General features: G+C 66.3%; 110 protein-coding genes and 5 pseudogenes (1 of these 115 cut by a window edge). 43 read left to right on the forward strand and 72 right to left on the reverse strand.

The features are described from left to right. Positions 1-225: 225 nt before the first annotated feature. Positions 226-942 (reverse strand): hypothetical protein, encoded by a 717-nt coding sequence (locus A7X97_RS07010; RefSeq protein WP_088497461.1) that lies wholly within the window; start codon positions 940-942, stop codon positions 226-228. 167 nt (positions 943-1,109) lie between these two features. Here A7X97_RS07010 and A7X97_RS07015 point away from each other — a divergent pair, with 167 nt between their 5' ends. Continuing rightward, positions 1,110-1,865, forward strand: coding sequence for a tetratricopeptide repeat protein (locus tag A7X97_RS07015; protein WP_088497460.1), 756 nt, complete (start codon positions 1,110-1,112; stop codon positions 1,863-1,865). Positions 1,866-1,926: 61 nt separating this feature from the next. Here the strand turns inward: A7X97_RS07015 and A7X97_RS07020 are convergent, their stop codons facing one another. Further along, a complete protein-coding gene (locus tag A7X97_RS07020) occupies positions 1,927-2,451 on the reverse strand; it encodes a transporter (protein WP_111007724.1) in 525 nt (174 codons plus the stop codon). Positions 2,452-3,036: 585 nt separating this feature from the next. Here A7X97_RS07020 and A7X97_RS07025 point away from each other — a divergent pair. Then, positions 3,037-3,393, forward strand: coding sequence for a hypothetical protein (locus A7X97_RS07025; protein ID WP_088497458.1), 357 nt, complete (start codon positions 3,037-3,039; stop codon positions 3,391-3,393). Beyond that, on the forward strand, positions 3,394-3,864 hold the full coding sequence (locus A7X97_RS07030) for a hypothetical protein (protein WP_088497457.1): 471 nt from the start codon (positions 3,394-3,396) through the stop codon (positions 3,862-3,864). A 61-nt stretch (positions 3,865-3,925) separates the two neighbouring features. Here the strand turns inward: A7X97_RS07030 and A7X97_RS07035 are convergent, their stop codons facing one another. From A7X97_RS07035 to A7X97_RS07070, 8 genes are all read right to left on the reverse strand, one after another. Then, the gene (locus A7X97_RS07035) at positions 3,926-4,594 is read right to left on the reverse strand and encodes a nucleotidyltransferase family protein (RefSeq protein WP_088497456.1); all 669 of its coding nucleotides are present in this window, start codon (positions 4,592-4,594) and stop codon (positions 3,926-3,928) included. Beyond that, positions 4,570-5,631 (reverse strand): XdhC family protein, encoded by a 1,062-nt coding sequence (locus A7X97_RS07040; RefSeq protein ID WP_088497455.1) that lies wholly within the window; start codon positions 5,629-5,631, stop codon positions 4,570-4,572. The genes A7X97_RS07035 and A7X97_RS07040 overlap by 25 nt, the downstream gene beginning before the upstream one ends. An 8-nt stretch (positions 5,632-5,639) precedes the next feature. Beyond that, a complete protein-coding gene (gene paoC, locus A7X97_RS07045; protein ID WP_111007725.1) occupies positions 5,640-7,844 on the reverse strand; it encodes an aldehyde oxidoreductase molybdenum-binding subunit PaoC in 2,205 nt (734 codons plus the stop codon). After that, a complete protein-coding gene (locus A7X97_RS07050; protein WP_111007726.1) occupies positions 7,844-8,794 on the reverse strand; it encodes an FAD binding domain-containing protein in 951 nt (316 codons plus the stop codon). Before A7X97_RS07050 ends, paoC begins: the two co-directional genes overlap by 1 nt. Further along, the gene (gene paoA, locus A7X97_RS07055) at positions 8,791-9,438 is read right to left on the reverse strand and encodes an aldehyde dehydrogenase iron-sulfur subunit PaoA (protein WP_005416549.1); all 648 of its coding nucleotides are present in this window, start codon (positions 9,436-9,438) and stop codon (positions 8,791-8,793) included. Before paoA ends, A7X97_RS07050 begins: the two co-directional genes overlap by 4 nt. 253 nt (positions 9,439-9,691) lie before the next feature. Continuing rightward, positions 9,692-10,276 (reverse strand): SEL1-like repeat protein, encoded by a 585-nt coding sequence (locus A7X97_RS07060; protein ID WP_088497452.1) that lies wholly within the window; start codon positions 10,274-10,276, stop codon positions 9,692-9,694. A 79-nt stretch (positions 10,277-10,355) separates the two neighbouring features. Further along, complete coding sequence (locus A7X97_RS07065) at positions 10,356-10,832, reverse strand: nuclear transport factor 2 family protein (RefSeq protein ID WP_021202431.1); 477 nt, start codon at positions 10,830-10,832, stop codon at positions 10,356-10,358. Positions 10,833-10,894: 62 nt separating this feature from the next. Beyond that, on the reverse strand, positions 10,895-11,464 hold the full coding sequence (locus tag A7X97_RS07070) for a TetR/AcrR family transcriptional regulator (protein WP_072167042.1): 570 nt from the start codon (positions 11,462-11,464) through the stop codon (positions 10,895-10,897). A gap of 168 nt (positions 11,465-11,632) precedes the next feature. Here A7X97_RS07070 and A7X97_RS07075 point away from each other — a divergent pair, with 168 nt between their 5' ends. After that, complete coding sequence (locus tag A7X97_RS07075; protein ID WP_111007727.1) at positions 11,633-12,586, forward strand: alpha/beta fold hydrolase; 954 nt, start codon at positions 11,633-11,635, stop codon at positions 12,584-12,586. Positions 12,587-12,823: 237 nt separating this feature from the next. Then, positions 12,824-13,135, forward strand: a complete 312-nt coding sequence (locus A7X97_RS07080; protein WP_026346984.1) for a hypothetical protein — start codon at positions 12,824-12,826, stop codon at positions 13,133-13,135. Positions 13,136-13,178: 43 nt separating this feature from the next. On the opposite strand, the gene A7X97_RS07085 is transcribed toward A7X97_RS07080, so the two are convergent. From A7X97_RS07085 to A7X97_RS07100, 3 genes are all read right to left on the reverse strand, one after another. After that, the gene (locus A7X97_RS07085) at positions 13,179-13,478 is read right to left on the reverse strand and encodes a hypothetical protein (protein ID WP_061478250.1); all 300 of its coding nucleotides are present in this window, start codon (positions 13,476-13,478) and stop codon (positions 13,179-13,181) included. A 263-nt stretch (positions 13,479-13,741) separates the two neighbouring features. Then, positions 13,742-14,011 carry a hypothetical protein gene (locus A7X97_RS07095; protein WP_088497450.1) on the reverse strand — a complete coding sequence of 90 codons (270 nt, stop codon included), beginning with the start codon at positions 14,009-14,011 and terminating at the stop codon, positions 13,742-13,744. A gap of 58 nt (positions 14,012-14,069) precedes the next feature. After that, entirely contained in the window at positions 14,070-14,285 is a 216-nt protein-coding gene (locus tag A7X97_RS07100; RefSeq protein ID WP_088497449.1) for a hypothetical protein, read from the reverse strand. 154 nt (positions 14,286-14,439) lie between these two features. On the opposite strand from A7X97_RS07100, the gene A7X97_RS07105 reads away from it, so the two are divergent. Beyond that, positions 14,440-14,721, forward strand: coding sequence for a hypothetical protein (locus tag A7X97_RS07105; protein WP_072167046.1), 282 nt, complete (start codon positions 14,440-14,442; stop codon positions 14,719-14,721). Here A7X97_RS07105 and A7X97_RS07110 read toward each other — a convergent pair. Further along, the gene (locus A7X97_RS07110; protein ID WP_088497511.1) at positions 14,718-17,399 is read right to left on the reverse strand and encodes an excinuclease ABC subunit UvrA; all 2,682 of its coding nucleotides are present in this window, start codon (positions 17,397-17,399) and stop codon (positions 14,718-14,720) included. The genes A7X97_RS07105 and A7X97_RS07110 overlap by 4 nt on opposite strands. Positions 17,400-17,576: 177 nt before the next feature. Here A7X97_RS07110 and A7X97_RS07115 point away from each other — a divergent pair, with 177 nt between their 5' ends. From A7X97_RS07115 to A7X97_RS07125, 3 genes are all read left to right on the forward strand, one after another. Further along, complete coding sequence (locus A7X97_RS07115; protein WP_072167048.1) at positions 17,577-17,855, forward strand: hypothetical protein; 279 nt, start codon at positions 17,577-17,579, stop codon at positions 17,853-17,855. A gap of 123 nt (positions 17,856-17,978) precedes the next feature. Further along, on the forward strand, positions 17,979-18,233 hold the full coding sequence (locus A7X97_RS07120) for a hypothetical protein (RefSeq protein ID WP_069138523.1): 255 nt from the start codon (positions 17,979-17,981) through the stop codon (positions 18,231-18,233). After that, the gene (locus tag A7X97_RS07125; protein ID WP_072167049.1) at positions 18,230-18,652 is read left to right on the forward strand and encodes a low affinity iron permease family protein; all 423 of its coding nucleotides are present in this window, start codon (positions 18,230-18,232) and stop codon (positions 18,650-18,652) included. Before A7X97_RS07120 ends, A7X97_RS07125 begins: the two co-directional genes overlap by 4 nt. Positions 18,653-18,682: 30 nt before the next feature. Here A7X97_RS07125 and A7X97_RS07130 read toward each other — a convergent pair whose 3' ends face one another. After that, a complete protein-coding gene (locus tag A7X97_RS07130) occupies positions 18,683-20,173 on the reverse strand; it encodes an FAD-dependent oxidoreductase (protein ID WP_088497448.1) in 1,491 nt (496 codons plus the stop codon). 222 nt (positions 20,174-20,395) lie between these two features. On the opposite strand from A7X97_RS07130, the gene A7X97_RS07135 reads away from it, so the two are divergent. Beyond that, a complete protein-coding gene (locus tag A7X97_RS07135; protein ID WP_072167051.1) occupies positions 20,396-20,626 on the forward strand; it encodes a hypothetical protein in 231 nt (76 codons plus the stop codon). Between the two features lie 9 nt (positions 20,627-20,635). Here A7X97_RS07135 and A7X97_RS07140 read toward each other — a convergent pair whose 3' ends face one another. The 3 genes from A7X97_RS07140 to A7X97_RS07150 form a co-directional block, all read right to left on the reverse strand. Next, a complete protein-coding gene (locus A7X97_RS07140; RefSeq protein ID WP_088497447.1) occupies positions 20,636-21,085 on the reverse strand; it encodes a BLUF domain-containing protein in 450 nt (149 codons plus the stop codon). Between the two features lie 140 nt (positions 21,086-21,225). After that, positions 21,226-23,775: a DNA ligase D gene (ligD, locus tag A7X97_RS07145; protein ID WP_088497446.1), complete on the reverse strand. Its 2,550-nt coding sequence runs from the start codon at positions 23,773-23,775 to the stop codon at positions 21,226-21,228. A 13-nt stretch (positions 23,776-23,788) separates the two neighbouring features. After that, positions 23,789-23,965 (reverse strand): DUF3606 domain-containing protein, encoded by a 177-nt coding sequence (locus A7X97_RS07150; RefSeq protein WP_065426543.1) that lies wholly within the window; start codon positions 23,963-23,965, stop codon positions 23,789-23,791. A 249-nt stretch (positions 23,966-24,214) separates the two neighbouring features. On the opposite strand from A7X97_RS07150, the gene A7X97_RS07155 reads away from it, so the two are divergent. Continuing rightward, positions 24,215-24,712, forward strand: coding sequence for a YciE/YciF ferroxidase family protein (locus A7X97_RS07155; RefSeq protein WP_005416567.1), 498 nt, complete (start codon positions 24,215-24,217; stop codon positions 24,710-24,712). Positions 24,713-24,751: 39 nt separating this feature from the next. On the opposite strand, the gene A7X97_RS07160 is transcribed toward A7X97_RS07155, so the two are convergent. From A7X97_RS07160 to A7X97_RS07170, 3 genes are read right to left on the reverse strand one after another with little or no spacing between them, the layout of a single operon-like run. After that, positions 24,752-25,486, reverse strand: coding sequence for a DNA-formamidopyrimidine glycosylase family protein (locus A7X97_RS07160; protein ID WP_088497445.1), 735 nt, complete (start codon positions 25,484-25,486; stop codon positions 24,752-24,754). Beyond that, complete coding sequence (locus tag A7X97_RS07165; RefSeq protein WP_088497444.1) at positions 25,479-26,246, reverse strand: DUF72 domain-containing protein; 768 nt, start codon at positions 26,244-26,246, stop codon at positions 25,479-25,481. The genes A7X97_RS07160 and A7X97_RS07165 overlap by 8 nt, the downstream gene beginning before the upstream one ends. Beyond that, positions 26,243-26,710 (reverse strand): BLUF domain-containing protein, encoded by a 468-nt coding sequence (locus A7X97_RS07170; protein WP_088497443.1) that lies wholly within the window; start codon positions 26,708-26,710, stop codon positions 26,243-26,245. The genes A7X97_RS07165 and A7X97_RS07170 overlap by 4 nt, the downstream gene beginning before the upstream one ends. A 303-nt stretch (positions 26,711-27,013) precedes the next feature. Between A7X97_RS07170 and A7X97_RS07175 the strand changes: the two genes are divergently transcribed. Continuing rightward, positions 27,014-27,343 (forward strand): KGG domain-containing protein, encoded by a 330-nt coding sequence (locus A7X97_RS07175; protein ID WP_111007728.1) that lies wholly within the window; start codon positions 27,014-27,016, stop codon positions 27,341-27,343. A 121-nt stretch (positions 27,344-27,464) separates the two neighbouring features. On the opposite strand, the gene A7X97_RS07180 is transcribed toward A7X97_RS07175, so the two are convergent. From A7X97_RS07180 to A7X97_RS07190, 3 genes are all read right to left on the reverse strand, one after another. Further along, positions 27,465-28,373, reverse strand: a complete 909-nt coding sequence (locus A7X97_RS07180; RefSeq protein WP_088497174.1) for a manganese catalase family protein — start codon at positions 28,371-28,373, stop codon at positions 27,465-27,467. Positions 28,374-28,412: 39 nt separating this feature from the next. Beyond that, entirely contained in the window at positions 28,413-28,934 is a 522-nt protein-coding gene (locus A7X97_RS07185) for a ferritin-like domain-containing protein (protein WP_069138513.1), read from the reverse strand. A 158-nt stretch (positions 28,935-29,092) separates the two neighbouring features. Then, on the reverse strand, positions 29,093-29,434 hold the full coding sequence (locus tag A7X97_RS07190) for a hypothetical protein (RefSeq protein WP_080376901.1): 342 nt from the start codon (positions 29,432-29,434) through the stop codon (positions 29,093-29,095). Between the two features lie 205 nt (positions 29,435-29,639). Between A7X97_RS07190 and A7X97_RS07195 the strand changes: the two genes are divergently transcribed. After that, positions 29,640-30,032, forward strand: coding sequence for a response regulator (locus A7X97_RS07195; protein ID WP_072167057.1), 393 nt, complete (start codon positions 29,640-29,642; stop codon positions 30,030-30,032). A 15-nt stretch (positions 30,033-30,047) separates the two neighbouring features. Here the strand turns inward: A7X97_RS07195 and A7X97_RS07200 are convergent, their stop codons facing one another. From A7X97_RS07200 to A7X97_RS07235, 8 genes are all read right to left on the reverse strand, one after another. Beyond that, on the reverse strand, positions 30,048-30,446 hold the full coding sequence (locus A7X97_RS07200) for a BLUF domain-containing protein (protein WP_088497173.1): 399 nt from the start codon (positions 30,444-30,446) through the stop codon (positions 30,048-30,050). 138 nt (positions 30,447-30,584) lie between these two features. After that, entirely contained in the window at positions 30,585-31,013 is a 429-nt protein-coding gene (locus A7X97_RS07205) for a BLUF domain-containing protein (protein WP_088497172.1), read from the reverse strand. Between the two features lie 177 nt (positions 31,014-31,190). Next, on the reverse strand, positions 31,191-31,880 hold the full coding sequence (locus A7X97_RS07210) for a glycosyltransferase family 2 protein (protein WP_088497171.1): 690 nt from the start codon (positions 31,878-31,880) through the stop codon (positions 31,191-31,193). Then, positions 31,877-32,464: a class I SAM-dependent DNA methyltransferase gene (locus A7X97_RS07215; protein ID WP_065196295.1), complete on the reverse strand. Its 588-nt coding sequence runs from the start codon at positions 32,462-32,464 to the stop codon at positions 31,877-31,879. The genes A7X97_RS07210 and A7X97_RS07215 overlap by 4 nt, the downstream gene beginning before the upstream one ends. After that, entirely contained in the window at positions 32,461-33,219 is a 759-nt protein-coding gene (locus A7X97_RS07220) for a PIG-L deacetylase family protein (protein WP_088497170.1), read from the reverse strand. Before A7X97_RS07220 ends, A7X97_RS07215 begins: the two co-directional genes overlap by 4 nt. Then, positions 33,207-34,148, reverse strand: coding sequence for an acyl-CoA dehydrogenase (locus A7X97_RS07225; protein WP_072167063.1), 942 nt, complete (start codon positions 34,146-34,148; stop codon positions 33,207-33,209). The genes A7X97_RS07220 and A7X97_RS07225 overlap by 13 nt, the downstream gene beginning before the upstream one ends. 109 nt (positions 34,149-34,257) lie before the next feature. Continuing rightward, a complete protein-coding gene (locus A7X97_RS07230) occupies positions 34,258-34,755 on the reverse strand; it encodes a hypothetical protein (RefSeq protein WP_072167064.1) in 498 nt (165 codons plus the stop codon). Between the two features lie 10 nt (positions 34,756-34,765). Further along, positions 34,766-35,929: a zinc-dependent alcohol dehydrogenase gene (locus tag A7X97_RS07235; protein WP_088497169.1), complete on the reverse strand. Its 1,164-nt coding sequence runs from the start codon at positions 35,927-35,929 to the stop codon at positions 34,766-34,768. A 148-nt stretch (positions 35,930-36,077) separates the two neighbouring features. Here A7X97_RS07235 and A7X97_RS07240 point away from each other — a divergent pair, with 148 nt between their 5' ends. From A7X97_RS07240 to A7X97_RS07250, 3 genes are all read left to right on the forward strand, one after another. Then, a complete protein-coding gene (locus A7X97_RS07240) occupies positions 36,078-36,266 on the forward strand; it encodes a hypothetical protein (RefSeq protein WP_088497168.1) in 189 nt (62 codons plus the stop codon). A 99-nt stretch (positions 36,267-36,365) separates the two neighbouring features. Beyond that, positions 36,366-37,004, forward strand: coding sequence for a DUF6766 family protein (locus tag A7X97_RS07245; protein ID WP_111007729.1), 639 nt, complete (start codon positions 36,366-36,368; stop codon positions 37,002-37,004). 3 nt (positions 37,005-37,007) lie between these two features. Then, positions 37,008-37,559 carry a cysteine hydrolase family protein gene (locus A7X97_RS07250; protein WP_111007730.1) on the forward strand — a complete coding sequence of 184 codons (552 nt, stop codon included), beginning with the start codon at positions 37,008-37,010 and terminating at the stop codon, positions 37,557-37,559. A 15-nt stretch (positions 37,560-37,574) separates the two neighbouring features. Here A7X97_RS07250 and A7X97_RS07255 read toward each other — a convergent pair whose 3' ends face one another. The 4 genes from A7X97_RS07255 to A7X97_RS07270 all read right to left on the reverse strand — a co-directional run bounded on the left by A7X97_RS07255 (position 37,575) and on the right by A7X97_RS07270 (position 40,172). Continuing rightward, positions 37,575-37,808 (reverse strand): hypothetical protein, encoded by a 234-nt coding sequence (locus tag A7X97_RS07255; RefSeq protein ID WP_111007731.1) that lies wholly within the window; start codon positions 37,806-37,808, stop codon positions 37,575-37,577. A gap of 147 nt (positions 37,809-37,955) precedes the next feature. Further along, entirely contained in the window at positions 37,956-38,402 is a 447-nt protein-coding gene (locus A7X97_RS07260; protein ID WP_242015815.1) for a Rap1a/Tai family immunity protein, read from the reverse strand. A gap of 45 nt (positions 38,403-38,447) precedes the next feature. After that, a complete protein-coding gene (locus tag A7X97_RS07265) occupies positions 38,448-39,134 on the reverse strand; it encodes a hypothetical protein (RefSeq protein WP_088497166.1) in 687 nt (228 codons plus the stop codon). 54 nt (positions 39,135-39,188) lie between these two features. Continuing rightward, on the reverse strand, positions 39,189-40,172 hold the full coding sequence (locus A7X97_RS07270; RefSeq protein ID WP_088497165.1) for a LacI family DNA-binding transcriptional regulator: 984 nt from the start codon (positions 40,170-40,172) through the stop codon (positions 39,189-39,191). A 157-nt stretch (positions 40,173-40,329) separates the two neighbouring features. On the opposite strand from A7X97_RS07270, the gene ptsP reads away from it, so the two are divergent. From ptsP to A7X97_RS07290, 4 genes are all read left to right on the forward strand, one after another. Beyond that, complete coding sequence (gene ptsP, locus A7X97_RS07275; protein WP_111007732.1) at positions 40,330-42,843, forward strand: phosphoenolpyruvate--protein phosphotransferase; 2,514 nt, start codon at positions 40,330-40,332, stop codon at positions 42,841-42,843. Further along, positions 42,840-43,796 carry a 1-phosphofructokinase family hexose kinase gene (locus tag A7X97_RS07280; RefSeq protein WP_088497163.1) on the forward strand — a complete coding sequence of 319 codons (957 nt, stop codon included), beginning with the start codon at positions 42,840-42,842 and terminating at the stop codon, positions 43,794-43,796. Before ptsP ends, A7X97_RS07280 begins: the two co-directional genes overlap by 4 nt. A gap of 86 nt (positions 43,797-43,882) precedes the next feature. Next, a complete protein-coding gene (locus A7X97_RS07285) occupies positions 43,883-45,589 on the forward strand; it encodes a PTS fructose transporter subunit IIC (protein WP_111007733.1) in 1,707 nt (568 codons plus the stop codon). Between the two features lie 14 nt (positions 45,590-45,603). After that, entirely contained in the window at positions 45,604-46,857 is a 1,254-nt protein-coding gene (locus tag A7X97_RS07290; protein ID WP_072167072.1) for a carbohydrate porin, read from the forward strand. Positions 46,858-46,970: 113 nt separating this feature from the next. On the opposite strand, the gene A7X97_RS07295 is transcribed toward A7X97_RS07290, so the two are convergent. Genes A7X97_RS07295 through A7X97_RS07325 form a run of 7 tightly spaced genes read right to left on the reverse strand, consistent with a single transcriptional unit; the run spans position 46,971 to position 59,007 of the window. Then, the gene (locus tag A7X97_RS07295; protein ID WP_088497160.1) at positions 46,971-47,816 is read right to left on the reverse strand and encodes an aldose epimerase family protein; all 846 of its coding nucleotides are present in this window, start codon (positions 47,814-47,816) and stop codon (positions 46,971-46,973) included. Then, entirely contained in the window at positions 47,806-48,843 is a 1,038-nt protein-coding gene (locus A7X97_RS07300; RefSeq protein ID WP_181503426.1) for a glycoside hydrolase family 43 protein, read from the reverse strand. Before A7X97_RS07300 ends, A7X97_RS07295 begins: the two co-directional genes overlap by 11 nt. Positions 48,844-48,859: 16 nt before the next feature. Beyond that, positions 48,860-50,344, reverse strand: a complete 1,485-nt coding sequence (locus A7X97_RS07305) for an MFS transporter (RefSeq protein WP_072167075.1) — start codon at positions 50,342-50,344, stop codon at positions 48,860-48,862. A 59-nt stretch (positions 50,345-50,403) separates the two neighbouring features. After that, positions 50,404-53,103: a glycoside hydrolase family 3 protein gene (locus tag A7X97_RS07310; protein WP_111007734.1), complete on the reverse strand. Its 2,700-nt coding sequence runs from the start codon at positions 53,101-53,103 to the stop codon at positions 50,404-50,406. Further along, a complete protein-coding gene (locus tag A7X97_RS07315; RefSeq protein WP_111007735.1) occupies positions 53,100-54,794 on the reverse strand; it encodes a glycoside hydrolase family 43 protein in 1,695 nt (564 codons plus the stop codon). Before A7X97_RS07315 ends, A7X97_RS07310 begins: the two co-directional genes overlap by 4 nt. 53 nt (positions 54,795-54,847) lie before the next feature. Beyond that, positions 54,848-56,836 (reverse strand): sialate O-acetylesterase, encoded by a 1,989-nt coding sequence (locus A7X97_RS07320; protein ID WP_181503427.1) that lies wholly within the window; start codon positions 56,834-56,836, stop codon positions 54,848-54,850. Then, positions 56,833-59,007 carry an alpha-glucuronidase family glycosyl hydrolase gene (locus tag A7X97_RS07325; protein WP_181503428.1) on the reverse strand — a complete coding sequence of 725 codons (2,175 nt, stop codon included), beginning with the start codon at positions 59,005-59,007 and terminating at the stop codon, positions 56,833-56,835. The genes A7X97_RS07320 and A7X97_RS07325 overlap by 4 nt, the downstream gene beginning before the upstream one ends. 92 nt (positions 59,008-59,099) lie before the next feature. Here A7X97_RS07325 and A7X97_RS07330 point away from each other — a divergent pair, with 92 nt between their 5' ends. Then, entirely contained in the window at positions 59,100-60,158 is a 1,059-nt protein-coding gene (locus A7X97_RS07330; protein ID WP_181503429.1) for a LacI family DNA-binding transcriptional regulator, read from the forward strand. Positions 60,159-60,166: 8 nt separating this feature from the next. Here the strand turns inward: A7X97_RS07330 and A7X97_RS07335 are convergent, their stop codons facing one another. The 8 genes from A7X97_RS07335 to A7X97_RS07370 all read right to left on the reverse strand — a co-directional run bounded on the left by A7X97_RS07335 (position 60,167) and on the right by A7X97_RS07370 (position 73,781). Then, positions 60,167-62,725 carry a glycoside hydrolase family 3 protein gene (locus A7X97_RS07335; RefSeq protein ID WP_111007736.1) on the reverse strand — a complete coding sequence of 853 codons (2,559 nt, stop codon included), beginning with the start codon at positions 62,723-62,725 and terminating at the stop codon, positions 60,167-60,169. Then, positions 62,722-64,131 carry a sugar porter family MFS transporter gene (locus A7X97_RS07340; RefSeq protein ID WP_111007737.1) on the reverse strand — a complete coding sequence of 470 codons (1,410 nt, stop codon included), beginning with the start codon at positions 64,129-64,131 and terminating at the stop codon, positions 62,722-62,724. The genes A7X97_RS07335 and A7X97_RS07340 overlap by 4 nt, the downstream gene beginning before the upstream one ends. A gap of 31 nt (positions 64,132-64,162) precedes the next feature. Continuing rightward, positions 64,163-65,497, reverse strand: a complete 1,335-nt coding sequence (gene xylA, locus A7X97_RS07345) for a xylose isomerase (RefSeq protein ID WP_111007738.1) — start codon at positions 65,495-65,497, stop codon at positions 64,163-64,165. Between the two features lie 43 nt (positions 65,498-65,540). Then, entirely contained in the window at positions 65,541-67,034 is a 1,494-nt protein-coding gene (gene xylB / locus A7X97_RS07350) for a xylulokinase (protein ID WP_111007739.1), read from the reverse strand. 164 nt (positions 67,035-67,198) lie between these two features. Then, the gene (locus tag A7X97_RS07355; RefSeq protein WP_111007740.1) at positions 67,199-68,731 is read right to left on the reverse strand and encodes a tryptophan halogenase family protein; all 1,533 of its coding nucleotides are present in this window, start codon (positions 68,729-68,731) and stop codon (positions 67,199-67,201) included. An 11-nt stretch (positions 68,732-68,742) separates the two neighbouring features. Next, positions 68,743-69,765, reverse strand: a complete 1,023-nt coding sequence (locus A7X97_RS07360; RefSeq protein ID WP_111007741.1) for a cupin-like domain-containing protein — start codon at positions 69,763-69,765, stop codon at positions 68,743-68,745. Between the two features lie 3 nt (positions 69,766-69,768). Further along, the gene (locus A7X97_RS07365; RefSeq protein WP_111007742.1) at positions 69,769-70,527 is read right to left on the reverse strand and encodes a SapC family protein; all 759 of its coding nucleotides are present in this window, start codon (positions 70,525-70,527) and stop codon (positions 69,769-69,771) included. A gap of 125 nt (positions 70,528-70,652) precedes the next feature. Next, entirely contained in the window at positions 70,653-73,781 is a 3,129-nt protein-coding gene (locus tag A7X97_RS07370) for a TonB-dependent receptor (RefSeq protein WP_111007743.1), read from the reverse strand. A 415-nt stretch (positions 73,782-74,196) separates the two neighbouring features. On the opposite strand from A7X97_RS07370, the gene A7X97_RS07375 reads away from it, so the two are divergent. Next, positions 74,197-74,757 carry a fasciclin domain-containing protein gene (locus tag A7X97_RS07375; protein ID WP_072167086.1) on the forward strand — a complete coding sequence of 187 codons (561 nt, stop codon included), beginning with the start codon at positions 74,197-74,199 and terminating at the stop codon, positions 74,755-74,757. Between the two features lie 97 nt (positions 74,758-74,854). Here the strand turns inward: A7X97_RS07375 and A7X97_RS07380 are convergent, their stop codons facing one another. The 3 genes and pseudogenes from A7X97_RS07380 to A7X97_RS07390 all read right to left on the reverse strand — a co-directional run bounded on the left by A7X97_RS07380 (position 74,855) and on the right by A7X97_RS07390 (position 75,571). Next, the gene (locus A7X97_RS07380; RefSeq protein ID WP_049411161.1) at positions 74,855-75,067 is read right to left on the reverse strand and encodes a hypothetical protein; all 213 of its coding nucleotides are present in this window, start codon (positions 75,065-75,067) and stop codon (positions 74,855-74,857) included. A gap of 106 nt (positions 75,068-75,173) precedes the next feature. Then, positions 75,174-75,413, reverse strand: a pseudogene (locus tag A7X97_RS22295) (penicillin-binding protein); the annotation flags it as partial. After that, entirely contained in the window at positions 75,380-75,571 is a 192-nt protein-coding gene (locus A7X97_RS07390; protein ID WP_072167087.1) for a hypothetical protein, read from the reverse strand. The gene A7X97_RS07390 and the pseudogene A7X97_RS22295, both read right to left, overlap by 34 nt. 294 nt (positions 75,572-75,865) lie before the next feature. Between A7X97_RS07390 and A7X97_RS07395 the strand changes: the two genes are divergently transcribed. Beyond that, positions 75,866-77,113, forward strand: coding sequence for an arsenic transporter (locus tag A7X97_RS07395; RefSeq protein ID WP_072167088.1), 1,248 nt, complete (start codon positions 75,866-75,868; stop codon positions 77,111-77,113). Between the two features lie 24 nt (positions 77,114-77,137). Here the strand turns inward: A7X97_RS07395 and A7X97_RS07400 are convergent, their stop codons facing one another. The 5 genes from A7X97_RS07400 to A7X97_RS07420 form a co-directional block, all read right to left on the reverse strand. Beyond that, the gene (locus A7X97_RS07400; protein ID WP_111007744.1) at positions 77,138-78,571 is read right to left on the reverse strand and encodes an OprO/OprP family phosphate-selective porin; all 1,434 of its coding nucleotides are present in this window, start codon (positions 78,569-78,571) and stop codon (positions 77,138-77,140) included. Between the two features lie 134 nt (positions 78,572-78,705). Then, a complete protein-coding gene (locus tag A7X97_RS07405) occupies positions 78,706-79,482 on the reverse strand; it encodes an ABC transporter permease (protein ID WP_005409726.1) in 777 nt (258 codons plus the stop codon). Further along, a complete protein-coding gene (locus A7X97_RS07410) occupies positions 79,466-80,299 on the reverse strand; it encodes an ABC transporter ATP-binding protein (protein WP_049467258.1) in 834 nt (277 codons plus the stop codon). Before A7X97_RS07410 ends, A7X97_RS07405 begins: the two co-directional genes overlap by 17 nt. Positions 80,300-80,313: 14 nt before the next feature. Further along, positions 80,314-81,372: an ABC transporter substrate-binding protein gene (locus A7X97_RS07415; RefSeq protein ID WP_111007745.1), complete on the reverse strand. Its 1,059-nt coding sequence runs from the start codon at positions 81,370-81,372 to the stop codon at positions 80,314-80,316. A 75-nt stretch (positions 81,373-81,447) separates the two neighbouring features. Then, a complete protein-coding gene (locus A7X97_RS07420) occupies positions 81,448-82,569 on the reverse strand; it encodes a 4-oxalomesaconate tautomerase (RefSeq protein WP_088497594.1) in 1,122 nt (373 codons plus the stop codon). A 109-nt stretch (positions 82,570-82,678) separates the two neighbouring features. On the opposite strand from A7X97_RS07420, the gene A7X97_RS07425 reads away from it, so the two are divergent. Continuing rightward, positions 82,679-83,581 carry a LysR family transcriptional regulator gene (locus tag A7X97_RS07425; protein WP_010485668.1) on the forward strand — a complete coding sequence of 301 codons (903 nt, stop codon included), beginning with the start codon at positions 82,679-82,681 and terminating at the stop codon, positions 83,579-83,581. A 61-nt stretch (positions 83,582-83,642) separates the two neighbouring features. On the opposite strand, the gene A7X97_RS07430 is transcribed toward A7X97_RS07425, so the two are convergent. The 4 genes from A7X97_RS07430 to A7X97_RS07445 form a co-directional block, all read right to left on the reverse strand. Continuing rightward, positions 83,643-84,023: a hypothetical protein gene (locus tag A7X97_RS07430; RefSeq protein WP_111007746.1), complete on the reverse strand. Its 381-nt coding sequence runs from the start codon at positions 84,021-84,023 to the stop codon at positions 83,643-83,645. Between the two features lie 108 nt (positions 84,024-84,131). Further along, positions 84,132-84,659: a DUF6622 family protein gene (locus A7X97_RS07435; RefSeq protein ID WP_111007747.1), complete on the reverse strand. Its 528-nt coding sequence runs from the start codon at positions 84,657-84,659 to the stop codon at positions 84,132-84,134. 88 nt (positions 84,660-84,747) lie between these two features. Beyond that, positions 84,748-85,632, reverse strand: coding sequence for a methylenetetrahydrofolate reductase (locus tag A7X97_RS07440; protein WP_111007748.1), 885 nt, complete (start codon positions 85,630-85,632; stop codon positions 84,748-84,750). Further along, positions 85,632-86,546: a LysR family transcriptional regulator gene (locus tag A7X97_RS07445; protein WP_072167094.1), complete on the reverse strand. Its 915-nt coding sequence runs from the start codon at positions 86,544-86,546 to the stop codon at positions 85,632-85,634. The genes A7X97_RS07440 and A7X97_RS07445 overlap by 1 nt, the downstream gene beginning before the upstream one ends. A gap of 75 nt (positions 86,547-86,621) precedes the next feature. On the opposite strand from A7X97_RS07445, the gene msuE reads away from it, so the two are divergent. Genes msuE through A7X97_RS07460 form a run of 3 tightly spaced genes read left to right on the forward strand, consistent with a single transcriptional unit; the run spans position 86,622 to position 89,323 of the window. Beyond that, positions 86,622-87,215 carry an FMN reductase gene (msuE, locus tag A7X97_RS07450; protein ID WP_072167095.1) on the forward strand — a complete coding sequence of 198 codons (594 nt, stop codon included), beginning with the start codon at positions 86,622-86,624 and terminating at the stop codon, positions 87,213-87,215. Positions 87,216-87,271: 56 nt separating this feature from the next. Continuing rightward, entirely contained in the window at positions 87,272-88,249 is a 978-nt protein-coding gene (locus A7X97_RS07455) for a DUF1852 domain-containing protein (RefSeq protein WP_111007749.1), read from the forward strand. 39 nt (positions 88,250-88,288) lie between these two features. Then, positions 88,289-89,323 carry a methionine synthase gene (locus tag A7X97_RS07460; RefSeq protein ID WP_111007750.1) on the forward strand — a complete coding sequence of 345 codons (1,035 nt, stop codon included), beginning with the start codon at positions 88,289-88,291 and terminating at the stop codon, positions 89,321-89,323. On the opposite strand, the gene A7X97_RS22055 is transcribed toward A7X97_RS07460, so the two are convergent. Continuing rightward, complete coding sequence (locus A7X97_RS22055; RefSeq protein ID WP_227836732.1) at positions 89,280-89,837, reverse strand: hypothetical protein; 558 nt, start codon at positions 89,835-89,837, stop codon at positions 89,280-89,282. The genes A7X97_RS07460 and A7X97_RS22055 overlap by 44 nt on opposite strands. A gap of 106 nt (positions 89,838-89,943) precedes the next feature. Further along, complete coding sequence (locus A7X97_RS07470; RefSeq protein WP_111007751.1) at positions 89,944-90,156, reverse strand: hypothetical protein; 213 nt, start codon at positions 90,154-90,156, stop codon at positions 89,944-89,946. A 66-nt stretch (positions 90,157-90,222) separates the two neighbouring features. On the opposite strand from A7X97_RS07470, the pseudogene A7X97_RS22300 reads away from it, so the two are divergent. After that, a pseudogene (locus A7X97_RS22300) lies at positions 90,223-90,549 on the forward strand (arsenic transporter); the annotation flags it as partial. Then, positions 90,488-90,822 (forward strand): annotated as a pseudogene (locus A7X97_RS22305) (LysR substrate-binding domain-containing protein); the annotation flags it as partial. The pseudogenes A7X97_RS22300 and A7X97_RS22305, both read left to right, overlap by 62 nt. A gap of 65 nt (positions 90,823-90,887) precedes the next feature. Here the strand turns inward: A7X97_RS22305 and A7X97_RS07485 are convergent. After that, positions 90,888-92,102, reverse strand: a complete 1,215-nt coding sequence (locus tag A7X97_RS07485) for a chymotrypsin family serine protease (protein WP_070489134.1) — start codon at positions 92,100-92,102, stop codon at positions 90,888-90,890. Between the two features lie 185 nt (positions 92,103-92,287). On the opposite strand from A7X97_RS07485, the pseudogene A7X97_RS07490 reads away from it, so the two are divergent. Together A7X97_RS07490 and A7X97_RS07495 are read left to right on the forward strand one after the other, a co-directional pair. After that, positions 92,288-92,584, forward strand: a pseudogene (locus tag A7X97_RS07490) (PfkB family carbohydrate kinase); the annotation flags it as partial. Between the two features lie 60 nt (positions 92,585-92,644). Next, on the forward strand, positions 92,645-93,574 hold the full coding sequence (locus tag A7X97_RS07495; protein ID WP_070489131.1) for a DUF6708 domain-containing protein: 930 nt from the start codon (positions 92,645-92,647) through the stop codon (positions 93,572-93,574). A gap of 4 nt (positions 93,575-93,578) precedes the next feature. On the opposite strand, the pseudogene A7X97_RS07500 reads toward A7X97_RS07495, so the two are convergent. Further along, a pseudogene (locus A7X97_RS07500) lies at positions 93,579-95,152 on the reverse strand (S15 peptidase family protein). 159 nt (positions 95,153-95,311) lie between these two features. On the opposite strand from A7X97_RS07500, the gene A7X97_RS07505 reads away from it, so the two are divergent. From A7X97_RS07505 to A7X97_RS07520, 3 genes are all read left to right on the forward strand, one after another. Next, positions 95,312-96,325, forward strand: coding sequence for a DUF4034 domain-containing protein (locus tag A7X97_RS07505; RefSeq protein ID WP_111007752.1), 1,014 nt, complete (start codon positions 95,312-95,314; stop codon positions 96,323-96,325). Between the two features lie 311 nt (positions 96,326-96,636). Beyond that, on the forward strand, positions 96,637-97,377 hold the full coding sequence (locus tag A7X97_RS07510) for a DNA/RNA non-specific endonuclease (protein WP_072167103.1): 741 nt from the start codon (positions 96,637-96,639) through the stop codon (positions 97,375-97,377). A gap of 336 nt (positions 97,378-97,713) precedes the next feature. After that, positions 97,714-98,409, forward strand: a complete 696-nt coding sequence (locus A7X97_RS07520; protein WP_072167105.1) for an HAD family hydrolase — start codon at positions 97,714-97,716, stop codon at positions 98,407-98,409. A 7-nt stretch (positions 98,410-98,416) separates the two neighbouring features. Here the strand turns inward: A7X97_RS07520 and A7X97_RS07525 are convergent, their stop codons facing one another. From A7X97_RS07525 to A7X97_RS07540, 4 genes are read right to left on the reverse strand one after another with little or no spacing between them, the layout of a single operon-like run. Then, on the reverse strand, positions 98,417-98,647 hold the full coding sequence (locus tag A7X97_RS07525; RefSeq protein WP_061478310.1) for a hypothetical protein: 231 nt from the start codon (positions 98,645-98,647) through the stop codon (positions 98,417-98,419). Further along, positions 98,644-99,069 carry a VOC family protein gene (locus tag A7X97_RS07530; protein WP_005416636.1) on the reverse strand — a complete coding sequence of 142 codons (426 nt, stop codon included), beginning with the start codon at positions 99,067-99,069 and terminating at the stop codon, positions 98,644-98,646. Before A7X97_RS07530 ends, A7X97_RS07525 begins: the two co-directional genes overlap by 4 nt. A 10-nt stretch (positions 99,070-99,079) precedes the next feature. Then, entirely contained in the window at positions 99,080-99,541 is a 462-nt protein-coding gene (locus tag A7X97_RS07535) for a helix-turn-helix domain-containing protein (protein ID WP_065177773.1), read from the reverse strand. Then, positions 99,538-100,464, reverse strand: a complete 927-nt coding sequence (locus A7X97_RS07540; protein ID WP_088497581.1) for a LysR substrate-binding domain-containing protein — start codon at positions 100,462-100,464, stop codon at positions 99,538-99,540. The genes A7X97_RS07535 and A7X97_RS07540 overlap by 4 nt, the downstream gene beginning before the upstream one ends. 91 nt (positions 100,465-100,555) lie before the next feature. On the opposite strand from A7X97_RS07540, the gene A7X97_RS07545 reads away from it, so the two are divergent. Further along, the gene (locus A7X97_RS07545) at positions 100,556-101,596 is read left to right on the forward strand and encodes a hypothetical protein (protein ID WP_111007754.1); all 1,041 of its coding nucleotides are present in this window, start codon (positions 100,556-100,558) and stop codon (positions 101,594-101,596) included. Then, positions 101,593-102,474: a TolB family protein gene (locus A7X97_RS07550; RefSeq protein WP_111007755.1), complete on the forward strand. Its 882-nt coding sequence runs from the start codon at positions 101,593-101,595 to the stop codon at positions 102,472-102,474. The genes A7X97_RS07545 and A7X97_RS07550 overlap by 4 nt, the downstream gene beginning before the upstream one ends. A gap of 7 nt (positions 102,475-102,481) precedes the next feature. Here the strand turns inward: A7X97_RS07550 and A7X97_RS07555 are convergent, their stop codons facing one another. After that, the gene (locus A7X97_RS07555; RefSeq protein ID WP_111007756.1) at positions 102,482-103,837 is read right to left on the reverse strand and encodes a sigma-54 interaction domain-containing protein; all 1,356 of its coding nucleotides are present in this window, start codon (positions 103,835-103,837) and stop codon (positions 102,482-102,484) included. A gap of 397 nt (positions 103,838-104,234) precedes the next feature. Here A7X97_RS07555 and A7X97_RS07560 point away from each other — a divergent pair, with 397 nt between their 5' ends. The 7 genes from A7X97_RS07560 to A7X97_RS07590 all read left to right on the forward strand — a co-directional run. Beyond that, the gene (locus tag A7X97_RS07560) at positions 104,235-104,765 is read left to right on the forward strand and encodes a hypothetical protein (RefSeq protein WP_061478317.1); all 531 of its coding nucleotides are present in this window, start codon (positions 104,235-104,237) and stop codon (positions 104,763-104,765) included. Then, complete coding sequence (locus tag A7X97_RS07565; RefSeq protein ID WP_088497576.1) at positions 104,762-105,379, forward strand: hypothetical protein; 618 nt, start codon at positions 104,762-104,764, stop codon at positions 105,377-105,379. Before A7X97_RS07560 ends, A7X97_RS07565 begins: the two co-directional genes overlap by 4 nt. Positions 105,380-105,424: 45 nt before the next feature. Further along, on the forward strand, positions 105,425-106,741 hold the full coding sequence (locus tag A7X97_RS07570) for an adhesin (RefSeq protein WP_111007757.1): 1,317 nt from the start codon (positions 105,425-105,427) through the stop codon (positions 106,739-106,741). A 99-nt stretch (positions 106,742-106,840) separates the two neighbouring features. Further along, entirely contained in the window at positions 106,841-107,545 is a 705-nt protein-coding gene (locus A7X97_RS07575; protein WP_072167149.1) for a C39 family peptidase, read from the forward strand. 13 nt (positions 107,546-107,558) lie between these two features. Further along, complete coding sequence (locus A7X97_RS07580) at positions 107,559-108,308, forward strand: hypothetical protein (RefSeq protein ID WP_111007758.1); 750 nt, start codon at positions 107,559-107,561, stop codon at positions 108,306-108,308. Positions 108,309-108,352: 44 nt separating this feature from the next. Continuing rightward, positions 108,353-109,657, forward strand: coding sequence for a transporter (locus A7X97_RS07585; protein WP_072167114.1), 1,305 nt, complete (start codon positions 108,353-108,355; stop codon positions 109,655-109,657). A 137-nt stretch (positions 109,658-109,794) separates the two neighbouring features. Next, on the forward strand, positions 109,795-110,670 hold the 5' portion of the coding sequence (locus A7X97_RS07590) for an SPFH domain-containing protein (protein ID WP_072167115.1). The gene runs 264 nt beyond the window's last position; 876 of the gene's 1,140 nt are visible here — the first part of the coding sequence; its start codon is at positions 109,795-109,797; its stop codon lies beyond the right edge, outside the window.

Consider the following 110,670-nt stretch of genomic DNA (forward strand, 5'->3'; position numbering starts at 1 on the left):
GCGGTGGCCGGGGACGGATCGGACACTTGGGGAGAAGGTCCTGTCCGGCCAGCCGGTGCACGGCTGGCGGAGAGAATCCTAGGTAAGGCCCCCGGAGCGCTCTATCGGACTGCGCCTAGATTTGCCGCGCATGATTGTTAAGGGCCAACCACGAAACACGTGGACTGGCTCCCGTACGGCACAGGTCCACGACAGGGGTACGGTTGTAGCCGTGATAACGAGCCCTTATCGCGACTGAACTGGTTTGGCAGGCAGAACGGATTTTTGCGCAATCTCCAGCCTACTCACGTCGTCCACTGGCATAAGAACTGCAGCTTTCTGTACCGGGTCCCAAAGTACATAGCTATCACCCAAACGCCCCACTAGGCCCAGGCCGCCTTGCACCTTCTCATCAATAGTCACATTGACCGTGTACTTGCTGGCGCCAGAAGTGATCGCCTTGGCGCGCTCGAAGCCAAGCCAGTTTGACGAGATCGGGACATAGACAATCATCACGAGCGCATAGACCAGCCACGGCGAGTCCTTCACGGTGGCCGGCAACACTGGGGACAGGCGTACTGCCACTGCACATATGCCCGTCAGCGCCACACCTATCAAAACGGGCCAGGCATTGGTCCACCAAAGCAAGGCACCCATTCCAACAAGACAAAGAGCCAGGGTCAGCCACATCAGCAGATTGGCTTGGGACGGCGTCGCTGTCACCTTCCCCTCAACCCACCCTCCAAACAGCAGCGCAATCAGAATAAGGAACAACACCATGCCGATCCCCGCAAGCCCTGCCAGTGCAAGCTCACTCACCGCAACAAACTGAAAAGGATCCAGGCCGAAGTGACCCCAGTAAGCCTTCAGATAGAAAGCCCCTTGCACCAAGCCAAACGTAACCAGCGCCGAACCCCACCCAGCAACATCGGCCATGGTTAGCGTCTTCTGCGTACGTTCCATGTATCCCCTTCCGTCAATGCAGCCCCGCCACATAGTGGCATGCAGCGCTCGACCCTGCAGAACTCATCCTATTAACGTGACGCGTCACGCTCGATCGCTGCCACTCCATTGGCGCCCTACCCCTCCCCGACTATAGTTCCACCCCTCACAAGGACGAGGCGGCACACATGCCCTATATCGGAATCGGACTCCACGTACTGGCGGCCATCTACTTCGCGGTGCACGCCATCCGCTCGGGGCAGAGCCTCTACTGGCTCATCCTGCTCTTCTCGTTCCCGCTGCTCGGCAGCGTCGTCTACTTCCTGGCGATCTACTTCCCGGAAGTCCGCCACTCGCGGGGCGCCCGACAGGTCGTCCGTTCCGCCAAGCAGCTCATGGACCCGGGCCAGGACCTTCGCAACGCCCGTGCCGAACTGGCGCGCACGCCCACCGTGCAGAACCGGGTTCGCCTGGGCATGACGCTGCTGGATGCCGGCCAGGCGGAGGAAGCCAGAACCCTGCTGGAGCAGGCAGCCAGTTCGCCGCTGGGCGACGATGCCTACATCCTGACCGGCCTTGCCCGTGCCCGCCTCGATTCCGGGCAGCCCGAGCTTGCGGTGGAGACGCTGGACGGCCTGTTCGCACGCCACCCGGACGTGCGCCGCAAGCCGGAACAGACCCTGCTGTACGCGCAGGCACTGGCAACCGCGCAAGCCCCCGGAGCCCGCGCCGCATTCGAGCGCGCCCTGGAATGCGGAAACGACGCGGCCGCCCGCTGCCTCTACGCCGAATGGCTGATGGCGCAGCCGCAACCCGACGATCGCGAGCAAGCCCGCAGCCTGTTCGCCAGCATCATCGACGATGCCCAGCACTGGTCGCGCCACGCGCGCAGCCACAATGCCGCATGGCTGGAGCGAACCAAGGCGGCGTTGAAGGGCCACTGACGACCCGGCAGCAGGTGGCGGGCTCGAACACCTGCACTTCCAGGGAACTATCGCAGCGGGCCTAGCGCGAGCCCGGCCTGGGGAAGAGCAGCTTGGGGGTTCCGATAAACAGCAGCCATGCCCCCAGGGCCGCTCCGTAGGCGAGCACCGTTCCCACAAGGAATGTGCCGAATAGGCTGCCGGTGAACACCTGATACAGCCCTTTGCCGCGACCTGCAGCGCTGCCTCCAACAGTCAGCACGATGACCGGCAGCATGATCATTCCGCTGCAGAGGATCAGGGAGAACGCGCCCAGCAACCAGCGCTTGAGTGGCGGGTTCCATGGCATGGGATAGCCTGCGAGCAGTCGCCTCATCCAAAGAAACATTACTGGAAAGGCGATCAGGTACATCAATGCCACATACAACCAGGTTCGAGAATCAGCGCTGCCCGCCTCGAAGATGGCTCGCGGGTATACCCCTGTGCGATAGAGCGTTTCTGCGCTTGCCGCCAGCGCCGCGCTAATGATCATCGCAGGCTTGAACAGGCGCGACACCTTGCCCCATTGCGCGTTGCGTAGTTGCTGCCCGTCAGTCATGCCAGACATGAAAACCTTTTTGGGCGGATGCGTCCATGAGGTACCAAGGGGCATTGTGCAGATGATTCGCCACATGGTGACATGCAGCGCCTTATTTCGCGGATTTCACGTATTAACGTGACGCGTCACACGCAATCGGAAGCGCATTGCTGGACAGGCATGTCGCATCTGCCTTGCTCACAGCCCCACCGGGCGGATGCCGACAGCGCGCAGAGCTGCACCACCGACATGGCCGATAGCGTTGCAGCGCAAGGCTCCAGCTTCGTTTCGTCGTATGCAACGATTCTGAAAATGTTGAAAGTGGTGTCGGCATCAGCCCTACTGCATTGGCATCGCGCACAACCGGGCGTATTCCTTGCTGTGCCACCTTGAACAGGTGGCCGGGATTCGAAACCCCGGTTCTACGCTGAAGTAAACGCTTGCCAGCCGGCATCACCCATCAGGTGGTGCCGGCTGGCAATCCGTCGGCCGGCTATGGCGGGCGGTGCGTGGAGGCCTTGCGCCTGCCGGTTTAGCGTAGACCGGGTTTCGAACCTCGCACCGTCCGCCACCTTTATCGGTGGCGGCTTCTGCATGCACGCAAGGAGCCCAGCCATGACCCAGCCCCACTCCCCTGCCCCGCACCCCATCCACGACGTGCCTGCGAATGGCCCTGCGCTGGACCCGAACACCCTCATCGCCCTGCTGCACAGCATCGGCTCCGGCGCCGCCTCCGATGGTCAGCCGTGGCCTGAACGCCATCAGATGCCCGGCCGGCGCATCGCCTTGGCGGATACCGACTGCTCGCTGGCCGGGCTTCGCGTGGTCCTGGAGATTCTGCTGGCCGCGCAGCGCGCCCGCGAGAACGGCGAGCTGGAGCAGTACGTCGGCCCGCGCGTGATGGAGGGGCTGATCATGGCCGGAATTGGCCTTACCGCACACGCCAGTACCCGACTGCATCCGGAGGGCTGAGTGGCCTGGTGGCGCTGGGCGGCCACCGCGCTCTGTCTTGTGGTGGTCGTTGCGGCACAGACGCAGTGGCCGGCGCCGCCCAAGCCCTCGCCTATCGGTTTCCACAGCATCCCCGGCGATCGCTTTCTGCAGTTGCGCCGCCAAGCCATGCAGTTCGTGGAGGCTCGGCCACTACAGGGCTTCCAGTTCGTTGAGCGGCGCCGAGATGCCGAGTTCCAGGTTCATTGCCGAGGCATACCCGTGCTGTGGCTGGAGAGGCGCTCGCAACATCTGCTGTTGCAGGTCTCACTGGACGCGAAGCAGCGGGCGCCTGCCGTTATGCGGTTGCGGGCGCTCCTCCAATGGCAGTTGGAGCCGTTGGATTACCCGGAGCAGGTCCTGGCTGGCGTGCCGGAACCAGTTCTGTTGGATCGGGTGCTGCAGATTCTTGCTGGTGATGTGCCTGATGGGGCGCGATGTGGCGTGCCGTAGTCGAGCATGGCTCGACTCTACAGGGCTGCGGGCAGCGAGGGTTCGGGGTCCGGCTCTGCCGCTAGTCATCTGCTTGACGGGCGTTGGCACCGTGATCGTGCGACTCGACCTCGGCATCGATCCAGCCCGCATCGCGCGCACGCGCAAGATCTTCTGGCGTATCGATATCCAGGCCCAGTTCCGGTGCCTGCAGGACATGCACCGTATCGACAGGAAGTTGCCGCAGGCGCGCTCCGAAGCCGCGGTCACCGGTTGCACGCGCAGCGTTGAACCATGCACGCGGCACTACTGCAGGAATGCCAGGCGCGCCTCCATGACGGGTGCCAGCGCACCCTGACGCCGAGGCGCGGGCACCCGAAAGCAGCGCCTGCAGATGGGAGCGCTCGATTGCGGGCTGGTCGCATGCCACGACCATCACCGCAGTCACCGTGGGTAGCAGGTGTGCGCTGGCAACCTGCAGGCTGCTCGCCAGGCCGCGTTCCCAGTGCTGGTTGGTTACCGGGGTGGCATCCAGGCCGGCAATGCTGGATGTCACGGCCTGTGCGTTCGCGCCCACCACGACCAGGACCTGCGCTGGCGCGAGCTCCCGCGCCAACCGCACCACGCGATGTACCAGGGTCTCGCCCTGCCGGGTCAGAAGCTGCTTGGGCTGGCCGAGTCGGGTGCTCCCGCCGGCAGCCAGCACGACGACCGCATGCGCGTCAGTCACCTGCCGTGCGCGCTTCGCCATTGCTGCAGCTGCGCGGCGATGCTGAGCGAAATTGCCTCGGGCCCTCGGCCGCCGATGTTCAGGCCGACCGGTGACCGAAGTCTCGGGGAAAGGCAGTGGCGCTGATCCGGTGTCAGCAGCTTGAACAGGTCCTCGCGCCTTCGCCGCGGACCCAGCAGTCCAATGAACATAACTTTGGTATCAGCCAGGGCCACCAGCGCCTCCCGGTCCAGTTCGAAATCGTGATGCATCACCAGTGCCGCGTCGCACGGGTCACCATGAAGGGCCTCTGCAGGGTTGGTCTGAAGATGCACATCGGCGTACTGCCCGGCAGAGGCCCAGCGCGCTCGCCGTTCGGCCACGCTGACCCGCCACCCCAGGCCCCGCAGCAACGGAACCAGGAAGGGCGTTTCCGGACCGCCCCCCAACACCACGGCCCGCGGAAGCCGGGGCAACGGCAAATGCCATTCGCCCTCGCCAAAGGGCTGCGTGCCCTCCATCGGATGCAGCTGCCACGCCTGCTCGTGATGGCCGGCACGGAAAATGACCTGCCCCGACGTGCGAAGGTCGCGCTGGAGTGACACACCCTCGCGCAACCAAGCCTCGATCACGTCGTCGATGCCAACCATGGCACGCAATGGCAGGAGCGCAATCCGCAGCCGGCCGCGGCACCCGAGCGCAGACCCACTCAACAGGTCGTCGTCACTGCGGGTGTCGATCTCGATCCAGTCGACCCGCCCTGCCGCGCTCACCTGCTCCGCGCGACGCGCGAGCTCGGGCTCCAGGCATCCGCCGCTCAGCCAGCCGGCCTGGCTGCCGTTGCAGAACAGCACCATGTCGCCGGCACCGGCGTAAGTGGAGCCATCGGTTTCCAGCACCAGCGCGAGCACGGCGTGCTCCCCCGCGCGCACGCGCATCAAGGCCGTCTCGAGCACGCCGCGCGGGCTGCCTTCGGCGAGGAAGCCCGGCGCTGCCGACAGGTCCTCGGCAAGATCGCCGGACTCCCCTCCGCCTGCGGCGGAGACCTCCAGAGTGGTCGAGGCTGCGGGTCGGTCCATGCGCACCGTCAGCCCACGTCGGGCAAGCCGGGCAGCAGCTTGTCCAGGGTAATGGGATAGTTGCGCACGCGCACGCCGGTTGCGTTGTAGACCGCATTGGCGATCGCGGCGCCGACCCCACAGATGCCCAGTTCACCCACACCCTTGGCCTTCATCGGCGAGATCACCGGATCCAGCGTGTCGAGGAAGACCACCTCCTGGTACGGGATGTCGGCGTGCACGGGAACCTCGTAGCCGGCCAGGTCGTGGTTGATGAACAAGCCAAGCCGTTTGTCGACCACCAGCTCCTCCATCAGGGTCGCGCCCGCGCCCATCACCATCCCGCCGATGACCTGGCTGCGCGCAGAGAGCGGATTGAGGATCCGCCCGCCATCGCATACGGCAAGCATGCGGCGGATGCGCGTCTCTCCCGTGTAGGCATGCACGGCAACCTCGCAGAAATGCCCTGCATAGGTGCCCACGTCATAGCCTTGCTTGAAGTCGCCGAAGGCAATGCCGTCCTCCGCCGAGAGTGTCCCCGCCTCTGCCAGCTTGATCGTCCGCCCACCCGCCTGGATGCGGCCATTGGCGAAGTCTGCGGTGTCGCCGTCGAAGCCCAGTTTCTCGCCCACCTTGCGGCGCAGGCTGACGCACGCCGCGTACACGCCTGCGGTGGAGCTTGCCGCGCCCCACTGGCCGCCGGAACCGGCGGAGGCGGGATGACGGGAGTCGCCGAGGGTCACCTGGACCCGCTCCAGCGGCACGCCCATGGTTTCGGCTGCCGTCTGCGCGATGATTGTGTAGGAGCCGGTGCCGATGTCGGTCATGTCGGTTTCGACAATCACTCCGCCCTGGCCGTCAAGCCTGACCCGCGCCGCCGACTTCATCGTCGGTGCACCGCGATAGCCCGCAGATACGCCCATGCCGATCAGCCAGTCCCCTTCCCTGACCTGCGCCGGCCTGGGGTTGCGCTTGTTCCAGTTGAAGCGCTCCGCGCCTTCGCGCAGGCAGCGCACCAGGTTGCGGTCGGAGAACTTCTTGGACGGATCGCCGGGTACCACCTCGGGCTCGTTGAGGATGCGGAACGCGATCGGGTCGAGGCCCAGCTTCTCGGCCATTTCGTCCATCGCCACTTCCAGCGCCATGTGGCCGGGTGCTTCGCCCGGTGCGCGCATCGCATTGCCTTCGGGCATGTCGAGCGTGGCGATGTAGTTGGCCACCAGGCGGTTGGCGCCTGCATAGAGCTTGGGCGTCTGCAGGGTGCCGTTCTCGCCGTCCTCACCGTTGATGTTGCCCGACCAGTTCTCATGGGCGATGGCGGAGATCCGGCCATCCTTTCCGCAGCCGATCCGCACGCGCTGGAGGGTGGCGTGCCGGTGCGTGGTGTTGTTGGGCATCAACGGGCGTTGCAGCGCGATCTTCACCGGCCGCCCGACCTGCTTGGCCGCCAGCGCGGCCAGCACCGCGTCGGCACGGATGAACAGCTTGCCGCCGAAGCCGCCGCCGATATAGGGCGAGTCCACGCGCACCTTGGCAGGATCGATGCCGAGGATCGCCGCCATGCCCTGCCTGGCCCAGTCGATCATCTGGTTCGCCGTCCACAGCGTGAGCGTGTCACCCTTCCAGGCGGCGATGGTGGCGTGCGGCTCCATCATCGAATGACTTTCGTCGGAGGTGTGGTAAGTCTCGTCGAGCTTGACCGCGGCGCTCGCGTAGGCAGTGTCGAAATCGCCCAGCGCCTGCCGGTCGGGCTTTCCGTCACGCCCCTTTGCCAGCGGCGCGGACGGTGCCAGGGCCGGGAAATCGAAGCGGCCCTTGCTGCGCTCGTAGCGGGTGCGGATCAGCGCCGCGGCGGCGCGGGCCTGCTCGAAGGTCTCTGCCACCACGCAGGCGATGGCCTGGTGGTAGTGGGCCACCTCGGCTCCGCCGAACAACGGTGCATTGTTCCAGTTCGATGTGCCGACCGGCTTGGTTTCCGGTGCGGTGATGACCGCCAGTACGCCGGGCGCGGCACGTGCGCGGGAGGCATCCATCGAAATGATGCTCCCCTTGCCGATGCCCGCACCGACGATGTAGCCGTAGGCCTGGTTCGGAGCCACGTCGTGGCGCTCGTAGGCATAGGGGGCGGTGCCGGTGGTCTTGCGTGGACCGTCGATGCGCGGCGTCGACTTGCCGACGACCTTGGCCTTGTCGAACAGGTTGTCGCCGGCGGGGGCGTTGAATTCAAGGGGCATCAGTGCTCTCCTTCCACCAGCACGGCTGCGAGGGTGCGCTCGGCGAGCGCGATCTTGAACGCGTTCTCCGGGGTCGGACGGGCACCGGCGAACACCTTCCGGGTCGCGGCCTTTACGCCGTCGCGCAGCAGGGGTTCGGCTGCCTCGACGCGCCACGGCTTCGGCGCGACCCCAGCGAAGGCGAACCGCGCCGAGCCGTCACGCTGCACGACTGCGGCGACCGACACCAGTGCGAACGCATAGGACGCGCGGTCACGTACCTTGTGGTACACGTGCCGACCGCCCAGGGGCTCTGGCAGCGTGACGTGGGTGATCAGCTCACCGCGCTGCAGCACGTTGTCCTGCTGCGGCCTGTCGCCGGGGGAACGATGGAAATCGGCAATCGGGATGCTGCGCGTACTGCCGTCACCCCTGACGGTCTGGATCGAGGCGTCCAGCACCCGCAGGGCCACCGCCATGTCGCCCGGATAGGTCGCGATGCAGCTGTCCGAGGTGCCGATCACGCCCATCTGCCGGGAGAACCCCTCGAGTGCGCCGCAGCCGGATCCGGGCAGGCGCTTGTTGCAAGGCAGATTGGGGTCGTAGAAGTATGGGCAGCGCGTGCGCTGCAGCAGGTTGCCGCCGGTGGTGGCTTTGTTGCGCAGCTGCCCGGAGGCGCCTGCCACGATCGCGCGGGTCAGCACCGCGTAGTCGCGGCGCACGCGCTCATGCGAGGCCAGTGCGGTATTGGTGACCAGCGTGCCGATGCGCAGGCCGCCCTCGTCGGTGGGTTCAATCCTGTCCAGGCCGATGTCCTGCACATCGACCAGATGCGCTGGCGTCTCGACCTCCAGCTTCATCAGGTCGAGCAGGTTGGTCCCTCCGGCCAGGAACTTCGCGCCCTCGGTGCCGGCGACGGCCCTGGCGGCCTCGGCCGGGGATTTGGCGCGTTCGTAACTGAAGGCCCTCATGAGCGCCTCCCTGCAGAGGTCACGCCAGCGACCTCTGCCATCGCCTCGGCAATATTGGAATAGGCGCCGCAGCGGCAGAGGTTGCCGCTCATGCGTTCGCGCATTTCCATGTTGGTGGCGCGGGGACGTGCGCTGACGTCCGCCTGTACATGGCTGGGGACACCCCGCTTGATCTCGTCCAGTACCGCCACCGCCGAACAGATCTGCCCCGGCGTGCAATACCCGCACTGGTAGCCATCATGCTTGATGAAGGCGGCCTGCATCGGATGCAGGTCATCGGGAGTTCCGAGGCCTTCGATGGTGGTGATGGCATCGCCCTGGTGCTGTACCGCCAGGCTGAGGCAGGCATTGATGCGCTCACCATTGACCAGCACGGTACAGGCACCGCATTGACCGTGGTCGCAGCCCTTTTTCGTTCCAGTCAGCTTCAGATGTTCGCGCAGGGCATCGAGCAGCGTGGTCCGGGTGTCGAGCTCAAGCTCCCGCCGCTCGCCGTTGACGGTCAAGGCAACCGTGCTGATGACCGGCGGCCTGGGCGGCGGGGGCGCCGCCAGTTCGGCGGCGAGCGATGATGCCCCCGGTGCGGCGGACATCGCCACGGTCGTGACGCCGCCAGCGATCACCTGGCGACGCGTCAACTTCATTCCTTCATCACAACTTGGCACAGTGACCTCCTGGCGTTCGGGGAAACCCCGTGGCTGGATGGACGCGCTCACACTACCGAAGGGCCACTATGCCCATCTGCGGGGTACAGATCTGTGAAGTCGGCGAAATGTACGAACCCGCCAAGGCAGTCAGCCTGAGTGCCCAGAAGAACATGTTGTAGCAAGTCCGAAGAAATCGACTGCATCCAGCCCTTTCATGGACACCCGGACTCATTCCCAGCCTGCAGGCCAACTACGGCGGGCTTGACTGAGTTGCCACGCTCGCTTCTCTCGTAGGTAGATGGCTTCTCTCTTCCTCTCGCTTGCTGGCACATCGCAGAGACGCCATGCGTGCCGCCTGCTCAAGTTCGGAATGCGCGGCCTTCACTCCCTTCAGCGCGGCACTCTTGAGCCATGCGTATGCCTCACTGGATGACTCACAGTCCTGTTTGTCCCTCAATATGAAGAACACGTTGTACTGTGCAATCGGGTGTCCCAGCGCTGCGGCATAGGCAAGCCACATATGGGAGTTGCCGGCCACGCCTTTGCCCTCAAAGTGGCGCGAAAGTCGAAACGCCGCCTCGGCGTTGCCTGCATCTGCGCGCCCGACCAGCGTGCGTAGCTGCTTGTCATCAAGCTCCGCGCCATCATCCGTTGCGATCGACCCGTCAAGCTCAACTTTCGGCCTGTCCGGTTGAGGCGGCACCTGCGCATTAACCGACCCTGCGCCCGCCAGGCACAAGAGAAGACCGGCTCTCTTAAATAGGATCATCAATCCCAGTTCCTGAGAATCGGTCTTCGCTGGCGGTTCGAATCCGCCCCCGGCCTGCATGTCCATTGCGCCCCCTGCCCCGCCGGCGCGGATGCCGGCCGCCCCATCGTACCTGAGCGTGCTTCGGATGGCGCCTCAGCGGGAATCACATACCCAGCTCCGACAACCCCGGGTGATCATCCGGGCGACGCCCCAGCGGCCAATGGAACTTGCGGTCGCTCTCCTTGATCGGCATGTCGTTGATACAGGAGAAGCGGCGCTGCATCAGGCCATCCTCTCCGAATTCCCAGTTTTCGTTGCCATAGGAACGGAACCAGTTGCCGGAGTCGTCGTGCCATTCGTACGCGTAGCGGACCGCAATGCGGTTTTCGGTAAAGGCCCAGAGCTCCTTGATCAGGCGGTACTCGAGCTCCTTGTTCCATTTGCGTGCCAGGAACTGCCGGGCTTCCTCCCGACCGTTGGTGAATTCGGCACGGTTACGCCACTGGGTGTCGAGCGAATAGGCAAGCGAGACCTTGTCGGCATCGCGGGAGTTCCAGCCATCCTCGGCAAGACGCACTTTCTGCGTGGCCGATTCAAGGGTGAACGGAGGAAGCGGCGGACGGGGTTGTTCAGCGGACACGGGGAAACCTCCAATCGAAATGGATATACGGGTTGCTTCAAGGGATCTGGGGTACCCAGGCGCTAACGCTTGGCCTGTTCCAATAACAGCTTCGCGACATCCTTCGCGGTGTCTGCGGCGTCGAAATCACCCATCACGCGCGACAGGGTGATGGCGCCTTCCATCAGGATCAGCAGCTGACGGGCCAGATCCGCCGGCTGCTCCACATCCAGTTGTTCGGTAAGTTCCAGCGTGTAATCGAGCAGCTTCTGCTTGTGATTCCGCGCGATTTCCCGGATCGGATCGGCCGGGTCGCCGACCTCCCCGGCGGTATTGATGAACGCACACCCGCGATAGCCCTCGGACTGGAACCAGTTCTTGAGCACGGTGAACAAGCCGAGGATGCGTGCTTCCGGGGTGTCCGCTTTATCGCACTCCTGCCGGAACCAGGCCAGCCATCGCACATCGCGCGCCTTCAATGCGGCGGCGGCCACGTCGTCCTTGTTCTCGAAGTGGCGGTAGATGCTCTTTCGCGCCACGCCCGAGGTCTTCACCAGCAGGTCCATGCCGGTGGCGTGGATCCCGTTCTGGTAGATCAGCGCCTCGGCCGTGGCCAGGATCTTCTGTTGGGTGTCGGTGCTGCCCTTGCTCATGGCTGCAAGGTAGAATGAGCGTTCTCCCTTGTCAACAGGCGATCGCGAGCGATTCGCGTGCGCACATCCGTGCAAGACGATCTATCAAGAAATCAGGACAGTTCATCACCCGGACGCCTGATTGCAGGCGCAAATTACGTCTCACCACCCACCCATGAGAGTTCCCGCATGAACACCTTCGCCCGTACCCTGGCCGTTGCCGCCCTCGCCCTCTCGGTCCAGGCCAGCCTGTCCGCGCAGGCCGCCGAACCGGCCACGCCGGCGGCAGTCACCAGCATCGCGCGCACCGCCACCTACATCACCACCGCCGATGGCGTGCAGCTGTACTACAAGGACTGGGGCCCGAAGAACGGCCCGGTCGTGACCTTCAGCCACGGCTGGCCGTTGAACTCGGACAGCTGGGAGTCGCAGATGATCTTCCTGGCCAACCACGGCTACCGCGTCATTGCCCATGACCGTCGCGGCCACGGCCGCTCCAGCCAGCCGTGGGATGGCAACGATATGGATCACTACGCTGATGACCTGGCCACGTTGATCAATACGCTGGACCTGCACGATGTGACCCTGGTGGGCTTCTCCACCGGTGGCGGCGAAGTGGCGCGCTACATCGGCCGGCACGGCACTGGACGGGTGAAGAAGGCCGTGCTGATCAGCTCGGTGCCGCCGTTCATGCTGAAGACCGCCGACAACCCGAACGGCCTGCCGATCGAAGTGTTCGATGGCATCCGCAAGGCACAGATAGATAACCGCGCGCAGCTGTACAAGGACATTCCGTCGGGCCCGTTCTACGGCTTCAACCGCCCGGGCGCGAAGGTGTCGCAGGGGCTGATCGATGCGTGGTGGGCGCAGGGCATGCAGGGCGGCCACAAGAACACCTACGACTCGATCGCTGCGTTCTCGGCCACCGATTTCCGCGCAGACCTGAAGAAATTCGATGTGCCCACCCTGGTCATCCACGGTGACGACGACCAGATCGTGCCGATCGACATCTCAGGCCGCCAATCGGCGAAGCTCATCAAGGGCGCAAAGCTGATTGTCTACCCGGGTGCGCCGCACGGCCTGACCGACACCCACAAGGACAAGGTCAACCAGGACCTGCTGGCGTTCCTGCAGGAAAAGTGAGTGTACGGGGCTCCGTTGTGATGGCGGAGCCCTTCCTGCCCAGAGGCAGGGCCGGCACCGGACGAGCGCCAGCGTCCACGTCAGTGCACGATTGCGGCCGTGGGATTTCAGGCCAATCATGGCGCGCGGTGTGCACCTTGATGAAGGGTTAACCTCCAACAAAGCACACTGCGCTCTCACGGCTCTTCTCCGGCGCAGAATCCTTTGCTCCCGTGTCCAGCCCCAGACGACACGGCCATGCATCCTCCCAATGCCTTCCGGATCCACGCGATCCAGCCCCTTCTTGCGCGCAATGGGGCCATCGTTCGCCTCGATCAATTGCGATCCACCTGCAAGAGCTGCGGCTTGCGCTCATCAATGACTCAGGACGAGGGCATCAAGACGAGTCCATTGGGCACGACGCTCACGTGCCCCGCGTGCGGTGCCACGGGGCTGATGGACGAGGTGGAGATATGGCACCACTGGCTCGAACAGTGCCGGCGGGAACGGATGCTGGCGCTCTTCGATCCCGCACCTGACGAACCTCTGGAGCCTGATGGCCCCGAATGAGAGCGACACATGGACTGTCCGGCCGGCGCCTCAGCGCCGCGCCTCAACCGTCGCCGGGGTGACGCCCTGCCAGGCTACCCATCGTGAAGGCGTAGCCCGCCTCCTCCAGCAGCGCTCTCATGCGCAGCTCCACACGCCGGGGGGAAAGCAGGCTGTTGGGCGCGTACAGGGCATAGACGTAGCCTGCGCCGTCGATGATCTCGCGGCGCACGGCGCACTCATTGGATTCGGCAGCCTCGGACCAGACGGACATCAACCTGGCGGGACTGATGGATTGGCCGTTGCGAAGACGGAAGAACAGCCAGCGCACTCCCAGGGAACGCACCGGATTCAACCTAGCCACTGCGAACCCCCGATGCGCCGGAAGAGGTCCCTCAGGACCTCTGGATCCAAGCGTGGATGCTCGTCTTTCGAAGAGCGCGGAAGGTCGATACGTGCGGCGCCGTTCACCAGCGCGGGCAGATCGGACTGAAGGTCGATCCACCACCCCGTGGGCAGCCGGAGCCCCGTGCCCGTTCTATCGTAGATGCAGATCGGAAAAGTCATCGCGTTGCTCCTGGATGACCCGAGCATACGCCTGCGCGATGTCAGGTCTGGATGCGACGCCTAGGAAGATGCCGCATCGGCGCGCTTTGCGCATTCGAATACGTGTGCTTCGTCCTGCTGGACCCTGCGGAACGACTCCAGCCAGCCGAACGCTGCGCCACGACTGTGAATCGTTTCGCCAAGCCTTCCGGTCAGGCACCGTGCGCACTCCATCCCGCCAGGACTGGGCGCATCGCAGCAACGGCATTGCGCCATCGTCGTCGTTCTCTCCGGGCGGCACTGGTACATGATCTTGGTCATCAGGCTGATCGCCTGGCTTTGCGAGGACATGCGCGCTCCCTGTCTGCTGCGCTGAAGCAGCCGCGCGGCGCGCGGCTCCTCCTGTTATTCAGCGGCGCGTATCACCGCCGGGACCGCCTTTCTTTTCGTCCGTTGGATTCGAATCGCTACGATCCTTCTTGTCCTGCTGCTGTTGTTCGCCTTGCCGGCCAGGCTCCTCCGCGCCGGGCTCGCCCCCCTCGACCTGCCCCTGCTGCACGGGCTGTTCTGCTTCAGCGGAAGCGTTGGAGCGGTCAATCCTGTTCTGTTCGGGGACGCTGTTCATTTCGATTCTCCGTCGCAGCAAGTGTGCTGCCGATTGACTGTGGGCCTGTTGCCGTTACGGGAACGTGCCGGCAAGCGCGTTGTATGAACGGTTGTGATGAACAGGCTCCCGGCAGCAAGCGTGTACAGTGAGGTTTCGAACAGGGGTAGGCGCCGTGAGCCGCGGAAGAAGCAAGCACGTTGTCGATGTGGAGCGCGAGCTGGCCCACTGGGAAACCGCGTTCAACCTGGGCGCGTTGCCCGCGGTGAGTTTCCGGCACGAAGTGGCGCCGGTCATCCGGCTTGCCTGCGACATCTATGTGAGAGATCCGCACGGTACCCGGTCAGCCTGGATGGACGATCTGCAGTGCCGCCTTGCGAAACGATCAAGCCTGCGCGGCCACCCTGGCGCGGCGGAGATTGCCGATCGTTGCTGGACGCTGCTGTCCTGCGGCTAGGCGCCTCCTGCCGGATGATTCCGCTCGCGCACACCCTGCCCCAGCTCGGATGCCAGGAACGGTGCCGTCCTGCTGCCCTTGGCGCGGGCCACCTGATGCGGTGGCCCCGCCGCCACGATGGTGCCGCCCGCGCTGCCTGCGCCCGGGCCGACGTCGATCACCCAGTCGGCCTGTGCGACGGAACGCATGTCGTGCTCGATCATCACCACCGTGTTGCCTGCGTCCACCAGCCGCTGAAGCTGCACCAGCAGCCTGTCCGCGTCTGATGCATGCAGGCCGGTGGTGGGTTCGTCCAGCACGTACAGCGTGCGCCCGCGCTGGCTGCGCTGCAGCTCTGTGGCCAGCTTGATGCGTTGCGCCTCACCCCCTGAAAGCTCCGTGGCCGGCTGGCCCAGCCGCAGGTAGCCCAGGCCGATCTCCTGCAGCAACTGCAGCGGGCGGGCGATGGCCTCTTCTTCGGCGAAGAACGCATGGGCCTGGTCCACCGTCATCTGCAGGACCTCGGCAATGTTGCGGCCGTTCCACTGCACCTTCAGCGTGGCCTCGTTGTAGCGGGCGCCGTGACAGGTGGGGCACGGCGCATAGACGCTGGGCATGAACAGCAGTTCGACGCTGACGAAACCCTCGCCTTCGCAGGTCTCGCATCGCCCCTTGGCTACGTTGAACGAAAAGCGGCCCGCATCGAATCGGCGACGGCGCGCGTCGGGTGTCGCGGCGAACAGCTTGCGCACGTGGTCGAACAGGCCCGTGTAGGTAGCCAGGTTGGAGCGTGGCGTGCGGCCGATGGGCTTCTGGTCCACCTGCACCACGCGCTGGATGGCGTCCACGTCGCCGGCCAGCTGGCCCCGCGTTGCTTCGATTACGGTGGGTCCTTCGGCAGGTGCGCTGTCGGCGCCGTCGTCTGCCGTCTCATGCCCGAGGTGCAGCAGCATCAGCTCGGGCAGCGCCTGCGCCATCAGGCTGGATTTGCCTGATCCGGAAATGCCGGTCACTGCAGTCAGCAACCCCAACGGCACCTGCGCATCCACACCGTGCAGGTTGTGGCGGTGGATGCCTTTCAGCGCCAGCCAGCTGTTGGCACTGCGCTGCCGGCTGGCCGGCGCGGGCACCCGGTCGAACAGGTACTGCGCCGTGCGCGAATCCTGAACGTTGCGCAGGCCGTCGGGCTCGCCACTGTAGAGAACGCGTCCGCCATGTTCCCCTGCCTGCGGGCCCACATCCACCAGCCACTGCGCGCGGCGCATCAGCTCCAGATCGTGTTCAACAACGAACACCGAGTTACCGCCGTCGCGCAGCCGTTCCAGCGCGTCGTACAGCGCCTGGCTGTCGGCCGGATGCAGGCCGGCCGACGGTTCGTCGAGCACGTACAGCACGCCGAACAGCAGCGAGCTGAGCTGCGTGGCCAGGCGCAGGCGCTGCAGTTCGCCGGCCGACAGCGTGGGCGTGGCGCGATCCAGCGAGAGATAGCCCAGGCCGAGCTCGCGAAGTTGTCGTACCCGCGCCATGACCCCACCCGCGAGCCGTTGCGCCGCCAGGCGCTTTTCCTCAGACAAGGCTGAGGTCAGGCGCACGTCGGGGGCGCCTTCGTGGGTCGCGCGGCCACTTGCTGCCCGCTTGGCGCGATCGCTGGGCGTTGCACGCCTGCTGGTACGCGCGCCGTGGCTGTGTGCACTGAAATCGCCCTGCGCGATGGGCTCGAGCAAGGCCGCCAGCTGGTCCAGCGGCAGCCGCATGAACTCGCCGATGTCCACGCCGGCGAAGGTGACCGAAAGCGCTTCCGGCTTCAGGCGCTTTCCCTGGCAGGCGGGGCACAGGCGGCCTTCCATGTAGCGGGAAACACGCTTGCGCATCAGCGCGCTCTGGGTGTTGGCAAAGGTGTGCAGCACGTAGCGGCGTGCGCCGGTGTACGTGCCCATGTAGCTGGGCTCCAGCTTGCGCTTGAGCGCGGCGCGGGTCTCGGCCGGCGTGAAGCCGGCATAGACCGGCACCGTGGGCGTTTCCTCGGTGAACAGGATCCAGTCGCGGTCCTTCTTCGGCAGTTTCTTCCACGGCACATCGATGTCGTAGCCCAGCGTGACCAGAATGTCGCGCAGGTTCTGGCCATGCCATGCCGGTGGCCAGGAGGCGATGGCGCGCTCGCGGATGCTCAGCGACGGGTCCGGCACCATCAGTGCTTCAGTCACTTCGTAGACATGCCCCAGGCCATGGCAGGTGCTGCAGGCGCCCTGTGGGGTGTTGGGCGAGAAGTCTTCGGCGTACAGCATGGGCTGGTGGGCCGGGTAGGCCCCCGCCCGCGAGTACATCATGCGCACCAGGCTGGACAGCGTGGTCACGCTGCCCACCGACGAGCGCGCATTGCTCGCGCCGCGCTGCTGCTGCAAGGCCACCGCCGGCGGCAGGCCGTCGATGGCATCCACGTCGGGCACGCCGGCCTGGTCGATCAGGCGACGCGCGTACGGCGCGACGGATTCGAAGTAGCGCCGCTGCGCCTCGGCGAAGACCGTGCCGAAGGCCAACGAGGACTTGCCTGACCCCGACACGCCGGAGAACACCACCAGTGCATTGCGTGGAATGGAGACATCGACATTCTTCAGGTTGTGCTCGCGCGCACCGCGGACCTCGATGCAGCCGCTGGCTGCGGCAGCACATGACGATTCGCCAAAGGGGGTGTTGGACATCTCAGCATTCCTGCATTCGGTGGGCGGATCGCGCATGGTGCGCCCGAGGGGCCATTGTCGCCGCTGCGGAGTGAATGGCGTGAGGGCGCCGGAAGCGGGATGTTGTCTTCACCTCCCGTTCGTACGGCCTTGCCCAGCCAAGGGCTAGCGTTGGGTGCCCACACACCGGAGGCCGTCATGCACCCCGACGTACTTGGCTGGGCCGCCACGGCGGTACTGATGGCAACCTTGATCCGGCAGATGGTGAAGCAGTGGCAGTCGTCCAACCCGGAAGCCGTGTCCAGGTGGCTGTTCGCAGGCCAGATGACCGCATCTGCGCTGTTCACGGTGTACAGCGCGATGCTGGGCAGCGTGGTCTTCGTGGTGACCAATGCGATGCTGCTGTTGACGGCGGTGGTGGGCCAGGTGATGGCGTGGCGCCGCCGCGGCCGACGCCGGGCTCCCCCGCCCTGCTGATTGTTAATGCGCGTTGCCTGAAGGTTTGACATCACGTTGCCCCGCCCTTGATGGGGGCGCCCACAACGCATTCCTATGCTGGGCCCACCACCTGCGAGGTGGTGATCAACCTGGAGATGCACCATGCAACGCGACCAGAAAGACCTTCCCCATCCGGACACGGAGGCGCAGCGCCCCGATCCTGTCAGTCCGCTGCAGGCAAAGCTGCACAACCACCGCAATCATGACGAAGCGCTGCAGGAAACCTTCCCCGCCAGCGACCCGATCTCTCCCTTCGTCGCTGCACCCACGCCGGACGAGCAGGCCAAGCGCCTTGGGGAGCGGGTCAGGCTGCCAGACCGTCGCACGGATGAGGAGGCCGCGGGAGGTGACGAGTGATCCGGCGCGGTTTCGCCCGTGTCGCGGCCGCGACGGCGCGATTGTCCGGCAGCCTGGGGGCATTCGTCGCAGCGCTGGGGGTGATCATCACCTGGGCTGCCAGCGGGCCGGCCTTCCACTTCAATGACACCTGGCAGCTGGTGGTGAATACGGGAACGACCATCGTGACCTTCCTGATGGTGTTCCTGATCCAGCATACGCAGAACGCCGACACCGCAGCGCTGCACATCAAACTGGATGAACTGATCCGTGTCAGCAAGGACGCCAACCAGGAGCTGTTGAACCTGGAGTCGATGGAGCCGGCCCACCTTGAAGAGATACGCCAGCGCTACGAGGCACTGGCGAAGACCGCTGCAGACATCAAGTCCAAGAAGGAGCGCTGCATGCCCTGCCATGCGGACGCGGCCGCCGAAGCCTGAGGTCGCTGCTCCGGCGGCTACCTGCACCTATCACTGTTCTGGTGTGAGGCCCTGCCTGGCAGGGCCTTCCAGCAGCGCTCCGGTGGCGGAAAAGCGGCTGCCGTGGCAAGGGCAATCCCATGTGCGCTCATGACCATTCCATTGAACAACGCACTTCAGGTGCGGGCAGAGCGCCGACATCGTGTGCAGGCGCCCGCCCTCGTCGCGGTAGACCGCAGTGCGCTTTCCATCCACGTCCAGCAGTGCGCCGCAACCACGGGCCAGCTCACTGGGCGAGTGCGACGGCACAGCAGCAAGGCGATCTCCCACCATGTGCCGCGCAACGGTGCCATTGGTGCGGGCCCAGCCGGCCGCCGAGCGCACCGGTGTGAAGCGCATGGGGCTGAGCAGCTGCTCGATCTCGCTGGTCGTGCCGAGGATTCCCTCGGTGATCGCACGCGCGGCCACGCCCGCCCAGGTCAAGCCGTCCGGCCCATAGCCGGTAGCCAGCCACACATTGTCGTGCGCGCTGCTGCCGATGTAGGGCAGCTGGTCGGCTGCGCGGAACTGCTGCGCGGACCAGCACAGCGGCTCTCCCTGCACGGTGAAATTGCGATGCGCGTCGGCGACCAGATGCTGGGCTGGATCCATCGGCGGCGTTTCGCCGGTGCGGTGGGTCTCGCCGACCAGCACCAACCAGTCACGGCCATCAGTACCGCGCACCCCGCGCAGCGATCGGTGCCGATCGGCAATCCAATGAATGCCTGCCGCGGGCGGCGTGGCAACCGGTACCGCAACGCCGTATTCGCGGTAGACCTCCATCTCGGCCTGCACCAGGTTGAAACCTGCTGGCGAATGGGTGGCCAGCACGAAGTGCCTGGCGTGGATGCGGGCGCCGTCGGCCGTCGCAACGCCGGCGGATGCCTCGATGCTGTTGATCCGGGTCCAGTCGTGGATGCGCACCCGGCCCGCCAGATGTCGCGCCAGCTCAATGCAGAACGCCGCCGGATCCAATTGCGCCTGATCTGCAACGCGGAAGGCGTGGCCCAAGGTGAACGGCAGCCCGGACTGGTGGTGTTCGCATTGCAGGCCGACGCGCTGATAGGCCTGCAGCTCACGCTCGAATCGCGCAGTGACCTCGCGGGTGCGCTCCTGCATGCCGTACTGCATGGCCACGCGTTCGAAGCCACAGCGCAGATCGTAGCGGTGAACCAGTGTTTCGATGGACCGCAGCGCCTGCTGCCGCCACTGCACGATACGACTGGCCGTGTCACCGCCCCAACGCGCGATCAGGTCTGCCAGTCGGGAAACGGGCGCGTAAAGATTGCCCGTGGACATCACCGTATTTCGCCCGCCGATGGGCCCCGCATCGACCACCAGCACATCCAGGCCGCTATCGGCCAGGCGGGCCGCTGTCAGCAGGCCAGTCATGCCAGCACCAACCACCAGCACGTCCGCCTGCGTGGTTCCGGCAAGTGGGCGGAAGCTGTTCGATTCGGCATCACGGGACCAGAGGCTGGCGCGCGGTAACGGGTCGGCCATGAATACACCCTTGCAGAGTCAGCTGGAAGCCTCCCCTGATACGCCGCTGCGGGTGAAACAGCAGTGGTGCGGCCGTGCAGGAAATGCTCACACGCGTGGCAGCAGCGATGCCGATCAAGGACGGGTGAACATCGCGTGGGCGACACGCCTGCGCCCGCTGTGCGGGCAACGACGCCCCCCTTGCAGTGCGGTCGCTAGCTTGCCTGGAAGGAGGAACCCGCTGTGAGCACGCACCTGGAGATCGACCTGATGATCGCGCAGTTGGAGGAAATGCTGCCGGAATGGGCGGCGTTCTACCCCGAGCCACAGTTCATCCGAATGCTCGCCGAGGCGCTGGACTTCATTGCCGCCAGTGCCGACTCCGATGCCCGGATGTATTGCGTGATGCGCACCGGGCACCTCAACGTGTGCAGCGGAGAGATCCCGTGGGCGGCGCGCTATGGAGGTGGTTGAGCCAGTACGTCAGGCCGCGATGGCATAGGGTTCGACCAGCCTGGCCAGGACGTCCATCGCCGTCTCAGCCTCGGCCTGGCCGTCGCTGTGCTGCACAAACCCAAGCCAGTCTGCGCAGGCCAGGCGTCTCAACGCCGCCGGCTGCGTAGGGAGCCAGCGCATCGGCCAGAACGGGAGACGCCGGTTGCCTACCCTGCCGCGCTGCAATTCAATCAGTCCCGTGTGGCTGGTAGCACCGAGCACCCGTGAGTACGCCACGCTCAAGCCGTCCTCGGGCCCCTCCATGTACTGCAGGAATCGGGCTCCATCGAACAGCAGCACCCCGGTGACGCCGGCATTTCGGTTGAAGCGGGCGGCGTCGTCCACCAGTTCGTCCAGCTTCCCACTGCCCAGACCCAGCGGGTCACCCGCAACGGCTGGGGCCGCTTCACTCACGTATGCGACTGCCCTGATCGGCATTGGCTGCTCCTGTAGCGAATCCCCCCAGATTCCGTGTCGAAAGCATAGGCCAACCGCGCCGCCGGTATGTTCCGACGCTGTCTATTTTTTGTGGATCAGTTGGGTTCAGACAGACAGACGGTACGCAGAGTGCGCCTGGGCTACCCGTCTGCCTGCGCCCATCGCGCAAGATTCTGTTTCACTTTGTCGATGCCGGCCCACGGGTCCCTGCGGCGCCGTTTGAGCTTTGCTGGCACATCCCTGATCGTGAACGCGTCGGCGCGCTTGAGTTTGGACAGATCCCCCCATGCAATCGGCAGCGCCACCGGTGCCCCCGGCCTGGCCCGCAACGAGTACGACGCGACCGCCGTTGCTCCGCGCCCGTTTCGCAGATAGTCAACGAAGATCCGCTTGTTGCGCAGGCTTTTGGTAGCTGTTGCCAGGAACCGCTGCGGCTCGGACTGCGCCAGTGCTTCGGCGAAACCCTTTGCAAAGCGCTTGGTCAGATCCCAATCGCATCCCGGATTGAGCGGCACGACCACATGCAGGCCCTTGCCGCCGGATACACGCAGGAATGACTCCAGCTCCAGCTGCGCCAGCAATTTGCGGATGTCGGTGGCCGCTTTCTTGACCTCGGCAAAGCGCACGTCCGGTCCTGGATCCAGATCGAACACCACCCGGTCGGCCTGCTCGGGCGCTTCGGCGTGGCTGCCCCACGGATGGAATTCCAATGCGTTGAACTGCACCAGTTCGAGCAGGCTGGCCGGGTCGCGCACAACCAGGTAATGGGCATTGATGCCGCTTTCTTCCTTCAGCCTTGCCGCGTCGACCAATTCCAGTCCGGCCGTATGGTGTTTCTGGAAGAAGCAGGGTTTTGCAGTGCCACTGGGGCATCGGATGATCGACAGCGGGCGATCAATCACCTCGGGCAGGAGATGATCCATCACTGCCGTGTAGTAATCCCACACGTCCTGCTTGGTGTAACCGTCGCCGGGAAACAGGATCTTGCCCGGAGAGGACAGCGACGGCGGCACGCGATCCGCCACCGGTGCCTTCCTGGTCTTGCGCGCAGGTCGCGAGGCTGCCGGTGTGCGCGCCGCCGCCGGGGACGTTCCAGCGCGATCGGAATCGGCAAGGTCGGCGGTATCCTTGTCGGCCCGCACCGCCTTCAGCGACGCCTGGCGCAATAGCTGCTGCCCGCCGATCCCGCGGTAGAAGACCTCGACCACGAAACGTGGCTCGAACCAGGTCGCAGCGCGCAGGTCGGTGTCCTGCGTGGGCACGTAGGCGGTCGGCTTGCGGCCGCCACCGCCCTTGATGCGCTTGCTGATGTCACCGATCAGTTCGTCCGAGAACCCGGACCCGACGCGGCCGGCGTAGAGCCAGCCATGCTTCGCATCCGGCCGGGCCAGCAGCAGTGAGCCGAAGCCGGTGCGGCTGCCTTTGGGCGCGGTATATCCGACCACCGCGAATTCGTCGCTGGCCAGTTGCTTGGTCTTGCGCCAATCCTCGCTGCGGCCGCTGTGGTAGCTGCGGTCGGCGCGCTTGGAGATGATGCCTTCGAAATGCTGCTCGCCGGCCACGCGATAGGCTTCATCGCCATCACCTTGCACATGCGAACTGAACGCCAACGGGCGGCCCTGTCCTTCCAGCACGGACTGCAACAAGGCCTTGCGCTCCAGCAAGGGCGCATCAGCGACATCCACACCATCGAGGTGCAGCAGATCGAACAGTGCATACGTCAGCACGCCTTGGCGCTCGCCGGAGAGCGTGGCCTGCAGCAGGTTGAAGTCCTCCTTGGTGCCAGCGCCGGCGATCAGCTCGCCGTCCAGTGCGGCTGAAGTGAGGCCCAGCGCCGCCACCGCGTCACGTATCTCGGGGATCTTGCCGGTCCACTCCAGTGCATTCCGGGACCAAAGCTGCACATTGCCCTCGGCGACCGTGGCAAGGATGCGGTACCCGTCCCATTTGATCTCATGGACCCACTGCCCGCCCTGGGGCGGCGCGTCTCCCAGCTTGGCCAACTGCGGTTCGAATGGACCGGACGGCGCTGCGGCCTTTCTTGCCCTGCTGAGCGCCAGGGCCTTCTTCGCCCAGTTCTTTGGCCGGGTGCGCCTGGCGGGTACTGTGGCGAGCCTTTTCTTTGCAGCCTTGCCGGCACCCGACCGCTTCAGATCCTCTGCAGGGGGTTCAGCGACATCGGCCAGCAGATCGTCCGCCTCGATATCGCCGGCAAATTCGTCGTCGTCCTTGAACAGCAGCCACTGCGGCTGGCGCGCCGGCTTCCCGGAACGGACCAGATGCCACCCGCCCTTCAGTTTGGCGCCGAACAGCTCGAAGCGCAGATGACCCTTGGCAAGCTGGGCTTCCGGGTCGCCCTGCGTGGCCCATACACCGTGGTCGAACTGGGCGACATGGCCACCGCCGTACTGGCCCTTGGGGATCTCGCCTTCGAAGCTCGCGTAGTCGACAGGATGATCCTCCACCTCCACCGCCATGCGCTTGACCTTCGGGTCGTAACTGGGTCCTTTGGGCACGGCCCAGCTCTTCAGCGCGTCGCCGACCTGCAGGCGGAAGTCGTAGTGCCTGCGGCTGGCATGGTGCAACTGCACCACGAAGATGGCGCGTTGGCCTTTCGGTAGCGCCTTGCCCGGCTCGGGCTCCTGGGTCTGGTCAAAACGACGCTTGCGGCGGTACTCGACCAGGGACATGGGCAACTCCGCGCTATTTTCCAAGATGCTTGCGGACCGCAACGGCGGTGGGGCCGACCGCCGCGACAGCGGCACGAAGTTCTGCGGCGGACACACCCAGCGTCGCGGTCCAGTACTGCAGCTCGTAATCTTCGTTGACGTTGATACGATCCCGGTCCGGGCTGCCGGTGTTCTTCTTGTCATCGCTCATGGGGGGTCTCCACGCGTGATCGGGCGTGAAGTGACCGTACCGGCCGGTGCATGGGCACGAAGCGATGCCATTGTGAAGCCATGGCGAAGACCTGGATGCATCGGCGGCAACGGATGCCGACAGATCCTGCATCGTGAAGACAGCGCGCAGAGTTCGCGTGGACGTTCCCATGCCGCCTTCACTTGGCCCCTGCCCGATCGCAACCGGTCAGGACCTACGCTGGGCACTCCACTCACTGCGGAGCCCAGTATGGCTATCAAGACGGCGGAAGACCTGTTCATCCACGAACTCTCGGATATCTACAGTGCCGAGAAGCAGCTGACCAAGGCCCTCCCGCGCCTGGCCCGTGCGGCCGAGAACCCGGACCTGGCGGCAGCGTTCGAAACGCACCTGGAAGAAACGCAGGGCCAGATCGAACGCATCGATCAGGTGGTGGAGGTGCTTGGCATTCGCCTGAAGCGCATCAAGTGTGCGGCGATGGAGGGCCTGGTGGAGGAAGGCAAGGAAGTGATCGACAGCATCGACAAGGGGCCGGTGCGGGATGCGGCCCTGATCGGCGGCGCGCAGAAGGTCGAGCATTACGAGATTGCGTCCTACGGCACCATCGCCGCGCTGGCCAAGCAGCTGGGCTACAAGGATGCCCTTCCGCTGCTGCTGGAGACGCTGGAGGAAGAGAAGGCCACCGACGAAAAGCTGACCCTGCTGGCCAAGGGCGGCGGCAACGCCAAGGCCGCGCAGGCCGCCTGACCGGCGCACGCCGGAACCCGGCGGCCACGGATGGCCGCCTCAGGGCCCGTACAGCACCTGATCATTCGGGCAGAAGAACGTGCGTCGCCGCGTGGTCCCCATGTAGAGCTTGCTGATCGGGCCACCACACAGGGGACAGACCTTTTTCGTGTGCACCTGCCAATGCTTCTTCAGCTCGAAGCGGCGCTTCCACTCCAGGAAATCGAAGCTGTAGGCGCGAGCCTGCTCGATCAAGGCGGTAAGCCTTCGTGGCGGCAGGTCGCCCAGCCGGGAGGCGGGATGCACGCCTATCCGGAACAGCACCTCGTTCTTGATGATGTTGCCCACGCCGGCGAAGACGGTCTGGTCCAGAAGCGCATCACAGACCATGACGTCCGGCAGGGCCTTCAGCTTGCGCCGGGCCAGCTTCGGATCCCAGGCGTCGTTCATCACGTCCGCGCGCCAATCGTAGACATCGTCCAACGGCTCATCGATCAGCCGCACGGAACACGCATAGAAGTTCAGCTCGCCATTGTCGAACATCAGGGATACACGCGGCGGGGTTGGCTTCCTTTCATCGATGCGCCAGCTGCCGAACATCATCAGATGGATGCGCAGCGTGTGGCGGCTGAACTCCAGCAGGAAGTGCTTGCCCCAACTGCGGACCGCCTTGACCCGGCGGCCCTGCAGCGGTGACAGGTCGATGCGGCTGTTACCGGACACGGTGCGGACCACGTGCCCCTTGAAATGGCTCGCCGCTTCCCGCAACAGCACGATGGAAGGACCTTCAGGCATGGGCGTTCTCCTGCAGCAGCGCCTGCAGGCCCAGGGCGTTGCGGGTGGCGTGGCCGAGTGCGGTATTGTCCAGTACGCACCAGGCGGGTCGTTGCGCATCGGCTTCGCGCTGCAGCCGTTGCGCCAGCTTCGCCAGGGTCTGCTCGCTGTACGCACTGCGATAGATCTGCGGTTGGCCGTGCCAGCGCCAGTAGCTCCACGTGCGGTCACCGCCGGGGATCGCTGCCGCCGGCACACGTGCCGGATCCGCGGCGACCCGTGCAACGCCATGCGCGCTCAACAGCGCATCGACCTCCGGCGTGAACCAACTCGGGTGGCGCGGCTCGCACGCCAGGTCGGCTTGCGTGCGTGCGCGCAGGCCCCGCAGGAAGGTTTCGGTCGTGATCGTGTCGTACACCAGGCTGGGCGGCAACTGCAGCAGCAACGGACCGAGCTTTCCGCCCAGCGCCAGCACGCCTTCAAGGAACTGTTCGAGCGGTTGCATTGCATCGCGCAGCCGACGCTCATGGCTGATCTCGCGCGGGAGCTTCACCGCGAACCGAAAGCCCTCCGGAACGCTCGCGGCCCATCGCGCGTAAGTCCTGGGCTGGTGCGGTCGATAGAAGGACGAGTTGATCTCCACCATCGACAGGCGTGTGGCATAGCGCTGCAGCAGGCTGTCGCCCGCGCCGAACGCTTCCTGATCCGCCCGCGGCAGCGACCATCCCGCACAACCGACGCGTGGTGGGGCGGGCGCAACCGGGGCGGCTGTGGCCTTCATCGTGCCAGCTGCCCGTCCGGTTCGGTGATGCTGGCCGCAGCTGCCTCCGTGTGCGACTGCGAAACCGACAGCAGTCGATCCAGGGCACTGGTGCCCGACTGCAGCGCCGACGCGCTGCGCACGAAGCCGGTCCAGTCGGAGATGGCGATCTTTCCCAGCGCCAGCTCGTCCACCCGCACGCTGCGCATCCGCCAGTGCGGAAACTGTCGACGCCCCACCCTGCCCCGGTTCAGTTCGACGATCCCACTGTGGCTGCTGGCGGCCAGAACACGCGTGTAAGCGGCCTTGATTCCTGCCTCCGGGCCTTCCAGGTACTGCAGGAAGCGCGAGCCATCGAACAGCAGTGTGCCGGTCACATCGACGGATTCGTTGAACTGCACCGCCTCCGCCACAAGCTGCTGCAGCCGTTGTTCCGTCAGGTTGCGGGAGGCTTCACTTACGTAGGCAATTGCTCGAAAAGGCATGGCACCACCGGTTGTTGCAGACGGCTCTACCTTAGCCACGCGGATCGTACGCGCGGTGAGATCGGTGTGGAGGCTGCGTCGAACTGTCGCGTGGCCCATCCGCATCGCGTTGACGCGCGGTTGGGTTGCGGAAGAAGTGTCTGCCTGTGCGCACACGCGTGCACCATGGTTCGTGGAGGCAGGATGAGGAATCGCGGGCTTCCGGATGACGCCACGTTGGCAGCCATGCCACCGCCATCTAGCGCCGGATCTGGAAGATGGTCGCTGCCGCCAATCGGGCGGCTGAACCCAAGGAGACTTTCCATGGCCAACCAGAACCAGAACCAGAACCAGGGCAACAGCAACCGCGGTTTCGCTTCGATGGACGAGGACAAGCAGCGCGAGATCGCCGCCAAGGGTGGACGTGCCGCGCACGAGTCAGGCAACGCCCATGAATTCAGCTCGGAAGAAGCACGCGAAGCCGGCCGCAAGGGCGGCGAAGCAGTGAGCCAGGACCGCCAGCACATGGCTGACATCGGCCGCGAAGGCGGCCAGAACAGTCGCGGTGGTGGCAACCAGGGCGGCAACCAGGGAGGCGGGCAGCAACAGCAGGAACGTGGCGGCGGCAACAACCGCGGTGGCCAGCAGCGCTGATCGGCATTGAAACCCGATGTACCCCTTCGTGGGCGGACGTGATGTCCGCCCACTTTCGTGCGCCCTCGCGTCACTCACGGGCGTTTCAACTGGGACGCCGCAGGTGGGCGCCCCAGGTTTTTCACGGCTCGCGTGGCGGCAGGTCCAGTGCGCCCGCGCCCGGGCCGGCCCCCAGCTCGGCCCCGGTGGTCGGCCGCGCTTCCGGGTCGGAGAGCGTGCGCAGGGTCATGGCCTGCACCGCGGCCTGTTCGCGTGGATCGAGGTCCACCGTGCCGCTGCCGTCGCCACCGTCCACCGCAGCCTGTGCCCCGCGGTCGCTGACCCGCTCCCAGAGCTCGCCGCTGTTCCAGCTGCCCTGCAGGTCGTCGGCGCCGTCGCCCTGCGACATGTCCATGTACAGATCGGTGAACGCAGGATCCCCCGGCAGCTTGCCCGGTGGGAAGTTGGGCTGGATGCTGTGCAGCGCCTTCTCGAACGACTTCATGTGGGCGATCTCGCGGGTCATCAGGAAGCGCAGCGCATCCTTGATGCCCGGGTCGTCGGTGACGTTGATCAGGCGCTCATACACCAGCTTGGCGCGCGCTTCGGCCGCAATGTTCGAGCGCAGGTCGGCGCTGGGGTCACCAATCGAGTCGATGTAGGCGGCTGTCCACGGCACCCCGCTGGAATTGACCAGCGCCGGGCCGCCGCCGTACAGGATCTGTTCGGTGTGGCTGGTGCTGTTCTGGCCCAGCAGCCGCATGTCCTCGGCCTCGGCAAGCCCTTCGGACTGGATTGCCTTGGGCCCGCGGTTGAGCATGGCGATGATGGTGCCGATGATCTCCAGGTGGCTGATCTCCTCGGTGGCGATGTCCATCAACAGGTCCTTGCGCCCGGGATCGCATTCGCCAAGTCCCTGGGTGAAGTAGCGCATCGCAGCGGCCAACTCGCCCTGCGGGCCGCCGAACTGCTCAAGCATGAGGCTGGCGAGCTGCGGATTGGATTCGCGGACGCGCACGGTGTACATGAGTTTCTTGTGATGAAAGAACATGAGGATTTCTCCAGTGGCTGGCGTGGGCTGGCTTCGCGGTCAACGCTTGGCCTGGGCGCCAGGCGTTTCGTCACGGTTGAGGAACGCACCGACCAGGCCGTCCTGGTGGTCCTCCAGCCAGCGCGCCATGGCAACCTCTTCCTGCAGGATCTGGCCACACACCGCCGCAATGTCGGGCGCGCCGGCGCGCTCGGCAGCGATCACCAGCGCCCGGTACGTGGCGATCTCGGTGTTCTCGAAGCCGAACGAAAGGCCCACGCTCTTGACCACCTCGTCTTCCATCAGCGTGTTGCCAGCGGCGTGGATGGCGGCGGTCATGCTGGCGAACAATCCCTTTGCGGTGGGCACGCTTCCTCCCAGCGCCTCGATGCACTCCCGCAGGGAAGCGGCCTGCCCCTGTGTCTCCTGGACGTGCTGGCCGATCCGGGCAGCAAGCTGGGGGTAGTTCTCGATCCGCGAAGCCATGGCCTTCATCATGGTCTCAGCTTCCTGTTCCATGGCGTAGGCATCCTGCAGCCATTTCAGCAGGCGTTCGCGTCGGGTGTCGTTGTGGTCTGCCATCTCGATCTCCGGTCTGGGGCGACATGCCTCCGGAGAACATGGTGGAGCGCTGGCAATCACCGCCTTGTCGGGCGGTGTGAACCGCTGGAGGTGGCCGCTGCACGCGGCCCTGATGCGGCGATAACATGCAGGGACTGCGGGTTGGCCCCGCTCCGCGGTCAGGGCATTGGGCTGGACAGTGCCGCGCCGCCGGCTCGACCTTGCAGGCTGCCACCCGACGCGCGCGGAGCGTCCGTCGCCACCAGTGCCTGCACCACACGGTGTTGCATACGATGAGCACCGCCCTCCACGCCCACGACATACACGAAGCGCCCATCGAACTTGGCGTGCGCGCCCTCCAGGAGATCGTCGGCCTGCAGGGCTCGCTTGAGCGACTTCATCCACGTGCGCTCAGGCATGCGGTCCAGTTCCACTACGATGGCAGTGCCACCGCAGTCCAGCGGCATGCACTCGACACGCAGCACGCGTGGAGAAGCAGAATCGGTTCCGGATAGCGGCATGAGAGAAGCTCCAATGCGGGGGACGGCGGCAGTATCCATGCCACGTGCCAAGGCGCCGTCAACGAGCTCCATCCGGCCCTGCACGCTGCCTCGACGGTGCTGGAGGCGCGCTTCACGGGCTTCGCGCCGGGCTGACAAGCCGCACGCGTCGTATTGATGCTGCACAGCACAGACTGGCACTCCCGAAGCAATACAGGCTGTACACATGCAATCCGGAATGAGCCAGCGCAGATGCAACCTGCTGCTGGTGGAAGACCAGCTCGACCTGGCAGCACTGATGGAACATGCACTTGAGGACGCAGGCGACCAGGTGACGCACGCCTACAGCGTGTTCGACGCGCTGGGACTGCTGGACACCCAGCGATTCGACGGCGCCGTGCTGGATGTCGAGCTTCGTGACGGCGTGGTGTTTCCAGTCGCTGATCGCCTGGCCGAACTTGGCATCCCCTTTCTGTTCGTCTCTGCGGTCTATGACCAGCTGGTGCCGCAGCGCCACCGCCGCGCCGCCTTCGTGGCCAAGCCGTTCCACGTCGACCAGCTGCAGGAGACTGTGCGGCGCGTGGTGGGCGACGCCTGCGCACCCTCTTCGGCACGCTGACCCCGACTGCAGCGGTCAACCCAGGTGCGGGGCCACCACCAGGCTCAGCTGGCGCAGCGCACCACCACGGGAGAGCCCGTCCCAGTTGCCACGCGCCACGCTGCGGATCTCGGAGGCCTCAACCCACAGCAACCGCATCGACCAATCAGGAAAGAATCGGCCTGAAACCCTGCCACGGCCCAGTTCGATCAGCTCGCGATGGCTGCGGGCACTGAGAATGCGGCTGTACACCACGTTGATGCTGTCTTCCGGTCCCTCGATATACTGGAGGAAGCGGAGCCCATCATAAAGAAGCACACCGGTAACGCCGGCTTCGAAGTTGAAGCCGGCGGCGGCCCTGCCGAGGTCGTCCACATGGTCCATGGAAAGCCCCGGTATCGCCTCACTTGCGTAGGCGATCGCGCGGAGGGGCACATTCGTTCCTTCTGGCGCAGGAGGTTTCCTGCACGGCAATGATCGCTGCCCCGTTGTAGGCGGCGATGAGGGCCTTCAGGCGCTGGGGCACCGCCTCCTCCCCTCGGCTGCACACTACGCTAACACCCGACCCGGACTTCAAGCGGCGTTCGCGTAGGGCTCAACGATTGCGAGCAGCTTCTCCATCGCCTCGGCTTCGTTCTGGCTCGTTACCGCCCGCTGGATGAAACCGCTCCAGTCCGCAAGGGCGATCATCTGCAGCTCGCCCGCGCTGACCGACAGGCAGCGCATTGGCCAGAACGGCAATCGCCGCTGCCCGACACGGCCACGCCCGAGTTCGGTCAGTTCGGTGTGGCTGCGGGCGCCGATTACGCGGGAGAACGCAACATCCAACCCGTCGGCTGGGCCTTCCATGTATTGCAGGAAGCGCTGCCCGTCAAACAACAGGACGCCGGTTACGCCCGCTGATCGATTGAAGCGGGCCGCATCTTCCATCAGTGCAGCCAGGCGTTCCGGCGTGAACCCGGGGACAGCCCGGCTGGCGTAGACAATCGCGCTGTTCGGCATCGGCTGCTCCTACTCTCCCAGCCGATCAATCTAGAGCCGACAGCGTTCACACGCCGTAAACGCGTACAGGGAGCGCGTCACGCATGGGCCCATGTGCACGGGTTTCATGGATTCGGGCTGGATCGGAGATGACTGACGGCGCGACCGCATGCTGCAGTGCGGCAGAACGGCGGGTCTTTACGCAATGGCCGGCCCGGTCAGCACGGCAGGGGCACCCGCCGCTCCCATCTCCGCCAGATAGGCTGAAAATCCCCCTGCGGCGCGCCCTTTCAGACGCGCACTGGTGAAGACGACGGGAGCACCGGCCCAGCGTATATCCGCGCCGCAGGCCTGCAGCGCCCTCACGATCTGAACGTCTTCCCCGCAGCGCAAGGCAGGAAAACCGCCGACCGCACGATAGAAATGGGCAGAGACACCCAGGTTGGCACCATGGATGCGCCCGTGACCTTCCCCCCACTGCTGCCGCCCCTGGAATACCCTGCGCAGGCGATGTTCGGACGGGCAGCGCGCCGCAATGTCCACCAGTCCGCAGAAGGCGTCACACGGCTGCTCCAGTTGTCCAACCAACCAATCGCCAGGGACCTCGCTATCGGCGTCGGTGCTGGCCAGCCACCTGGCGCCGCACCCCAGCAGCTCGACGGCGGCCGCTGCGCGGGCAATCCCCACGCAGCGTGCATCCAGCCGCACAATGCCGACGCGCTGTTGATGGCAGATGGACGCCGTCGCATCCGAGCAAGCGTCCAGTGCAACCACCACTTCGACCGCTTCGCCGCCCAGGCCCGGGTGCAGGGCCGCCCTTCGGATCGATTGCAGGCAGCGCGCCATGCTGGCTGCCTCGTTGTGCGCGGGGACCAGAACGCCTATCACCGCAGGCCCTCGTTGCGGGCCAGTGACAGCGTGCCGCGCGTCCAGCCCTGCAGCACGAAGTCCGCATCGCGATAGTGGAAGGCTTCGTGCAGGCCGTGGCCCAGGCACCGATGCACGACTTCGGTCCGGCTCACCCGCCCGGGGAACGAGGGCAACCAATGGCACGCGACCAGCAATCCGTCGTCACGAAGTGCTTGATCGATTCCGGCACGCAGCTCGCGAAGAGCGCTCGTCCCCAGGTAGTAGCCCATCTCACCGCAGACGATCAGGTCGAAGCGCCCCGGCGGCCATTGCTCGGGGTGGCTGGCGCAGTGGACCTGCACGTGCGGCAGGTGGGCCAGGTTGCGGCGGGCCCGGAACGCTGCGCGCGGGCTGATGTCGGTGGCCAGCAGGCGCTCACAGCGGGCCGCCAGGGCCTCGGTCAGCACGCCGTTGGAGCACCCCAGCTCCCAGCCACGATTGAACTGGCGCTGGCTCAGGCTGGCCAGCAGCAACGCACGCTTGCGTTCTTCATACCACCGGCTGCGGTAGCCAAAAGGGTCTTCCTGCTCATGCAGTTCATCGAAGTACGGTTGCGCGCTCATGCCAGAAATACCTCGTAATCGCGGAAAAATCGGGCCAGTACATGGGAAGGCAGCACCGGCGGGCTGTTCAGGCCCGGCACGTTGCCCGTCTGCGTCCGGAACCGGGCGATCGCACTTCGTTTCACCGACGCCACTGCGGAAATGTCGACAAGCTGCGGGAACTCCCACGCCATATGCGCGCAGGCCGGATCCAGCCAGTGCCAGCCCCATACCGGGTACTCCAGGCGACGGCAACCCACTGCGCGCGCGGCGCGGCAGGCTGCACGCCCTGCCGCTTCGTGATCGGGATGCCCATCGAAGCGCCAGGGCGCCAGTACCAGATCGCCCGGCTGCAGGTGCTGCTGCAGCCGGTCCTGCAGGCCCTGTTCGTGCTTGCTGACCGCGCCATCGCCGATGCCGAGATGAAACGTCGCGTCGGCTGCAATCCCAAGTTCCGCCAGCGCCGCTGCAAGCTCTGCCCGACGCGCCGACCGCAGGCGGTCCGGTGTCCACCACGGTTCACCCGGATAACACGCTTCACCATCGGTCACGGCAATGACGCCAATCTCCATGCCCTGTGCCGCGGCTTGATGGAGCAGCCCTCCACAGCCAAGGATCTCGTCGTCGGGATGCGGCGCAACGACCACAAGGCGGTGATGGTCGGCGCACAGCGAGCGGGCGGGCGTGGACGGTTGCTGCCAGAGCCAATCGCAGCGCAGCCAGGCCTGTTCCTGAGTTCCCTGTCCTTGCAGGGGTGTGCTGGCTACAGCGCCCATGCGGTCTCCTCGGCTGCCCGCTGCTCACCCAGCCACTGCCAATCGCGATCGGCATGGCACTGCCTGAGGAACACCGTCAGGTCCGCCCAGCGGCGGGCGTGCCCGTCTTCCAGGCACATCGGCGCCGGACCGAGCGCCCGACCTGCAAGGTCCAGGACGCGCGTCGCCGCCCGCTCGACCACGCAGCGCAGCCGCACTACGTCTTCCCGATGTGCCGATTGGGGCGCGTCGTCGATGCGCGCGGCCACTTCGCGAAGCAGCGCCGCAGCCGGCCCCAGGGCAAGGTCCGCTGCACCCAGCAGCCGTGCGCGGTTGCCGTCGCTGCAGGCCGGCCGCATGCGTTCAGCCAGTGCCACCGCTGCGCCAAACCAGACCGCCGCGATACCGGCTCCGCCATGCCAGAAGCCCGGCCGTTGCAGGTAGGCGTCGCGCGGTCCCAGAATCGTCATCGGTGCGCCGTCGAAGCGCACCGTCGTGGACGGAATGCCGGCCATGCCAGCCGCCGGCCAGGGCTCACCCGAAAGCGTGCACCAATGCTCCCCCGCCACATGGCACAGCCACACGCCGTGTGTGTTCCGCACGGTTACCAGTGCCGCATCCACCCACGCGCTGCCTGAACACCAGGGCTTGTCACCATACAGTCCACCGCCGGCGTCGATGCGCAGGGTGTTGGCTGGGCCTTCTGCGGCCCACACCGCCAGCAGCTGCCCCTCAGCAACCATAGGCGCGTTCAGCTCGGCAATGATCGCCAGGGCGTCGTAATGCGCTTCCAGCACCTTGGCCAGGCAGAGGTCCTCTGCCCCCCACGCCGCCAGCGCCCGCCAACGCTGCAGCGTGTGGCCACTTCCGGGCAAAGGCAGTGCGGGCTGCTGGGCGAGAACCTGGCGCGCGCGGTTGAACAGCGAAGAAGGCAACGTCACATCCTGCATGGCCGATCTGCAATGAAGATAGGTCATGAACGTAGGCGCCCTGCGGTCACATCACTGTCTTGGCGGTGTGGCGGCCACATGAATACCCGGCGCAGTGTTCCTCACGCGCTCACCGCTGGCGCTGTTCGCTGGCACGCACGCACTGGCGCAGCTCCCACAGCCAGGGCAACACCACCAGGCCAAGCGCCGGCAGCAGTACGAACCCCCACAGCGCCGGTGCTGCCGGTGCCACATTGACTGCCCATCGAGGTTCGGCCTGCCACGCCACCCCGCCCAGCAGCACCCAAGGAGCGGCGTCGAGCACACTGTGCACGTGCTGCTCGGCCGGGCTGATGCGTCGCCGCCCGTCCGCGCTGACAGTGTCGAGGTAGCCGGCGATTGCGTGCGCGATGACCAGGACTGCCAGCAGCGTGACGAGCAACCACGTGCTTTCCAGCACGAGCCACGCCAGCACGCCGCTGCCGATGAGCAGCAGCTGCAGCCCATGCAGCAGGCTCTCGCGCATCGCGGACGTGTGCGGCAGGTCGGTACGCCGGTGAAAGTGGAAGTCCAGCGCACCGGCGGCCAGCCAGACTGCGTAGACACATGCCATGACAATCCAACTCATGACGGCCTGCTCAGGGAGTCAATACGATCTTGCGGCAGTCGTCGTCCTTGGCATCGAACATCGCATAACCTTGCGCCGCGTCGGCCAGGCGCATCCGGTGCGAGATGATGTCCCCCGGATCCAGCTTTCCTTCCAGGATTGCGTCCAGCAGCTCCGGCATCAGTCCCTGCACGTGAGTCTGCCCCATCTTGAATGTCAGGCCCTTGTCGAACGCATCGCCCAGCAGGAACCCGTGGATGAAACCGGCATAGACACCGGGAATGCTGACCACGCCGCCGCGGCGGGCGGCTGCGATGCACTGACGGATGGCCACGCCGCTGCTGCCTTCCAGTTTCACGGCGGTCAGCGCTGACTCCAGGGCACTGCCCTCGGCCTCGAAACCGACGGCCTCGATGCAGGCATCCACGCCGCGTCCACTGGTCTGGGTAAGGATGTAATCGGCCGGGTCCTCGATCTCCTTGAAGTCGATCGGCGTCACACCATAGGCACGGCGCGCGTAGTCCAGGCGGTAGCGAAGATGGTCGACCATGAAGATGGTCTCCGCTCCCAGCAGCCGGCAGCAGGCCGCGCTCATCAGCCCAACCGGACCGGCACCGAAGATCGCCACTGTCGAGCCCGGCTTGACCCCTGCGTTCAGCGCGGCCTGATAGCCGGTGGGCAGAATGTCCGACAGGAACAGAACCTGTTCGTCGGCCACGCCTTCCGGGATGCGCAGTGGGCCCACATTCGCCTTGGGCACGCGCACGAATTCGGCCTGTCCGCCTGCCACGCCGCCATACAGATGGCTGTATCCGAACAACGCCGCCGGGGGCAGAAGGCCCTTCTGGTTCAGCGCAGCGCCCTTGCCCGGGTTGGTGGTCTCGCAGGCGGCATACTCGGCCAGCCGGCAGTGGAAGCACTCGCCACAAGCGATCACGAAAGGGATCACCACGCGATCGCCCGGCCTCACCTGGGTTACGCCGCTGCCGACCTCTTCCACCACGCCCATGAATTCGTGCCCCAGCACATCGCCGTCGTGCAGATCGGGAATCTTGCCCCTGTACAGGTGCAGGTCCGAGCCACAGATGGCGGTGGCGGTAACCCTCAGGATCAGGTCGTCCTCAGCTGCCAGCACCGGGTCCGGCACGGTCTCGACGCGCACATCCTTGCGGCCGTGATAGGTCAATGCCTGCATCGTGCTTCTCCAGAAAATCGGAACGACAGCATTGCAGGGACGCCCTCCTGCCCCGGTGACATCCAGGTGTGCGCAGCGTTCATTCCGCGGCGTCGTGGTGTTAACCCGGCCCGGGGCACGCTGCGAACACCCGCCACAGGAGCTCACCATGAACGACAAGCTGCCTTTCAATCCAACAACAGACGTGGACGATCAATCGAAAGCACACACGCCGGACAAGCGGCGCAATGGTCGAGCGAAGTGGAAGGAGCACGACATGCCGGACGACGGCGATGGCCCCAAGGCCGTACCCGAGGACTACGAGCGTCCCGATCCCGATCCGACGGGCAAGCGTTGAGGCCGCCTCACATCCTGGATGCGCCGGGTTCACGCGTCATGGTGCGCTGCCGGCGCAAGCTGCATGCACGGTTTCTGGTCAGGCTGAAAGAGGTGTTGCATGTGGAAACGCAACGGTCTCTCGCTGGTACTGCTCGCACTCACTGTCGTCTTCATTGTCGGGCAGGCAGTTGCGGGACATCACGTGCACAATCAGGAGTTGACGCAGCACGGGCGCGCGGCGATCGACCTCTGGCACTACCTGGCGACCGGGCATTTCGTGAGCGCTACATTCGAGAACTGGGAGAGCGAGTTCCTGCAGATGGGAATGTACGTTCTTCTGACCGTCGCCCTGCGCCAGCGTGGCTCGGCCGAATCCCGGCCCCTGGACCCGGCGCAGGAGCAGAACCGCGTCGAGCCGGGCCCTGCGCCGTGGCCGGTTCGTCGCGGCGGCGCATGGAAGGTGCTTTACGGTCACTCGCTTGCGATTGCCTTCGGGCTGTTGTTCCTGCTCAGTTTTGCATTGCATGCATTGGGTAGCTGGCGCGCCGAGCAGGTCGAGCAGCAGCTGCAGGGGTTGCCGGTGCCGGGTTTCCTGGAGCATCTGGGCAGCAGCACGTTCTGGTTCGAATCGATGCAGAACTGGCAGAGTGAGTTTCTTGCGGTGCTGTCCCTGGTTGTACTTACGATCTTCCTGCGGCAGAAGGACTCACCGCAATCCAAGCCGGTCGAAGCTCCGCACGCGCAGACAGGGGATTGAACCATGGGAAATGCTCCGTCAACCGCCTTGCTGATCATCGATATGTTCAGTCGCTTCGACTTCCCAGGCGCGCAGGCGCTGGCGCCAGCAGCGGAGCGGGCGGCCGCACAGATCCGACGCTTGAGAAACCACTTTGATGGCCACGGATGGCCGGTCATCTACGCCAATGACAATTTCTCGGACTGGAAGCGTGACTTCCGCCAACAGGTAGCACAGTGCCAGCGGGATGGAGGACCGGCCGGGCGGATTGCCGACCTCCTCTCTCCCCTGCCCGGTCACTACTTCGTGCTCAAGCCCAAGCATTCGGCGTTCCTGGCCAGCCCGTTGCCGATTCTGCTGGCCAAGCTTGGCGTGCGCAGCCTTTGGCTCAGCGGGATGACGGCCGATTCATGTGTCCTGGCTACCGCGCTGGACGCCAACGCCAGGGAATTCGACGTAGTGGTGGCACGGGAGGCCGTGGCGGGGACGCCGGCGCGGAAACAGCGTGCGATGGCGCTGCTCGCCGATTCGGGTGCAGCCCGGGTCGCACGGCTCGCCTCGCTGGTCCCGGCATGACCGGCCGGAGCGGGCTCAGGCCCGGTCTGCGATTCCCTTTACACCGGCGTGACCGGCGCAATGTGCGCAGCAGAAGATCTGACCGTTTCCTTCAACGCCATGCCCGATGATCGCGCAGTCGCAATGTGCGCAGCGCGGTGCGAACGCATGGATGGCGCACTCGAACGAATCGAAGGTGCCGCTGCGTCCACCCTGCTGGAGGGTGAAGCTCTTGTCGTAGTCATTGCCGCAGACATCACAGGTAGCCATGGGGCACCTCATGCGGAGAAAGGAGCATGCAGTGTCGCGGGCGCGGGTGTCGGCGGTCGTGAATGCATCGTGTCGCCAGCGTGCAGAACACCGATGTGTTCATTACGCGGGCTGCAGCCCGCGTTGCCAACGCCCAGCCCACGCGTCTCAGCGTGCCTTGCCGGGCTCGGCACTGCCACCAGGCGATGTGCCGCGACCACACGGAAACGCCGCGCGCAGCCCTTCGACAACCAGGGGAGACGCATCCTGTTGCAATCGCACGCGGGGCAGCTGCCGGAGATGGGAAGACACCTGATCGACCAGTTCATGCGGAAGGATCCGGCCCTGCCCACACCACTGACCGCGGCTGGCATCGGCGACACCCAGGATATAGCTGCTGGCCCGGGCGCTGGACAGCCCCCGGCAGTGTTCGCCATCGCAGAACCCGTCAGCGCCTTTGCCCTGCAGCAGCGTGATGAGCTCCGCACCACTGACAAACCAGGTGCGTTCCGGTTGCGTTGTGCCTGCCACGGCGGGTCCCACGAGGGCGCCGAGGCACAGTGTCAGGAGCCAACGCATGCGGCGGTGCGTGAGGCGGGCGTGATGTCCTTTCATATCGGGGTCCTGGCTGTCGTTTTTCTGGATTCCACGCGGTGCCGGTCAGAGTTGATCAAGCTGGTTGCGTGGTTGAAACGCCGGGTCGTCCTCAGCTTCCAGCATGGCGTCCACCAAGGCGTCGAAGGGCGCGGCAGCGGTATCCAGGTCCGTGGAAGAAAGGAATCCGGATTCCCCCTGGCCGGCCAGGGCAATCGCGGCAACGGTCTCGCGCCCACCTTCCTCTGCCCAGAGATAGTCGTGGACCAGTGCCACCCCATGGTCGCCCGCCTTCAGGAAATCGGCCGCGCCCCGTGCCACAGCCAGAAACGCGATGAGATCGTAGAGGCTTTCCGAATACGTCAGCGATCCCGCAACAAAGTGCGTACCAGTGCGGTCATAGGCGGCAACCTGGATATTCTCGGCCTGCGCGGATGCAAGGAAGGCCTTCAATGCGGCGCGATTGTCGGGGTGGCGGGCCAGCAGGGCCTGGCAGTCTATGAGCAGTTCATCCAACGCCTCGTCGCTTGAAGACGCCAGGCATTCACCGTTGCGCAAGCGCCACGGCCCGGCGATGCATCGCCAGTCGGACCATCGGGATGGCGAAGGCAGGGGCGCCGCCAGCCATCTGGAGAGATCTTCGTGGCGCAACTGCAGGCGCAACAGCGCTGAATAAGGCTCTGACAAGGCGATGACCCATCCGGTCTGCGTGTCCAGATGGCTTTTAGCAGACAACGCGCGACCCGCCAACACCCCAGTGCCAGCCTCATGGACTGCGACTGCTACTGCCGCAGACGCGGCGCCGGACTATCGCGCAGCCGTTGACCCTCTCACCACGCATCTTCCCGTCATCACCAGTCTGCGTACCGGCAGCTCCGGCATGCGCAGGCGCTCCAGCAGCAGCGACATCGCGGCCCGCCCCATCTCTTCAACCGGCTGCTCGACCACGGTAACCCCGGGTTCGACCAGTTCGGTCCATCGCTCATTGTCGAAGCCTGCCAGCGCCAGCTCTCCTGGAATCGCAAGCCCAGCGCTGCGGGCCGCTTTCAATGCGCCCATGAGCAGCAGGCTGTTGCTGGCGACCAGCGCATCGGGACGCGAAGGACTGGTCAACCACTGCTCGACCGTTGCGATGGCGGCCTCGGCCGTGGGCTCTACCTCGCGGTAGTCCGGTTCCAGCCCGTGCCTGCGCATTGCAGCGATATAGCCGTCGCGGCGTTCGGCCGCCGTGGTACTGGTGCTGCCGAACAGGCCACCGATGCGGCAATAGCCGCGCTCGGCCAGGTGTTCGACCAGGCCCGCCATCGCCGCTGCGTTGTCGAGGACCACGCTGTCGATCGAGCCACCGGGTGCGGCACGATCGACCAGGACCGTGGGGTAATCCAGCGTGAGCCGGTCCAGCCGCCCCACCGTGGTCCGGGTGGGCGCAAAAATCAGCCCACTGATGCGTTCCTCGTGCATCAACTGCAGATACAGCGCCTCGCGCTCGGGGTCCTCATCGGTGTTGCAGAGGGTGACGCGAAGGCCTTCCCGGTACGCGACTTCCTCCACGGCGCGGATCAGCGCGGTAAAGAACGGGTTGCGGATATCGGCCACGATCAGGCCGATGATGCCGGTATGCCGGGCGCGCAGGCGTCTTGCCTGCAGGTTGGGGTGATATCCGGTCTGGCGGATCGCCGCCTCCACCCGGCCGCGCACGGCCTCGCTGACCGGGCCGCCGCCGAGCACCCGCGACACGGTGGACTTGGATACCCCCGCCACGCGTGCGACGTCATTGATGCTGATGCTCACTGGTAACGTTCCCGGAATCGAGCGCTTTTCTGGGCCGGACGGCCCTCCAGCACCATGTTAGCGCCAAAGGACTATTGGATTTTTGTGCACTGCACATTGAAATGGCGAGTGGGAACGTTCCCAATACGTCCCAGCCACCCCTTCCGCGGAGCCCCCTTTGTCGCCCCAGACCTTCCCTTCCCCGGCCAGCCGGGAACTGATCCGCCTGGACGCGCGGGCGCAGGACAAAACCGATGCCATTGCCCAGGTCGCGCAGATGCTGGTCGCGGCCGGCTGCGTGGCGCCGGGGTACGAAGCCAGCATGGGGCGGCGCGAAACGCTGGCGAACACCTTCCTTGGACACGGCGTAGCAATCCCGCACGGGCTTGGCGAGGACCGCCATCTGGTGCACCGCGATGGCATCGCCGTGCTGCAGTTGCCGCAAGGCGTGGAATGGAACCCGGGACAGGTCACCCGTCTGGTGGTCGGCATCGCTGCCCAGTCGGATACCCACATCACGGTGCTGCGCCGCTTGACCCAGCTGATCCAGGACGAGTCCACGCTGCAGCGGCTGTTCACCACCACCGAGGCGGGCGAGATCGTGAACGCGCTGGCCGGCGATGTTGCGATTGCCGCCATCCACGCGCCAGCGGTGGATCTGGCCGAGCGCTTCGAATGGACCATCGCCTACCCCAACGGACTGCACGCCCGTCCTGCCACGCGCTGGGCCGAGACGGCGCGCGGCTTCGCGGCCCGCGCGCAGGTCCGCGCAGGCGATCAGGCGGCCGATGCCAAGAGTCTGGTAGCGCTGCTTCAGCTCGGGCTGCGTGAGGGCGATGCTGTGCGTGTTTCTGCCGAGGGCGCCGATGCCCCCGCGCTGCTGGCTGCGCTGCGCAAGGTCATGGATGGATTGGTCGCACAGGAAAGGGCTGATGCCGAGCGTGCAGCCCAGCGCAAGGCAGCAGCCCCTGTCGCCGGGTGGAAACCACCCGAAGCGCAGGCGACGATCATTGGCATCGGCGCCAGCCCCGGATTGGCGATCGGCCCGGTGCATGTGCTGGCCAGCACGCAGGCGGAAGTCACCGACCGTCCTGCCCCGCTTGGCGAGGGCGGCGCACGCCTGCAGGATGCACTCGGCCGCACCCGCCAGCAGCTGGCCGCCCTGCAGGACGACACACAGCGCCGCCTTGGCGCTCCGGATGCGGCGATCTTCAAGGCGCAGGCCGCGCTGCTCGACGACACCGACCTGATCACCCGCACCTGCCAGCTGATGGTCGAAGGCCATGGTGTGGCGTGGTCATGGCACCAGGCCATCGAGCAGATCGCCTCCGGGCTGGCGGCGCTGGGCAATCCGGTGCTGGCCGGGCGCGCGGCGGACCTGCGTGATGTCGGCCGGCGCGTGCTGGCGCAGCTTGACCCTTCTGCTGAAGGTGGTGGCCTGGCGGATCTGCCGTCGCAACCGTGCATCCTGATCGCCACAGATCTCTCGCCTTCGGATACCGCCAATCTCGACACCGGTCGCGTGCTCGGCCTGGCCACCGCGCAGGGCGGGCCGACCTCGCACACCGCCATCCTCTCGCGCACGCTGGGCCTGCCGGCGCTGGTGGCCGGCGGCGCCGGGCTGTTGGCGATCCAGCCAGGCCGCGAAGCGATCCTGGACGGCAGCAGCGGACGGCTCTACCTGTCCCCCTCCGAAGCCGATCTCGCCTCGGCACGCGAATGGATCGCCGAACAGCAGCAGATCCGCGAGCGCGAAGCCGCGCAACGCGCGCAACCCGCCCAGACCCCCGACGGCCACCGCATCGACATCGGCGCCAACGTCAACCTGCCCGACCAGGTGCCACTGGCACTGGAACAGGGTGCGGAAGGCGTCGGCCTGATGCGCACTGAGTTCCTGTTCCTCGAACGTGGCAGTACGCCCAGCGAGGAGGAGCAGTACACCACCTATCTGGCGATGGCCAAGGCACTCAACGGCCGCCCGCTGATCGTGCGCGCGCTCGACATCGGCGGCGACAAGCAGGTGGCGCACCTGGAACTGCCACGCGAGGAGAACCCGTTCCTCGGCGTGCGTGGCGCGCGCCTGCTGCTGCGCCGCCCTGACCTGCTGGAGCCGCAACTGCGTGCGCTGTATCGCGCCGCCAAGGACGGTGCACGCCTGTCCATCATGTTCCCGATGATCACGTCGGTGACCGAGCTGGTCGCACTGCGCGCCATCTGTGAGCGCCTGCGTGCCGAGCTGGAGGCGCCGGTGGTGCCGATCGGCATCATGATCGAAGTGCCGGCTGCCGCCGCTCAGAGCGACGTACTGGCGCGCCATGCCGACTTCTTCTCGATCGGCACCAATGATCTGACCCAGTACGTGCTGGCGATCGACCGCCAGAACCCGGAACTCGCCGCCGAGGCCGACAGCCTGCATCCGGCGGTGCTACGCGCGGTCCGCGCCACGGTTGAAGGCGCACGGCTGCATGGGCGCTGGGTCGGCGTCTGTGGCGGCCTGGCCGGCGACCCCTTCGGCGCCATGTTGCTGGCTGGCCTGGGCGTGGACGAACTGTCGATGACTCCGAACGACATCCCGGCGGTGAAGGCGCGCCTGCGTGGCACCGCGATGACCGAACTGCAAGCGCTGGCGAGCACCGCACTGGGGTGCGAAACCGCCGAGCAGGTGCGCGGCCTCGATGGAGCGCGCGCATGACTGCCCGCGCCGTCACCGTGACCCTGAACCCGGCCATCGACCAGACCGTGCGCCTAGCCCGCCTGCAGCCAGGCCGCGTGCATCGGGCCGGCAGCTCCCGCGACGACGCAGGCGGCAAGGGCATCAACGTGGCGGCCTGCCTGGCCGACTGGGGCGTGCCGATCACCGCGCTGGGTGTGCTGGGCGACGGCAACGACGGCGTGTTCCGCACGCTGTTCCGCGAGCGGGGCATCATTGACGGCTGCCTGCGCGTTCCGGGCCATACCCGCACCAACATCAAGCTGGTCGAAGAGGCCAACGGCGAAACGACGGACATCAACCTGCCGGGCCTGGCCGTGGACGCTGCCGATCTGAACGCGGTGTCGCGCCAGCTCGGCGCCCTGCTCGCGCCCGGCCTGCCGGTCGTGCTGTCCGGCAGCCTGCCGCACGGACTGCCGGCCGATGCATGGGCGCGGTTGCAGGCGCAGGCCGGAACGGCCGGTGCGCGCGTGCTGCTGGACACCAGCGGCGATGCGCTTGCAGCTGCGCTGGACGGCGCGCGGGGCGCGCTGCCCTACGCCATCAAGCCCAACCGCCACGAACTGGAGGCCTGGACCGGCACGTCGCTGCCGGATCGCAGCGCACTGCGCGCTGCAGGCCAGGCCTTGGTCGAACGCGGTGTCGCACTCGTTGCCATCTCCATGGGGACCGACGGCGCGCTGTTCATTGATCGCGCCGGCGCCCTGGTCGCGCGACCGCCGCGTCTGGCCCAGGGCAGCACGGTGGGCGCCGGTGATGCCATGGTCGCCGGCATCGCCGCCGCGCTGTTGGAGCGCTCCCTCGACCTCGCCGCCTGTGCACGACTGGCCACGGCGTTCTCGATGAGCCGGCTGGATAGCGGAGACGCGCGGCGGCTCGATCCGGCGCAGGTGCGCGCCGGGGCCGGCGATGTACTGATCGAGCGGTTGGATTGAAACACCTGCCGGAGGAGCAGCGGTCGGCTTCGGGCCACCCGCGATGCCTCCGGCAAGGACGAACCCGAAGCATTCCAGGAGTTCCCATGCACGCTTCCACCGTAGTCATCGCCGCTGGCGAACGCAGCATCGAGGCGGTACTTGCCGCCGAGGCTCTGCGTCGCGCGGCCCGCCAGCGCGGGCTTGAGCTGATGATCGAAATCCGCAGCGACCAGGGCGTGACCGGCGCGCTGCCCGCCTCGGACGCCGCCTCCCCGACCCAGCTGCTGCTGGTGGGCGATGGCGAGGCAGACATCGCACGCTTCGGCAATGCCCGGATCGTGCATGCCAGCCTGGGCGAGGTATTGGACGATCCGGTCGCCGCGCTTGCACCGCTCGCAGCTGCGCCGGCCAGTGCCCCCGCCACCGGGGCTGGCAAGCGCATCGTTGCCGTCACCTCCTGCCCCACCGGCATCGCTCACACCTTCATGGCAGCAGAAGGCCTGCAACAGGCTGCCAAAGCGCTGGGCCATGCGATCCGGGTTGAAACACAGGGCTCGGTCGGCGCGCAGGATGCGTTGAGCGATGCGGAAATCGCCGCTGCCGATGTGGTGCTGATCGCCGCCGACCGCGAAGTCGATCTTTCGCGTTTCGCAGGCAAGCGCCTGTTCAAGAGTGGTACCAAGCCGGCGATCAATGACGGCCAGAACCTGATCCGCAAGGCGCTGGCCGAGGCCGGCGTGCACGCGGGGACAGCGGCTTCGGGCCGTACCGCAGAAAGGAACAAGAGCACCGGTCCTTACAAGCACCTGATGACCGGCGTGTCGTTCATGCTGCCGTTCGTGACAGCCGGCGGCCTGTTGATCGCCCTGGCGTTCGCACTCGGCGGCATCTATGCCTTCGACGACGCACACAAGGGGACGCTGGCCTGGTCGCTGTTCCAGATCGGCGCCAAGTCCGGTTTCATGCTGATGGTGCCGGCGCTGGCCGGCTACATCGCCTACTCCATCGCCGACCGCCCCGGCATCGCGCCCGGCATGATCGGCGGGCTGGTTGCGGTCAACATGGACGCAGGTTTCATCGGCGGCATCCTGGCGGGCTTCATCGCCGGCTATGGCGTGCACTGGATCAACCGTGCGCTGCGCCTGCCGCGCAGCCTGGAAGGCCTCAAGCCGGTGCTGATCCTGCCGGTGCTGGGCACGCTGCTGGTCGGCCTGCTGATGATGTACGTGATCGGCACGCCGGTGGCCGCACTGCTGGCCTGGCTGACCGACTGGCTGCGCGGCATGGAGGGCAGCAGCGCGATCCTGCTCGGTTTGCTGCTGGGCGGCATGATGGCCGTTGACATGGGTGGACCGGTAAACAAGGCGTCCTACGCCTTCTCCACCGCCCTGATTTCCAGCCAGGTCTACACGCCGATGGCGGCGACCATGATCGGCGGCATGACGCCACCGCTGGGCATCGCGCTGGCGACGTGGTTGTTCAGCAACCGCTTCACTGCCGAGGAGCGCGGCACTGCCGGTGCCGCCGGCGTGCTCGGCCTGAGCTTCGTGACCGAGGGGGCTATTCCCTACGCGGCACGCGATCCGCTGCGCACCATTCCTGCGCTGATCCTCGGCTCGGCCGTGGCCGGTGCGATCTCGATGGCCGCAGGCGTCGAGTTGAAGGTGCCGCACGGCGGTGTGTTCGTGCTGCCGATCCCGAACGCGGTCACCCATCTTGGTGTCTACCTGCTGGCGCTGTTGGCCGGCGTGGCGGTCACCGCGATTGCACTGCGCATCCTCAAGAAGCCGGTCACAGCCCCCACCCTGTAAAAGGAACCCCGCCCATGACCTGCCCTTCCTGCCGCCTGGTGCCGGTAGCGATCCTGCTGACCCTGCCCTCACTGGCCGTAGCTGCCAACGCGAGTGATGTCTTCACTCCCAAACTGGCTTACACCGGCGAGGCGGCCGCCACGCTCGATGGTGGCAAGCGCAGCGGCACCGCTTACGCCGGCCAGCTGATGTTCGGCGCCGATGTTGACCTCGACGCTGCGTTCGGCTGGCGGGGGGCCACGATCAAGGCCTATGGCATCAATCGCCACGGCACCAACCTCGCCAACAGCAGCACCGGCAACAGCACCTCGGTGCAGGAAATCTACGGCGGCCAGGGGACCCGCCTGGCCAACCTGACCCTGGAACAGAAGCTGTTCAACGACCGGCTGGTGCTGGAGGCCGGTCGCAGCGTCGCCAACATCCACCACCTCGGGTCGGAGCTGTGCCAGTACTTCCAGGGCAACTCGGCGTGCGGCAACCCGACCTACGTTTTCCGCACCAGCAACTTCACCTGGTGGCCGGTGTCGAGCTGGATGGCCGACGCCACGGCCTGGGTGACGCCCGATGTCTATGTCCGCATCGGTGCCTACCAGGTCGATCCCAGCCAGGCCGAGGATGGCCAGCATGGCCTGAAGTGGAATACGAACCAGGCCACCGGCTGGATCGTGCCCTACACGATCGGCTGGCGCAGCCCGGCTTCGGCACGACTGAAAGCCCGCTACGAACTCGGTGGCTGGCAGGACAACTCGACCTATCGCGATCCGCTGCGCGATGCCAACGGCATTCCCGCGCTGCTCAGTGGCCAGGAGTACGCGGCACGCCACGGTCGCTCCGGTGCGTTCGCGCGCTTCGAGCAGCAGCTTACCGGCGATGGCAATGGCCGCGGCCTGACCCTTTTCGGCGCCGCGCTCAAGGGTACCTCCGGGCAGCTGATCGAGGATCACTTCCTGCAGGCCGGGCTTGTGCAGAAGGGCACGTTCGCCCGCCGGCCGCAGGACAGCATCGGCTTCGTCGTCACCCGGCAGAAGTACAGCGGCATCGCGCTGGAGAACCTCCGCCTGGCCCGCGCTGCCGCCGGCGGCAGCGGCACCCCGCACGGAAGCCAGGTGATGATGGAGCTGAGCTATGGCATCCAGCTCACCCCGCAGCTCAGGATTGCACCGAACCTGCACTACATCGTGCATCCGGACCCGTTCAACGAACCTGCGCGGCAGCGGGACCTGCCGAATGCACTGATCGCGGGCATGCGGGTTGACTGGAACCTGTAGCAGATGGCACGTGTCGGTCAGGCGCAGCCCGTGTCAGGCACCAGGGTCCACAACCGGTCCAGGCGGCGTACCGATACTCCGGAACCAGGGCGATTGCGGGCCCTGGCCGGGCTTCAGCTGCTGTCCGCCACCCACGCCAGTTCGAACGTCAACGCGAGGCGCTGGCCAGGCTCCAGCCGGTGCGGTGCCAGCGTGAAGCCGTCCGGCGGGCCACTCTGCGGTTCGACACAGGTGGCGTGCGGCGCAGCGTCGTAGACCACCCAGTGGTCGTGGTCCGACCTCAGCCGCAGGCGTTGGCCTTCGCGTACCAGCGTGATGTCACCGTCGGCAACGAAGCAGTCATCCCAGGGGCCGGTGGTGGGCTCCACGTGGGGCAGCGTGGCAATACCTTCCCTGTCCCGCGGATACATCGCGCGAGGATTGAACAGCAACCGGTCCGGCTTCCTGAACCAGGGGTGCCAGCCCAGCACCGCCGGCATCGCCTGCTCGCCGGCCTGGACCGAAAGGCGCAGCTGCAGGGTGTGCCCCTGCAACCGCAGTTCCAGCATGGCAATGCCACCGAAGGGCCAGTAGCTGTCGCGCGGCAGCTGCAGCGACACCTCGGCTGCGGCCGCATCCAGCCGGTCGATCTGCCAGGGTCGCGAGAAGCCGACCCCATGGATGGCATGCCCGTCGAAGTTGAGCGGCAGCCGATGCGGCATGCCGTCAAAACGGAACTGTCCACGGCGGATGCGCCCGGCCCACGGCACCATCGGGTAGCAGCCCCAGGCGATCGCCGCCGCCCCGGTCTCCTGCGCGTCCACCAGCCATTCCACGCCCCGGTAACGTAGGTGCGCGATGCGCCCGCCCGCCGCTGCGGCGAGCGCAACCTCCAGTTCGCCGCATCTCAGCCAGTGCAGCTGACCGGCCGGCAGCGGGGCCAGCGCATCATCCCTCGGCAACATGTGCTCAGGCCCCATAGGGATTGATCGTGCGGATGCTTCCGTCCGGCTCCATGTGCAGCGGCGTGCACTTGGCCGAGCGCAGGTGGGTAATGCCGCCGGACATCAGCGCATCGTGATAGAACAGGTACCACTGGCCCTGGAACTGGCAGATGGAGTGGTGGGTGGTCCAACCGACCACGGGGGTGAGGATCACGCCAGCATAGGTGAACGGCCCGTACGGGCTGTCACCCACGGCGTAGCACAGCTGGTGGGTGTTGCCAGTGGAGTACGACAGGTAGTAGCGACCCTGGTACCTGTGCAGCCACGGGCCTTCGAAGAAACGGCGCGCATGGTCGTCCGCACGCAGCGGCTGGCCATGCTCATCCAGGATCTGCACTTCGCGGGTGGGTTCGGCCAGCTCGGTCATTCCAGCATCCAGGCGGCCCACGCGCGGCCCCAGGGCCGGCGCGCCGCCCTCGGGTTCCTCGTGCGCTTCGCTGTACTGGTTGTCACGATACTTCTGCAGCTGCCCGCCCCAGATGCCACCGAAGTACAGGTAGTGGCTGCCATCGTCGTCTTCGAACACGGCCGGGTCGATCGAGTACGCGCCCTTGATCGGCTCCGGCTGGGGTGCGAACGGGCCCTCCGGTCGCGCACCGATTGCCACGCCGATGCGGAACCGGCCCTCGGCGTCCTTGGCCGGGAAGTACAGGTAGTAGCGGCCATCGCGACAGGCGGCATCGGGAGCCCACATCTGTTTCCGCGCCCACGGCACGTCGCGCACGTGCAACGCCATGCCGCAATCCACGGCCGCGCTATCGGGCGTATCCATCTTCAGCACATGGTAATCCTGCATGCCGAAGTGGCCGCCTTCATCGTCGAATGGCTGGCCACCGTCGATGTCGTGCGACGGATAGATGTACAGGCGCCCCTCGAATACGTGCGCCGAAGGGTCGGCGGTGTAGATGTGGGTCACCAGCGGTTGCGAAATGGCGTGTGCGCTGAGCTGCGCGAGACGGGCTTCGCTGGCCTGGCCGTCTTCACCGGCAGAGAGGTCGATCATGGTTGTCATCTTGGCGTTACGCGGAGGCGTCGGCGGAACGGCGACGCAGGTGGAGATCCTGCTCGATGCGGGTTTCCGCGCGCTTGTCGATCCGGTAGAAGAACAGCAGCGCCACGGCGAGCAGGAACGGAAGGGAGCAATAGACGCTTACGGTCAGGCGGATGCCCTGCACCACGGCCTCAGGCTGCTGCACCAGGCCTGCCTGGTAGCCGTAGTGGGCAAGGATCGCGGCGACCAGCGCGCCGCCGACACTGAGGCCGATCTTCAGGCCGCACAGCATCGCCGAGAAGATGATCGCCGTTGCCCGGCGATGGTTCTTCCACTCGGAGTAGTCCGCAACGTCCGCGATCATCGCCCACAGCAGCGGGATGGTGATGCCATAGCAGAAGCCATGCAGCATGAAGGCAGCGAAGGCCACCGCCACGCCCGTGGGTGGAAACAGGTAGAAGGCAAGCAGGAACAGGGTCGAGACAAACAGGGCGCCACCGAAGACATCGCGCTTGCCGAAGCGATCCGCCAGCCGCCGTGATGCACCAATACCCAGGATCATGCAGAGGATGCCGCACGCGTTGAACAGGCTGAACGCCGAGGTGGCCGCGTCCTTCGGCCAGGTGAACGCCGCGAAGCCGGCGCTGGCCAAGGCGCCATTCAATGCACGGATCAGGCCGTTGAAGCCTGAGTTCTCCAGGAAACCGGCCAGCGCCGCTTCGCTCATGTAGTACTGGAAGTAATAGATGTAGGTGCCGCCTTTCAACGCCAGGTTGATGAACACCAGCACGGTCAGGGCCAGCATCACCTGCCACGGGCGGTTGTGCAGCAGGTCGGACAGGTCCTGCACAATGCCGCCGGTCTGCTCGCGCGTCGGCACGATGCGCTCGCGGGTGGTGGCGAAGGTGATCAGGAAGAACACTGTTCCGATCAGTGCGAAGGCGGTCATGACCTGTTCGAAGCCGCGCACCCGGTCGCCGTCACCCAGAATCAGCACCAGCGGCATCAGCAGCACCTGGATGATGAACTGCGCGATCATCACGGCCACGAAGCGGTACGCCGAAAGGCTGTTGCGCTGGGCCATGCTGCCGGTCAGCACGCCGCTCAGCGCCGAGTACGGCAGGTTGTTCGCGGCGTAAACGCAGACCAGCAGCGCGTAGGTGCCCAGTGCATAGATCACCTTTCCGCGCTCGCCCAGGTCCGGGGTGCTGAACGCCAGCAGGGACAGTACGCCAAAGGGGATGGCCGTCCACAGGATCCACGGGCGGAAGCGGCCCCAACGGGTGGACGTTCGGTCAGCCGCAATGCCGATCAACGGCGTGAACACGAAAGCTCCCAGCAGGCCGACCACAAAGATGATCGTGGCCGCGGTCGCAGCTGGCAGGCGGTAGACGTCGGTGTAGAAGAATGCCAGGTAGGTGATCAGGGTCTGGAAGATCAGGTTGGCGGCGAGATCGCCCAGGCTGTAGCCGAGCTTCTCGCGTACCGATAGCGCGTGTTCAGTGCTTGCCATGCAGCGGACGTCCTGGAAAAGGAATCTGGTCGAAGGGGAACCGATGCCAACGAGGGCGATCAGTCATGCGCGGGCACCACGCTGAACCTGCCCTGCGCACGTATATCGGCACTGGACGCCCCTACCCTGACCTCGTAGGCACCGGGCTGCACCGCGTACGCCGCACGCGCTTGGTCATAGTGGCGCAGGGCCTGCGCCGCCTGCAGGGTGAACGTCACCGTGCGGCGTTCGCCCGGGGCCAGCTGGACGCGCTGGAAGCCACGCAGTTCCTGCACGGCATCGCCGCTGCCGGCGTGTTCGCGCCGCACGTACAGCTGTACCACTTCATCACCGCTGCGTGTGCCCGCATTGGTCACATCCACCGTCACGCCCAGGCGGCCATCGGCGCCGATGGTGTCCGCATCGAGGCGGAGCGCTCCATAATCGAAGCGCGTGTACGAGAGTCCGTGACCGAACGGATACAGCGGCGTGCCGCGGAAGTAGCGGTAGGTGCGGCCCTCCATGGCGTAGTCGTCGAATGCCGGCATCACTTCGCCGGCCTTGTAGAACGTGACCGGCAAGCGACCCGCCGGATTGACGTCGCCGAACAGCGCCTGGCCGACGGCGGTGCCGCCGCGCTGCCCGGGGTACCAGCTCATCAGGATCGCCGGCAGATGCGCCTGCGCCCAGTCCACGGCGATGGCTGAGCCGCCGGTGAGTACCATCACCACCGGCTTGCCGGTAGCGTGCAGGGCCTCCAGCAGGGTGCGCTGCGGCGCGGGCAAGCGCAGGTCGGTACGGTCGCCACCGGCAAAACCCGGATAGTTGACCGTCATCTCCTCGCCTTCGACATCGCCGGTGAGTCCACCAACGAACACCACCACATCGGCCTCCCGTGCGGCATCGAGCGCTTCATCGAACGGCGCCTTGGCACCGGGCATGCGCCACCCCAGGCGCACGCCGGCATCGCGCTGGTCGTCGTAGTACTCCAGCTTCAGGTCATAGGCACGCCCCGCCTGCAGGTCGAGTTCGACACCCTCGGCATGCAGGCGATCCGTGTTCACCCAGTGATCGATCACACGCTTGCCGTCCAGGTACAGACGGTAGCCATCATCGCCGGCCACCTCCAGCCGGTAACGACCGGACACGGGGGGCAGCAGCTGGCCACTCCAGCGGATGCTGAAGCGGTCGTCGGGAATCCCCTGCCCCGGTGCCGCTTCGCCGCGTGCCAGCAGGTTGTCGGTCGGCGAGCCGCGGTCCCAGCGGAAGCCGATCTGCGCATCGGTACGTACCAGGGCCGGAGTGCCAGACAGGTCGGGCGTGCGGAAGTACTCGCCGCGCAGGCCGCGCTCGGGCGAGTCCGCTGAGGGCCGCAGGAAGGTCGGCTCGATCAACGGCGTGGCACCGGGGTCATCGCGGCCCTCCACCAGGTCGACGCCACGCGCATACCGCACCTCAGCGCCCTTGGCCGCCTCGCGTATGCCCTGCAGGATCGTGACCGGCGCGGCCGGTGTGCCGAAGTAGTTGCCGAGCAGCGCCATGGTGTCGTCGGCGGTGGGTCCAACCACGGCAATGCGCCTGGTGTCGCGCGACAGCGGCAGGATGCCATCGTTCTTCAGCAGCACCAGCGATGCCTGCGCGGCCTTCAGGGCAAGCGCATCATGGGCCGGCGCCTGGTTCACCGAGGCCGGAATGCGCGCCCAGCGCACCCGCTCCGGCGGATCGAACATGCCCAGGCGCATCCGTGCGGTGAACAGGCGGGTCACCGCATCGTCGATCTCCGCTTCGCTGATCAGTCCCTGGCGCACTGCCGCAGGCAGCGTTGCGTACTCCTGGCCGCATTCCAGCTCGGTGCCGTTCCTGACCGCCAGCGCCGCGGCGGCTTCGCGCGTGGCAACGATATGGTGGTGCTTCCAGATGTCGACGATGGCCCAGCAGTCCGAGACCACGTAGCCCTTGAAGCCCCAGTCGCGTCGCAGCACATCACGCAGCAGGAAACGGCTGGCGCTGGCGGACTCGCCGTACACGCGGTTGTAGGCGCCCATGACCGCATCCACTTCGCCTTCCTTCACCAGCGCTTCGAACGCCGGCAGGTAGGTGTCATACAGGTCGCGCCGGCTCGGGCGTGCATCGAAGTGATGGCGGTCGGCCTCCGGGCCGCTGTGCACGGCCAGATGCTTGGCGGTGGCGTCCAGCTTGCGGTAGACGGGGTCGTCGCCCTGCAGGCCGCGTACGAAGGCCACGCCCATGCGCGCGGTGAGGTACGGATCCTCGCCATAGGTCTCCTGTCCGCGCCCCCAGCGCGGGTCGCGGAAGATGTTGACGTTCGGCGACCAGAAGGTCAGGCCCTGGTAACGGCCATGCGCGCCTTCTCGGAGGAACTGGTGGTGCTTCGCGCGGGCCTCGTCGCTGATGGTCGTGGCCACCTGCCCCATCAACGGTACATCGAAGGTCGCGGCCAGGCCGATTGCCTGCGGAAACACCGTGGCCTGCCCCGCCCGTGCGACGCCATGCAACCCCTCATTCCACCAGTCGTAGGCGGGCACTCCCAGCCGTTCGATTGCCGGTGCAGCATTCTGCATCTGCGCGGCCTTCTCTTCCAGGGTCATCTGCGCGACGAGTGCGGCGGCCCGTTGCTCGAAGCTTGCCGAGGCATCCAGCCAGGGCCGTGGCGCGGCCGCGGCCGCGGACGCCGCGGCCGCCACGCAGGTGAGGACGAACAGGGTAGCCCGGCCACGCCACGTGCGGCGGCGGGTCCTGGACGAAATCGACAGTCTCATTTGCTTCTCCCGGTGCGCTCGTCGCGCGCGAAGGGACCCAGCAGTGCGCCCACGAAGCCGCCTGCCCGGTCCGTACTCAGAACGGTGCCGTCCACGTCGCCTGCGAGCAGTTGCCAGCCCTGCCCGTCGCCGGTGTCGAACGAGAACGCGTAGGCGCCCTCGTTGCCGGCAATCTTCAGGCGCAGTGCTGCAGACGCCGGCACGTCATGGCTGGCCAGCGTCCGCGTGCTGCCCCCCCCGTCACACGCTTCGAGAAAGAGCGAGAGGCGACCCCCGCCAAGGTCACGAACGCCGAGGAAGTACCAGTACGCCTCGCTCTGGAACGCCGCCAGACCGGCGGCGACACCGGGGGCTGGCGGGGTCATCGCGGTGCTCGCCTCGAAACGCAGGTGCTGCTGGCGCCGGCCGAGAAATGCCGGATTGCGCAACGTGTCCAGATCCTCGGCAAGCGGGTGCACGGCCAGCATCCCGGGGCGCTTGTGCAGGTCAGCCCAGGCATGCCTGGGCACGCGCACGCGCAGCCACTGGCGATCGAGCGCTGGGCCATCAAAATTGTCGCGCGCCACGAAATTGCCGGTCGACGGGGCCTGCGATGCCTCGCCCTGCATCCATGACGGCGCCTTGGCCACGTAGGGAATGGCCTGGTCGGTCGGCAGGATCTGCGGCCAGCCATCCTGCCATCGCACCGGCAACAGGTAGGTCTCGCGCCCGGTGTTGTAGTGGCGCTTCTGATAGTTGCGGCTGGCCAGGAACACCGCCCACCACGAGCCATCCGGGCCTTCGACCAGGTCGGCGTGGCCGGCATTGGTGATCGGCAGCGGACGGTTGTCCGGCAGCTCGCGCTGGGTCAGGATCGGATTGCCCGCATAGGGAACGTAGGGTCCCCACACCGCGCGGCTGCGCAGCACCACCTGCGAATGCTGCGGCCCGGTACCACCTTCAGCGTCGGACAGGTAATACCAGCCCTCCCGCTTGTAGATGTGCGGTCCCTCGATCCAGATCGGATTCTTCGCCGGCTCCACGCCTCCATCAACCAGCACCCGGCGTGGCCCAACCGGCTTGAACGCCGGCAGATCGATCTGCTGCATCCAGATGGCGCGGTGCCCGTCGTAGCGCGGCGGACCGGGCGGTGCATCGTTGTTGATCAGGTAGACCTTGCCGTCGTCATCGAAAAACAGTGATGGATCGATGCCATCGATGCCGGGCAGCCAGTGCGGATCGGACCACGGCCCGGCCGGGTCGCGCGCCGTGGCAATGAAGTTGCCACCGCTGTCGGTGGCGGTGGTGACGACGTAGAAGGTGCCGTCGTGGTACTCGATGGTGGGGGCGAAGATGCCGCGCGACACGCTCAGCCCGTCGAAATCCAGCTGCGTGGGGCGGTCAATCACGTTGCCGATCTGCTTCCAGTGCACCAGGTCAGCACTCTCGAACACCGGAATGCCCGGGAAGTAGGTGAAGCTGGAATTGACCAGATAGAACCGGCCGTTCGCGCGCACGATGCTGGGATCGGCATGGAAGCCGGCCAGTACCGGATTGCGGTAGTGCCCGGCCGGCAGCGGCACTTCAAACGCCTGGTCATTGCCGCGGTACTCGAACCAGTCGAAGTACACCGGCGGAGCGTCCGGCGGCGCGCTGGCCCGGGCGGCTGCGGCCGACAGCAGGAACACTGCCGCCAGCAGCCGGCGCGCCATGGATCTCAGGCCGGCCCTGTCGCGGGCCACAGGGGACTGCGTGGACAACGTCATCATCGTCGGGCCTCGGCTTCGGCAATGGGGAGTTCGAACGGGCCGGCCGGCGCCCCGCTGCGATCGCGCAGCGTGCACACCGGGCCATCGGCCCAGCAGTAGCGGACGTGCGTTGCGTGCGTCGACCGCGGGCCGCGCAGCAGGATCCGGCGCGCATCCAGTTCGGCTTCGGCGTACTCGCAGTGGTGCGCATGGCCCCTGGCCTCGCACAGTTCAAAGCCGATCGGACGCAGTGCGCCGGTCGCGGTGAGCGCGCCTTCGACATCCTCGAACGCAATGGCGACGGCCGTGGGCGTCCGCACGGCGGTGACCGCCCGCGGCCCTGACGGTGCCAGACCCTTCTCGCCGTACACCACCTGGCGGGCCACGCGCGCCAGGCGGCGCCCGAGCTCCTGCTTGTTCGGTGGGTGGATGTCGTAGGCATCTCCGATGTCGATGGCGATGGCGAGCCCGCTCTGCGCATCCTCGGCGGCGACGCGCCGCTGCGACTCGCGCACCTGCGCCCAACCGCTGTCGGCGGGCGCAACCGGTGGCTGGCCATAGCTGGCCAGCTGCACGAGCAGCAGTGGCGTGCGCGCACCGAACTGACGCCGCCAATCGTCGCGCAGCGCACGCAACCGCGCCGCGTACGCCGCGCCATCACCGGTGTTCGATTCACCCTGGTACCACAGCATGCCGCGCAGCCCGAAAGCGCCGAGCGGTGCGATCATTCCGTTGTACAGCGTCGACAGCCCGGTGGCGGCCTGCCAGGGGGCAAATGGCGGCGCCTGTTGGCCCGGCGCGACCCGGTACTTCCACGGACCCTGCAGTGCCACCCGCTCACCGTTGTCGAACTGCAGGCCGTATGCCGTGGCGGGGCCGGCCAGGCCGCCTTCGCCGTAGGTGTCCAGCACGTTGACCGCAATGCTGTTGGATCCTGCCTTCAGCAGGCCACGTGGCAACGGGTAGCGCCTCTTGCCGGCGCCGTACTGGCTGCCGACGGCGACCCCGTTCACCCAGGTCACGTCCACCTCGTCGGCCGATGCCAGCTCCAGGGTCGCGCCGCGTGCAGCCTGTTCAGCGCTCAGCATCACCTGCGTGCGATACCAGACCATGCCGTTGTAGTCGGCAAGCGCGGGCTCGTTCCAACGCTCCCATGCGCCCAGTGTGGCCGGTGCGCGCGGCCATCCTCGGTCATCGGCATCCGCGCGCCATGGGGCGTCGCCGGGCGGCGTGCCCTCGCGTGTGGCCCACCAGTGCTGCCAGTAGCGGCCCCAGGCTGCGCGTGCCTCCAGCGGATCACGCGCAGACCGCGCGAGGATATCGAGGGGCTCGTCCAGGCCACCCTGCTCTCGCAGTGCACCCACGCTGGTCCAGGCCTCGATCCGAGAGCCGCCCCACGCCGCCTCGATCAGCCCCATCGGCACGTCGACGGTGCGCTGCAGTTCGCGCGCGAAGTAGAAGCAGGTGGCGGAGAAATCGCGCACCGTATCAGGCGTTGCCGATGTCCAGGCAGTGCTGCCGTTGAAGCTCTCCTGTGCCTGCACGGCGGCGTGCTGCGGCACGGTGAACAGCCGGATCCGTGGCATCGTGGCTGCGGCGATCTCGCTGGCTGCGTTGAGCGAGCGCCACACCGGCAGCTCCATGTTCGACTGGCCCGAGCACAGCCACACGTCGCCGACCAGCACGTCGCGCGCCATCTCCCGACGTGTCCCAGCGTTTACCTCCAGCGTGTACGGACCGCCCGCGGCCACCGGGGGCAGCGTCGCCTGCCAGCCGCCTGCGGCGTCCGTCCGGGTGCTTACCGCCTGCCCGGCAAACGTCACGGAAACCGGCTGCCCGGGGCTTGCGTGCCCCCAGACCGCAATGGGCCGGTCACGCTGCAGGACGGCGTGATCGCTGAACAGCGGATGCAGCAATCCCTTCACTTCCCGCGCCGCAGCCGGCACCGCAAACCCGGCCATGGCCACCAGCATCAGCGCATGACCAACCGCTCCGAACCTGCTCATCGGCCATCCCCCGGTGCGAACGGAAACTGCAACGCCTGGTAGTACGACAATGGCTGCGGCGGTGGCCGTTCGCCGACGGGCAGCGGCCGTCCGCTGAGTGACTGGAAGTACGCCACGCTGGCGTCACGCCACCATTGTGCTTCGTCGTGCTGGATCTGCAGGAACGCCGCGACGTGCCGATGCCGCTGCGGATCGATCCGGTCGCGCAGGCCGGCCCAGGTCGCCTGCATCGACTGCACCTGGCGCACGCCGCGCGAATAGCGCCCGACCAGTTCCTCCCAGAGCGTCCTGCCCGAGCGCATGCGGCGGTCCCACGGCACATGATGGAACCACAGCAGCAGCGACTCGGGCACCCGCTCGGGGTCGCCATAGACCTCGGCGACCTGCGGGGCGTACTGGCCCACGGCGTTGCTTCCGCTGGCGCTGCGGTCAAAGCCGATGCCCTTGCTATCGGCTCGGTGGTAGTAGACCGACGTCCAGTCCGCACGCGGGCCGCCGTCCACCCAGGGGCCGGGGCCGTAGTGATGGCCGCGTGCCATGAGGTGATGCAGGCCCAGCGGCGTCATGTAATCCACTGCCGCCTCGCGCGAGTCCATCATCATCCGCACGATCGGGCCGGTCACCTGCGGGTCGGGCGAGAAGGTCAGCGCTGCCCAATCTTCGGCAATCGCGCGCGCGGATTGCTGCGGGTTCCATGCCAGTCTGCCGAAGGCGTACCAGTTGGCCTGGTCGAAGTGCGAGCCACTCCAGGTACGGTCCATGCCGATGTTGGCGACGCCGGCGATACCGGTCAGTGCGTGGCCCTCCAGCGAACCATCGACCACGCGGGCAACGGTGGAGCCTTCGCCGCGGGCATGCGTGTCGGCCTGCAGCACTTCCTCGTAGAGCGTTCCCAGGTAGACCAAGTGCGTCGCAAAACCCAGATATTCCTTGGTGATCTGCAGTTCCATCATCAGCGGCGTGCGTGGCATCGCGCCGAACAGCGGATGGAACGGCTCGCGCGGCTGGAAGTCGATGGGGCCGTTCTTCACCTGCACGATCACGTTGGGCCGGAAGGCGCCGTCCAGCCCGACAAACTCGCTGTACGCCTGCTTGGCGCGATCTTCGGGGACCTCGTGCGAATACACGAAGGCCCGCCACATCACCACGCCGTTGTAGGGCGCCAACGCGTCGGCCAGCAGGTTGGCGCCGTCAGCATGGGAACGACCGTAATCCTGCGGGCCGGGTTGCCCCTCCGAGTTCGCCTTGACCAGGAAGCCGCCGAAATCCGGAATGTGCGCATGGATCTCATCGACCTTGTCGCGCCACCAGCGCCGCACGCCGGGATCCATCGGGTCAGCCGTCGCCAGGCCGCCGAGCTCGATGGGCGCACTGAAGCGTGCGCTCAGGTAGACCCGGATGCCATAGGGGCGGAACAGATCGGCCAGCGTGGCGGCCTTGGCCAGATAGGCCGGCGACAGGCTCAGCGCATTGGCGTTGACGTTGTTGAGGACGGTGCCGTTGATGCCGAGCGAAGCGTTGGCACGGGCGTAGTCGGTGTAGCGCGGGTCACGCCATTGCGGCAACGTCTGCCAGTCCCACAGCGAGCTGCCCGCATAGCCACGCTCGACGTAGCGGTCCAGGTTGTCCCAATGGTCGAGCACACGCAGTGTGACCCGCGGCGACTCCCGAACGTCCAGCCCCTGCAGCGGCATGCCACGCTGCAACAGGCGCAGCAGGTGGAACGTGCCATACAGCACGCCGACATCCCGGCGTGCCGCCACCAACAGCACATCGCGCCCCTCGGTCCGGACCTGCCGGATCAGGAAGCCCTCGTCGCCCAGCGTGACAACCTCGTTGCCGATCGCGGCGACCAGCGCCGAGGACTGCGGCGTACCCAGCACCAGGGCATGGCCAGTACTGATTGCCGTTCGCATTGGCGGCGCCGCTCCGAGCAATCCAGAAAGGCTCCGCGCAAGCTCGTCGCGGGTGGCGCGCTGCATTGGCGTGCGATCCGGGGCCACCACTTCGGCCAGTTGCCGCCGGTAATCGGCAGCGACCGTTGCGGCAACCGGCTGGTAGCGCATCCACAGCGCATAGCCATCCTCCGCCCGTGCCCCGCCAGCACAGGCCAGCAGTGCGAGCACGGCGCATAGGTGCGTGCCGACAGCACGCAACAACGGCGTTAACATGCGCCTTTGTAGACTACGTCCGGACCCGGGGCGGCGCATCATCGTCCTTCGCACCCGCGCGGCAGCGCCACCAAGAACAAAGGGATCGTGCATTGGACAAGCCGAAGAAATCGGTTCGCCGCAGAACCGCAGGCGTGACGATCGACGAGGTTGCGGCCCTTGCCGGCGTTTCGCCGATGACCGTGTCGCGGGTGATCAACCAGGGCAAGGTGCGCGACGTCACCCGCGAGCGCGTGCTGCGCGCCGTGCGCGAGCTGGGCTATACGCCCAATCTTGCCGCCAGTTCGCTGGCCGCCGCACAGCACACGCGCATTGCGCTGATCTACACCAACCCCAGCGGCGCCTACCTGCGCGAACTGCTGGTGGGCCTGCTGCGCGTCGCCTCCAGTTCCGCCATCCAGCTGGTCATCGACTACTGGGACAAGCTGGATGCCGAATCCGAACGCAAGGCGGCGCGCGCGCTCGCCGGACGCGTCGACGGGGTGATCCTGCCGCCGCCCCTGTGCGAATCGCAGGCCGCCGTAAACGAACTGGTCAAGGCAGGCATTCCGGTCGTGGCCATCGCATCGGGGCGCCTGAGCGAGGCCCTGTCCTGCGTCCGCATCGACGATTTCAGTGCCGGCAAGGAAATGACCGATCACCTGCTTCGGCAGGGACACACCCGCATCGGTTTCATCCGTGGGCGCGATGACCTGAGCGCAAGTGCGCTCCGTTACGACGGCTTCGTCACCGCCCTGCGCGAGGCCGGGCTTGCGGTGGAGCCTAGCCTGGTCCAACACGGTGACTACACCTACCGGTCCGGCCTGGCTGCCGCCGAAAAGCTGTTGTCCCAACGCCGCCCACCGACCGCGATCTTCGCCAGCAACGACGACATGGGCGCTGCCGCCATATCCGTCGCGCACCGACGCGGGCTGGAAGTGCCGCGCGACCTGTCGGTCGTGGGATTCGATGACACCTCGGCCGCCACTACCGTGTGGCCGGAACTGACCACGATCCACCAGCCCATCGCCTCGATGGCCAACGCGGCCGTCGACATCCTGCTGCGCACCATCCGCCGTCCGGCGGCGGACGCAACGGTGCTGCGCGATCATGTGATGCCGCATCGGCTGATCGCACGCGATTCGGTCGCCGCCCCGCCCCGGCGGCGGTAGCGCAGGCATCATGCTCCGCATCCGAGGGTGACCTCGGCTTCGTTCAGCGCACCCAGCGCGACGCGTGACACGGAAATCGTCATCGCATCGCCCGTCGCCACCGACCACGGTCGGTCGATCGCGTCCAGCTTGGCGCCCGCCCTGGCCAGGCACTTCAGCGGCACGCCGACGCGCTTCCACTGGCCCTGTGGAAGCGCCGCCAGCGCCGGCCCGATGGCGATGCGCGCCGAGCAGCCCACGCCGCAACCGACCGACAGCCACGCCTCACCCTTCGGGGCTGCGTCCACCCGCAGCGTGGTCAGCAGCATCAGGTCGCCGTTGGATTCGCGCTGCAGGTCCAGCGTCGTGTGCGACTGCAGTGCCGCGACGGCTTCGCCATTGCCCGACCAGGCCAGGCGTCGTCCATCCTCCTGCGCCAGATGATCCACGCCGGTGATCTTCAGCCGATCATCGGGCAATGCGTCCGGCACGCGGGTCACGGTCAGGCCCTGGCCAGCAGCATCCTCGAGCCGCAGCGCCATGCCAGGGCCTGCGTCGCCGCGCGCAAAGAACACGCCGGTCGCGCCCTCGTTGCCGGTCACGCCCGATGCCTCCGGCAGCGCGGCCAGGTCGCCGTTGTCGGCGTAGGTCAGGCCGAAGCCGAACGCAAACAATGGATCGTAGTCCTTTTGGCCCACGTTGTTGGCGTACTGGGTGGCAGTGCGCGGCCAGCTGAAACTGAGCTTGCCCTTGAAATCGTGCTGCACGCGTCCATCGCTTCCGCGCAGCAGCACATCGGCAATCCCGGCGCCTTCCGAACCCGGCAGCCACGCAGCCACGAAGGCATCGGCGGCATTGATTTCCCGGTTCACCCAGAGCGGCCGCCCGCTCAGGAAGACCGCGACAACCGGTATGCCATCGGCCTTGAGCCGCTTGAGCAGCGCCAGGTCCGTTTCGTTGCCGGGCTTGTAGGCCAGCGTCGGCCGGTCTCCCTGGAACTCGGCATAGGGGTCCTCGCCAAACACCACCACCGCCACATCGGGCTTCACTGCGTAGCGACCGTCGACGGAAAGAACGGCTTCACCCCCTGCCGCCCTGGCCTGGCGCGCGATGCCCTCGTAGATCGTGTCCGCATTGGGGAAGTCCTTGCGGGTGGTGCCGGTGCCCTGCCAGTTGAGCGTCCAGCCGCCGGCCTGCTTGCCGACATCGTCGGCACCGTCGCCGGCGACGAGGATCCGCTGCTTCGGCGACAGCGGCAGGAGGCCGTTCTGGTTCTTCAGCAGGACCAGCGATTCGCGCACGGCCTGCCGGGCAACCGCGCGATGTGCCGGCGCGCCGATCAGTGCGAACTGCCCGCCGACGGCCCGCGTGGATGGCCTGCCGGCCTCGAACAGCCCAAGGCGGAACTTGACCCGCAGGATCCGGCGCACCGCATCGTCCAGGCGTTGCGGCGTGATCCGCCCATCCTTCACCGCAGCCAGCGTCGTCTCGTAGAAACCCTTCCAGCTGTCCGAGGCCATCGCCATGTCCAGGCCCGCGTTGATCGTGGCCGGGCAGTCTGTAGTGGTGCAACCCTTGACCTGTCCATGACCATTCCAGTCACCCACCACGAAGCCACCGAAGTTCATGCGGCCCTTGAGTACATCGGTAAGGTAGTGCCGGTGCCCATGCATCTTTTCACCGTTGACGCTGTTGAACGACGCCATCGCGGTCTGCGCGCCGGCGGCGATTGCCGGCGGATATCCGGCGGCGTGGATGCGCACCAGATCTGACTCGCTGATGCGGGTGTCGCCCTGGTCCTTGCCGTCAGTGGTGCCACCGTCGCCGAGGAAATGCTTCACCGAGGCGATCACATGGCGGCCATCGAGGAACTCCGGGGTTCCCACCCTGCCCTGCAGCCCCTCCACCATGGCGGCGGCATAGCTGGCCACCACGTCCGGCGATTCGGAGTAGCCTTCGTAGGTGCGTCCCCAGCGATCATCCTGGGGTACGGCAACGGTCGGCGCGAACGTCCACTCCATGCCGGTAACGCGGGTCTCCAGCGCGGTGATGCCACCGATCTGCCGCAGCAGCTCCGGATTGCGCGTGGCGCCCAGCCCGATGTTGTGCGGGAACAACGTGGCGCCAATAATGTTGCTCTGCCCGTGCACGGCATCGATGCCGAACAGCAGCGGAATGGGCTTGCCGCCTTTCGACGTGTCCATCGAGGCGTCGTAGAAGGCGTCGGCCAGCGCCAGCCATTCGGCCGGCGAGGCGTCATAGCGGCCACTGGGATCGGAGTTGCCACCGGCCAGGATCGAGCCAAGCCGGTAGCGGCGCACATCGTCGGGGGTGACGCTGGCGATGTCACCCTGCACCAGCTGGCCGACCTTTTCCTCCACCGTCATGCCGGCCATCAGGTCGGTGATGCGCTTCTCCAGCGCCGGGTCCGCAGCCAGGGGCCAGATGACCTCCGGCCAGGGATCCTTGTCGGTGGCTGCGGCGGCGGCAGCCCGGTCCTGGCCGCGGCAGCCGAGCAATCCCAGCATCAGTGCGGCGACCAGCGCGCCGCTGCGGATGACGAAGGCCTGCGATGTCATGGTGCTCATCCTTCCATCTGCTCCAGTTCCTTGCCCTTGGTCTCGTGCACATGCCGGACGACGAAGATCACCGAGATCACGGCAGCCACCAGGTAGATGCCGTAGGTGGCCGCCAGCCCTGCCGCGGCCAGCAGCATCGGGAACGTCACCGTGACCACGAAGTTGGAGGTCCACTGCGCCGCGCCGGCGACTGCCAGTGCCGAACCGCGGATCTGGTTCGGGAACATCTCGCCCAGCATCACCCACATCACCGGTCCCCAGGACAGATTGAAGAACACGACATAGGCATTGGCCGCCACCAGTGCCAGCGTGCCCATGCGGCCGGGCAGCTGCAGATGCCCGTCGGCCAGCGAACCGCTGGCAAACGCCACCACCACCAGTGCAAGCGACAGCGACATCCCGGCCGAGCCGAACCACAGCAGGGGCTTGCGGCCGATCCGGTCGATCAGCAGCACGGTGACCACGCAGGCACCGATGCTCAGTGCGCCGGACAGCACGTTGATCAGCAGCGCGTCGTTCTCGGAAAAGCCGACTGCCTGCCACAGCACCGCGCCGTAATAGAACACCACGTTGATGCCGACCAGCTGCTGGAAGCAGGCCAGCCCGACGCCGACCCACACAATCGGGCGGATCCGCCCGGTCGCCCGGCTCTTCAGATCGGACAGGCGCGGGCGATGATGGTCGTTGGACAGCGAGGCATCGATCTCCTCGAGCGTGGCCCTGGCCTTGTCGCTGCCCAGCAGCCGGGTCAGCACCCGCAGGGCGTCTTCCTTGCGCCGTTTCACCACCAGGTAGCGCGGGCTCTCCGGAATGGTCAGCAACAGCAGCAGGAACACCAGTGATGGCGCGGCCTGCATCCAGAACATCCAGCGCCAGGCGGCCTGCCCGCCCCATAGCGGTTCGGTCGACGCGCCCGCTGCGGCCGCCAGCAGATAGTTGGACAGGAAGGCGGCAGTGAGGCCGGTGATGATCGCGATCTGCTGCACCGTTGCCAGGCGACCGCGGTAACGGGCCGGAGCGACCTCGGCAATGTAGGCCGGCGAGATCACGCTGGCTGCGCCGACCGCGAATCCACCCACCACCCGCGCCGCAATGAACCAACCCGAGGAGACCGCCGCCCCGGCACCGAGTGCCGACAGCAGGAACATCACTGCCGACAGGATCAACACGTTGCGACGGCCCAGGCGGTCGGCCAGCCGGCCAGCACTGAACGCGCCCACCGCACAGCCCAGCAGCATCGACGCGATCTCGAAGCCCTGCATCCACTCGCCGGACCGGAACGCCCGGTGCAGGCCATCCTGGGTGCCATTGATCACGCCGCTGTCGAAGCCGAACAGAAAACCGCCAATCGTCGCCACCACGCTGATCAGTACGATCAGCCGCGTGTTCTCACCGCTGCCTGCTGCCTGGTTCATCCCCATCCCCTTGAGTGCACCGTTGCCGCGCTCAGCGCAGCAGATACTGGTTGAGCAGGTTTTCGTAACGCTCCTGCTTGCCGCTGGCCTGGTGCGGTTCGCCGAGGCGGGCGGCCAGTGCCGCCAGGTCCGGCAGGCTGAGCGTGCCACGCTCGAAATCCTGGCCGGCGCCGGAATCGAAGCTGGCGTAGCGCTGCGCACGCCATTGCTCCCACGGCGACTCGGTCAGCAGTGCATGGGCAACCTCCAGCCCGCGTGCGAACGCATCCATGCCGCCGATATGGGCAATGAACAGATCCTCCAGGTCGGTCGACTCACGGCGCACCTTCGCATCGAAGTTCAACCCGCCCTCCAGCCCGCCCTGGCGCAGCACGACCAGCATTGCGCCCACGGTGTCGTACAGATCGCTGGGGAACTGGTCGGTGTCCCAGCCGTTCTGGGCGTTGCCGCGATTGGCATCGATGCTGCCGAGCAGGCCATGATCGGACGCGACCTGCAGGTCGTGCTCGAAGGTATGGCCGGACAACGTGGCGTGGTTGGCCTCGATGTTGAGCTTGAAGTCCTTGTCCAGCCCGTGTTCCTTCAGGAAGCCCACCACCGTGGCACTGTCGAAGTCGTACTGGTGCTTCATCGGCTCCATCGGCTTGGGCTCGATCAGGAAGTTGCCCTTCAGCCCGATGCTGCGGCCATAGTCGCGTGCCATGGTCAGGAAGCGCGCGAAATGCTCGATCTCCCGCTTCATCTGGGTATTGGCCAGCGACGCATAGCCTTCGCGCCCGCCCCAGAACACATAGTGCTCGCCACCGAGTTCGACCGTGGCCTCCAGGGCGGCCTTGACCTGCACGGCTGCACGCGCGACCACCGCGAAGTCGGGATTGGTCGATGCGCCGTTCATGTAGCGCGGGTGCGAGAACAGGTTGGCCGTGCCCCACAGCAGCTTGACGCCAGTGGCCTCCTGGCGTGCCTTGGCCAGGCCCACCATATGCGAGAGGTTCTTCTGGTACTGGCCGATGTCGTCGGCATCCGGCGCCAGGTCGATATCGTGGAAGCACCAGTACGGCACGCCCAGCTTGGTGAAGAACTCGAACGCCGCGTCCACCTTGGCTTCTGCCGTGGCCAGTGGCGAGGCGGCCTCCCACGGGAACTGCCGGGTGCCCGGGCCGAACGGATCGTGCCCGGCATTGCAGAAGGTGTGCCAGTAGCACACGGCGAAGCGCAGATGCTCCTGCATGGTCTTGCCACCGATGACCCGGCTGGCATCGTAGACCTTGAAGGCAAGCGGATTGTCCGAGCCCTTGCCCTCGAACGGAATGCGGCCGACGCCGGGGAAGTACTCCTTGGCGCCGATGAAGGGCTGCGTGCTCATGGTGCGTGCTCCTGTCGTTGTACGGGGTGTCGTGGAGGAGCCATCAACCGCGCTGCAGCGGCGTGATGGCATCGAGATGACTGAGGAAGCGTGCGTAGGCCCGTGCATAGGCATCGCTGCGATCCGGATCCGGTCGTGCGGACAGCGCGGGATCGACGGTGACGTGCCGTGCGGTGATGTCGCTGATCGAAGTGGCGTTGCCCTGCGATCGGGCGAGCGCCCACAGCGCCTGCAGCGCCGCTCCAAACGCCGCACCCTCGGCCTGCACCGGGACCTCCACCGGCAGGCCGAATACATCGGCCACCAGCTGACGCCAGGCAGCGCTGTTGCTGCCGCCGCCGGTGAGCACGATGCGATCGAACTGCATGCCCGCGCGGACGAAGGCGTCGTAGCCGTACTTCAGGCTGTAGGTCGCGCCCTCCATGGCGGCGCGGTACACATGCGCCGGGGTGAAATTGGCAATGTCCAGGCCAGCCAGCACCCCCTTGCCGAGCGGCAGGTCAGGGGTACGTTCGCCATTGAGGAACGGCAGCATCACCAGGCCCCCTGCCCCCGGCGGCGTTGCGCGAAGATGCGCGTCGCCGTCGCGGCTGCTGAAACCGAAGGCGCTGGCCACGCGTTCAGTGGCCACGGTGCAGTTCATGGTGCAGATCAGCGGCAGCCAGCCCCCCGTGGACGAGCAGAACGCCGCCCACGCGCCATCCGGATCGATCACCGGCGAGCCGGAATACGCAAACAGCGTTCCGGAGGTTCCCAGGCTCATCGCCAGCCGCCCTTCCGTGACGCAGCCGGTGCCGATCGCCGCCATCATGTTGTCGCCGCCACCAACGGCCACCTTCACCGCCGCTGCAAGCCCGAGCGCGGCCGCGGCCTCCGGCGCGATATCGAACAGGGCATCGGGCGCAGCGATCGGCGGCAGGCAGGCAGCAAGATCACGATCAGGATCGGTGGCGCGCAGCAGTTCCTGCGACCAGGTGCGCGTGCGCACGTCCAGCCAGCCGGTGCCGGACGCGTCGCCAAGCTCGCAGAACCGCTGCCCGGTCAACACGAAATTCAGGTAGTCGTGTGGCAGCAGGATGGTCACCAGCCGCGCATAGGCGTCGGCACGGTGGGTGCGGGTCCAGGGCAGCTTGGACGCTGTGTAGCCGGCCAGGATCGGGTTGCCCGCCAGCGTTATGGTTCGTTGGAACCCGCCCACGGCGTCCATGATCTGGATGCATTCGGCCGAGGTGCTGGTGTCGCACCACAGCTTGGCCGGTGCCAGCACCTCGCCAGCATCGTCAACTGGCACGAATCCATGCTGCTGGCCCGATACCGCCAGCGCAACGATGCGTGCGCGCAGCGAGGGATCGATCCGGGCAAAGCAGTCGCGCAGGGCCGACACCCAGTCGGCCGGCGCCTGTTCACGGCTGCCATCGGCACCGCTGTCCAGCGCGAGCGGCGCGCTGGCCGAGGCCACCACCGCCTGCTTCCGCGGGTCATAGACCAGCACCTTCAGGCTCTGCGTCCCTGCATCGATCCCTGCAACCAGACCCATCGAAACCGCCTCCGATCAAAAAAAGGTAGCGCTAACATTCCGTGGACTCAAAAAGGGGGCGTGGTGTCCGGCCCCCTCGTTGCCACCGCGCGCGTCATCGCCCGCGGTGTTGCCGCACTGTAACCAGCCGCAGCGGAAAAAGCGTGCTGCAACGCAAAACCCTGCTACGCGCTTGCTTCCGTCGAACGCCACACGTCCACGCCGGACCTGCAGTACTGCGCGATGAACTCCGCCTGCGCCGGCATCTGCGCGGCGGCCTGCTGCACAGGCCGTTGGATGCCCTTCAACAAGGTGCGCAGATCGACATCACTCACGGCCCGCGCCAGCGGGTGCGCAGGACCGGGCGCGATGCCCTGCCCGAGCAGCACGCTGGTCCAGGATTCGACGCGGAACAGCTCGCCGGGGTCCTGCCACGCATGCGCACGCTCGCGCCACGCCTGCAGCCGATGCTGCAGCGACTCGGGCACGCGCGTCTCGCGACAGGCCTTCCACATCGGTTCGCTGCGCTGCGTGGCGTGGTAGTGCAGGATGATGAAGTCGCGCACGTGCTCCATTTCCTGGCGGCTGACATCGTTGTACAGCTGCACCAGCGATGCACTGATGCCGTCGAACGGGAACAGCTGGATCAGCCGCACCACTGCGCTGATCGTCAGATGGATGCTGGTCGACTCCAGTGGTTCGATGAAGCCGCTGGCCAGCCCGAGCGACACCACGTTCCTGTTCCAGGCCTTCAGCCGGCGTCCACTGCGGAACGGCACCTTCCATGGATCGCGCAAGGGTGGAGCCCCGGCATCGCGCAGCAGTTTCGCGGCGGCCTCGTCATCGGACAGATGGCGGCTGTCATACACCAGCCCGCAGCCAACGCGGTGCTGCAGCGCGATGTGCCAGCGCCACCCCGCCTCGTGGGCGATCGCCCGGGTATAGGGCGCCGGCGGCGCCACCGCTTCGGTCTGCACCGCCACGGCCCGGTCGCACGGCAGCCATTCGTGCCAGTCCTCGTAGCCGGTGCACAGTGCCTGCTCGATCAGCAGGCCGCGGAAGCCGGTGCAGTCGATGAACAGATCGCCCTCGATCACCTGGCCGTCGTCCAGCACCAGCGCCTGCACCGAACCGTCGTGCGCGTGCTGCCTGACCTGGGCGATCCGGCCTTCGATCCGGCGCAGGCCGTGGGCCTCGGCCCTGCCGCGCAGGAACCGCGCATACAGACCGGCATCGAAGTGATACGCATAGCTGGCCTGCGGCTGGGTGTGCAGCGAAAAGCGGTCGCCACGCGAGGCGATGCTCTCCAGGCAGAAGTCGCCCAGGTCCGAGGGCATGCCGCGGCGCAGGCTGTCCAGCCAGAAGTGATGGAAGGGGGCCGCCCAGGTGCCATGGCCGATGGTGCCGAACGGATGGAAGAAGCGATCGCCCGGCAGGCGCCAGTTCTCGAACGAGATCGACAGCTTGAAGGTGCCGGCCACCGCGCGCAGGAACTCCTGCTCGTCGATCTGCAGGAAGCGGTGGAAGGTGCGGATCGGCGGCACAGTGGACTCACCGACACCGACCGTGCCGATCTGCTCGGACTCGACCAGCGTGATCTGCAGCTGGTCACGGAACTGGTGCGCAAGCGCGCAGCCGGCCAGCCAACCCGCCGTACCGCCACCGGCAATGACCACCTTGCGGATGCGCCCTGAAGGCGTGCTCTGGGTATCCAACATGGTGCCCTCTCTCAACGGTTGAGCCTGCCCAGCAGCATCGCGCGCATGCGGCGGGCGCGCTGCTCGTCGAACGGTGCCAGATCCCCGCGCGCGGCGTCAGGCAGGTGCTGCCCCGCGCGTTCGCCAGGGCCGAATGCGTAGTAGCGGAAGAGCCCTTCCCAGGCCTGCTTTTCGCGCGCCGGCAGATCACGCACGGCCCACATCGCGTGGTGCAGCGCCGCCAGCGCGGATCCCAGCCAAGTCGGCGAGCTTCGCCACCAGTAGTTCACCAGCACGTTGAACGGTTCCAGGCTGCGTACATGGTGCCACCACATGCTGGGAATGAAGATCGCATCGCCGGGCCCAAGCACCGCGCGGCGCGCGTGCGCCACCGCCTCGCGGAAACGTGGATGCCGATCGAAGTCGGGCTGTTCGAAGTCCACCACGCTGACCACCTGTCCCCCCGGCGTGGGATCGAGCGGGCCCGGATACAGATTGTCGATCTGGTCGGGCGGGAACAGGGTGAACTCGCGCTGCCCCACCGCGCAGCAGGCGAGGTTGTCGGGTGTGTCGAAATGGCACGAGGCCGTCACCCGGTTGCCGATCCAGATGCTGGCGGTGGCGTCGATGCCCTGCTTGGCCAGACCGGCGTCGTTGGCCTGCGCGAATGCCGGCAGCAGTGCCCGCGCGATCGGCAGCGAGGCCACGTAGTAGGTTGGCGGTTGCGGTGCATGCAGCGTCATGGCGATCTCTTCCAGCACCTGGGCCAGCCCACCGCGCCGTACTTCGAAGTTCAACCGGGTGAAGTCCGCGCTGTAGAACGGGCGTCCCCCGATCTCGGCGCCGCCGAACGAGTACTGGATGGGCGCACCCGCATCGACGCTGCACAGGTACGCCATTGCGTCCTGCACCCCGCCCAGCCCGGCCTGGACCAGTGGCCAATCGGTGGCGATGCCACGCAGTACGACCGGCTCACCGGCCTCCACCAGGGCAGCCAGTGGCAAGGCCGCAGGATCGATCCCTTCCAGGATCCGCATCGGCAGGCTGGCGTGCACCGGTCAGTTCCTGACCGCCTGCGCGGTGCCGTGCTGGACGCGGAGACGGCGCTGCTTCTCGGCGATCAGGCGGCGCATGTTATGCAGCGAGGCGAGCATCAGGTACGCACCTTCCAGGTAACCGGCGCGGTTCAACGCAGCCAGGCGCGAACTGTCCAGCGCCGCCAGGCGCTCGCGGTCGATGCCGTGCAATCCGCTCACGCTCACCCGGTGGTGCGGCGCGATCTGCACGTCGAGCGTGACCGGCTGGATGAGGCCGCAGTCGTCGAGCATCGTGAACATACCGGCCGCGAAGGCACTGCCCTCGTGGATGCCGCGCAGCACGCTGGCGATGTGGTCCAGGTAAGGGGTGTTGCCGCCCTGCGGCAGGAACACCGGCTCGCCGCCCCCGTCGGTGACGCGCGGATGGTCCAGGTCCACGTGCATCACCGCATCCTGGGTGAGCAGGCCATCCACGTAGTGCTCCTGGAAGCCGATCAGGAACGGCCCTTTGGCCGCCGCGCCAGGCAGGTAGGAAGCATTCCAGCGGCCGTCCTGCAGGAACAGGTTCTCGTGTTGCTCGAAACCCAGCAGGGCCACGGACTGCCACGCTTCCGTCCCGGTTTCCCTGCGCAGGAAGATCGGATACTCACGCTGCAGTTCTGCGAACTCGCTGGGATAGGCCGGCACCATGCCCACGGCATCGCCGAACTGCGGCCCGAATCCGGTGGCGACCTTCAGGTCCCGATGCGCGATGTTGTTGAGCATTTCGTAGCGGGCCATCAGGGTATCCAGTGCGGGGTGGCTGGCCGGCAGCGTAGCGCAGGCGCGACAGCTGCGGCGACACCGTCCCGGCACGGCACCGCTGGCGGGCAGCGGTGCCGTGCCGGACGCATCGGCAGCCAGGCTCAGAACTTGTAGCGGACGCCCAGCATGTAGCGCGGGCTCTGGTCAGCCAGCTTGACGATCATCTGCGACGTGCGCGAGCGCCACCGCACATCCTCGCCGGTCAGGTTGATCGCCTCCAGGCTGAAGGACCAGTGGTCATCCAGCGCGTAGTTGACGCTGAGATCCCACTGCTCGTACGGCTCCACATAGTAGGGGTTGCGGCTGGAGCCCTGGTTGGCCAGGATCAGGTACTGGTCGCGCCAGTTCCATGCCAGGCGCACCGACCACCCGTACTTCTCGTACATCAGCATGGCGTTGGCGGTGTCGCTCAGGCCGGTGAGCGAGAACTGGTCGATGCCCGGATCGCCGCCATTGTTGTAGCCGACATCACCTTTGACCACGGTGTAGTTGGCCAGCACGCCGAAGCCGGTGTCACCGAAGAAGTACTGGCCGCCCAGCTCCCAGCCATGCAGCTTGGATTTGTTCTGGTTGATCGGGCGATTGACGTTGAACTGGTACAGCGGATCGTTGGGCTGCCCATACAGATCGTAGGCCGCTTCGGTGGCCAGCACCTGCGCATCAGTGCCGTTGTAGGCGCCGAGGCCGGCAGGATTGTTTCGCAGCAATGCCAGCGCGGTGAACAGCGAGGTGTCGTTGGCCGAGCAGGCAGCGGCATTGGCCGGCCCGACCTGGGCGACGCAGGCGCCGCTGGTCAGGAAGTCCAACGCCGCCCGCGCATCCGGCCCGGAGGTCGGGTCGGTGAGGCCGTAGAGGCTTTCCTGGACGACGGTGTTGCCGATGAAGTTGCTGACCGACTTGTTCCAGTAGGTCAATGACACATAGCTGGCATCGGCGAAGTACCACTCCAGCCCCAGGTCGAGGTTGTCCGATTCCAGCGGCTTCAGGCTCGGGTTCTGCGAGTTGCCGCTGGCGCGCGACGAGGGGTCGATCAGCACCGAGCCGAACGGCTGCTGGGCCCCGGGTCCCGCATAGAGATTGCCGTACGGCGCGCGGGCGATGCTCTTGCCGAACGAAACGCGGCCCTTCAGTTCCTTGGTGAGGTCGATGCTGAAATCAAGGTTGGGCAGGATGTAGCTGTAGCGCGCCTTCTCTGTGAAGGGCTGCTGCTCATCGGACAGCACGATGCGGAAATCGTTGTTGGCCTGCCACTCGATGGACTCGGGGACGGCAATGACCGAGGTCGACACCACGTCAGTGGTTTCATAGCGCACGCCCAGGCGGGTGTTGGTGCGCATGCCACCCAGCTCCCCGTCCAGCTCCACCTGGAAGTACGCCGCCTTGGTCTTTTCTTCCACGAAGTTGTCGGCCGCGCGTTGCGGGTTCACACCCAGGCCGACGCCGTACTCGCGCGATGCCCATTGCGCGAGCTGCCCGGCATTGCCGCGCCAGGCGGACCAGCTGTTGGCACTGTAGTCGTCGAACAGGCCGACGATGCTGACCGGCTGCAGCAGGTCCATCAGGCCTGCGGCGGTATCCCGGTCCACGTTGGCCACGCCCCAGTCGCCCAGGGTCGAGTAGGCCTCGGCGGCCTGGATGCGGTGGGTGGTGGACTTGTTGGTGTCCACGCCGAACTGGAAGCGCCCGTGGTCGAAGTTCCATTCGCCATCGACGCGCGCCTGCTTGATCTCGCTGATCTGGGTCTGCGCGTTGACGCGCAGCACCTGCGTGCCAACCTCCCCTTCCTGGAAGCCCGGATTGACCACGCCATTGGTCCCGGCGACCGCATCGGCGGTGCTGGGATACCAGACCTGGGTGCCAACCGGCAGGCCATTGTTGAAGTTCAGCTCCTGCACCCAGGAGCCACCGCAATGCGGGCCACGGGTACAGTTGTTGGTGCCGGCGATGCTCATGAAGATCGAACCACCGCCGGTCAGCGGATCATTCGGTCGGCTCTCGTTCTTCGAGTTGTGCGCATCGAAGCTGAGCTTGAAGCGGTCGCTGACATTCCAGACGGCGTTGAAGCCCAGCGAACCCAGCTTGTACTCCTGCATGCTGCGCTGCTGCTCCAGGCCGAAATCCTTGGTGCCGGCGATTTCACGGATGTAGACCGGCGTCGCGACGGCGCCACTGGTGTCGAACTCGACGTTGGTGTAGTTGCTGTTCTGCAACCACATGCCCTGCTCGCCACGATTCTCGGTGATCTCGTTGGTCGAGTAGGTGTAATCCACGGTCAGAGTCAGGCTGTCCGTCGGTGCGAACTGCAGCACGGCCTGGCCGTTGACGCGTTCGCGCTCGAATTCGGAGAACGCGTAGCGCAGGTCGTTGGGCCGCGCGTAAAGCTGGCCGACGGCCGGAGCATTGACCACGGTCGGGTTGCCCGGCATCGACCCTGTCCACGGCTGCACGTTCCAGTAGTTCTCCGTGGCCTGCACCGAGCCACCCTTGCGCTTCTGCTGGCTCGCGCTGAGGCTGACGCCAAAGGTCTTTTCCGGATTGCTGTAACTGAAGATGCCCGACAGCTCCGGTGTCAGGTCATTGTCAAACGGCTGGCTCTGGTCGGACACCAGCTTCGCCCCGGCGCTGGCCACGATGCCGGCGTGATCGAGCGGACGCGAGGTCAGGATGTTGATCGTCGCACCGATGCCACCGCTGGGCACCTGCGCCTGGCTGGTCTTGTAGACCTCGATACCATTGATGGCCTCGGCGGCCAGCTGCGCGAAATTGAAGGCGCGGGTGCCGCCGTCGACACCGCCGATGGCGACCTGTCCAGAGGCACCGAATGCATCGGCACCCGGCATCTGCCGACCGTTGAGCGTGACCATGTTGAACTGGGGGCCGAAGCCACGCGCGGTCACCTGCGCACCCTCGCCGTCACGGCGCTCGATGGAGATGCCGGTGATGCGCTGCAACGACTCGGCAAGATTGGTATCGGGGAACTTGCCGATGTCCTCGGCACTGATCGCGTCGACCACGCCCGCCGAGTCGCGCTTGATGTCCATGGCCTGGCTCAGGCTGTTGCGTATGCCCGTGACCTGCACTGCATCAAGCTGGGTGGGTTGCGACTGGCTCTGCGGCTGCGGCCCGGTCGCCGGTGCGGCGTCCTGCGCAAAGGCGGGATTAATGACCAGGGCACCACCCACGAAGGTGAACATGGCCCGGGACCGGAACTTCGCCAACGCGCGGCTCATGAACCGGACCTCGGGCCCGGGGTGCCACGGAAACTGCAGGTGCTCATGAAAGTCCCCTCTGACATACGATCGAATGGATGTACCGCCCCCTCCCAGGGGCACGCACGGGCGTGGCCCGCATTCCAAACCGAACAGCACGGGTGCTCGGGCACGCCGCGACTTACACTTGCTTTTCAAGCCTGCCAGGACAAACACGCGGCAAAGAAGGCAGCCTCCCAGACCCTGGATCCCCGTCCGACTGGTAGCGCTACCATCGCGTTGCAGCGGAGAGTAATCACCGAGGTTCGCCGTTGTCACCATGCAGCGCAGCAAAACCGGCAGCGCGCCAATGACTCGGCCGTTGCTGCATCCGGTCACGCTCACCCGACGTAGGAAAGATGCCCGCACTTGCGGGTCATCCAGAAAGGAACGCACCGTGAACGCTCTTCAGCGCATCGCCGCCGCAGTCGGCTTCGCCGTACTCGTTTCGTCCGGCTCCTCGGTTTTCGCCGCCAACACCGTCATCGTGGGCGGGGCAGAAATGTACCCCACCAGGACCATCGTCGAGAACGCCGTCAATTCCAAGGATCACACCACGCTGGTTGCAGCGGTCAAAGCAGCCGGCCTGGTCGACACCCTCAACGGCGCCGGGCCCTTCACTGTTTTCGCGCCCACCAATGCGGCCTTCGAAAAGCTGCCTGCAGGCACTGTCGATACACTGGTGAAGCCTGAAAACAAGGCACAGCTGACCCGGATCCTGACCTACCACGTCGTCCCGGGCAGCTACAGTTCGGCCCAGCTTCTGGCCGATGCCCGCAAGCACGGCGGCAAGGCCACCCTGAAGACCGTGCAGGGTGAGCCTCTCACCGTGGCGCTCCACGATGGCAAGCTCTGGGTCATCGACGCAAAGGGTGGAAAGGCAGGCATCAGCATTGCAGATGTCGGCCAGTCCAACGGCGTCATCCACGTGGTCGACACCGTGCTGATGCCCAGGTAAGCGGCCTCACGCAACGGGCATCCGGCGCGATGCCCGTTGCCCGGGCCCGGTCATCCCGACGTCACCATGCGGATCCCTGCCCGGCATGGCGTAGTAGCTACCACTCCGGCCCGAGCAGCTTGGTCACTTCGGCCTCCAGTTTCTGCGCGGCCTCGTCCTGGGAGGCGACCTTGATGCACAGCCCCGACTGCGCCGGCCCCGGCACCAGCTGGTAGCGGTTGATGGTGCCGCCACCGTCGCCGTCCAGCGCTACCCGCGCCACTACCGTTCGGCCATTGGCGTGGAAGGTCCAGTCCTGATAATCAAACATGCCTAAGTTGCTGTGCGGCCAAGATGTCATCCCACTTTAGGCGGCACGCCAGCGAAGAACGCTCCAGGAAGATGTTCAGCGCGCGTGGACATGATGGCGACAGGGCCTATCGCAGTGTCCGCGCCAACTGCAGGACATCGGCGAAGAAGGAGGGATAGTCGTCCTGTGGAGCGCTGTGGGTCTCGCGCCGGTGGACCAGACGCACGGCGACCACCCGCTGTTCCGGGACGATCATCAGGTATTGGCCCAGGTAGCCGTTGGCGGCAAAGCCGACGACCGGCCCCCGTGTGATGTCGTAGAGATCGGCGCGCTTCAGTCCGCGCGCGGAGATCTGGCTCCGGCGGCGGGCTTCAACTCAAGCAGCGTCTCCCGGTCGTGCATCACCAGGACCGCGTCGGAATGCGCGCCACGCGCGTTGCGCTCGATCGCGGCGAGGGCTTCGGCACGCGTCGCCGCTTGGCTGGGCCCGGCGATGCCGAACACCAGGGCCAGGGCGCAGGACAACCAGCAGGATCCTGGCATCGCAATCTCGTCCAATGAGTGTGCGTGCAGTGTGACTACATGCGTAGTCACACTGCAGTGGCTGAAGTGATGGCGCGCTTGCGTGCTGAACGTGGGCTGGGCGCCACCCCCGGCCCACCTGCAACGCGGTCGACCGCAGCGGTCGCCATGCAGCGCCGCACGGTATGATGCGGCGACCCGGAACCTGCGATGATTGCAGCGGCCGCCCATCCGCTGATCGCGCGCCAGGCCCCCCCTGCGCCGGGGTCGGTGCAGGTGCCGCTGAAGCCCCACTCCATGCTTGCCTCCCAAGCCCCCCTCCTGATCTGGGCAGCGGTCGCCGTTGCCACCCTCGGCCTGCTGTTCCGTCCTTTCCGCATCCCCGAATATGTGTGGGCGCTGGGCGCTGCCGCCGTGTTGCCGCTGCTGGGCGCCGTGTCGCTGCACACCGCATGGGGCGCAGTGGCCGAAGGCCGCGACGTCTACCTGTTCCTGGTCGGCATGATGGTGCTGGCCGAACTGGCGCGGCGCGAAGGCCTGTTCGATTGGCTGGCGTTGTACGCGGTGCGGCATGCGGGCGGATCCGGGCGACGCCTGTTCGACCTGGTGTTCCTGGTCGGCACGCTGGTGACCGTGTTCCTGTCCAACGATGCAACGGCCGTAGTGCTGACGCCGGCGGTCTACGCCGCCTGCAAGGCGGCGCGCGCCAACCCCCTGCCCTACCTGTTTGTCTGTGCCTTCATCGCCAATGCGGCCAGCTTCGTGCTGCCCATTTCCAATCCGGCCAACCTGGTGGTGTACGGCCAGCACCTGCCGCCGCTGCTGCAGTGGCTGGCGCAGTTCGCGCTGCCGTCGGCGGCGGCGATCGGTGCCACCTATCTGGTCCTGCGCTGGGTGCACCGGCGCGAGATCGCCCAGCCGCTGGTGGCCGCGCCGGCGCATCGCCCGTTGACCGACGGCGGCCGGCTGAGCGCACTGGGCGTGCTGTTCACCGGCACCGTGTTGCTGGTCACGTCCGCCTTGAACGGGCCATTGGGCCTGACCACGTTCTGTGCGGGCACGCTGAGTGTGGCCGTGGTGGCGATCCGCCAGAGGCGCAGCCCGCTGCCACTGCTGCGACACGTGTCCTGGGGCGTGCTGCCGCTGGTGGCGGGACTGTTCGTGCTGGTGGAAGCGGTGGCGCAGACCGGTGTCATCCAGAGCGCGGCCAGCGCGCTGCAGGCTCTGGCGCAGGCATCTCCCCGCCAGGCCAGCTGGCTGGCCGGTGGCGCGGCTGCGCTGCTGAGCAACGTGGCCAACAATCTGCCGGTCGGCCTGGCCGCCGGTTCGCTGGGGCAGATGGCCGACCTGCCGGCGCAGACCCGTGCCGCATTGCTGGTCGGCGTGGATCTGGGGCCCAACCTGTCGGTCACCGGTTCGCTGGCGACAATGCTGTGGCTGGTGGCGCTGCGCCGCGAGGGCGAACATGTCAGCGCGCTCGACTTCCTGCGCGTCGGCGCGCTGGTGATGCCGCCGGCGTTGATCGGAGCACTACTGCTGCTCTGATCGGCGCGCAAGCGGCATGCGCTGCTAGAAGGCCACCTGCAGGCGGGTGTTGAAGGTGGTGCCTTCATCCCTGCCCTGGCCGGTGCCGCTGCGGTTGCGGGTCTGCCAACGGATCGCCTCGAACATCACGCGGCTGAAGTCGTTGAGATACCAGTTCGCACCCAGCGTCCACGCGTGGCCGGTACCGCCACTGGGCAGCTCGGCATAGTCCACGTCTTCGTAGCGCCCTTTCAGTTCCCATGCCCCGGCGCCGCCGCGGGTGACAGGATCGGCCACTTTCACCCGGCCCCAGGTGCCGGCCTTGCCCGAATAGGCCGGCCTTGCACCGGCCAGGAACCAGCCCGCCGAGATCGCCCAGGCCTGGTGGTCCAGATCGTAGCGCCCGCTGGCGCCGGCCCCGCCCAGGTTGCGCGTACCCCATTCGCCGGTCGCCCAGGCCGGCCCGAAGAAGCCTGCCAGTTCCGCGCCATAGGACGTGCTGCGCTCGGCGCCCAGCAGTGTGCCCGGCGCAATCTTGACCAGGTCGTTGAAGTGCCCGGCGATGGCCGAACTGCGGACGACGCCGCTGGCGCTTGCGGCAATCTCCTCGTGGAAGGCCCAGGCCCCCAGGTGCACCGTGACTGCGTCGTTGGCCACCGGGTTCCAATGCACGCGCGTGGCCCAGGTCTGGCTGTCGTTGTCGGTGCCGGCGTTGTTGAGATCGTTGCCGGCCACCGACAGGCTGGCATGCCAGTTCTTGCCGTACACGCGCTCGGTCAGGCCGACACCGAACAGGCCGCGCTGCGGCATCATCAGCGTGCCGACCACGTTGCGGTCCTGGAACGGCGTGTTGGAGGTGCTGCTGGAGCCGTCGATACCCCGGTCGTTGAGGCGGTTGCCTACGGTCAGGTCGGCCGGCAGCCCGAACAGGCGGTGGTCAACGGTGGCGTAGACCGACTTCCACGCCACCGCGTTGTCGGCGAAGTCACCTTCCACCGCCCAGCCGAGGATGCCGTAGCGGCCTTCGGCGCCCAGCCGCACCGAGCGGATCTCGGTACCGGAGATGTTGCGGTCACTCACTGACGATCCATCGGTGCTGGATGCGTCGACGAACAGGCGTCCGCGCGGACGGAACACCACGCTGCCATCGGCACTGCTGAACTCCGGTGCGCCCTTGGACCAGGTGACCTTGGGCGCCTTGGCCTGGCTGGATTCCAGTGCGGCGACGCGGGTGTCCAGCGCGGGGGCCTGCGTTGCGGCCGCCGCACCGGCGGTGCCGTGCCCGCCCTCCACGGCGCGGAGGCGTGCTTCCAGTTGCTGGATCTGCAGTGCCTGCTGCTGCACCAGGCGTGACAGCTCAGCCTGGCTCAGCGGCGCGGGCAGCGAAGACGTGGACTGGGCGCCGGCATGGCCACTGGCCAACAGCAGGCCGAGCGCGACCGACAGCGCTGCCAGCGGCAGCACGGTGGAATGGTTCATGGACTCTCTCTCCGGCCAGCCGGCCCCCTGGCCCGGCGCTGGCCTGTTGCGGTGGTGCGGGGGAAGATCGGGGGAGGAAGCGCGCGCCGCCGGATCGGCCCGGCGGCGCGGCAGGCGGGCTCAGCCCGGCCCGGTCAGCTGGTGGCCTGGGCCTGGGCGTTGGGACGCCAGGTGATCAGCTTGTTCTCGACCACGTCCAGCAGCGCGTCGATGACCAGCACGAAGGCGGCAAGGATGATGATGCCGGCAAACACACCGACGGCGTTGAAGTTGCCTTCTGCCTGCGCAATCAGGTAACCCAGGCCCGCCGAGGCGCCGAGGTACTCACCGATGATCGCGCCGACCACGGCGAAGCCCACCGAGGTGCGCAGCGAGGACAGGATCCAGCTGGCTGCTGCCGGGAAGTAGACATGGCGTAGCAGGTCGCTGCGGCTTGCGCCCAGGATGCGGGCATTGGCCAGTACCACCGGATTCACCTCGCGTACGCCCTGCATGGCATTGAAGAACGTGGTGAAGAACACCAGGGTGACCGCCAGCGCCACCTTCGACCACAGGCCCAGCCCCAGCCACAACACGAAAATCGGGGCCAGCACCACGCGCGGAATTGCGTTGAAGCCTTTGATGAAGGGATCGAGGATGCGCGCCGAGCGGCGGCTCAGGCCCAACCAGACACCGCCGGCCACGCCGAGGCCGGTGCCGATGATGTAGCCCAGCGCGGTTTCGGTCAGGGTGATGTAGACGTGCTGGTAGAACGACGTATCGGACAGCCAGGTCCAGGCCTGCTGCACGATCGCGGTTGGCGAGGGGAAGAAGAACGGATCGATCACGCCCAGCGCGATGCCGCCCTCCCAGCCGCCGAACACGGCCACAACCAGGGCCAGTTGGATGAACTTGTCAGTCTTGGCGTGCATAGCTCTTCTCCACTTCGCCGCGCAGGCAGGCCCAGATGTCGCGGTACAGGTCGGTGAAACGGTCATCCAGCTTGATCTCGGCCACGTTGCGCGGGCGTTCCAGATCCACGTCGAAGCTGCGCACCACGCGGCTGGCCGGACCGGATGACAGCACCACCACGCGGTCGCCCAGGGCGATCGCTTCTTCCAGATCGTGGGTGATCAGGATCACCGAGCGCCGGTCCTCCTGCCACAGGCGCAGCAGTTCGTTCTGCATCAGGTGCCGGGTGTGGATGTCCAGCGCCGAGAAAGGTTCGTCCATCAGGATCACCTTCGGCTCGACGATCAGCGCCTGCGCCATCTGCACGCGCTTGCGCTGGCCACCGGACAACTGGTGCGGATAGCGGTGCTCGAAACCGGCCAGGCCGACCTTGGCCAGCCACGCGTTGGCCTTGGCCTTGCGTTCGGCTTCGGGCACACCACGGAAGCGCAGGCCGAGCTCAACGTTCTGGTAAGCCGTCTTCCACGGCAGCAGCGCGTCCTGCTGGAACAGGTAGCCGACCGACTCCTGGACGCCGCTGACCGCACGGCCATCGATGCTGACCTGCCCGGACGACGGCTTCAGCAGGCCCGCCACGGAATTGAGGATGGTGCTCTTGCCGCAGCCGGTCGGCCCGACGATGGCAAGGAACTCGCCGTCCCCCACCTGGATGTCGACATCACGGACGGCGGTGAATTCGCCGAAGGACATGGTCACCTTGTTGATGGCGACCATGGTCTGTGCAGGCTCCAGCTGCGGTGCGCCATTGAGCTGGCGCACGGTGGCATTGAGGGCCATGGGGTTACCTCCGCTTACGGTTGGGCAGCCGGCGCCGCGGCGTTGGCACGCTCGACGAAGGCATTGGTGTAGGTGCGGGACAGATCGATGTTGGCCTTGGCCACATCCGTATTGAACTCGCGCAGCACCTTCAACGGCGTTTCCAGATCAGCCGGCGTGAAATGACCGTCGCGGGTGAAGATCGCGCGGGCGTTCTCCACCGCGCGCGCATAGGTGGCGCGGTCGCCGGAGACGTAGCTGTCCGGCAGCGCCGCAACGATGTCTTCAGCACTGTTGTCGGCGATGAACTTCAACGCCATCTGCTCGGCGCGGGCGATCTTCTCGGCCGCTTCGGGGCGCTTGTCCAGGAAGCTCTGGTTGGCGTACATCACCGAGGTCGGGTACAGGCCGCCATAGACCTGGCGGGCGCCGTCATCGCTGCGCGCGTCGAGGAGGATCTTCCCGACCTTGCGCTCGGTGATCAGGGTGGCGGCCGGGTCGTAGTTGACCAGCAGGTCGATCTTGCCCTGCTCCAGCGCGGCCACCGCAGCCGCGCCCGAGCCGACGCCGATCAGCGAGATACTGTCGACCGGGATATCGTGCTGAGCAAGGAAGTGACGGACGAAGAAGTCCGACGATGAGCCCGGCGCGGTGATCCCGACCTTCTGGCCCTTGATGGTTTCCGGGCGTGCCGGATCGAAGCTGGCATCCTCGCGGCCGGCCATCACCAGGCCGGAGTTGCGCGAGAGCAGCACGAAGGCCACCACGTCCTTGCCCTTGGCCTGCATCTGGATGGTGTGGTCGTAGAAGCCGACGGCCACGTCGGTGGAATTGGCCACCAGCGCCTGCAATACCTTGGAGCCGCCCTGGGCGAAGTTCTCGGTCTTCACCTGCAGGCCGACGTCCTTGAAGTACCCCTTGGCGTCGGCGATGAAGAACGGCAGGTTGTTGAGGTTGTAGGAGCCGACGCTGATGCGTACCGGTGCATTGTCATCACCGCCGGCGGATGCGCCTTCGGTGCGCCCGCTGTTGCTGCATCCGGCCGCGGCCAGACCAGCCGCGCACAGCGCGGCCATCAAGAACTGCTTGTACATCATCCCTCCCAGGAGTGAAGCATCTACGTTGTAATGGCGGGCATGCGCACCTGCGCCGGCCCGTCCGGGTTCAGATCATGCCGCTGACGTCCATTGGCGGGCTTGGGTGGAACCGGCCACGGCAAGTGCTGGCGTGGTGGCAAACACGCGTCCTTCGAACAGCCGGCGTGCGGTGCGCACGACGCTGGCAACGACCGGCGCGTCCTGCGAGCTGCGACTGAGGCCCACCTCCAGGGCCCCGCTCGGATGTTCGAGGGTAATGCTGCCGGGAACGGACAGGCATCCGACCAAAGTGTGGGCCAGCGTGCCCGGCGTAACAGCGGCGGTGGCCAGGCCGACCGCGCCGGTAATGGCCAGCGCGGTGTGGCATTGATGCGGCATGAAATAGCGCACCTGCAGATCGCCCCCATGTTGCGGCGCCGACAGCAGCACCGGCTTCGGAATGACCTTGTTGCCGGCGTCAGCGATGCCCATGCGGGCGCCTGCCTCGATGCGCAGCGCTTCCAGCCGGCGCATGAATACCGCGTCCGCGTTCAGTTCGGCGGGCGGGGCATCGCCGCGCACGCCCAGGTCTTCGGCACGCACCAGCATCATCGGCATCGCGCAGTCCACCAGGCTGACCGGCACGCCATCGATGGTCTCCTGCGCGTGGCCGCTGGGCAGCAGCTTGCCGGTGCGGGCGCCTGCCGCATCAAGGAAAGCGAGCCTGACCGGCGAGGCCGAGCCCGGCGCGCCGGCAATGCGCGTGTCACCGCGGTACACCACGTTGCCGCCGGGCGTTTCCACCGTGGCGATGATCAGCTTGCCGGTGTTGACGTTGTGGATGCGCACCTCGGTCTGCGGATCCTGCGCCTGCACCAGCCCACGCTCGATGGCATACGGGCCTACGGCCGCCAGCATGTTGCCGCAGTTGGGCGAGGTATCCACCACCTGCTGCTCTACCCGTACCTGGGCGAACAGGTAGTCGACATCGGCGTCCGGACGGCTGGAGCGGTCGATGATCGCCACCTTGCTGGTCAGCGCGTTGCCACCGCCGATGCCGTCGATCTGCAACGGATGGCCCGAGCCCATCACTTCCAGCAGCAGGCGATCGCGTTCAGCGATGTCCATCGGAAGGTCGCTGGCCAGGAAGAACGGGCCTTTGGAGGTGCCGCCGCGCATGAGGACGCAGGGAATGCTGAGCAGATCGTTGGACATACGTGTGCTAGATTGATGCGTATAGGGGATGAATGACCCCTCTGTGATTCGATACTGGCATGACCCCAATTGATCTGTGAATTGCTGATTTTTGGATGATTGATACCCCATGAGCATCAATTGCGAAATCCTGGATCTACGCGCCTTCCTGCTGGTCTCGGAGACCCGCAGCTTCCATCGCGCCGCAGAAATCCTGCACGTCTCCCAGCCAGCACTCAGCCGCCGCATCCAGAAACTGGAGCAGGCGGTGGGGTCGCCGCTGCTGGAGCGCACCACGCGCAGCGTCAGCACTACCGCCGTCGGCGAGAACCTGCTGCCGCTGGTGCGCCGCATGCTGGAGGAGTTCGATGGCTCGCTGTTCTCACTGCGTGGCCGCGAAGACACCCGCGGCGCTACCGTGACCATCGCGTGCCTGCCGACGGCGGCGTTCTACTTCCTGCCCAGCGTGATGGCGCGTTTCCACGAAGCGCACCCGAACGTGCGCTTCCGCATCCTGGATATCCCGGCGACGGAGGGTCTGCAGGCAGTGGAACGTGGTGAAGTCGAGTTCGGCATCAACTTCATGGGCGCCAACGATCCGAATCTCGATTTCGACGTGCTCGCTGAAGATCCATTCGTGCTGGCATGCCGCCGCGATCATCCTCTGGCACGCAAGCGCAAGGTGGAATGGGCCGACCTGGCCGAGCACCAGCTGATCACCGTGCATCGCACCAGCGGTAACCGCACGCTGCTGGATGGTGCGCTGGCGCGCGAGAACCTCAAGTTGAGCTGGCACTATGAAGTGACGCACCTGTCGACGTCACTGGGCATGGTCGAGGCCGGTATCGGCGTGTCGGTGCTACCGAAGATGGCCACGCCGGACGGGGATCACCCCACCCTGGTGACACGCGCGATCGGCAACCCGGTGGTGTCACGCACGATCGGCATCGTCCGCCGCCGCGGCGCCCTGCTCTCGCCCACGGCGGAGCGATTCCTGCAGATGCTGATGAGCCAGTGGCGCGGGGAGGCGTGAGCAACTGCGCGGTTCACGCGCCTATGCGTTCCGGCGCGCCAGACGCTGGCAGGGCCGCCCTTCATGACGAAGCCGCGAAGATCGACGCAATACCTGCAAGCGATCCCACGGCCACCCACGAGAGCGTGGCGAATGCAACCAGCAACACCTTCCGGTGCACGACCTGCGCTTCGTTCCGGGGCTCCGGCCGCCGCGCATAGGGCCTGGAGAAACCCAGGAGTTCGCCGGTGACTGTCAGCGCCCCCATGAAGATCAGTGCGGTCACGCAGAAACCAAAAATGGAACCAATGAGGGCCACATGCTGGGCATCGCCAATAGCCGGCTGAGTGCCGGCCAAACCCTCTACAAGCTGGCCCGTCCACCGTGCGGGCAGCCAGGCCAGGGCTGCGACAATACCGAAGTGACTGGCCACGTTGATCCAGAACCAGGATGTGGTCTTCATGACGTCAGCGTTTCCGGTGTTGGCCAGTGGTGGGCATCGTGACGCCTGCGTCAGCCCCGCACAACCCTGCATGGGGAAGCCGGCCAGCGGCCGGCACTACCCGGGCGATCAGCCTGCGGTTTCCAGCCCCTTGCCTGCCGCATCCATCCGCAGCGAGGCCAGGTATCGGCCGTACTTGCCAACGAAGATGCCGGTGAATCCGCCTGCCAGCAGCAGGTAGGCGGCATTGAAGCCAGCATTGGCGGACAGCGACGGCGACACCGCAAATGCGACTTCGAACCCGTACTTCACCAGGAAAGTGATCAACAGCAGTGGCAGCAGGCTGAAATCCGCGTTGCGCCAGAGCTTGCCGGTACTGCGGTCCAGCGTCAGCTTCAACCGATTCAGCAGCAGCCAGGCAAGCGCGGCGCCCGTGGCGATGCCGGCCAGCCATTCGCTCCAGGCGCTCAGCGACGCGCCGAAGCGATGGCTGACCGACCACGCACCCCAGACGGCGAACAAGGCGGGTACGATCGCCAGCTTCTGCAGCGAGGTCTCGGCCGGCTTCATGGCGGCGATGCCACGGGTGACCAGGAAGGCCAGCAGCAGCCAGACCCAGATCGGCGTCTGCGAGGCGAGATGCTGGAGCATGTTCATGAGCGGTCCCCTTGGTGAGTGGTGGCGAGGTGCGCTCGCCTTGGCGCTCACTATTCGCTTCCGCCCGGGTTGCAGCCAGTGACAGCTGTCAGCCTTCGGGGATTACGCTGCGGGCACTGGAAATGCGCCGCCGGTACCGCGCCATCCACTCCAGCGACGGCGCAACACCGCCGAACGGGAAGAAATGCGGGCTGACCGGGCCATGGGCACTGGTCAACCCCTTCACCAGGCGGTCGACGAACGCTTCCGGCCCCGCCGTGCCGAGCAGCCGGCCGATCGAGATGCCATACCGGGCCAACATCGATGCACTGGCGCCCACGCCGCACATTGCGGCATAGCGCAGCAGCCGGGGGATGCTGGCTGGGCCCGGCACACCGACCAGCACCGGAACCGTGATGCCACGCGCGCGCAGTGCATCCAGCCAGGCCAGCACGGTATCGGCATCGAAGGCGAACTGGGTGACGACCAAGGGGGCCATGCCACGTGCTTCGATGGCCTGGCATTTTCCCTCCAGCGCCTGCCAGCGTTCGTCACTGCTCATTACAGGATGCCCTTCCGGGTGCCCGCCGATAGCAACGACCTTGATGCCGCACCGTTCCAGAAGTCCGGCCTCGATGATCGAAATGCTGTCTGCAAACGGTCCAGCAGGCGTGGCGAGGTCACCGGCGATCACCAGGCACTGCTCGACACCAGCCTCGCTGGCCGCGCGCTCAAGGAACCGCCCGAGTACCGCGCGCGAGCCGATACGGCGCGCAGACAGATGCGGCATCGGCTCGAAGCCGAGCGCGCGCACCGTGCGTGCGGCGGCCAGGCGTGCGTCGTCATCCTCGCTGGCCAGCCAGGGAATGGAGATGATCGTGCCGCGCGGTATGCGGTCAGCCTCGGCGCGCAGCGCGGGCATGGCCTTCGCGCTGACCTCCAATGAAAAGGTGTTGATGAAGGCTTCCGCCCGCAGTGATCCAGGTACGGGCATCAACGGGCTCCGTCTGCGTTGCCGGCAAGCGGCGAGCTGTTGCGGGCCAGCTCGATGAAGGCCTGCAGGTAATCGATGCTGGTATCGGCCTCGCGCGCACCCAGATAGATCTGCTTGGGGATGCCCTTGGCACCCAGGCGTACGGGCACCACGTCCATGCGCGCGGCGTACTCCTCCACCAGCCAGCGCGGCATGGCGGCCACGCCGCGGCCGCTGGCCACCATCTGCATCATGATGTCGGTGGTTTCAATGGCCTTGTGGCGCCGCGGGGTGATGCCGGCCGGCAGCAGGAACTGGTTGTAGATGTCCAGGCGCTCGAACGGCACCGGGTAGCTGATCAGCACTTCCTGGCTGAGCTGGCGCGGCTTTACGTGGTCCACCTTGGCCAGGGCGTGGTTGCTGGCCACCACCAGCACCTGCTCGTAGTCGAACACCGGGATGAACTTCAGGCCTGGCTTCAGCAGCGGGTCGGGGGTGACCAGCAGGTCGATCTCGTAGCCGAACAAGGCGCCGATACCGCCGAACTGGAATTTCTGCTTGACGTCCACATCCACATCCGGCCACGCGGCCAGATACGGCGAGACGATCTTCAGCAGCCACTGGTAGCAGGGGTGGCATTCCATGCCGATGCGCAGCGCGCCGCGCTCGCCCTGGGCAAACTGGCGCAGGCGCTCCTCGGCCAGGTCCAGCTGCGGCAGCACCCGGTTGGCGACTGCCAGCAGATATTGCCCGGCCTGGGTCAGCCGCAGGCTGCGGCCTTCGCGCAGCCAGACATCGGTACCCAGCTGCTGCTCCAGCTTCTTCATGCTGTGGCTGAGCGCCGACTGGGTCAGGTTGAGCACGCCGGCCGCTGCGGTGAGCGAGCCCTGCTGCTCGACCTGCTGCACGATGCTGAGGTGGATCCGCTCCAACATAAAGATGAATCTCACTCATGGATAGGTGAAGTAATACCATTTTACGTCATGGAAAGGCATGGCTAGGATCGGGTCATGCCTTCATCCCAACGCCCCCTCCGAATCGTCGCCGTCTCCGGTGGACTGCAGCGCCCCTCCCGGGCCGCCACCCTCGCCGAGCACCTGCTGGGCCTGATCGGCGACAACATGCGCAGCGAACAACAGCTGATCGAACTCGGCGAACTGGCGCCGCAGCTGGCCGGTGCGCTGTGGCGTTCGCAGCTCCCGGAGGTTGTCGAGCGCCAGCTGGTGGCCGTCGAACGGGCCGATGTGCTCGTGGTGAGCACGCCGGTCTATCGAGGCTCCTACACAGGGCTGTTCAAGCACTTCTTCGACTTCATCGACCAGGACGCGCTGGTCGATACCCCCATCCTGCTGGCCGCGACCGGCGGCAGTGACCGCCATGCACTGGTGATCGATCACCAGCTGCGGCCGCTTTTCAGCTTCTTCCAGGCCCGCACCCTGCCCCTGGGCGTGTATGCCACCGACCGCGATTTCGCCGAGGGGCGCGTGCACAACGAAGCGCTGATCCAGCGCGCACGACTGGCGGTGCAGCGCGCAATGCCGCTGCTTGCGCTGTCCAATCGCCGCGCGCCAGTCGCCGCCGCTGAGGCCATCGAAGCCCTTTGAATGCCAGATGCCGCCGACCTGCATCTGGATGTCACCCTGCAAACGGAACGCCGCCCATGACGAACGACGCTTTCACCTTCAGCATCACGCGCATCCCGTTCAACGAGGACTACCAGCCGGCCGAAGGCACGCGCATCACCACCAACTTCGCCAACCTGGCGCGCGGCGCGTCCCGGCAGGAAAACCTGCGCAACACCATCCGCATGATCAACAACCGCTTCAATGATCTGGCGCATTGGGACAACCCAAGCGCCGATCGCTACGCGGTCGAGCTGGACATCATCTCGGTGGAGATGCACATCGATGGCAACGCGGGCAGCGACCCCTTTCCCTTGATAGAAGTGCTGCGCCCGACCATCGTCGACACGCACACCGGCGCACGCACCGAAGGCATCGTCGGCAACAACTTCTCGTCCTATGTCCGTGACTACGACTTCAGCGTGGTTCTTCCGGCCAGCAACGAAGGCAAGGACACCTTCGGCCTTCCGGAGGGCTTTGGCGACCTGCATGGCAAGCTGTTCCAGCACTTCCTGCGCTCGGACGCCTACCGCGCCAACTTCAGCAAGGGGCCGGTGATCTGCATCAGTGTTTCCAGCAGCAGGACCTACCACCGCACCGAGAACCACCATCCGATCCTGGGCGTGGAATACCGCCAGGGCGAGTCCTCCCCCACTGACCAGTATTTCGACAAGATGGGCCTGCAGGTGCGCTACTTCATGCCACCGGGCAGCGTGGCGCCGCTTGCCTTCTACTTCCAGGGCGACCTGCTGGGAGACTACTCGAACCTGGAACTGATCGGCACCATCAGCACGATGGAAGCTTTCCAGAAGATCTACCGCCCGGAGATCTACAACGCCAACTCCGTGGCCGGCAAGGTCTACCAGCCCAGCCTGAAGCACCAGGATTACTCCTCCACCCGCATCGTCTACGACCGCGAAGAGCGCAGCCAGCTGGCCGTCAAGCAGGGCCGGTTCACCGAAGAACACTTCATCAAGCCGTACCGCGCCGTGCTTGAGCAGTGGGCCGCCCGCTGATCCATCGATTTCCCATTCGCCCCCAGGACACACCACACGATGCCGACGAAGACGCTGCTCCCCACCTCCACCGCAGGCAGCCTGCCCAAACCCTCCTGGCTGGCCGAGCCCGAGAAGCTCTGGTCACCCTGGAAGCTGCAGGACGAAAGCCTGATCGAGGGCATGCAGGACGCCCTGCGCCTGTCCCTGCAGGAACAGCAGCATGCCGGCATTGATATCGTCAGTGACGGCGAGCAGACCCGCCAGCACTTCGTCACTACCTTCATCGAGCATCTCAGCGGCGTCGACTTCGAGAAGCGCGAAACCGTGCGCATCCGCAACCGCTACGATGCCAGCGTGCCGACCGTGGTCGGCGCAGTGAGCCGTCCGAAGCCGGTGTTCGTGGAGGATGCGAAGTTCCTGCGCCAGCAGACCACGCAGCCGATCAAGTGGGCGCTGCCCGGCCCGATGACGATGATCGACACGCTGTACGACGCGCACTACAAGAGCCGCGAAAAGCTGGCCTGGGAGTTCGCGAAGATCCTCAACGAGGAAGCGAAGGAGCTGGAGGCCGCCGGCGTTGACATCATCCAGTTCGATGAGCCGGCCTTCAATGTGTTCTTCGACGAAGTGAACGATTGGGGCGTGGCCGCGCTGGAGCGTGCGATCGAAGGGCTGAAGTGCGAGACCGCCGTGCACATCTGCTACGGCTACGGCATCAAGGCCAACACCGACTGGAAGCAGACGCTGGGATCGGAATGGCGACAGTATGAAGAGTCGTTCCCCAAGCTGCAGACCTCCAACCTCGACATCATCTCGCTGGAATGCCACAACTCGCACGTACCGATCGACCTGATCGAGCTGGTGCGTGGCAAGAAAGTGATGGTGGGCGCCATCGACGTGGCCTCCAACACGGTGGAATCGGCGGAGGATGTGGCCAACACGCTGCGCAGGGCGCTGCAGTTCGTGGACGCCGACAAGCTCTACCCGAGCACCAACTGTGGCATGGCGCCGTTGGCGCGCGACGTGGCCAGGGGCAAGCTGCGCGCACTCAGCGCGGGGGCGAGGATCGTACGTGAGGAGCTTTCGGCGTAGCCCTGGCTGGGGATGTGTTCCCGTTTCGGCGCGGGGAGGATGGAACCTGGCCTGGTACAGACCAGGCTCCACCTCGCCCCTGCACCTCGGGCCTGGCGGCCGTCATGCGCGGCCGTGGCGCCAGCGCTTCCTTGATCCGCCCCATCTCCCCTGCCCCGGCTTCGGCCAGGCGCCGGGCCTGCTGCCGCTGTTCCCGCGTGAGCGCCGGAGGCGGTGGAGTACCGGCATCCACCAATCGCGCCACCGCATCGCGCAGAGGCAACTGCGGGCAGAGCCGTGCAGCACACCAGCGCTCGGCGTAGCGCTTGGCCTGACGGGTGCTGGTGGCGGACACGACCTTGACCTGTGACATCTTGCGTGCGTCCAGGTACAGACGGAACCCGAGCGCGGCATGCGGCACGATACTGGCCACCGAACGGCCGTTCCACCACAGATCCCAGCGCTCGCCGCTCTGCACCCAGCCCGAGGGCCGGCGGGCTATCATGAAATCGGGAGCGCTGGAGGGCGAATGCATGGCCGTAAGAATACGGTCGGCCGTCGCATGGACTGAGATTGCGGAGTGGCGCTGGCAACCTCACAACGCTTCTGCCGCAGTGAAGCCCTCTTTACCACTCCCCTCTTTACCACTCTGGGCCGAGCAGTTTCTCCACCTCGGTTTCGAGCCTCTTGGCGGCTTCCTCCTGCGAGGCCACCTTGATGCACAGCCCGGACTGGGCGGGCCCGAGGGTCAACCGGTAACGGTTGATGGTGCCGTCGCCGTCGCCATCCAGTTCCACCCGGGCCACCCGGGTTCGGCCATTGGCCTTGAAGGTCCAGCCCTGGTAGTCGAACATCGTTGAGTCCACCGCAACGCCCTGAATGGCTCCCACCTTATGCGGGGAGGTGCGACACCCCGCCCGATGCTCGCTTCCTGTTCCTCTTTCCTCATCTGGGCGGCCGTGACCGTGGCGACCCTCGGCCTGCTGTTCCGGCCATTCCGCATTCCGGAGTACGTGTGGGCACTGGGGGCTGCTCTTCTGCTTCCACTGCTGGGAACGGTGCCGTTCGGCACGACCTTGCACGCGGTGGCCGAGGGTCGCGATGTCTATCTGTTCCTGATCGGCATGATGATGCTGGCCGGGCTGGCCGGGCTGGCCCGGCGCGAAGGCCTGTTCGACCCGGCACAATCATTCCCTGGCACGCAAGCGCAAGGTGGAATGGGCGGATCTGGCCAAGCGCCAGTTGATCACCGTGCACCGCACAAGCGGCAACCGCACGCTGCTGAATGGTGCGTTGGCGCGTGAGAGCCTCAAGCTCAGCTGGCACTACGAAGTGGCCCATCTGTCGACTCATTGGGCATGGTCGAGGCCGGCATCGGCGTGTCAGCGCTGCCGAAGATGGCCACGCCGGACGGGGATCACCCCACCCTGGTGACACGCGCGATCGGCAACCCGGTAGTGTCGCGCACGATCGGCATAGTCCGCCGCCGTGGTGCCCTGCTCTCGCCCACGGCAGAGCGCGCCACCTCTCCTGCCCGCAGCAATTCCCTGCGGCGCCTACTGAAGGCTTCCTCGGTCCCGGTGCCTCATACCGGGTCGAGATTCAGATCGGCAACCTTGCCGAAGGGCATGACGGTCAACGCCTTGCAGCTTCCCTTCTCGATTGAATCACTGGGATTCTCAGCGGATTTTACGATCCCGTAGCCTGAGCCGCTCTTGTTGAAGACGGCGGCGCCGCTGTCACCGGACGCGCATGCAAGTTCGGAGCCTTCCACTCTTCCCCAAGTGGGTGCACAGACTGCAGCGCCACATACGCCCAACGGGGCGTGCTGCACCGATGTGACGGTTCCGCAACTGAAGCCGGTGCGAGCCCCTCGGAAGCAAAGGAGGCCATGCAGTGGAAGGTCCGCATGGATCAGTATCAATGCCTTCGTCTGGTACTCACCCTTCAATTCTGCGAACACTTCCTGGAGCGGTGTATTTCCAGCAGGAAGCGAGTGCCATTGAACATCGTGACTACCGTCGAAGAGCGCGTCCTGGAATGTCAGTGGCATCATGACCTGCGGGCCACCAACCTCATGACCGTAATTGCTGTAAAGCAACTGATCATCGCAGTGCGCTGCCGTAAGGAGCCCTTTTACCTTGGTCAGCTTGTGCCGAACCGCAAGGCCGCTTGTGCACATCCTGCCATTGGCAGTCAGGATCGCCCCACCGGCGGTGTACGCCGAATTGCGGAAGGGATCCCTCCCAAGGATGATGTTGACCTTCAGCTTCGCAGCCTCTTCAATCTTGCGCTTGGCCGCTTCATACGATTTTGCATCGGCTCCACGAACCGAAACGTCAATCATGCCCAGCTCGGGGCGGCCGTCCACACTCACTGCATCAGGTATGAGTTCGACCACAAGTGGAACGACTCTATGCATGGTTTCGGAGAACTCCTTCTCCGTGTACGGATACCCCTCCTCGAACTCGACCCTGATGGATGAGTCGCTCACTCTGAAGTGCCGGACCGCCTCCATCATGTTTCCCTTCAGTCCAACAACGAGGTGTTGATCGGGCATGTTTTCGATCGAAACAAATGCGAGCCGATCACTGTATCGCCGTTTCAGTTCGGCGATGACCGAAGGTAGCTCGGATTCAACTTCCAGCCTGCGCTTGGCGGTGTCGAGTGACACGCCGTTCGCACTCATGTAGGCCTTGGCAGCGATATCCGATTCCTTCTCCGAAAATGCCTGGCCTGCCGGCATGACCGCGAGACTCTGAGCTGACGCGAGAACAAGCAGAACTGATGCTAGCGACATCTAGGTTTCCTCCATGGAATGAGTTCAGGAGCCAGTGCCGGCTCCACGGCCGAAGGTAGCAGGAAACCTCTTTGCGCTCGGCGGGGCAGGAGGGCCATTCACCGTTTCGTGATGCATTGCGCGCTTCAACGCAGGTGTGCGTCGCGCCAGATCAAGCTTGGCGCTGGTAGTTCTTCAGAAACAGCCAGGTAATCAGCGCCGACCATCACGTGCTCGGTGCGCTGCTGCTGGGACGCGATGGAACCCGCGCGCAGGCTCCTCCGAGGCCGCTGCCCGGCATCGTTGATCGCATCGGCGGTGGCGATGCCTTTGCCGCCGGCATCGTGCACGGATTGCTGTCCGGGCTGGACGCAGAAAGCACCGTGCGCTTCGGACTGGCTGCGGGCGCGTTGAAGCACGCCATTCCCGGCGACTTCAGCCCTGCCCGCGAAGCTGAAGTCCGGGCGCTGATGGAGAGCGACCAGTTCGACGTTCGTCGCTGATCTCCCCCAGGATAATCCCGCTAGAATCCAACGGGCGCTGGAATCGCGCAGGGATCGCCCATGGATTACACCGGATACACGCGCAAATTTCCCAACAACCGCCCGCTGAATGCGTTTGATCGTGAGCACCGCCTGCTGCGGAAGAAGCGACTGGATGTCGCGCCGCTGGCGCAGCTGTGCGTGGTGAAGATGAATTCGAACTGCCTGGTTTCGGTGGATCGCTGGTTCGCCGCACGTGGCTTTGCAGCCCTGCTGGGCGCGATCGGCATTGCCTTCGGGCTGGGCGGCATGCTGATGCTGCTCTGGTTGCTGGTCGTGAACAGGCTACCGAACCAAAACGGCCTGTGGGAGGCGATATTCATAGGCATGGCGATGCTGGCCGTCTTCACTGCAGCGAGCATATGGGTAGCTTGCCTCGAGCTGTTCCGTTGGACCTACTATCCGATCGCGCTTGATCGCAAGCATCGGCAGATACACGTGTTCCGGCTGGATGGCACCACCCTCAGCGCGCCCTGGGACCGGGTGTATTTCACGCTTGGCCGCGGAACCGGAACCTTCGGATGGTACAACTGGGATGTCCGCGGACTGATCCTAGACGCGGATGGCGTGACAGTACGGGAGACGTTCGCGTTCTGCATCGCGACCTCCCGCATCGAGAACGCGCATGCCCACTGGGAGTTCCTGCGGCGCTACATGGAAGAAGGACCGGCAGCCGTCGTGGACGCGGTGCACTACTGCATGCCGCTGGACGGCAAGCGCGAGAGCTTCGCGTCCGGCAAGGAGCGCATCTTCGCCGAAGACGCGCAGCTCCCGGGTTTCATGTGGCTCACGATGCTGCCACTCAACTACCTGCACACGATCATGCGCTGGGTGGTGATGCAGACCAGCAGGATTCCGCGGTTTCCACCGGACATCGAGGCGTGCCTGACACCGGACGCCGGTGATCCCTGTGTCCGCGACGCTTCGATGAATCCACCGGACCTGCGCTGACCCATCAATGCAAAGGCACCTTCAGCACCGAAGGCGCGTTGGCTGGCGAGCTGAAGGTCACCGCACCGCCCAGCTGGCTGATGCCCGCATAGCGCAGGTCCACGGTATCGACCACCAGGGTCAGCCGGCTGCCGGTCGGGAGGTTCCAGCTGCTGGCTTCCAGGCGAAGATCGATGGTTCTCGGCTGGCCGGGCGTGGCACCGCGCAGGGTGTACGGCTTGTGGCTGATCAGCTGGCCGTTGCCCAGCATATCCTCGGCATACAGGTAGGCATACAGCGTGGTGTTGGCGCGCGTGGGCGTCACCGTCAACCGCACTTCCGGTGCGCCATCCAGCGGCGTGCACTCCAGTAGATCGGGCCTTGCCAGACGCCTGCGGCGTTGCGGCCAACGAACGGCACATAGGCGCCGGGCGGCAGGTTGAACATCTGCAGCGCGCCGGACGCCATCACCACGCCGGAGTTGGCGGCGGTCAGCAGGCCGCTGCCGATCCGGTAGTTCCAACCGGTGCCGCCACCGCTCTCGGCCAGCCCTCCGGTGGGCAGCAGAAACCCGGTCGGCGCGGTCAGCCTGTAGCTTACGGCGCCGGTAGAGGTGGCCTGCCAGTCCGGATAACGGCTCCAGCTGCCCTTCTGCGACTTCAACTGCACCGCCGGCTGGCGGTCGATGCCATTGGCCACGCCCTTGAGGTAGTGGTCGAACCAGTCGCCCACCGCGGCATAGACTTCATTGGGAATGCCGAGCGCACCGAAGGCTTCGTTGAGGGCGTGGTCGCCATGGCGCAGCTGCAACTGCTTGGGTCCCTTCAGGCGGGTAAAGAAGTCGACCAGCTGGCCCGGCGGGAACAGGCTGTCGTTGAAGGCGTTGGCGAGGAATACCGCGGGTTGGTTGGCATTGATCTCATCAAGGCTGCTGGCCGGGCTGCGCTGTGCCGCTACCGGCAGCAGCGAGTCCACCGCCCCCTGGTAGTTGCCGACCAGCACATTGCCGTTGATGGTGGCCAGCTCCGCCCCGGGGCGGCCAGTGGCCAGGCCGGCTGCCACCAGCAGGGCGATGCCCTGTGCGCTGGGCGTGTCATGGCTGTAGAGCGACGCCTGCAGGTCGGCCCAGCCGCTCAGCGCAGCAACGGCCTTGATGCGCGGATCGCGTGCCGCCGCCAGCAGGCTGGGGCCGGCCCCGTAGGAGATGCCAGAGACACCAATGCTGGCCGGATCGGCCCGGGTGTTGGCCAGCGCCCAGTCGATCAGGGCACTGACATCTTCGACCGTGGCGGGCCCGGCGATGTCGATGCTGCCGCCGGACTCCCAGAAGCCGCGCGAGCTGTAGCTGATGACCACATAGCCGCGCTGCGCCAGCGACTGTGCCGCGCCCACGTACTCCACGCTGGGCACTGCCCAGCTGCTGGGCATCACCAGCAGCGGATAGCGGCCACTGCCGGCATCCTGGGGTTCGATGACGAAGGCCCCGAGGGGCGTGCCATCCCAGCTGGGGATGGTGCGATGGGTGGTCTTGACCGTGGCCGCCAGGGCCGTGGGCGCCAGCCCGGTCAGCAGGATCAACAGCAGCAGAACCTTGCGCATCGTTGTCTCTCCCCGTCGGTGGTGGTGCAACGGATCGGACCGTACCAGTGCGAATGGTGGCTGGCACCTTGCGACGCAACATGCCGCAAAGCGCGCCTTGCTATGCTTCAAGGCACTGCGGGCCCTCCGCAGTCTCCCATCAAAGCAAGGACGCCCCCGATGCACAGGATGCTCGTCGCAGGCACGCTCTCCAGCGTCGCCTGTCTGTTCGCCCCTTCAGTGTTGGCGGTAGATGCCCCCGGACCGGCCAACGACTGCGCGGAGATTGCGCGGCTGATGGCCAACGACGACTTTGCGGCACTTGATGCGATGGCCGCGCGTTTCCGCAAGGGCGAGCTCAACGCCGCCGGCCAATCCCGGCTCGGCCGTTTCTACATCTGCATGTCGCGTGCAATCGGCACGTCGCGGCAGGAGGTTCAAGCCTGGAACGACTGGTCTGCATGGGCGGCGCGCTGGGTTCAGCACGCGCCGAAGTCCGCGGCGGCCCACCTGATCACCGCACGGATTCCACTCAACCTGGCCTGGAGCTACCGCGGCAACGGTTACGCCAACACCGTCAACGCCGACGACTGGGCACAGTTCCATGAGTACAACGCGGTTTCGCGGGCCTACCTGCAATCGCATGAGGATGTTGCCGGCGGCGACCCGTTCTGGCACGAGATGAACGTGCTGATCGCGCTGCGCGAAAGCGCGGATGACGACGAAATGCTGGCGCTCGTTGATCGCGCAGCGAAGGCCTTCCCCGACTACGAACCACTGCACCTCATTGCCATGGAGTACTTCACGCCGGCCTGGGGTGGCAGCGCGCAGAAGATGGAAGCCTTCGCGCGGCACTCGATGGCCAGTGCACCGAAGAAGAAGCGGGCCATGCGCTACGCACGGCTGTACTGGTCGGCCACCGAATATTCGCCCGATCACTTCCGCGCAGCGAAGCCCGATTGGCCGCTGATGCGCCAGGGGCTGGACGAAATCGCCCAGCAGTACCCGACCATCGACAACCTGGAATCGATCGTCCGCTATGCCTGCCTGGCACGCGACGGCGACGCACTGGTCCGCTGGAATCGTTTGTGGTTGAGCCGCGCCGGTTTCGACGAGGCGGCCATTGCGCACTCGACCGAGCAAAGCAAGGCCGCATGCCTGGCGCCGGACGAAGAACAGGAAACATTCCAGTAGCGCCCGCCGCCGCAGGCCCAGGAGCGCAGCCGGCAGGCCTGCCGGGCGCCTAGCACGCGCGCGTGTCATCCACGCGCCGCGTGATCTGACATATCACCAGTGCTTGCGCATGATCACAGCTTCGCCCTTTCGTCATTGACCACAAGGCGCCAGCTTGTGACGCTTATGACACCGCAGGGCTGATGGCCCAACAACGCGGCCAGGCTCCACCGCAATCCGCAGCATCCGTCTCCGCAGCATCTCCGCATGACCTCGCCCCGGCCAGGTCGTGACGGGCGGCTGCGCCCTGAATCTTCTGCTGGAGAATCGAAATGCGCCTTGCAAGCTTTGTCTTTGCTTTCGTACTCAGTGCTTTTGCCGGTGCTGCACAGGCCCAGGTGGTCACCCTCAACAAGGGCGGCTTCGTGCTGACCTACGACTGCAGCATCCACAGCGCCACCCGCTACGAGTACACGCTTACTGCCGATACCGGTTCGGCCGCACGGCCGTCCAGCTTCTACAAGGACCCGGACCTGCCGGCCGGTTGCCTGGGCCAGACCAGCACCGCGTCCTACGCCAGCATCAGATCCGGCTACGACCGTGGCCACCTGGTCACGTCCAACCACATGGACTACGACGCGACCTACATCCGCCGCGCCAACTACATGACCAACATCGTCCCGCAGGTGTCCAGCTTCAACCAGGGCATCTGGGTGAAGGCCGAAAACGTGGCCGAGTGCTACCGCGACATCGCACCGGTGGACGTCTACGGTGGTGTGGTCTACGGCGACGCCGCCAACGATTACTTCCTGGCCAGCCATGGCATCCCGACCCCGGAGTTCTTCTGGAAGACGATCATCACCCGTGACCCGAACACCGGAACCGCCAAGGCGATCAGCTGGATCATTCCCAACGAGGCCAACCTGGGCAGCCTGGACAACTATCTGGTGACGATTGCCGATCTGGAGGAGCTGCTGGGCGCCAGCTATGTGGCGATCAACGCACCGACCTCGCTGAAGAACATGCTGCCGGCCAGCACCTGGCCACAGCCTGCAGGGTGTGACCTGGGCTGATCGGCAGGCAGAGGAATCACGATACCTGCACGCGCAGCCATCGTGACGCCAGCACTCTGGCAACCAGGAACTGCACTGCGGCGCCTGCGACGGTGGCAACGACAAGCAGGACGGGGAGCAGGCAGCTGCCGGCCAGCGTCACCGCGCCGGCGATGCCGGCACTGATGAGGCGATGGTGCCGGGCCCGGGATCGCACTCGGTTCAAGGGGTATTCCCGTGCAAGCGCTGGGTGGGGTGGCCCGGCAGTCTAGCGTTCCTGTGGCCAGCGTGCCCTGCCCGTCCCGCTATGGGAAAATGGCGGGCGCCTCGCCCCTTTGGCTGTTCCCGGAGTAGTTGATGTCCCGTCTCCCCTTCGATGCCGTGCTGTTCGACTGCGACGGCGTACTGGTCGATTCCGAGCCGCTGGTCGCCCGCGTGCTCTCGGAAATGCTGACCGCACGCGGCTGGCCGCTGACCCCGGCGCAGGCCGGCGAGGTCTTCCTGGGCCAATCCGTGGCCCATCTGGCCGGGCTGATCGCAGAGCGCACCGGCAAGCCGTTCACCGAGGAATGGCTGGAGGAGTTCCGCCAGCAGCGCAACCGGGCGCTGGAACGGGATCTGGAGCCGATCCGGGGGGCGCCCGAGGCCGTGCGTGCGATCGCCGCAGCGACCGGTGGCCGCATTGCCTGCGCGTCCGGTGCCGACCTGATCAAGGTGAAACTGCAGCTGGGCAAGGTCGGCATCCTCGATGCCTTCGGCGACCACGTCTATAGCGGCCAGGACATGCCGAACACCAAGCCGCACCCGGACGTCTACCTGGCGGCCGCTGCCGCGCTGGGTGTGGATCCGAAGCGCTGCGCGGTCATTGAAGACACCGTGACCGGCGCGACCGCCGGCGTCGCGGCGGGTGCAACCGTGTTTGGCTTCAGCGAGGGCGGCCCGCACCACAGCACGCCGGAGGCCCTGCGCGCTGCGGGTGCGAAGGTGATCTTCCAGCGCATGGACCAGCTGCCGGCATTGCTGGCGGCCTACGCCGCCGACGCTGCAGCCTGAGGCGGCCTCAGCCTGCAGCGCCCAGCGTGGCGCTGCGGCGTTTCCCGGTGTAATGCAGCACGAACAGGTACAGGCCAGTGAACAGCTGCAGGAACAATGGCGGCAGCGGCGAATAGGTGATCCACGCTGCCGGCTCGCCCTGCCCCAGCCCGCGAGCTGCGAAATTGGCGATCACCGCCAGGGTGAAGACGATCGAGGTCCAGCGATGCACGGGCCGCGCCCAGCCACCCCGGCTCATTGACGGCGCCTCGCTTCGGATCGGGCTTCGATCATCTTCCAGCCATTGCCGGACGGGTCACGGAATCCGGCATCGATGGCGCCATAGCGTTCGACCGGCTCCTGGGTGAACTCGACGCCCCGTGCCAGCCATTGCGTATAGCGTGCCCGGCAGTCATCGACGGCCAGCACCAGCGGAGGCATTGCGCCTTTCGCCACCAGCTGCTGCAGTGCCTGCGCGGTGGCCGCGTCGTGTGTGGGCGGGCCCGGAACGAACAGCCCCAGCTGGAATCCGTCCTGGCCGGGGCTGCGTACCGTCAGCCAACGGTAGCTGCCATTGCGCACATCGGTGTGCACTTCGAAACCGAGCATGCCGACGTAGAACGCGAGCGCTTCATCCTGGTCGCGCACATAGAGGCCGACCGTGTTCACAGTGTTTGTCATGGGACCTCCCTCACGTGGGATCCACGTTAGCAACCGCCGCGCGCCGGCGCTTCTCCAAAACTGCCATGTTCAGGTCCGGTCGCTGCGCGGCACGTGCGTGGCACTCCGGCACGCAGGCCGGCGTCGCCTGGCCGGCCCGCTCACGCTCGCGCACGTTGCCCGGGCTGTCGCCGGTGATGTCACGGAAGATGCGGCCGAAGGTGCCCAGGCTGCTCCAGCCGGTCTGCGCGGCGATCTCGGTGACCGGCAGATCGGTGTCACGCAACATCGCCACGGCCCGTTCAATCCGTCGGCTCAGCAGGTAGCGATGCGGTGGCAGCCCGAAGGCCTGCTTGAACGAACGCGCGAAATGCGCTGCGGATACGGCACTCACTTCGGCTAGGCGGGCCACCGGCCAGTCCTCGTGGCTGGCATGGTCCATCCGGTCCTTGGCACGCAGCAGGCGTCGCAGTAGTTCAGGGCTCTGGTTCATGCCGCCACCGTGCGCGCCAGATGATGTCGCGCCGCATGCCTGGCCTGCGCGGCCTGCTCGCCCAGCCAGTCACCGAATGCAATGACCTTCGCGCTCCGGCTGCGCGCCGTCGGTGCCACGAACCAGAAACCACGCCCGTCGCTGGCCACACCGGGATGTGCCTGCACCAGGCGCCCGCTGTCCAGTTCGGCCTGGAACAGGATTGGCGAAGCAATGGCGATGCCCTGCCCGGCAATGGCCGCGCCGACGTCCAGATGCTCTACCGCAAAGGGGCTGACCAGGCTCTCCTCGGCCGGCGGCGGAACCGCGCCATGTGCGGAAAACCACAGTGCCCACCAGTCGGGCCTGCCGAGCAGCGGAACCTCCAAGGCCCGGCGCCCGAGCCCGTCAGCCGCCGGCAGCAGCGCTGGCGCGCACAACGGGGTGAAAATGCTGGGGAACAGGGGCGTGGCCTGCAGCCCGGGCCACTCGCCATGCCCATTGCGGATGGCAGCATCAAAATGCCCGGCGGCCAGGTCCTGCGGCTCTGCCGACAGGTCCAGTTCCAGCACGATGCTCCGATGGCGGCCGCGGAAACTGCCCAGCCGCGGTGTCAACCAGCTGGTGCCCAGCGTGGGTAGCACGGACAGGCGCAGTCGCGCCGCATCCATGTCTGCGGCGCGCATGAAACTGGCACGAAGCGCGTCGAAGGCCCGGGTGGCCTCCTGCGCGACGCTGGCACCCGCTGCCGTCAGTTCCACATGCTGTGCGTGGCGCAGGAACAGGCAGGTGCCGGTCTGGGCCTCCAGCCGGCGCACGTGGTAACTCACCGATGCCGCGCTGGTGTCGAGCTCCTCGGCGGCACGGGCAAAACTGCCCAGCCGCGCCGCCGCTTCGAAGGCGCGGATGGCGGCAAGCGATGGAAGCTGGCGTTGGCTCACCATAAGTGTGGCTTAGCCTGAGCCCGGATATCTGCGTGGTCAATCCCCCTCGCACCCGCAACGATGGAGGCACTTCCGGCAAGGGGTCACGCACATGGATCGACGGCAGTTCCTGGCCACCTTGGCCGCAGTGGCAGCCTCAAGCGCCCTACCCTCGGGGCGGCCCCTGTCCAGCCACAGCGAAGACTGGAAATGGTTGCAGGGCAACTGGCAGGTCCGGCACCAACGCCTGAAGGAGCGCCTGGTGGGCGACACCCGCTGGGAAGCCTTCACCGGCGCCAGCGCGGTCTGGCTCACCCTGGGCGGGCTCGGCACCATCGATGACAACGTCATGGCGCTGCCTTCGGGCCCGTACAGAGGCCTGGGCGTGCGTGCTTTTGATCCAGTGTCTTCCACGTGGTCGATCTGGTGGATCGATGGGCGCAACCCTGCCCATATCGAACCGCCCGTGCGCGGCGTCTTCGAAGGCGATGGCGGCAGCTTCCGTGGTCGTGACCACTTCAAGGGACGCCCCATCGACGTCTGGTTCCGCTGGCATGACATCCATGGCGAGGAGCCGTGGTGGGAGCAGGCGTTCTCCGACGATGCCGGCGCGCACTGGGAAGTGAACTGGCGCAACTGGTTCCGCCGCACTGCGGCGGTCCCCTCACCGCTTCCGAAGCTGCCGGATGCACCGCGCGATTTTGATTTCCTGGTGGGCCATTGGAACGTGCGCCATCGTCGCCTGCGCGCTCGGCTGGCAGGCAGTGATGCGTGGGACGCGTTCAACGGCACCCTGCACAACTGGCCGGTACTGGGAGGATTCGGCAACGTAGGCGACAACCTGATGGACGTGCCGGGAACACCGCTGCGCGGCATGGGTATCCGCGCCTGGAGTGCGGCTGAGCAGCACTGGCTGAGCTGGTGGCTGGATGGTCGGGAGCCGACCCGGATCGGTGCGCCGCTGCGCGGTGGTTTCGAGGCCGGTGTCGGCCGCTTCTTCGGCGAAGACCAGCACGACGGTCGATCAATCCAGACGCGGGTGATCTGGTCACGCATCACCCCGCGCTCGGCGCGCTGGGAACAGGCGGCTTCGACCGATGGGGGACGCAGTTGGGAAACCAACTGGGTCAGCGACTTCGAGCGGCAGGCATGAAAGCGCGGCTGGCCGTGATGCTGCTGGTTGCTGCGTCGCCCCCCGCGACTCCCTCAAGCGTGCTGCAGATCGTCGGCTCCTCTGAACGCTTTGCGCCGGGCGTTGCATCCACGCAGTACGACGAGATTCGACTGACCCTGAGCCCGGACGGAAACACCGCGCTGTGGTTCAGCCGCAACCGTCCCGGTGGTCCGGGCGGGTATGACATCTGGGTCTCCCGCCACGATGGGCAGCGCTGGCGGCCGGCGACGCCGGTCTCGTTCAACACGCCGGGACGAGACTTCGATCCCGCCTTTTCTGCCGATGGCCGCACGGTGTATTTCTGTTCGGATCGAGCAGGCGGCCAGGGCGGCGACGATCTGTACCGGGTCAGCATTGGACGTGACGGTCGATTCGGCGAACCGGAGAATCTGGGCCCCGCGGTGAACAGCGCGGCCGACGAGTTCGCGCCGATGCTCTCGCCGGACGGTCGTACGCTGTTGTTCTCCAGCGATCGCGCGGGCGGTGCCGGCGGCCATGACCTCTACAGCGCCACGATGATCGGCGGCGTGGCGCAGCTGGCGCGGCCGCTGGCGGGTGGCATCAATACCGCCGCACAGGAGTTCGATGCCACGTTCCTCGGCAACGGCCAAACGGTGGTGTTTGCCCGCGCCCTGGACTTCGCCACTGCACCGGTCCGCCAGTTCATTGCCTACGAGCGTGGAGGCCGTTATGACGCGGGCCATGCATTGCCCTCCCCGGTGAACGAAGCCTCCGGCGACAGCTACGGTGCGATGCTGGATGGCTCGCAACCTGACACTTTGACCTATTCGGCGCGGCGCGCAGACGGTGCGGGGTTGGACCTGTACCGCATCCGCTACCGTTCGGGCGAACCATGATCCGCACTCAACGCTGCGCCGGCAGTTCCAGACGATGCTTGCGGCACAGCCGGTACACGGTCACCCGCGAGATCTGCATCTGCCGTGCGCACTCGGAGACGTTGTAGCCGGTCTGGCGAAGGGTCTGCAGCAGCACATCGCGCTCGGCCTGGCCGCGGGCATCCTGCAGCATCGCGCCCGGCGGCGCATGCTCGGCCCCACCCAGTTCAAGGTCACGCTCGCTGATCAGCTCGCCTTCGGCCATGATCGCCGCCCGCTGCACCCGGTTGAGCAGTTCACGCACGTTGCCGGGCCAACCGAAGCGCCGCATCGCCTGCAGCGCAGCGGGCGCAAAGCCACGTGCACGCACGCTGTGGCGCAGGCGGAAGCAGCGCAGGAAGTGCTCGGCCAGCAGTTGCACATCGGCGCCACGCTCGCGCAAGGGCGGCATCAGCAGGCGCAGCACATTGAGCCGATAGTAGAGATCGCTGCGGAACCGACCCTGAGTCACCGCGTGTTCCAGCTCCACGTGGGTGGCGGCGAGTACCCGCACGTCGGCCCGCAGCGGCTGGCTGCTGCCGACACGCTCGAAGGTGCCTTCCTGAAGCACGCGCAGCAGGCTGGTCTGCGCCTCCGCCGGCAGGTCGCCCACCTCGTCGAGGAACACGGTGCCGCCGTGTGCGGCTTCGAATACGCCTATCTGGCGCTTGTCGGCGCCGGTGAACGAGCCGCGCTCGTGGCCGAACAGCTCCGACTGCACCAGGCTGGCCGGAATGGCACCGCAGTTGACCGCGATGAACGGCTTGCCCGCACGGCCGGACAACGCATGCAGTGCGTGAGCCGCCAGCTCCTTGCCGGTGCCGGTTTCGCCGGTGACCAGCACCGGCAGTTCGACCGGCGCGAACTTGTGCAGCACGCTGCGCACCGCATGCAACGCAGGACTCTCGCCGATCAGTGTGCGCGGCCCCTGGCCGGCGCATACCTCGCTGGCAGAAGGATCATCCGCGTCGAACTGCTGGCGCATCGCAGCCACCAGGTCCTGCAGGCCGAAAGGCAGCGTGAACCGCGAGATGCAGCGCTGCAGCAAGGGCAGCCACGCTGCAGGCGTGGGCCCCGCGCCGGGTGGCAGCACCGCAATCCAGGGCAGATGCACGTGCTGTTCGATCCATGGCGCCAGCAACTGCAGCGCGGGCGTATCCAGATGGCGAAGATCCAGCACAGCGACCAGCCGATCACGCCCGCGCAGCCCGATCGCCATCGCCGGGTCGGGATGAATGCGGCGCACGTACCAGCCTGCGGCCGCCAGCGCGCTGCGCTCGTTCGCCTGCGGCTCGCCGAACCAGAGCACGCAACGTGATGTAGAAGCCTCCGGGACCGCCGCCATGCTTCCCCCAGCATCCGGACACCGTCGGCGGACTGTCAGGCAATCGCCGGCGTGCCGCCCTCCGCCGGGACCCTCTACGGCCACCGCAGCGGCCTTTGATGGGCGGATCCTAGCGCTGCGCTAAACGGCGGCGCAATGAGCGCCGCGTCAAGAGACCACCGGCTGAAGCGGCATCGTTACAGTCCGCGACGGCACCTGTAACACCCGTGTGACAGTCGGGCGCCCGCCTTGCCCTGCGGCGCGTGGTACAGCGCGATCCCAACATTTTTCCGACGCCGCTGTAACAGCGCGGCAGCAGCCCCCTGCGCCTGCCAGCGCCTGACGCCAAGGCAGCCAAGCCTTGCAGGGTTGGCACGCTTGATGCGTGCTTCCGCCGCACCCACCACGGGAGATCGGCATGGACGGCATCACCCCCATTCGCGGCTTGCTGGCAACGCTGGCTGTGGCCCTGCTGTCGGTTGGCGCGAGCGCCTCTGCCTCCGGTGCACGCCAGGGCGTGAAGGCTCAACCGGGCGAAATCGTCCTGTTGCGTGATGTGTCCGCACGCCCGGCCTATCGCATGGCGCCGCCCGGCATGGCGCTGATCGCCGACCCGAAACCCCAGCGCGAGATCGCGGCGGCCCTCGGTGCGGGTGCCCCGGCAAACGGGATGGACGAGCTGAGCGATGAGGACTACGCAGGCATGGGGGCAGGTCAGGCCGCCACGGCCACCGCACCCGCAGGCACCACGGTCGAACGTGTGACGCAGCAGGCATTGGGCGGTACGCTCGGCCGCAACGGTGACGGCATGGTCGGCAGCAGTCTCGGTGGTGCCATGAGCGGGCCGCTCGGCGCGGTTGGCAACAGTACCCGCGGCATCGGCGAGACCGTGCGCGGCGCGCTCGGCCAGTTCCCGCTGCAGGGCATGGCCCCGGCAGGTGGCAAGTGAGGCGGGCGCACTGGCTGCTGCTGATCCTGCCTGCCACGCCGTTGATCGCGCAGGCCGATGACTATAGCGGCATGCTCGCCTACCTCGACGTTGCCCGCATCGACGGCCATGCACTGGCCGGCGCGAACGGCGCCATCGCGGTCAACCAGGCGGCCGGCGACCTCAATCTGCAGGCCAACCTGCGCGGCATCGCCACGGGCGAACATGCAGACGTCTCGATCGGCAACCGACAACTGCGCGGTGGCAACCGCGTGCTGGGTGCGCCGATGCACGCCACTGCCGTCATCGATGGCAAGGCGCTGGCCGGTGCCAGCGGCATCGCATCCATCAACCAGGCCAGCGGCATCGCCAACGCGACGCTCAACGTCGTCAGCGCGACGCTGGCCCGACAGGGCATACGCGAAACCGACGATACGGCCTTGGCCGCCGAGGGTTCCGCGTTGGCAGGGGGGCGGGACGACGCCGGTCGCGGCGTCGCGACGGGCACCCGCAGCGCCGGTGTCACCAGCACCGCGCTGCGGGGATTCGACGGGGTCCTGCAACTCAATCAGATCGCGGGCAGCGGCAATGACACGGCCAATGTGCTGGGCCTGGTCGTGCAGGACCGCCCGTGACAACCACCCAACCGATGCACCACCTGATGAGAGAAAGAGGGCACCATGAAAGCGACCGTCAAACGGACCATGCTCGCCATGGCGATTGCCACTGCCTCGACCGCCGCTGCGGCCAATGGCTGGGACAACCAGAACGCCAACGCGAACATCAACCACACCCACACCGTCAGCGAAACCCGCAACGAGACGCACAACCACACCGACAACGACGTGCGCAACCGCACCGTCAACGTCAATGTGCAGAAGCACAGCACCATCCAGGCCGACGAACGCAAGGAAAAGAACAACCACGGCGTCGACGTGAACCTGGAGAAGGACCTGCGACTGAGCACCGACATCAATTTCTCCGGCGACCCGAACATCACCGGCGACATCGACCTCGACTCGGCGGCCATCGCCGTGATCGACAACCGCCAGTCGATCAGCAACAACGCCACCAGCAACAGCCTGGTCACCAACAGTGCCTCCATCGGTGACAGCGTGGGCGCAGGTGCCTCCGGCAACCTCGGCTTCAACGTGGTATCGGGCGACAACAACGCCCAGGACAATGCCGCGTCATTGTCCGCCGCCGACGCGTCCTTCAGCTTCGGCATGGCCGACGCCGAGGTGTTCGTCAACCAGGCCGGCTTCGGCAACGCGACCATGAACTCCGGCGTCACCAATGCCGCAGGTCTCGGTGGCAATGCCTTCGGCGGTGCGTCCGGCAACATCGGTGTCAACATTGCTTCGGGCAACAACAACGAGCAGAAGAACGCGCTGGCGGCGTCGGTCGCGACCACCGCGGTGGCGCAATCGAGCATCAGCTCCAACCAGGTCTCCACCGGCAACACGGTCAGCAACGCCGGCTTCGTGCAGTCCTACACCGATACCGTGCAGGTCGGCATGCGTGGCGGCGTCAGCGGCCTGACCCTGGCCTATGGCGCCGGCACCTACCGCGGTACCGGCAACGCCTACCAGATGGCCAACTACTATCTGGATACCTGGAGTGGGGAGCTGCCACACCCGGGTGGCAGCAGCACCGGCCATATCGATCTGGACGACGAAATCCAGAACGCCACGATGAACCCCAACCGGCCGGGGGTGGGTGGCCTGGGCTTCGATACGCGTGAGAGTGGCACCAGCCAGTTCGTCGAACTGGGCGTGGCCGACCTGTATGCCAGCCTCAGCGGCACGGTCAGCACCACGCGCTGGGTGAACGTCAACGCGACCAACACCTCGGCCTTGTCGGGCAGCGCCTTCTCCGGCGCCTCCGGCAACATCGGCGTGAACGTGGCCGCGGGCACCGGCAACCTGCAGGCCAACAGCCTGGCCCTGGCAGTCGCCCAGCCCAGCATCGGCGGCGGTGGTGGCAGCGGCGAATAAGCGCAACACCCCGGCCGTCCGCCAATGGCCGGGTCCCCGGGAGCCCCTGTTCCTCCTCCCCCTTGGGACAGGGGCTCCCCCTTGCTGCCGGAGAATGCGATGTTCGGCCACCGTCTCTCGATACGCCTGCTGGCCTGCCTGCTGTTGCTGGGCGGCGCGTCCGCGCGGGCGGGCGACGTCGGCTTCGCCGGCGTACTGCCCAATGGCGCACTGCTGCAGCAGAAGGTGGAGAGCATGCAGGAACGGCGCTACCGCAACGTGGTACGCCAGCACACCGATTACAGCTGCGGAGCGGCCGCACTGGCGACCGTCCTGCGCCATGCCTACCACCTGGACACCGACGAGGCGACGGTCATCGAAGGGATGATGGGGGTGTCCGACCCGGCGCTGGTGGCCGAGCGTGGCTTCTCGCTGCTCGACATCAAGCGCTACGTGGAGTCGCTGGGCATGCGCGGGCGCGGCTATCGCATCGATGAGGCCCGCCTGCGCACGCTTCGGGTTCCGGGTCTTGTGCTGATGGACGTGCGCGGCTTCCGCCACTTCGTGGTGCTCAAGCAGGTGCGCGGCGGTGTGGTCGAGGTGGCTGATCCCATCCTTGGCAACCGCAGCCTGGCGCTGCCTGAATTCCTCGCTGCGTGGCCATCGCGTGCCGTATTCGTGGTGATCGGGAGTGATTTCGATCGCAACACAGTCCTGCTGCAACCCAGCGAACGGCCCAGTGCCCGCGCGCTCTACGCGCGACAGGGGCCGATCACCGATGCCGAACTGGTCGATTTCGGCTTCAGCCACGCCGACCTGTTCTGAAGGAGGTTCCGCCATGTTCCGCCACCGTCTGTTGATGCTCCTGCTGCTGGCGAGCCCCGCCCTGCCCCTGCAGGCGGCGGATGCTGCGCCGGGACGCGGCCTGAAGGAAATTCCGGATCCCGAACTGAACCTGATGCGCGGCCGCTACACCGTGGGCGGCAATACCGTCGCGTGGTTCGGGGTGACGATGGTCTCGCAGTGGCAGGCCGGCAACGGAAACGTATTGCAGGGTGCGTTGACTCTGGGCATGGACTTCCGCGGCGGCGGCAGCCCGAAACTGAGCTTCCAGCCCAGCGTGCACGTGACTGCCGCAGATTCGCCGCTGCCGGACACGCAGGGCCGCCATATCGACAGCACCGGCCTGGCCAACGCCAATGGCCTGGTGCAGAGCGTGCAGGTGGCCGGCGATGGCAACGTTGCCCGCAATGCGACCACGCTGGTGGTGCGCAACGGCACGGTGCCGGGCCTTTCGGATGACGGTGCCCATTCGCTCAGTGCGCAGGGTGCAGGCGTCTCGGCCTCCGCAGTGCTGGACGGCAACCAGGCACGCCTGCAGCTGCAGGTGGAGGGCCAGGGCATGGTCCAGCAATGGATACGTAACGGCAGCGTCGGCCAGGGCATCGCCCTGGCCGGTGACGGCCAGATCGCCAGCAACCAGCTGCGGCTGGAACTGGTGCGGGATACCGCGGGCGGCAACCTGCCGTTGAGCCAGAACGTGGCCCAGGCGATTGCGATGAACCGCGGCATGGGGCCGGGCCGATAGCACCACGGCACGGCGTTGGGGGATCCACAACGCAGGACACGAACATGCACACCTTGATGAGGATCACCCCGTTGGCGCTGGCGGCGCTGGCGGGCACCGCCTTTGCCGCACCGCCAGCGGCGGACGATGGCGGCGACGTGCAGGCACTTGCCAACCAGCTGGAGCAGCTCAAATCCAACTACGCACAGGAAGTGCGGCGGCTGCGCGAACTGGACATGCAGGTGCAGGCCATGCAGGCGCGATTGAGTGGACGCACGGGGCCCACCGGGCCGGCAACGGCGGCGGCAACGGGCGCAGCAGTCGAGCATGGCTCGACGCTACAGACGTCGCAGGGTAGCGAGGGCTACGCCAGCACGGCGGCCGAGGCACAGCAGGCGAAGCAGGAATCGCGGCGCAGCGTGGATGATGTGAAACAACAGCAGTCGGCGCTGTTCTCGCGCCGCTTCACCGTCGAGAACAGCCTCACCTACGCCCGCTACGACCGCAAGCAGCTCACCCTCAATGGTTTCCTGGCGCTGGACGCGATCTTCCTCGGCAACATCGCCATCGAGAACGTTGAATCCGATTCGCTCACCTACAACCTGGCCGCACGTTGGGGTGTCAGCCCGAACCTGACGCTCAACCTGGACGTGCCTTACCTGGCGCGGCGCACCGTCTACCAGAAGGGCGGCGCGGGCGGTGCGGCGGCCGCGATCGCGCAGGAAGAAACCAATGGCAACGGGCTGGGCGATATCGGTTTGAGTGCGAACTACCGCTTGTTCGGCGAACGCGGCTGGCGCCCGGAAACGGTGCTCACCGCCGGAGTCACCGCCCCTACCGGGCGCGCACCCTACGGTCTGGACTGGAAGGTGATCGAGCGCGACGACGACGACTACATCCGCTTCGCCGTACCCAGGGAACAGCCCACCGGCAATGGCGTGTGGCAGGCCAATGTGGGCCTGTCGATGGTCAAGACCGCCGATCCGGCGATCCTGTTCGCCAACGTCGGCTATGTGCATTCGTTCCCGCGTGGCTTCAGTGATATCGACAGCAACCCCGACACGGTCAACCCGGGAGACGTGAAGCTCGGCGGCGCGGTCTACTTCGGCGCTGGCGTGGCCTTTGCGTTCAACGAGCGCACCAGCCTCAGCCTGTCCTTCAGCGACCGCATCAGCGCCCGCGCTTCCACCCGTTTCCAAGGCGGGAAGTGGATGAAAGTGATCGGCAGCGACGCCAACGCGGCATCACTGAATCTGGGCGTGACCTACGCGCTCAACCAGCACACCACGCTGGTGACCCTGCTCGGCATCGGGCTGACCCCGGATGCACCGGACTTCACTCTCGCCTTCAAGATCCCGTACATGTTGTAGCGACAGCGCCAGGCACGGCCCTGCGCCCCGGCAGGGCCTGGATTCATCTTCCGGCACCACAGCGGTCCCTGCCCGCTGCTATATTCAGCCCAGCTCGGCAGGCATGGTGCCTGCCCTCGAATCACAGGGAGTTGGACATGGGTCTGGTACAGGCGGTGAAGGGTGCGGTCGGTGGTGTGCTGGCCGACCAGTGGAAGGACTTCTACACCGTGCCCACGGGCCTGCCCTCGACGGCGGCCCTGTTCGCGGCGGTGCCGCGCGGCACCAACGCCGGCCGCGGCTCCAACACCAGCGGCTCGTCCAACATCATCACCAACGGCTCGAAGATCGTCGTGCCGGAGGGCTACGGCCTGCTGCTGTTCCAGGACGGCGCGATCACCGCGTTCGTCGCCGAACCGGGCGGCTACGAGTGGCGTTCGGACGACCTGAACTCGCAATCGATCTTCGCCGGCGACGGTCTGGTCAGCACCTTCATCAAGCAGAGCTGGGAACGCTTCAAGTTCGGCGGCCAGCCCGGTTCCCAGCAGGCGGCTTATTTCGTCTCGCTGAAGGAGCTGCCGGACAACCGCTTCGGGACCCAGTCGGAAATCTACTGGGACGACGGCTTCCTCAATACCCAGGTGGGCGCGGTCACGCGCGGCTCGTACACGCTGAAGATCGTCGACCCGATCCTGTTCGTGAAGAACTTCGTGCCGGCCAGCTACCTGCAGCCGGGCCAGGTGTTCGACTTCACCGACCTGGACAACGCCGCCGCCAGCCAGCTGTTCAATGAAGTGGTCGGTTCGCTGGCGCCGGCCTTCAGCCTGTACACGAACGATCCGGGCAAGGGCAACCGCATCACCAGGCTGCAGCAGGACTCGCTGGGCTTTGCACAGAGCCTGTCGGCCGCCGTCGAGCAGGGCTACCAGTGGAAGTCGGATCGCGGCCTGGCCATCGTCAAGACCGCCATTGTCTCGATCGAGTACGACGCCAACACCCGCGAACTGCTGAAGACCGTGCAGCGCGCCGATGCG

The sequence above is a fragment of the Stenotrophomonas sepilia genome (assembly GCF_003244875.1).
GTDB lineage: Bacteria > Pseudomonadota > Gammaproteobacteria > Xanthomonadales > Xanthomonadaceae > Stenotrophomonas > Stenotrophomonas sepilia.

Bases quoted from the DNA above. Each gene is read 5' to 3' on its own strand.
- A7X97_RS07010 (WP_088497461.1), bottom strand. From the start codon at position 942: ATGGAACGTACGCAGAAGACGCTAACCATGGCCGATGTTGCTGGGTGG.
- A7X97_RS07015 (WP_088497460.1), top strand. From the start codon at position 1,110: ATGCCCTATATCGGAATCGGACTCCACGTACTGGCGGCCATCTACTTC.
- A7X97_RS07020 (WP_111007724.1), bottom strand. From the start codon at position 2,451: ATGTCTGGCATGACTGACGGGCAGCAACTACGCAACGCGCAATGGGGC.
- A7X97_RS07025 (WP_088497458.1), top strand. From the start codon at position 3,037: ATGACCCAGCCCCACTCCCCTGCCCCGCACCCCATCCACGACGTGCCT.
- A7X97_RS07035 (WP_088497456.1), bottom strand. From the start codon at position 4,594: ATGGCGAAGCGCGCACGGCAGGTGACTGACGCGCATGCGGTCGTCGTG.
- A7X97_RS07040 (WP_088497455.1), bottom strand. From the start codon at position 5,631: ATGGACCGACCCGCAGCCTCGACCACTCTGGAGGTCTCCGCCGCAGGC.
- paoC (WP_111007725.1), bottom strand. From the start codon at position 7,844: ATGCCCCTTGAATTCAACGCCCCCGCCGGCGACAACCTGTTCGACAAG.
- A7X97_RS07050 (WP_111007726.1), bottom strand. From the start codon at position 8,794: ATGAGGGCCTTCAGTTACGAACGCGCCAAATCCCCGGCCGAGGCCGCC.
- paoA (WP_005416549.1), bottom strand. From the start codon at position 9,438: ATGAAGTTGACGCGTCGCCAGGTGATCGCTGGCGGCGTCACGACCGTG.
- A7X97_RS07060 (WP_088497452.1), bottom strand. From the start codon at position 10,276: ATGGACATGCAGGCCGGGGGCGGATTCGAACCGCCAGCGAAGACCGAT.
- A7X97_RS07070 (WP_072167042.1), bottom strand. From the start codon at position 11,464: ATGAGCAAGGGCAGCACCGACACCCAACAGAAGATCCTGGCCACGGCC.
- A7X97_RS07075 (WP_111007727.1), top strand. From the start codon at position 11,633: ATGAACACCTTCGCCCGTACCCTGGCCGTTGCCGCCCTCGCCCTCTCG.
- A7X97_RS07080 (WP_026346984.1), top strand. From the start codon at position 12,824: ATGCATCCTCCCAATGCCTTCCGGATCCACGCGATCCAGCCCCTTCTT.
- A7X97_RS07095 (WP_088497450.1), bottom strand. From the start codon at position 14,011: ATGTCCTCGCAAAGCCAGGCGATCAGCCTGATGACCAAGATCATGTAC.
- A7X97_RS07100 (WP_088497449.1), bottom strand. From the start codon at position 14,285: ATGAACAGCGTCCCCGAACAGAACAGGATTGACCGCTCCAACGCTTCC.
- A7X97_RS07110 (WP_088497511.1), bottom strand. From the start codon at position 17,399: ATGTCCAACACCCCCTTTGGCGAATCGTCATGTGCTGCCGCAGCCAGC.
- A7X97_RS07115 (WP_072167048.1), top strand. From the start codon at position 17,577: ATGCACCCCGACGTACTTGGCTGGGCCGCCACGGCGGTACTGATGGCA.
- A7X97_RS07120 (WP_069138523.1), top strand. From the start codon at position 17,979: ATGCAACGCGACCAGAAAGACCTTCCCCATCCGGACACGGAGGCGCAG.
- A7X97_RS07130 (WP_088497448.1), bottom strand. From the start codon at position 20,173: ATGGCCGACCCGTTACCGCGCGCCAGCCTCTGGTCCCGTGATGCCGAA.
- A7X97_RS07140 (WP_088497447.1), bottom strand. From the start codon at position 21,085: ATGCCGATCAGGGCAGTCGCATACGTGAGTGAAGCGGCCCCAGCCGTT.
- ligD (WP_088497446.1), bottom strand. From the start codon at position 23,775: ATGTCCCTGGTCGAGTACCGCCGCAAGCGTCGTTTTGACCAGACCCAG.
- A7X97_RS07150 (WP_065426543.1), bottom strand. From the start codon at position 23,965: ATGAGCGATGACAAGAAGAACACCGGCAGCCCGGACCGGGATCGTATC.
- A7X97_RS07155 (WP_005416567.1), top strand. From the start codon at position 24,215: ATGGCTATCAAGACGGCGGAAGACCTGTTCATCCACGAACTCTCGGAT.
- A7X97_RS07160 (WP_088497445.1), bottom strand. From the start codon at position 25,486: ATGCCTGAAGGTCCTTCCATCGTGCTGTTGCGGGAAGCGGCGAGCCAT.
- A7X97_RS07165 (WP_088497444.1), bottom strand. From the start codon at position 26,246: ATGAAGGCCACAGCCGCCCCGGTTGCGCCCGCCCCACCACGCGTCGGT.
- A7X97_RS07170 (WP_088497443.1), bottom strand. From the start codon at position 26,710: ATGCCTTTTCGAGCAATTGCCTACGTAAGTGAAGCCTCCCGCAACCTG.
- A7X97_RS07175 (WP_111007728.1), top strand. From the start codon at position 27,014: ATGGCCAACCAGAACCAGAACCAGAACCAGGGCAACAGCAACCGCGGT.
- A7X97_RS07180 (WP_088497174.1), bottom strand. From the start codon at position 28,373: ATGTTCTTTCATCACAAGAAACTCATGTACACCGTGCGCGTCCGCGAA.
- A7X97_RS07185 (WP_069138513.1), bottom strand. From the start codon at position 28,934: ATGGCAGACCACAACGACACCCGACGCGAACGCCTGCTGAAATGGCTG.
- A7X97_RS07190 (WP_080376901.1), bottom strand. From the start codon at position 29,434: ATGCCGCTATCCGGAACCGATTCTGCTTCTCCACGCGTGCTGCGTGTC.
- A7X97_RS07195 (WP_072167057.1), top strand. From the start codon at position 29,640: ATGCAATCCGGAATGAGCCAGCGCAGATGCAACCTGCTGCTGGTGGAA.
- A7X97_RS07205 (WP_088497172.1), bottom strand. From the start codon at position 31,013: ATGCCGAACAGCGCGATTGTCTACGCCAGCCGGGCTGTCCCCGGGTTC.
- A7X97_RS07215 (WP_065196295.1), bottom strand. From the start codon at position 32,464: ATGAGCGCGCAACCGTACTTCGATGAACTGCATGAGCAGGAAGACCCT.
- A7X97_RS07220 (WP_088497170.1), bottom strand. From the start codon at position 33,219: ATGGGCGCTGTAGCCAGCACACCCCTGCAAGGACAGGGAACTCAGGAA.
- A7X97_RS07225 (WP_072167063.1), bottom strand. From the start codon at position 34,148: ATGCAGGATGTGACGTTGCCTTCTTCGCTGTTCAACCGCGCGCGCCAG.
- A7X97_RS07230 (WP_072167064.1), bottom strand. From the start codon at position 34,755: ATGAGTTGGATTGTCATGGCATGTGTCTACGCAGTCTGGCTGGCCGCC.
- A7X97_RS07235 (WP_088497169.1), bottom strand. From the start codon at position 35,929: ATGCAGGCATTGACCTATCACGGCCGCAAGGATGTGCGCGTCGAGACC.
- A7X97_RS07240 (WP_088497168.1), top strand. From the start codon at position 36,078: ATGAACGACAAGCTGCCTTTCAATCCAACAACAGACGTGGACGATCAA.
- A7X97_RS07245 (WP_111007729.1), top strand. From the start codon at position 36,366: ATGTGGAAACGCAACGGTCTCTCGCTGGTACTGCTCGCACTCACTGTC.
- A7X97_RS07250 (WP_111007730.1), top strand. From the start codon at position 37,008: ATGGGAAATGCTCCGTCAACCGCCTTGCTGATCATCGATATGTTCAGT.
- A7X97_RS07255 (WP_111007731.1), bottom strand. From the start codon at position 37,808: ATGGCTACCTGTGATGTCTGCGGCAATGACTACGACAAGAGCTTCACC.
- A7X97_RS07260 (WP_242015815.1), bottom strand. From the start codon at position 38,402: ATGAAAGGACATCACGCCCGCCTCACGCACCGCCGCATGCGTTGGCTC.
- A7X97_RS07280 (WP_088497163.1), top strand. From the start codon at position 42,840: ATGACTGCCCGCGCCGTCACCGTGACCCTGAACCCGGCCATCGACCAG.
- A7X97_RS07285 (WP_111007733.1), top strand. From the start codon at position 43,883: ATGCACGCTTCCACCGTAGTCATCGCCGCTGGCGAACGCAGCATCGAG.
- A7X97_RS07290 (WP_072167072.1), top strand. From the start codon at position 45,604: ATGACCTGCCCTTCCTGCCGCCTGGTGCCGGTAGCGATCCTGCTGACC.
- A7X97_RS07295 (WP_088497160.1), bottom strand. From the start codon at position 47,816: ATGGGGCCTGAGCACATGTTGCCGAGGGATGATGCGCTGGCCCCGCTG.
- A7X97_RS07300 (WP_181503426.1), bottom strand. From the start codon at position 48,843: ATGATCGACCTCTCTGCCGGTGAAGACGGCCAGGCCAGCGAAGCCCGT.
- A7X97_RS07305 (WP_072167075.1), bottom strand. From the start codon at position 50,344: ATGGCAAGCACTGAACACGCGCTATCGGTACGCGAGAAGCTCGGCTAC.
- A7X97_RS07310 (WP_111007734.1), bottom strand. From the start codon at position 53,103: ATGAGACTGTCGATTTCGTCCAGGACCCGCCGCCGCACGTGGCGTGGC.
- A7X97_RS07315 (WP_111007735.1), bottom strand. From the start codon at position 54,794: ATGGCGCGCCGGCTGCTGGCGGCAGTGTTCCTGCTGTCGGCCGCAGCC.
- A7X97_RS07320 (WP_181503427.1), bottom strand. From the start codon at position 56,836: ATGAGCAGGTTCGGAGCGGTTGGTCATGCGCTGATGCTGGTGGCCATG.
- A7X97_RS07325 (WP_181503428.1), bottom strand. From the start codon at position 59,007: ATGTTAACGCCGTTGTTGCGTGCTGTCGGCACGCACCTATGCGCCGTG.
- A7X97_RS07335 (WP_111007736.1), bottom strand. From the start codon at position 62,725: ATGAGCACCATGACATCGCAGGCCTTCGTCATCCGCAGCGGCGCGCTG.
- A7X97_RS07340 (WP_111007737.1), bottom strand. From the start codon at position 64,131: ATGAACCAGGCAGCAGGCAGCGGTGAGAACACGCGGCTGATCGTACTG.
- xylA (WP_111007738.1), bottom strand. From the start codon at position 65,497: ATGAGCACGCAGCCCTTCATCGGCGCCAAGGAGTACTTCCCCGGCGTC.
- xylB (WP_111007739.1), bottom strand. From the start codon at position 67,034: ATGGGTCTGGTTGCAGGGATCGATGCAGGGACGCAGAGCCTGAAGGTG.
- A7X97_RS07355 (WP_111007740.1), bottom strand. From the start codon at position 68,731: ATGTTGGATACCCAGAGCACGCCTTCAGGGCGCATCCGCAAGGTGGTC.
- A7X97_RS07365 (WP_111007742.1), bottom strand. From the start codon at position 70,527: ATGGCCCGCTACGAAATGCTCAACAACATCGCGCATCGGGACCTGAAG.
- A7X97_RS07370 (WP_111007743.1), bottom strand. From the start codon at position 73,781: ATGAGCCGCGCGTTGGCGAAGTTCCGGTCCCGGGCCATGTTCACCTTC.
- A7X97_RS07380 (WP_049411161.1), bottom strand. From the start codon at position 75,067: ATGTTTGATTATCAGGACTGGACCTTCCACGCCAATGGCCGAACGGTA.
- A7X97_RS07395 (WP_072167088.1), top strand. From the start codon at position 75,866: ATGCTTGCCTCCCAAGCCCCCCTCCTGATCTGGGCAGCGGTCGCCGTT.
- A7X97_RS07400 (WP_111007744.1), bottom strand. From the start codon at position 78,571: ATGAACCATTCCACCGTGCTGCCGCTGGCAGCGCTGTCGGTCGCGCTC.
- A7X97_RS07405 (WP_005409726.1), bottom strand. From the start codon at position 79,482: ATGCACGCCAAGACTGACAAGTTCATCCAACTGGCCCTGGTTGTGGCC.
- A7X97_RS07410 (WP_049467258.1), bottom strand. From the start codon at position 80,299: ATGGCCCTCAATGCCACCGTGCGCCAGCTCAATGGCGCACCGCAGCTG.
- A7X97_RS07415 (WP_111007745.1), bottom strand. From the start codon at position 81,372: ATGTACAAGCAGTTCTTGATGGCCGCGCTGTGCGCGGCTGGTCTGGCC.
- A7X97_RS07420 (WP_088497594.1), bottom strand. From the start codon at position 82,569: ATGTCCAACGATCTGCTCAGCATTCCCTGCGTCCTCATGCGCGGCGGC.
- A7X97_RS07425 (WP_010485668.1), top strand. From the start codon at position 82,679: ATGAGCATCAATTGCGAAATCCTGGATCTACGCGCCTTCCTGCTGGTC.
- A7X97_RS07430 (WP_111007746.1), bottom strand. From the start codon at position 84,023: ATGAAGACCACATCCTGGTTCTGGATCAACGTGGCCAGTCACTTCGGT.
- A7X97_RS07435 (WP_111007747.1), bottom strand. From the start codon at position 84,659: ATGAACATGCTCCAGCATCTCGCCTCGCAGACGCCGATCTGGGTCTGG.
- A7X97_RS07440 (WP_111007748.1), bottom strand. From the start codon at position 85,632: ATGCCCGTACCTGGATCACTGCGGGCGGAAGCCTTCATCAACACCTTT.
- A7X97_RS07445 (WP_072167094.1), bottom strand. From the start codon at position 86,546: ATGTTGGAGCGGATCCACCTCAGCATCGTGCAGCAGGTCGAGCAGCAG.
- msuE (WP_072167095.1), top strand. From the start codon at position 86,622: ATGCCTTCATCCCAACGCCCCCTCCGAATCGTCGCCGTCTCCGGTGGA.
- A7X97_RS07455 (WP_111007749.1), top strand. From the start codon at position 87,272: ATGACGAACGACGCTTTCACCTTCAGCATCACGCGCATCCCGTTCAAC.
- A7X97_RS07460 (WP_111007750.1), top strand. From the start codon at position 88,289: ATGCCGACGAAGACGCTGCTCCCCACCTCCACCGCAGGCAGCCTGCCC.
- A7X97_RS22055 (WP_227836732.1), bottom strand. From the start codon at position 89,837: ATGCATTCGCCCTCCAGCGCTCCCGATTTCATGATAGCCCGCCGGCCC.
- A7X97_RS07470 (WP_111007751.1), bottom strand. From the start codon at position 90,156: ATGTTCGACTACCAGGGCTGGACCTTCAAGGCCAATGGCCGAACCCGG.
- A7X97_RS07485 (WP_070489134.1), bottom strand. From the start codon at position 92,102: ATGTCGCTAGCATCAGTTCTGCTTGTTCTCGCGTCAGCTCAGAGTCTC.
- A7X97_RS07495 (WP_070489131.1), top strand. From the start codon at position 92,645: ATGGATTACACCGGATACACGCGCAAATTTCCCAACAACCGCCCGCTG.
- A7X97_RS07505 (WP_111007752.1), top strand. From the start codon at position 95,312: ATGCACAGGATGCTCGTCGCAGGCACGCTCTCCAGCGTCGCCTGTCTG.
- A7X97_RS07510 (WP_072167103.1), top strand. From the start codon at position 96,637: ATGCGCCTTGCAAGCTTTGTCTTTGCTTTCGTACTCAGTGCTTTTGCC.
- A7X97_RS07520 (WP_072167105.1), top strand. From the start codon at position 97,714: ATGTCCCGTCTCCCCTTCGATGCCGTGCTGTTCGACTGCGACGGCGTA.
- A7X97_RS07525 (WP_061478310.1), bottom strand. From the start codon at position 98,647: ATGAGCCGGGGTGGCTGGGCGCGGCCCGTGCATCGCTGGACCTCGATC.
- A7X97_RS07530 (WP_005416636.1), bottom strand. From the start codon at position 99,069: ATGACAAACACTGTGAACACGGTCGGCCTCTATGTGCGCGACCAGGAT.
- A7X97_RS07535 (WP_065177773.1), bottom strand. From the start codon at position 99,541: ATGAACCAGAGCCCTGAACTACTGCGACGCCTGCTGCGTGCCAAGGAC.
- A7X97_RS07540 (WP_088497581.1), bottom strand. From the start codon at position 100,464: ATGGTGAGCCAACGCCAGCTTCCATCGCTTGCCGCCATCCGCGCCTTC.
- A7X97_RS07545 (WP_111007754.1), top strand. From the start codon at position 100,556: ATGGATCGACGGCAGTTCCTGGCCACCTTGGCCGCAGTGGCAGCCTCA.
- A7X97_RS07550 (WP_111007755.1), top strand. From the start codon at position 101,593: ATGAAAGCGCGGCTGGCCGTGATGCTGCTGGTTGCTGCGTCGCCCCCC.
- A7X97_RS07555 (WP_111007756.1), bottom strand. From the start codon at position 103,837: ATGGCGGCGGTCCCGGAGGCTTCTACATCACGTTGCGTGCTCTGGTTC.
- A7X97_RS07560 (WP_061478317.1), top strand. From the start codon at position 104,235: ATGGACGGCATCACCCCCATTCGCGGCTTGCTGGCAACGCTGGCTGTG.
- A7X97_RS07570 (WP_111007757.1), top strand. From the start codon at position 105,425: ATGAAAGCGACCGTCAAACGGACCATGCTCGCCATGGCGATTGCCACT.
- A7X97_RS07575 (WP_072167149.1), top strand. From the start codon at position 106,841: ATGTTCGGCCACCGTCTCTCGATACGCCTGCTGGCCTGCCTGCTGTTG.
- A7X97_RS07580 (WP_111007758.1), top strand. From the start codon at position 107,559: ATGTTCCGCCACCGTCTGTTGATGCTCCTGCTGCTGGCGAGCCCCGCC.
- A7X97_RS07585 (WP_072167114.1), top strand. From the start codon at position 108,353: ATGCACACCTTGATGAGGATCACCCCGTTGGCGCTGGCGGCGCTGGCG.